The sequence below is a fragment of the Izhakiella australiensis genome (genome assembly GCF_002006995.1).
Classification (GTDB): Bacteria; Pseudomonadota; Gammaproteobacteria; order Enterobacterales; family Enterobacteriaceae; genus Izhakiella; species Izhakiella australiensis.
In genome coordinates this window covers 1-115,343 of record NZ_MRUL01000007.1, presented here as the reverse complement: position 1 = coordinate 115,343, position 115,343 = coordinate 1, and the positions used below count along the sequence as shown (strand labels likewise).

Sequence of the window (115,343 nt, the reverse complement as noted above, 5' to 3'; positions counted from 1 at the left end):
TTGGCTGTGATCAGCGTCTGTTCACCGTTTGTACCGCTTTTTACCGGACCGGCAATGAGAATCAGCATGGCTTACTCCTGCGACAGAACGCCGTTAAGCGCCAGGTATTGCAACAGCATAATGGTTTTACCATCCATGATTTCACCACTTTTGATGGCACTCAGGGCCTGGGCAAACGGCCACTCCAGCACTTCAATATCTTCACCCTCATCAGCAATACCACCACCATCACCGCTGCGATCCCGATCCTTGTATTCGGCAATAAAAAAGTACAATTTTTCCGTCACCGAGCCAGGACTCATATAGGCCTCAAATACCTTCTCCATCTGACTGACGCAAAAACCGGTCTCCTCTTCCACCTCGCTGATAATCCGCGCCTCCGGTGACAGATTATCCAGCAGGCCAGCGGCGGCTTCGATCAGGAATCCCTGGTGGCCATTGATAAAAGCGGGAAAGCGGAACTGGCGGGTTAATACCACGCTGTTTTTGGGTTTGTTATACAGCAGTATCACCGCGCCATTGCCACGATCGTAAGCCTCACGCGTTTGTTCCTGCCAGCTGCCATCGCGGCGCAGTAATTCAAAACGATATTTCTTCAGCAGATACCAGTTATCGGAGAGCAGCGTTTCGGTAATATTACGTACGCGTTGTGACTGTGAATGCATTTTTATATCCTCGCTAAATGACAAGAAGCACGGTAACATGCAAATTCATGCACAATCAAGAATAAACGGGAATAGAAAGTATGCTGGCGAGCCAGAGAAAACAGCTCATACTGCAGATATTGGCGCAGGAAAAACAGGTTATTTCCGGTGAGCTAAGCCAAAGGTTCTCCATCTCCGAGGACTCAATACGCCGTGATTTAAGAGAGTTATCCGCAGAAGGCCTACTACAACGCGTACACGGTGGCGCGCTGCCGGTCTCGGCAGCCATTGCGCCGTTTGAAACAAGAAAAAACGTGCAAAAAGAAGCAAAGCGCCGGGTAGCAGAAAAAGCGGTAAAGCTCATTCAGCCGGGACAGGTAGTAATGATTGATGGCGGTACGACCACCGCCGAGCTGGTACGTCAGTTGCCAGGCGATCTGGCTTTTACCGCCATTACCCACAGCCCTGGCATTGCCGTTGGCTTGATCGATTATCCGCTGGTGGAAGTGATCATTATTGGCGGCCGGCTGTTTCGCCATTCGGTGGTTACCGTCGGCGCAGCGATGCGCGAGGCAATTGAGCAGTTTAATGCCGACCTGTTTTTTATGGGGGTAACCGGCGTGCATCCGGCGGCAGGCTTTACCACCGGTGATTACGAAGAGGCCTGCGTTAAGCGGGCATTAGCGGCGCGCGCCGCCGAAACCGTGGTGATGGCTTCCCATGAAAAGCTGAACTCCGCATCGGCATTTGCCATCGGCGATCTGTCATTGGCCAGCACGCTGGTGGTTGACGGTCAGTTGGACGAGGAGCTTGCCGCCGCGCTACGCGACGCGCGGGTGGACGTCAGTTAGCTCTGGCTCAGCCAGCCAGCTGATAGCCCCCGTCAAGGCGCAGCGCCCGCCCGGCCCGCGCTGCACCCGGCGCTCTTAGTCGCTGAAGCCCTGCATCAGCGCCATCGCGCGCTGCTGATCGTCATACATCTGCAGGTAAACCTGATATTTCGCGTCGAAAAAGGCGCGCTGGTCGGCATCTGCGGCAATGGTTCTGCCGGGCTTAACCATCCGGCCGGCCGCCTGCCGGAAGTCGGCGCACTCGCCGCTGGCCACGGCCCCCATCAGCGCGGCGCCCAGCGTAACCGCATCATCATCATCCATCAGATGCAGGGTGCGCCCGGTAGCATTAGCATATTCGCGCAGCCACAGCGGATTACGGGTAGCGCCGCCACACAATACCAGCCGCTCGATGCGCTGCCCCGCCGCCGTCAGCGCGTCAATAATGTGGCGGGTACCCAGCGCTACCGCCTGCAGCGTTGCCAGATAGAGGCGCGCCAGGCCGTCCTGCCCCTGCTCCAGCGTCAGCCCCATCACCATTCCTCGCGCCTGCGGATTAGCGCGCGGCGAACGATTGCCATGATGATCGCCCAGCACGTGCAGATGCTGCGTCGGCCAGCGCTGCCGCAGCTCCAGGTCCGCCACCCACTCGTTAAGCAGCTGCCAGGGTGATATCGCCCGCTGACGGGCCTGCTGCTGCGTCTGCGCCCAGTACGCATGCTGATGCAGCGTCCACTCCACCAGCGAACCGGCGGCGCTCTGACCGCCCTCACTCAGCCACCAGCCTGGGATCATGGCATTCCAGTATGGCCCCCAGACGCCAGGGACCATGAAAGGGTCGCGGCTGACGATCATATGGCAGTTAGACGTGCCGCTGATTAGCGCCAGGCTGCCTTGCGGCTGCGCAGCGACCAGCGCCAGCCCGCCAGCGTGGGCGTCGATAATGCCGCTGGCGACCGCAATGCCGGGCGCCAGCCCCATCTCCTGAGCCGCGCTGGCGCTCAGCGCGCCGGCTTTTTCCCCAAGCGGCAGGATGCCCACCGGCAGGCGCGCGGCTAAATCTTCCAGCCCCACCGCCTGAAGCAGGCTGGCGCTAAAGCGGCTTTCGTGGGCCAGATAGTTCCATTTGCAGGTCAGGGTGCAGACGCTGGCCACGTCCTCGCCGGTCGCGCGCCAGACCATAAAGTCCGCCAGATCCCACAGCCGCCCGCAGCGCTGATACTGCGCCGGCATGTTGCGCTTCAGCCAGAGAATTTTTGGCAACTCCATCTCAACGCTGACCGCGCCGCCGACGTATTGCAGCGCCTCGTCGCCGGTGGCGTTAATCTGCGCGGCCTCATCCGTCGCGCGATGATCCATCCACATAATGACATTGCGCTGCGCCTCGCCGCTGCGCGACACCGACAGCGCTTCGCCCTGCCCGTCGAGCATCACCAGCGAACAGGTGGCATCAAACCCCAGGCCTTTGATCTGCCGGGCGTCGATGCCAGCATGTTCAACGGCCTCGCGCGTTGCCGCACACGCTGCCTGCCAGATTTCAGCAGAAGACTGCTCAACGTGATTGTCCTCACTGTGAAACTGCTGAATTGGTCGGGTACTGAATGCCAGACGCTGGCCGTCGGCGTCGTACAGCCCGGCGCGCACGCTGGCGGACCCAACGTCCACTCCGAGATAGTAATTTGTCATGCTCAACGCTCCTTGCCACCCTGAGTGAGCAATATAATTTTGCCGGGAAGAAACACCAGGCGTTTATCGCAGGAGTGTGAGCCGGCTCGCGGGCCTGCCTGATGGCGGCACGCTTCGCAGGCGCGGATCTCGTGCTGGCTCGCAGTCAGATAAAAATTGCGAGGCGGCGGTGAAGCGACTGGCAGACCGCCGAGCCACGGGCAGCCCGGCGCGTAGGGAAAGCGTGTTCAGCCGCCGGAGCCGCGCGATGCGCGGGGGTCTGGCTGCTCGCTACCGATGGCCTTGAGAATCGCCTCCGGCGAGGGCAGCACGCCGCTGGCTATCTGACTTTCCGCCAGCCACAGACCTGAACGCAGGGCGGCCCGTCCGCGTTGAAAAAAGACCGACTCAACGTGAATACGCAGCACTGAACGCGGCGGCACACCATCGTGAACGAATCGCGCCAGCAGCGCCGGGGCGATATCAATTTCCGCGCGGCCGTTTATCCGCAGCATCTCGCCGAGGCCGGGAACAAGAAACAGCAGCGCAATACGATCGTCTTCAATCAGATTACGCAAGCTGTCGAGCCGGTTATTGCCGCGCCGATCCGGTAGCAGCAGGGTATTGTCATCTTCAATTTCAACGAACCCTGGCGTATCGCCGCGCGGCGATACGTCCAACCCGCCACGCCCGGCGGTGGCCAGCGCGACAAACGGCGACTTTTCAATCCACGGACGATACAGCGGGTGAATATAGGTCACTTCTTTAACCAGCGATGGCTGGGTCGGCTTGCCGTACAATGCCTCCAGCTTTTCCAGATCGCGAACGATTTCTTTTTCCATCCTGCCCTTCTCCGCTCACAGCCTTGACGTACCGAACCCATGCTGACGCAGTCGCTGCCAGGCCTGCTCAACCTGCGCCGGAATAAGAACTTCACCAATAAACCCCTGCCCGCGCGGACCATAGCCCTTTTCATCATTACGCAGGCGCGGGATCTCCCCCATCATCAGCGCAAAAAATCGCTCTGCGTCCCAGGGGGCGGGACAGCCCACGGTACGCCAGCCCGATGCGGCGGGTTCAATTTGCAGCGCCCAGCCCGGCCAGTTAATGAACTGCGGTGGCTGCAACGCATCGCGCCAGACGTGATAAAAGGTGGCGCCGGTGCGACGCTGCAGTAGAGGATCCTGCATTAACAGCAGCCGACGCGGATGAAAATCTTGTTGCGCCATCAGGCGGCGGCTAAAGGCGGCGTTCTCGCCGGTATTGCGCGATGCGGTTTCTGTGAAAATCTGCGCGCAGGGAATATCCCAGCAGGCCGCCATCGCAGCAAGGATCTCGCCTTCTGGCCGCCCTTCAAGCGCCAGCCCGGCATAGCGCGGATGGCCGCCGACCGCCTCCACCAGAAACTGCGTGGCGTGACCGATACCGCCCACCAGCCACAGCGGTCTGCCACTGCTTTTAGCCAAGGTAAAAGCCGCCTCCAGCGTCGGCAGCGCCGAATTACCCGCCAGCACGATGCCATCAACGTCGCCGCCATCATAATCATTCTCGCCCAGCCAGCGGCACAGTGTATTCACCGCCGCCGCCTCAGCCTCGCTAAGGTTCAGTGTCGTCCAGTCCATCGGGATATCCGGTTAATAAGCCAATGATTAGCCTACCAGAAGCCGACAGAGGAGGCGAAGCCCGCCGCGCAGAGTGACCCTCCAGCGGAGAAAAGGCGCCAGGCACCACGCGAAATGACGATTTATTCAACGAATGATTAAAAAGGTGAAATCTGCCTTTGACAAGGCCATAAGCCATCGTTATTATGCGCCCCGTTCAAGCGATTCCTCTGTAGTTCAGTCGGTAGAACGGCGGACTGTTAATCCGTATGTCACTGGTTCGAGTCCAGTCAGAGGAGCCAATTTTAGAGAAGCCCGCTCGGGGAAACCTGAGCGGGCTTTTTGCTTAATCGCGCTAAAGCCAGATTTCTTGCGCAGAAGTCCCGGCAATCAGCCTTTCAGCTTGCTTGCGTGTTTGTACTTCGAGCCGGCTGGATGTAACTGAGCTCGTCGCAAATAACCATGCTTTCTTCTTAAAACCCGCGTTTCAGCGGTTAAAATCATATCCTGTTGAATTATAATCAGCCTTCTTATCATCATAACGCTAGCCTCGGACCCGCAATGAAACGGATAGCCGCATTTTCTCTGGGATTTTTCTTCGCCGCGCCGGCATTGGCCGTTGATACACCTCAGCCTGTCCCGGCCAAAAGCGTTGATTTATTGCCCGGCAGTACCATCAAAGTTGGCCAGGGTGTTAATGCGGCATACCGCATTGTTACCCAGGCGGGCCAGACCAGCGTTCTGTGGCTGCATACCGATTGCCAGACCCGGCAAAAAAATCTGCTGTTTATCAATACCCAAATGGGCGATAAGGTGCTGCGGATTTACAGCACGGACTTTATGGACCGCTACGCAGCGGGCAAGCCGTTCGAGCCTGATGCCAGGAGTCCGCTGGTGACCAAACCCGAGCTGGATCCCTGTCGGCAGAATATCCCTGAGCCAGAGTGGCGCGGCATTGCCTCGTGGCATCAGCCGGGTAAAAAGCTGTATCTCGATCGGGCTAACAGCCAGCGCAAAGGCGCGCTGCTGCAAGTGCGCCTGGCGATCGATTACGACAAAATCCATCGCGAAGAAAAGTATGGCGCGCCCTACTCGGTTAAAATTCAGGACGTGGTGTTTAACTGCGAACGCCCGGAAGGCCGTTTGCTGACGACGTTTTTACTGGATAATCAGGGCGTGGTCTCCGCCAGTGATGCCGAAAAAAACAGCGCCTTTTCACCATTGCCAGCTGAGATGGCCGGCGTGGCAAACGCGCTCTGCAACCTCAGTGACATTACCCGTTATGCCGGTAACGGCTCTCTGGTCTGGCGTGATAAAGCCGTCGATCAGCGTTCGCCAGAACTGCCGGATTTCGAGCACAACACCCCGGCGGCGCTACAGCGCTTTGCGATCCCTGCTGAGGTTACAAGCGTCATTGAGAAAACCTTTGCCGATGCGGCGCAAAAGCCAGCCTTTCGCACCATCCAGTATACCCAAAGCGGCCCGGGAAATGACGACGTTGGGCTAAGCGCGCGTATTGATGCCCAGCCCGACGGTACAACGCTGACCATAGTGAAAATGCCGCTTGCCAACCTGATGTTCCATGCACAGTATCAGAGCCTGTTCAATATGGTAGACGTCAGGAAGTGGGAAACCATGTCACAAGCGCCCTGGGTTAGTCAGACTCTGGAAAATAATGTGGTGCTGCCACCGCGTCCCGGCGGGGTCTACGCGTCGCACAGCATGGGCGCAAGCCAGGATGAACCTGAAAAGAAAGTGTCACTCAGCCAGCGCTGCGTTGCCGGTAAAGAATGGCATGATGCCGCCCGCATCAACCCCAAATTTCCGGGCCGCTATCTGGAGTTTATCTGCCGGGAAGATCTCGGTGACGGCAGAGACGCCAGCAGCGACTATGCGTATTTTGAAGCCCTGAAGGTGTTTATTCGCATCGGCTATCAAAGTAGCGGTCAGCCGACGCGCTTTACCTTTAGTGAGGTAGATATCCGCTAGAAGACCGCCGCAGGATTGTCAGTCATTAACCGCTGATTACCACATCAAATCATCGGGTACTTTAAAATCAGCGTAGGGATCGTCTTCATCCTGCTCTTCCTGGCTCAGGGTGCTGTTTAATACGATGCTGTTGGCATCCCGCTGAGCAATTTTATCGGCGACGCTGGCAGGAATAATGGCATATTGGCTGTCGCCTGCGTTTTCAGCAGCCAGACGGGCAATCGCAAGACGGCCGCTAATCAGCTGGGCCTGAGTCAGCTTATCGACAAAGATTTTCTTAATTACGCTGTTATCGGTGAAGTTAAAACCAATATCGCCTTTAGCAATATTGATTCTGTTCATTTCAATAAGCTGCTTCACCTGGGCTTTGTATTCTTTAGACAGCGCCGCTTGCTTTTGTTGTTCATTGAGCTGCTTATCGCGCTCAAGCTGCGCTTTTTTATTTTCTTCCACCGCCTCTCTTGCCTCACGCGCCTGCACCCGTGATTTTTTCGCCGTCTTCTGCACCTTGGCCATTTTTTTACTGCTGACCAGCCCGGCTTTTAGCATCTGTTCCTGCAAGGTAAGTTTTGTCATCGTCGCATCTGAATCAGTTAAATAGTTGCCGCCATGATAGCAGATTGCGGAGGATCTCAGCCACGACGCCGGTGAAATCAACAGTGCGACTCCCCCGCACCGGGAGGAATCGCGCTGTGAAAACACGCTCAGGATCATTTTAGCGTGTGCCGACTGGCTGGACTGCGCGGCGGCTTATTTCACCTCCACCGCATAATCCTCTAGCGGCGTGATGCGTTTGATCAGCTTATTTTGATACAGGAAGCGCTCGTAAGCCTCGTAGCGTGCGCGGTTCAGCCTTGCGGGATCGGCGGCGAACAGCGGCAGGGTTTTAAACCACGCCTGTTTGTTCAGCTCGGTGTTCAGCTCGGGGTGGGCGCTGGCAAAAGCCTGCCAGCTTTCCTGCGGATGGGCGCGCAAATAGGTCACACCGGCTTTCAGCGCCGTGAGAAATTTTTTAATTTTCGGGGCATTGACCTCATCACGATTGGCGACGATAACCAGCTCGTCGTAGGCCGGTACGCCATAATCTTCAACGTTCATCACCCCCGGCGTTTTGCCCTGTAGCGCCAGCTCCAGCGCCTCTATATTACGGTAGCCGCCAATTACCGCATCGACCTGACCTGCCAACAGCGCGCTGGTGAGCTGAAAGTTAACGTTAACCAGTTTGATACTATCCGGACTGATGTGCGCATACTTCGCCATGGTATCCAGCGTTGCCTGCTCAATACCGCTGACCGAGTAGCCAACCTTTTTACCTTTCAGATCGGCCGGCGAGTGGATGTTTTTATCCAGGGTCAGTACCGTGTTTAGCGGTGAATCGATCAGGGTGCCAACGCGCACCAACGGCAACCCCTGGTCGGCGAAGAAATGCACCTGGGGCTGATAGGTGATGGCGAGATCGGCCTTATGTGCGGCAACCAGCCGCGGTGGCAGCGCGGGATCAGAGGGAGGGACGATGGTGACATCCAGGCCGGCCTGTTTAAACGCGCCGATCTGTTCAGCAACCATAATTGGCGCGTGATCGGGATTGACGTACCAGTCCAGCACCAGAGTCAGCTTGTCTGCCGCCGTCGCCTGAGCGCTGAGCAGCGCGCTGAAGGCCATGCTACCAAGAGTTAATACGCGCATTTTTTTCCTTATTCATGTCGGATTGTTAATTATTCCGGCGACCAGTTGATCAGCCGGTGCAGCAAAGCGTCCGTCGTCAGCCACAGCGCGACGGTCATCACCACCAAAATAAACAACGCGGCGAAGCAGATATCGGTTTGCAGGCGGGCGTTGGCGTTTAACATCACGTAGCCCAGCCCTTGCGCCGAGCCAACCCACTCGCCAATGATGGCGCCGATGGGCGCCACGGCGGCCGCCATGCGCAGGCCGGAACCAAGCGCCGGCAACGCGGCCATCAAACGCACATGGCGTAGCTGCGCGCGGGGGGTTGCCCCCATGGTGCGCGCCAGATCGAGGTAGTCCGGATTTACCCGCCTCAGCCCGTCAAAAAACGCTGAGGTGACCGGGAAAAAGATGACCAGGATCGCCATCGTTACCTTGGCGCCGATACCAAAACCAAGCCACAGCACCAGTAAGGGCGCCAGCGCAAACACTGGGATGGCCTGACTGGCAAGCACTAACGGCATCAGCCAGCGCTGCAGGCGTGCGGAAATCGCCATCCCGAGCGCCAGCGCAACGCCCAGCAGTACGCCGAACGCCAGCCCGCAGAGAATTTCACCGGCGGTAATCAGGCTGTTCCAGACGAGATACCCGAGGTTGTGCCACAGCGCCCCGGCGGTGGCGGCAGGTGATGGCAGCAAAAAGGCCGGAACGCCGCTGAGTGAGACTCCCCACCAGAGCAGCAGCAGACCGCCGAATACTCCGCTCCCTCTTATCAGATTTGCGTTCATCCTTGCGCCCTTACCAGCTGTTGCAGCAGCTGAGCCTGCGCGTTCAGCAGCCGGGCATCATCCGGCGCGCGCGGCGGCAATCCGCAAAGATGATGCGAATCATCGATGCCGCCGGACAATGGCGACAGAACCAGCAGCCGGTGGCTAAGGCGGCAGGCTTCCAGCGGATCGTGCGTAATCAGCAATACGGTGCGGTTAACCAGCAGGCTGGCCGCCAGCGTCTGAATGCGCGTGCGGGTAATGGTATCCAGCGCCGAGAAAGGCTCGTCCATCAGCACCACAGGTCGGTCTTCATACAGGGTGCGCGCCAGCGCCGCCCGCTGGCGCATACCGCCGGAGAGCGAAGCGGGACGCCGATGGGCGCATTCCGCCAGCCCGACCTGTTGCAGCAATGCCTCAACGCGTCGGCGGTCGACTTTTTCGCCGCGCAGGCGGGCGCCCAACGCGACGTTGTCATGGATGGTTAGCCAGGGATAGAGCAGATCTTTTTGCCCCATCCACGCCAGTCGACCGGCCAACGGCAGGCCGTCACTGGCGGTCACCGTACCGGACGACGGCGACGCCAGGCCGGCAATAATACGCAACAGGCTGGTTTTACCTGTGCCGCTGGCGCCTAACAGCGAGATCCACTGCCCGCCTGGCAGGGAAAAACTGACGCGTTCGAACAGGCTGCGCTGACCGAAATGCACGCTCAGGTTGCGCACTTCAATGCCGGGCGCATTCACCTTGTCTCCTCCGCAGCGGCCTTCAGCCCCATCTGCCAGAAGGCGGCTTCCAGTCGGGTGGCGTTGGTGAAAATCTCGCTCAGCTGGCTAAAGCGCGCCTCGCCGCCGCGCTGGCGCCAGACGGTTTCCAGCAGTTCAATGGCTGCATTGACGCCCGTCAGATAGCCCTGGTCGCCATAGTTACGTATCCAGGGGGCATAGGGGTTATCGACGAGGTTAGTTGCAGGGTCATGCAACAGACCTAAACCGATTTCCGCATAGCCAGCAACGCATGGCAACAGCGCCGCCAGCAGGTCCAGCGCGTCGCCGGCATGGCCGGTATCCAGCACATAGCGGGTGTAGTTCATGGTTTCCGGCGCTTCTGGCTCGGCGGCCATTGCCGCCTCGCTCAGCCCCCAACCGGCACAGTAACTGACGTGTAGCGGCAGCTCAGTCAAAATGGCATTGAGTGAGGCAGCGGCGACGCGCATATCGTCGGGCGAACGCAGCTTGCTGACCAGCAATCCGTAGCTACGGGCAAAGTGGATCAGAAACAGATAATCCTGCGTCAGATAGCGACGAAAAGCCTGTGGCGGCAGCGTACCGCTCGCCAGCTGGCGGACAAAAGGGTGATTAACGTAAGCATCCCAGTCGCTGCCGGCCTGCTGGCGCAGACGGCCATAAATGCCCTGGGTAAAGGGGGTGAGAATCATGGGACCTCCTGACATAAAAAAGGGAGATCCGGGCAAGGTAAGCAGAGGTATGAACAGGCAATCACGCACGTGAAACTGCCGACCCGTCCCTTCGCTGGTATAACCCAGATCAGGTTCAAAGGGTCCGGCATACGCCATCTCAGTCCATCACGGACACCCCTCGGATGACTCTGTTTATACGGTATTCATTGTCGGAATTCAATCATTAGCAGGCTGCGTTTCCCACGCCGGAGGCGTGGTACAGCAGAAAACACCCGCCTCGGGGCGCGACGCAGCGCCGCTTGCTGACAAGCGGTGTAAATGCAGGGATTGATTACTTTTCATCCTGCGATATCTGCTGAAGCGCAGAGTGAAAAGAGGTGTTAAACATCTGCCCATGCGACAGCCCCGGCCAGAGCTGATAGTCAGCCAGCGCGCCCTTCTCGCGCATGGCGTTTACCGCCTCACGTAACGCAGCCAGTGCCTGCATCTGCCGCTGGTTTACCGGGGAATCGCTGCCTTCCATCAGATACAACCGTCTACCGTCAGCCTGCGCGTTGGCCTTCAGCCCGGCGAGAAGAAACGCGTAGCCCTGGCCCAGAGACGGACTGGCAGAATAATAGCGGGTAAAAAATCCGCTGGATAAATACGCGTCCAGTACAAATAATCCGCCGTAGGAATGCCCCCACAGACCGCGCCTGGCAGGGTCTGTTTTCACGCCCTGTTCTGCCTGAGGGCCGATGGTGGTTTCAAGCAGATGACGAAAAACCGCGCTGCCGCCCTTCATTCTGCCAAACTTATCCCTTACCTGACTGACGTCGTTCTGGCTTTGTCCCGGGGTGTAATCATAGGTTCTCGCCGCCAGATCAAAAGGCAGCCGGGTCTGATAGCCGACCACAATAAGCACCGGCGGATCGCGCCGTGACAGGGCTTGCAGCAGCGTGTCGGACAGTCGGTCCATTACGGCGTTGCCATCCAGCATATAAAGCACCGGAAAGCCGTTCGCGGGCGGCGTTTTATCTGGCACGGCGGTCCATACCCGGTAGCGTCTTTTACCGTCGGCGGAGGTGAAATTTCTTGTGGTGAAATGGTAAAAAGCAGAGCCTTTATCGGCAATGTTTGCTCCCAGCGGCGTCATGTCCGGCCGGGCGTAGCCGTTTACCGCATAAAGGGCAGCCAGTAGCATAACCGACCCGGCTGAAACAAGCCGACGACGCTGGCGGCGAAATACCCTGTTGTACATGATCCCTCCTTGAAAGTTTACAATGCCGGGCCGCGCGCCTGCCGGCGACGATATGCCCTTCTCCCCGCTGGCATGCTCCGGGTGTCCCGCCAGCAGGTCATCACTTCGTGGTGAAAGGCGTCTGCCCCTGGTGCTCCACTCTGGCATCAAATTCCTTTCTGGCCGCATCGATATCGCTAATATGCTTACTGGCCCAGGCGCCCAGTGCTCTGACCGGTTCGGTCAAAGAGTGCCCCAGCGCAGTCAGCTCATACTCGACGTGCGGGGGCATCACGGCATAAACCGTTCTTTTTACCAGCCCATCGCGTTCAAGTCCGCGCAAACAGAGAGTCAGCATTCGCTGCGATATACCATTAATGGAACGCTTAATTTCACTGAAACGCCGTGGCCCGGCAGCCAGCGTAATGATGATCAGGATGCTCCATTTTTCGCCGACGCGCGCCAGCACCTGGCTGATTCTCTGACAGCCTGAACTGTCAGGATCGTGGGGGGGTATAGTCACATTCATGATACCGGGTTCTCTGTTTGTGCCGTATTGCGTCAGCAAATCTTCGTGGTTACATTCTTAGCTCTGGTAAAAATTGTATACCACAGGATGATAAAATGACACTTCTCCATATCGATAGCAGTATCCTCGGCGAACACTCTGTTAGCCGTCAGCTTAGCGCCGCGATTGTTAAGCAATTTACCGACGCGAAACCCGATACCAGCGTGATTCATCTTGAGCTGGCTGACGGGGAGATCGGGCATCTTTCCAGCGCTGAATTTCTGGCACTTCGGGGCGTGGAAGCGACAGAGGCTTCTGCCCAGCAGAAAGTAGCGACAAACCGCCGCTTACTGGATGACTTCCTCGCCGCTGAGGTAGTCGTTATCGCGGCACCGATGTATAACTTCACCCTCCCTTCTCAGCTCAAGGCCTGGCTGGACAGAATTATCGTTGCCGGGGAAACCTTTCAATATACGGAAAATGGCCCGAAGGGCTTAGCCGGCGGTAAGCGGGTTATCGTAGCCTCATCCCGTGGCGGCATTTACAGCGAAGGTTCGCCGGCGGCGTTTCTCGACCATCAGGAAAACTATCTGCGTAACGTCTTTGGCTTCCTCGGCGTTACCGACCTCACCTTTATTCGCGCAGAAGGCGTGGCAATGAGTGATGATAATCGCGGCGCTGCGCTGAATAACGCGCTAAGTGAAATCCGCAGTCTCGCCGTGTAACGCGCTTAAGCATCCCGCAAGATAAAATGCGCGCATCGCCAGTTCGCGCGCAGATGCCAATATAGTCCCCTATCGCCAGCCATCTACGAGGGTTGGCGATAGGGTCATTGCCGCAGTGGCAGCATTGCCGGCTTGCCCCAGCAAGTCACAGAACTACCTGGTTAGCAGCTACACTTTGAAACGCGAGTTCTTTTTCCGCGGTTAATCTGGGGGCATATGGGATATCTGGCGTGGACGGCGGCAGCAGGGGTTCTGCTGTTATTAATGTCATTATCCTACGGCTGGATAAATCGTACGCCGCTGCCGCTTTTCGGCGTCTATTTGCTTGTTGGCATCGCCTGCGGCCCTTGGGGGTTCGGCGTATTAACCCTGGATTTTGTTGCTCATGCTGGCTTAACCAGCCATATCACTGAAATCGCCATGGCGGCGTCCTTGTTCATTACCGGGCTTAAAATTCGCCTTCCCCTGACCTCTTCTTACCTCAAGATGGGCATTAAGCTGGCTCTCCCCGGCATGCTACTGACCATTGCGGGAATTATGGTGGCGGCCCATTATCTGACCGGGCTTTCCTGGCCGCTCTCACTGGCTTTGGGCGCGATTCTGGCGCCGACCGATCCGGTACTGGCGAGCCTGGTGGCGATAAACGATGCCCGTGATGGTGACAGGCTGAGAATTGCTTTATCCAGCGAGGCGGGGCTGAATGATGGCACGGCGCTGCCCTTCCTGGTGCTGGCGCTTGTCTGGCACAAGGCAGGCGAGGTTCCCGGCGCCGGTCAGTGGCTGCACTGGCTTAGCGTTGACCTTGTCTGGGCATTAGTTGGCGGATTACTGATCGGTTTTTCACTGGGGCGATTGATCGGCATTATTGCCACGCGGTCGCGTCATGCGCAGGGCGACGTCGCGCCCAGTGAGTTCGTCGCTCTGTCGCTGATTTGCCTGAGCATTTCACTGGCGCTGGCGCTCGGCGCCTCCGGTTTTCTTGCCGCATTTGCCGCCGGCATCGGCTTACGTAGCGCAGAAGTGACGGTGCAGAAAAGGCACCCTGCAGAGAAGGAAGATGACGATGATTTACCGGCGGAAATGCTGGTAAATCCGCATACGCGACACACACTTGCAGAAAATAACCCGATCAAATCGGTCGGACTGGTGATTGGCGATGCACTTTCGTTTGGCGACACGGTTGAACGTATTCTGGCAGCCCTGCTGGTGATCGTATTGGGCGTCACGCTTTCTGAACACTGGGATATCTCGGCCCTGCCGCTGGCCTGCCTCATTTTCTTTATCATCAGGCCGCTGGCAGTATTGATTATCAGCTGGCGTTCAGAGGAGTCGCTGCTGCACCGGGTAAGCCTTGGCTGGCTCGGCATTCGCGGCATCGGCAGTCTTAATTATATTGCTTATGCCTACGTCCATGGCCTTGACGGCACAAGCGCCACCCTGGTGACAAATACCGCGATTACCATTGTCACCATCAGCGTACTGATACATGGTATCTCCGTGACGCCTTTACTGGCCTGGCGGGGGAAAAAAGAGCAGCAGTAGTACGGTTCGACCGGGGCTTTTCCCTCCGGGCGTAAAGCTGCGGGGATATACCGCCCCGCTGCACTGGCTCAGCTAGATAAAGGTAATATCCATGCGCTCTGCCAGATTCAGCAGCCGGCCAATCACCTTTTTATCTTTAACCAGCGCGCTGGTTTTACTGACCGAAACGCTATCGGCAGCAATGCGATCGCCAAATAATACGCTGGCCTGCCCCTGATACTGACGCGAGGGCCAGCTCATGCCCTGAATGTCAGCGTACTGTTGATGAATATGCTCGGCCCACAGCCGAGTGTGGGCATAGTCCGCCGCATCGCAGTGAATTAATCGCTTACCGGCGCGCATTTTTACCAGCGCGGCGTGATCGAGCAGCGCGATGCGCAGATCGCGAACGAGGGTTATTTCACTGTGCTGGATCCTCAGAAGCTTACGCTGGTCAAAGACAATGCGCGGCTGCGAGACGTCAATATCGTGAAAAAGCACCTCGCACAGGGCAATTTCCGTGCTCTCACCGGCGTACAAGGTTGGAATTATCTGGTGGGAATCGCGCTCTCTGATTGGGCTGAAGCGCGCATCGCCATAGCCGGAATCATTAAACTGGTTGCCGCGGTATAAATCGCTATGTAAACGGAAAAGATGCGTTCCGGCGGGAAGCTGCGCGCAGGTAAGCTTAATCGTATCCGGCGGCGCGGGGAAAGCGCGCGCCGCCCTATCAGCCATGCAGCGCACCCTCATTTTCTGCCTGCGCCGCCCGCAGCAGCGCGGCTTTATCACTCAGCAGATCTTTAGGCTTTTTGCCGTTAAGCCAGCCGTTAGCGGTACCGAACCAGTAGGCCAGCGCCCAGCCGCTTTTGCTATCGGCAAAAACCTCTAACACCTCTTTTACCACCGACAGCGGCTGATAAGCCAAATCGAGGCAATAACGCGGATAGAGATTTTTGCCCTGCACGCTAATAGCGAAGATACGGTTACGTCGTTTCCAGGTATTTGGCCCGGCGCTGCGGTTCTTATTTTCAAAGCCGGCTTTATCGGAAAGCTGGCTGGCCGACAGCCATTCGGCGTCGTTAAGAATAAACTCGCGCAGATCCTGCTGGCGTCGCGCATTTTTACTACGCTGCGCCTCAAAGCCGGCAAAAATATCCAGCGTATTTTCTGAATCAGCATGATCAGAACGGCCATGCTGCGCAGGCGCCATCCTGACGCGGGTATCTTCCAGACCCAGCGACGCTAAAAAGCGGTTAATCTTTTTTTCGATATCGGCGCCGTCAGGCAGCTGCGGTTTGATGCGGCTGCCGGAGCGATTCTGTACCGGGATCACCAGATACTGCGCCCTGCTCTCTTCTTTCAGCTCGTCAATCGCCCTGGCATCAACCAGCATTGCCCCCTGGTAGCCTTTAGCCCGGACGGTGGCTTTCTCTTTGGTTGACATAAAACCTCCTGTGCTGATTGATGATATTGAGTATATCGCATATATTTTAAACATCAACCACCGCGACCGGAGCGATGCGCTAACAGTTATACAGGCTAGCCGTCAGTCGCGCTTCCATGGCGCATTTTCAGAGTAAACAGTACCTCCAGACCGCCCTGCGCGCGATTCACCAGCGTCATTGTTCCCTGATGCTGCGTCACAATGCGTTCGCATATCGCCAGCCCCAACCCGGCGCCGCTGTGCTGAACGCCGACGCCGCGGTGAAACGGCTGGCTGATCAGCGCCAGCTCTTCGGTAGCGATGCCCGGCCCGCGATCGCGGATCGCTATCCAAGCATAGCCCTGATGATGTCCGCTCGCCACCTCACGTTCACCTTCGCCATAGCGAGCGGCGTTTTGTAGCAGATTCATAATCAGCCGCAGCATGCTGGTTTGTCGCCAGGGAAAAGCAGGAATTGGCTTGAGGTCGAGGGCGAACGGCACCCCCAGTCCGGCGAAGTCCTGCACCAACGCCGTCAGCAACGCGTTGATATCGCCGGCCACCATCGGCTCTCCACCCTCACCGCGGGAGAAGTCAATAAACTGCTGCAGGATACCGTCTATATCATCAAAATAGCGCCGGTAGTTCTGCTGCTCAGACCCCTTTCCCTCATGCAGCGCAATCGCCAGGCGCAGCTTGGTCAGCGGGGTGCGAATATCATGAGAAATCCCCGCCAGCATCAGCGCGCGCTTCTCTTCCAAATCGGCCAGGCCTTCCACCATATGATTAAACGTCATACTGGCCTGGACGATTTCCGGAGGCCCCTCCAGCGCTAACGGCGTCGGCCTCACGCCGCGTCCCAGTTCGCGCGCGGCTTTGATTAGCCGGGTCAGCGGCCGCGCCAGGCGGCGGTGCGTTTTCCATGCCAGCCAGAGCGCCACGGCGGAAAGCGCCGCCGACAGCAGCAGCGCGCTCCACCAGCCGGAGGTATTTTTCGACTCTACGTTGGGCAGCGTTATCCAGTAGGGGTCGCCGGAAATATGAATACGAAACCACAGGCGCCGCTGTGGCGCCGACTGCCAGCGCACCAGCGCGTCCTGCGGCAGCGCTGCTGTCAGGCGATTAAGAAAAAGATAGAGGTCATAGGCGCTGAAAAATCCCATCAGGCGATTGAATCGCGGCACCTCAAGCTCTACCGGCGGCGTGCGCTGCGCATTGAGCTGAACAATATAGCGCTGGCTCTCCTGCGGCGGCATACTGCGCAACATTCGGTCCAGCATCCCCACCTGGGCGGCAACCATTTCCGCAGCGTCATTCATCCGTGGACGCTGAACAAACAGCAAAAAAACCATAATCGAAAGAAACTGCGTTACCAGCACCAGCAACACCAGCAGCAGGCTGTAACGACTGCGCAGCGAACGCGGCCAGACGCCCGGCCTCATGCCACAATCTCCCCGGTTAGCATATAACCGCTACCCCAGATGGTTTTCAGCCACTGCGGCGCCGAAGGATCCTGCTCGATAACCTTGCGCAGCCGCAGCACCTGTACATCCACGCTGCGATCCTGGGCGCTGTAGCTGCGTCCGCGCGCCCGCGCCATCAAATTATCACGGCTGACCGGCCGGTTAAGGGTGCTGGCCAGGGCAACCAGCAGCTGCATCTCAGCGCCGTTTAGCGTCACGGGATGCTGGTTTCTGCACAGTTCCTGGCGCGCCAGATCGAGCCGGAACGGACCAAATTTCACCTGCTGCGGCAAGCGGCTGACCTCGCCGCGCTCCAGCGCCTGACGGCGGAAAATGGCCCGAATGCGCGCCACCAGCTCCTGGGGTAAAAATGGCTTCGCCAGATAGTCATCAGCGCCTGACTCCAGCCCCAGCACCCGATCAAGCGGATCGCCGCGCGCAGTCAGCATTAAAATCGGTAGCGTCTGCCCTTCAGCCCGCAGACGGCGACAAACGCTGAGACCGTCCTCCGGTTTCATCATGATATCGAGGATCAATAAATCATAAGGCTGACGTTGCAGGTAGTGGTCAAGCCTGGCGCTGTTTTCGACCGCCTGAACGGCAAAGTCGTTGGCACGCAGATAACGGGTTAGCATTTGCCGCAGTTCACTTTCATCATCCAGAATCAGAATACGCCGCAGGCTCTCCATCGGTTGCTTCATCTCGCATTTACTCTCTTATGACGAACGCAGGAGCGGATTGATGTTTTTTGCTAAGACCGGAAAAAGCAGCGAAACGTTGCCGCTGCGGCGAAAAATATCGTGATTTAAATGGCAAAGCCTTCAGGAATGCCGGCTGCGCGCCGCAGAAAAGTTATGTCGCCAGATGTCATCGCCCGGTGACATCTGGCGACATAAGATCGAAATGGGTTTTACCTGCGCAATTCAATACAGTGACTGCTCCTTTTACTTAGCCGGAGAAAATATGAGCGGCGCTTATTCATCTTACCGCGTGTTGTTGCCTGGGTCCGGACGATATCTCAGCGCCAGCGCGCTGCTGCTCTGCGCAGCGTTCGCGCCAGAGATCCATGCGGAGCAGCAGCGCTCCTCGGTGGGTCTGGGTATGGGTATTACCCCCGACTATCCCGGCGCTGACAGCTACCACGCTACGCCGCTACCCAGCGCGCGGCTGTTTGACGGTCGCTTCTTTTTACAGGGGGGTGATGCCGGCCTGAACTTTGCGCTGACGGATTCCCTGAGCGCCGGACCTTTAATTGCCTACAGCGGCGGACGGGATGCCAAAGATAATCAGGCGCTGGCCGGGCTGGATGACATTGACAGTTCGCTGTTGTACGGCGCCTTCGTTCGCTGGCAGCCAGGCCGCTTTTCCCTTGAGGCCAATTATCTGCGGGCAGCGGATAGCGACCAGGGCGCGGCAGCGACGCTGTCGCTTGGCTATTTGCTGTATCAGAATCAGCGCCATCAGATCCAACTGGGCGTCGCCACCCAGTGGCGCGACGGCGACAACATGCAAACCTGGTTTGGCATCGACGAGCGGCAAAGCGCCATGAGCGACGCCCACTATGCTCCTTACAATGCTCGGGCGGGTATCGCTCAGGTCACGCCGCAGCTACGCTGGCGCTATCAGTTTGCCGATAACTGGCAGTTAAGCACCGGCGTCGGCTATACCCTGCTGACCAATGAAGCCAAAGATAGCCCGCTGGTGGAGAAAAAAAGCGACTTACAGGGCGCCATCGGAGTGAATTACCAGTTCTGATAACTCGCTAATGTCCGGCAGAAGGCGCGCCCGGCGCTCCGGAACGAACAAACGGCGGGCGCGCAAACCAGATAACCACGATCAGCGCCAGAAAACCCCAGCCGAGGAGCCAGAAATAATCGATGGTCGACATCATATAGGCCTGCTGCTCGATGGTTTTATTCACCGCTGCCAGATTCTGCTGCGTTGCGCCGCCCAGCTTATTAATGTAGTCGGTGGCCGCCGGATTATAGGTTGAGACGCTTTCGGTGAGATTAGCGTGATGGTAAATTTCGCGACGCGACCAGATCCAGGTGGTCAGCGAGGAGGCAAACGAACCACCCAACACGCGGAAGAAGGTCGCCAGCCCGGATCCCTCAGCCACTTCAGGGCCATGCAGATTAGACAGCACGATGGTGGTGATCGGCATAAAGAAAAACGCCACGCCGATGCCCATAAACATCTGCACCTCAGCAATGGTACGAAAATCAACCTCGGTATTGAACTGGGCGCGCATCAGACAGGAAGCCCCCATGGTGAGAAACGACAGCGTTGCCAGAATGCGCAGGTCGAATTTATTGGCATAGCGGCCAATAATCGGCGTCAGCAGCAGCGGCAAAAAGCCCATTGGCGCAGCGGCAAGTCCGGCCCAGATGGCGGTATAACCCATCTGTGTTTGTAGCCACTGCGGCAGAATAATATTGATAGCGAAAAACGCGGCGTAACCCAGCATCAGCGCCAGGGTGCCAATGGCGAAATTACGCTCCCGGAACAGCCGCAGGTTGACGATAGGATGACTCTCCCCCAGCTCCCAGATAACGAAAGAGACCAGCGAGATCGCCGAAATAGCCGACATTACGATAATTTCCGGCGATGAGAACCAGTCAAGATCGTTGCCTTTATCCAACACCACCTGCAGCAGGCCAACACCCAGCACCAGCAGCGCAATGCCGATGTAATCGATCGGCGCGGAGGTGGTTGTCTCTTCGCGGGTACGCATCTGACCCCAGATAACCAGCGCCGAGAAAATGCCGATTGGCACGTTGATGTAGAAAATCCACGGCCAGGAGTAGTTATCGGTGATCCAGCCGCCGGTGATCGGTCCGACGATCGGCGCCACCACCGTTACCATTGATAGCAGCGCCAGCGCCATGCTGCGCTTGCTGGTAGGAAAAATAACCAGCAGCAGTGTCTGGCACATGGGAAACATCGGCCCGGCAAAAAAACCCTGCAGCGCGCGGAAAATAATTAGCTCGGTCATGCTGTGGGCAAAGCCGCACAAAAACGAACTCAGAGTAAACAGCGCTACCGAACCGATAAACAGCCTGAGCTGACCAAGCCGGCGGGTAAACCAGCCGGTCAGCGGCAGCGCAATCGCGTTGCAGACCGCAAACGAGGTGATAACCCAGGTGCCCTGATCTGCACTGACGCCGAGGTTACCGGCAATGGTCGGCAACGCGACGTTGGCAATGGTGGTATCCAGCACCTGCATAAACGTTGCCAGCGAAAGCGCGATGGTGGCCAGCAGCAGGCTCGGTGGCGTAAACGCCGATTTATCTTGCATAACCACTCTCTTAACGGGCGTGGGACGCTAACGCCTGGCTGTTATCATGAAGAATCTTCGCCACCACCTGGTCGGCCTGATCAAGCGCATTCTGATAAACATCGGTGGTAAAACGCGGCGCGGCGACGGTTTTTTGCGGCAGCAGCGCGCCGTCTGCATCGCGGATATCGACACGCACGTCCATTGACAGTCCGACGCGCAGCGGATGCTTCTGCATATCATGCGGGTCAAGGGCAATGCGCACCGGCAGTCGCTGAACTATTTTTATCCAGTTACCGCTGGCGTTTTGCGCCGGCAGCAGCGAGAAGGCGCTGCCGGTACCGATCCCCAGGCTTTCAATGGTGCCATGGTAGGTGGTGTCATCGCCATACAGGTCGGCGGTCAACGTCACTTTTTGCCCCAGACGCATGGTGTTCATCTGGCTTTCTTTGAAGTTGGCGTCCACCCAGACCTGGTCCAGCGGCACGATCGACATCAGCGTGGTGCCTGAATCCACCCGCATACCGAGCTGCACAGCGCGCTTGGCGACAAAGCCGCTAACCGGCGCCACAATGGTGCTGCGGGCATTATCGAGAAAGCGCTGGCGCAGCGTCGCTACGGCGCTTTTGATCTCCGGGTGGCTGTCGATAACGGTATCATCGACCATGGCCAGGTTGGTACTTAACGCCTGCTTCGCGGCAGCAAGATCGCTTTTAGCGCTGGTTACCGCGTCACGATAATGGGCCAGATCTTCAGCGGCAACCGCGCCGCTGGCGAAGATTTTCTGTCGGCGGGCGTAGTCGCTTTGCGCGGTTTGCAACGCCACCTGTTTCGCCTCGACCTGAGCACGATAATTATCAGCGGTGCTGTAAAGGCCGCGCACCTGACGCACAGTATTAGCGAGGTCGGCTTCGGCCTGCTGCAGGGCGATTTCCGTATCGCTCGGATCGAGCAACACCAGCGGCTGGCCTTTATTAACGTAGTCACCTTCATCCACGGCGACCTGAGTAACCGTACCGGCAATTTGCGGCGTCAGCGTGACCAAATTGGCGTTAACATAGGCATCATCGGTGCTTTCGTAATAGCGCGCGTACAGCAGATACCAGGCCAGACAGCCGGCACCGATAAGCAGCAGCACAATCAGCAAAATAGCAAAGTTGCGTTTACGTTTACTCGGAACGCGAACCGGTTGTTCAGATGAAGTTTGCATCTTTTCAGGAACCTTTTTCTGGAAAGCTTAGCGCGGTGACTGGGTTGCGTTTTCTGGCAGCATTTTGCTGAGTAGCTCCGCCAGCAGATGAGATTCTTCATCAGTCAGACGGGCGGTAAGCTGACTGATAATCGTGGTGGGCGCATCGTGCTGAAAGCGCCGACAAATTTCGTGCCCTTTTTCACTCAGCGCGAGGATCACCTGACGTTTATCCTGCGGGTTAGTAAAGCGTTGAATTAAATCGCGTTTTACCATGCGCTCAATCATACGGCTCATGGCGCCAGCATCCATCATCAGGTTTTTTCTGATTTCACCCGGACTGGTAAATCCTTTGTAGACGCTAATCAGCACCTTAAACTGCGCTGCAGTAATATCCGCCGGCGAAAAGTAGTTGCTGATCAGCTGATCCTTAAACTGGTTTGCCAGATGAATCAGCAGGCCGAGATTCTGCTCAAGGTTGAAGCTGTCCGCTGTGTTGCGCATAGTATTTGCCTGGTCATTAATTGCAAATGAAATTAATGACCAGGCAAATAATTGTCAACGTAGCGTCAATGAAACAGCACAATTTGTCAGTATCTTTACTTTGCAGTGGCCTGCTGGACAGCCTGTCCGTTAGCTGATTCTCGCTGCGCTGACGTCCTGGCATGCCGGCTAAGGTGCGACACTTTCGCATGCGTCGGGAAGGAAATCGTCGGAAAAACAGCGATTTTCACCACGCGACGATGCGGGAACCGCCGTCCTGGGTTAGCATGAAGCTATCAGCATGCTCATCAGGAGACATACCATGGCCGAGTCACCCATTCCCCCGTCCCCCCATGTAATCGCCGCGCTGGATCGGCTTGAACAGCTGTATGACGCTGCGGTTGACGCGCTACGTCAGGCGATTGAAGCCTATATCGCCCGCGGCGAGCTTCCCGATGAAGCGGCACGCGCCAGCGGATTATTTGTTTATCCTGAACTGCGTGTCCGCTGGGAGGGCGAAGCGCCTCTGCACCGACTGACCCGGGCATTTGGTCGTTTTACCCGCCCCGGTAAATATGCGATGACCGTTACCCGCCCGGCGCTGATGCGCCACTATCTTGCTGAGCAGCTGACGCTGCTGGAAAATGACTACCCGATTGAGATCGAAGTGGGTTCCTCGCAGCAGGAAATCCCCTTTCCCTATGTCATAGATGGTTCCAGTCTTAATCTCGATCGTCGTATGAGCGCTGGCCTGACGCGCTATTTCCCGACCACCGAGCTGTCTCTGATCGGCGATGAAAACGCCGACGGGCTATTACATCAGGGCGAAGTGCGTCAGCTTTCCCATTTTGATGCCCTGCGCACCGACTTTTCTCTCGCGCGTCTCAGGCATTACACCGGTACGCCGCCGGAGCATTTCCAGTCTTACGTGCTGTTTACCAACTATACCCGCTACGTTGATGAGTTTGTGCGCTGGGCCTGTGAGCAAATTAAAGATGGCGACTCCGACTGGCTATCGCTCTCCTGCGCCGGCGACATAATGATTACGCCGCAAACACCGGATGCTGAAGCCGCTATCTCCGATTTGACATGGAAAAAGCATCAGATGCCGGCCTGGCATCTGATGGCAAAAGATGGCAAAGGAATTACCCTGGTGAATATCGGCGTCGGGCCTTCCAACGCGAAAACGATTTGCGATCATCTGGCAGTGCTACGCCCCCACGTCTGGCTAATGATCGGCCACTGCGGCGGACTGCGTGAAAGCCAGTCGATTGGTGATTATGTACTGGCGCATGCCTATCTGCGCGACGATCACGTGCTCAACAGCGTGCTGCCGCCGGATATTCCGATCCCCAGCATTGCTGAAGTGCAGCGCGCGCTGTATGACGCCACCAAGCAGGTGAGCGGCATGCCGGGCGAGCTGGTTAAGCAGCGGCTGCGTACCGGCACGGTGGCAACCACCGACGATCGCAACTGGGAGTTGCGCTACGCGGCCTCGGCACTGCGCTTCAACCAAAGCCGGGCCATCGCGGTAGACATGGAAAGCGCGACCATTGCCGCCCAGGGTTACCGCTTCCGCGTGCCTTATGGCACGTTACTCTGCGTATCCGATAAGCCGCTGCACGGCGAAATTAAGCTGCCGGGTCAGGCCAATCGTTTCTATGAGGGCGCTATTTCCGAGCATCTGCAAATCGGCATTCATGCCATTCAGCTGCTGCGCGCCGAAGGCGACAGCCTGCACTCGCGCAAACTGCGCACCTTTGACGAACCGCCGTTGCGTTAACTAGCGGCCGGGGTTACAGCAGCGCCCTGCCCGCCAACGACTCCAGCACCCTTAGCGGCGAGTGCTCCGGGTGCTTCATTCCCAGCACGGGTAACTGCCAGGTTTGTTCCAGCATAAACTGACCTGCCATTGCCGCATGCGGGGTCTGATCGGAAAAGCAAATCCAGCTGCTGCCTGGCGGAAACTGGAATGTGAGCTGCAAACCCTGCTGCTGATATTGCGCATCGCTTTTCATTTTATCGTGCATCTGCAACATCAGCGCATCATAACGGGTACGTCGCCTTTTAGTGATGCCGACAACATGCTGCAGCCAGCTAGTCAGAGGGGAATAGCCGCCAAGACGCGGATAGAAGCGCCGGGCCAGCTGCGGGAAATCTTCGCCTATCCGCCACTCCCGGCTTCCCCCCTGCGGATTGATATTAGTGAAAATACGCAGAATGCGCTCACCATGCATCGGCCTGGAGGGGAAGGCATCAACGTGCAGTCGGCTGTCATCTTTGCGCCATGAGCTGCTTTTACGCCAGGCGGTCACCGGATGCAGGCGCAAAGTATTTACCGGTGAATGCAGATGCTGCTGATATTCCGGCAACAGCGCGGCGATCAGCATCTTGCAGGATTGGTAATGGCGCGCGAGCAGCCCCTCAATCGCCGGGCGGTCCGCTTCATCGGCAATACCCGTTAGCCTGCCACTCTCAGGGTTGTAGCTAATGTTTTTTCGCTTAGGATCCACCCGGCTGACGTCCAGCAGAGCCAGCTCCTGCGGCGATAGAACAAAGGCAAGCTGTGGCAGGTAGAGCACCTTACCTTTTTCCAACTCCGTTACCCGGCTGCCCTGTGGATCAGGCTGGGTCCAGCTATTGCAGGCTGACTCACACAGCACGCTTTCCGGCGTCAAAATAGGGTTTGGCATGCTACATCCTTATTTGCTAAATAAAATCAACCCCGGCAGCGTAAAACGCTGTCGAGGCATAGGTAAACTAATGTAAACGCCATTCTGCCACAGTGGTTGCGCGACATATGCACAAAACGTGCAGGGAATTAAGCACTGAAGGGATAATCGTTAAAACGCAGATGAGATCAAACTATTGGTGACAACGTCACAATAACTGGCTTTATGATCATTACTCTGGCCGGCGAATAGGTGAGGCCTGCTACCTCACCGGCTTTGGCGGCTGAGCGCCGCCTGCTATGGCGACCCGATGACAGTACCGGGCTTATTAAATAAAAAAAGCGCCGCAGTGCGACGCCTTGAGATAACTCGCTCACGCGGGCATTAAGATCACACCAAACTGACAGGGACTTAGCTGACCGGCTGAGAAGCAGCGCATCTTAGCGCGCGATATCAGACGATGCTAAACGCACCCTCTGACATTAAGCAACTACGTCAGGCGAGTCGGTTCAGGCTTTCGGTTCGCCCAGCGCCTTTAGTTTTTTCGAAATTTCTTTGCGCTCTTTTGACAGATCGGCGTTTTTGATAATGTGATCGTCAACGCGGTCTTCATAGTCACCGCGCATGCTGGCAATAATCTCCTGAATCGCCTCAATGCTCATTCCCGGCTTAATGTATTCACTCAGGTTGTCGAGTAACAGCACACGCTTCTGGTTATCACGGATTTTCTTCTCGTTATCGAGGATTTCCCGCTGAAGCTTATTTTTACGACGGAAAAGACGCACAAACTCAAGAACGTCCTGAAATGACTGCTTTGCATTTTCCATGTTGACACCTTCTTACTGTTAGCCTGTCAGCACAGGCAGCTTAATTTTCGCCTTCAGCTTAGCTGATTCTACTTTGCCGAGGACAATTCAGACATCGAAAATCGGAATGGCGTCTATTTTACCCTGAAACCGCCGGCACCGATACGCATGGTTTTCTGCGTTATTTATTTGCGCATTGCCAGCCGGACCAGATCGGTTATGCGCTCCAGCTGGCCCGCCATTTCGATGCTAAGCCAGGCATAGCCATAAGCCGCCACCTGCTGATGATTATTAATCTGCTGCTCACTGAGCAGCTCACGCAGCTCACGACTGCTGGCAGCCAGCGCTTCACTGGTCAGGGCGATGTTGTCGGTATCGCCTTCCAGCAGGCTGCGCGAAAGCGCCCGCAGGCTATTTTCAATCTGCTGCTGGGTCGCACGCAGCGTCGGCGCGCTGAGCAACATCAGATGGGTTTCCCGCGAGGACCACCAGGCGTTCAGCTGTAATTCCAGGGTACAAACCATATTACGATTAAGCGTCTGGATCCCTTCAAAAACGGATTTTGGAATGCGCGATTCTTTACTGGCAGGCTCCAGCATCGAACGCATGCGAACCACGGCAACCATCAGACGCTGCAGCGGATTTTTTAAATGGGGACGCTCAACCAGATTAGGTGAAAAGCCAGCGTGATAGATTTTAGCGATTTCCAGCAAAACGTCAGAAAGCCGGATACGCCACTGGGTATAAGCTCGCGCCGGCCAGATGCTGGTATAAACCAGCGCCAGCACCGAACCAATAATGACGTCGCCGCCGCGCCACAGCGCCATTTCGATATCTCCCCGGACCGCGCTGCTAACGACCGCCAGAGTAATGCCAATCAGCAGCGCCATGTAAGGATGCTTACCCAATGTCAAATAGCCGCAGGTGAACATTACTATGGCGCACCACAGCAGCATAACCGGCAGAGAAAAAAGTTCGAGATAGAGTGCAATCAGTCCGGAAATAACGCCGATCACCGTGCCGGTAATGCGTTGTAAAGCGCGGGGAAAGACGTTACCCCAGCTGGAGACCGGCCCCATAACCACGACGATAGTGATCAGCGGCCAGCTGCCTTCGGGAATATCCAGCAGGCGCACCATCAGGAAAGTCAGGACAAATGCCAGCGCGATGCGCACGCCGTGGACAACACGATGATAGCGATAAACTTTGAGTTTAAATGCTGAAATGGGCTTGTCGGGTCGCACTCCTCAGCTCCGTCAGTAAAAACTGACGCCCAGCATACCTCAATATTTACGCGTTATGACAATGACGTGAGATTATTCTTATGTAAACCGCTGACTTTGCATTTAAAAAAACATCCAGCAAACCTGAGAATAACCTGACCATAACGCCTGATTTACCGCTGATAAACAACCATAACAGCCAGCGCGATGGCGGAAGCTTACCGGGCGCGGTTGTAACGCAGCCCGGTCTTCATATCGTGGAGCTTATAGCTTGAGTGAGAGGTAATCAGAAATACGCCTGAACAGCCCTCCCTGCTTCACCTGCTGCAATGCCACCAGCGGATAGCTGGCAAGCTTTTTGTCCTTGTCAAAGACCTGTACTGTACCAATCTGCTCATCGGCCTTGATGGGCGCTTCCAGATTCTTATGGTCGATGACGTAGCGGGCGGTAATCTGTTTCACATCATCTTTTGGCACCGAGAGATAGACATCTTTGTCGACGCCAACGTTGACCTGTTGAGGATCGCCGTACCACACCCGCTCATGGTTGATAGTTTTGCCGCCGTGAAACAGCTGAATGGTGGTAAAGTTGTTCTGCCCCCAGACCAGCAGCTTACGCGCCTGCTCCTCGCGCCCGCGTGAGCTTTTACCGCCCATTATCACCGCAATCAGTCGCTGACTGCCGTTTACGCTGGAAGCGATAAGGTTAAAGCCTGCGGTTTCGGTATGGCCGGTTTTCAGCCCGTCAACATGCAGCGTTTTATCCCATAGCAGACCGTTGCGATTTTGCTGAGTGATACCGTTCCAGGTCAGCTGCTTGCCGCTGTATAGCTGATAAAACTCCGGCTTGCCGTGAATGATATCGCGCGACAGCTTTGCCAGGTCGAGCGCGGTACTGTACTGACCGGGCGCGTCAAGACCGTGGACGGTTTCAAAGTGCGTGTTGGTCAGACCGAGCGTTTTAACGTAATGATTCATCAGCGCTACAAAGTTTTGCTGGTTTCCGGCCACATAATCCGCCAGCGCTACGCAGGCGTCGTTACCCGAATCGATGATCACCCCGCGGCTCAGATCGCGCACGCTGAGCTTATCGCCCGGCTTAAGAAACATCAGCGAAGAACCCTTAAATACCTGATTTCCCGCCGCCCAGGCATCCTTACCGACGGTAACAATATCATCACTGCTGATACGGTGGCTCTCGATGGCCCGATCGACGACATAGCCGGTCATTAGTTTCGTCAGGCTGGCGGGATTACGGCGTTCATTTTCATTGCCCTGCGTCAGCACCTGGCCGGTGGTGGCATCCATTAAAACCCTGGAAGCCGCATCAACAGAAGGAGGCGTAAGCGGAAAGCTGAAGGCGTTATCATCCGCCCGGGCATGAGCAAAACCCACAAGTAAAAAAGAGCAACCAACCAACAAACGCGTTTTCAAACCAGTATCCTCACGCAGTGAAGCAGAAATAATGGCCGATGTTTTACGTCAATCGTCAGCGCAGAGTGTTATCTAATTGCAAGTAAATGTTTTTTCCGGCCTGGCCTTCCCTTTGGCCGCGCCATCAGCGCGTCACAGACAGCGTAACTGACTTTATTAATCCGGCGCGTCAGCAGGCTTTTATTCAAAAACCGTCGTAAAAGCCGGGCCCCGTTGGCAGCAGGCCCATAATGGACTGATTTTCCCGAATAGCGGCAAAATCAGTCCATATCCAGTGGCTAATAGAATGGCACTTTACGGTTGACGCCGTTGATATTTAACGTGACATAGCCGGTGGGTGTCGTGGTGGTCGGCGCCGTGGCGCTGGCCGTGGCGAGGGTAACAATGCCACTTTCATTAGCACCGATGCCCGCCAGTCCATTGTGCAGCGCCAGCCGCGCGTTAGGAGCAATGGTGCCCATGGTGGTGGTATCCGTCACCAGGCTGAGGTCAGGGGTGAAGTTACAGCAGGCACCCGCCTCAAAGCGCGTTGGCCCCGTGGAAGTCAGGTTAAAGATGGCGTCGCCGCAGCCGGCCTTCAGCTTAACCCAGACTTCCGCGACATCCGGCCAGGTCCGTTTGTAGCGCACATCCACCACCGGCGAGTAGCCCTGGTGGGAGATATCCGCCCACACCGCACTGGTGCAGCGTTGCATATTAAGGTAGGTTCGTCCGGCGCCGACCGTTTGCAACGGGCTGCCCGCCACGCCGGATGGCGTATCCGGACTCTGCTTGCCGACCATCTCAATCATCCACTGCTGGTTCATCTGCGGAAACGTGAATTTTCCTAAGCGATACCAGTTATCGCTACCAGAGGTATTGGTAATTTTATAGCCGCTGTACCAGCCGGCCTTCATCGAACCGGTCATCATGGTGCCGTAGTTTTCATCCCGTCTCCAGCCCATTTCATAGCCGGACAGCCAGCGTCCTGGCGAGCTTTCGGTGCTGAAACCACCGCCGGTTTGCAGATTAAGCTGGCGCATCTGGATACGACTGTTATCAAGGTTAAGCGGATTAGCGCAATCCTCCATGCTCAGCGCGTCAATAATCCACTGCCCATTGGAAAGATCGCCGGGAAAACGGGTATGTTCAATCCAGACGTTGCGAATTATCCCCTGCGTAACGCGCGGCATATAAAGCACTGCATCGCTGTAGCCGAACTGAAAGTTGGCGTTAGTCAGCTCAATCGCCGTTGAGTGGTCCCAGACGCCTTTAGGGGAATTTGACCAGCCAATATCAAAAATACGCGCATAAGTGTACTGCGTGTAGATCTGATTGAAGCGGGTATCGAGCGTATCCATCAGCTTCACCGCCGTGCCGCCGTTGTTATAAACCCGGAAGCTGGTGATGTTAACAAACTCCCCTTCAATCGTGATGTTTTCGAAAAAAGGCTGCTGGTTGGAAACCATATCGGGCGTAATGGCGCCAGTATTGGCGGTGGTATCCGCCTTAGCCTGACCATTCCAGGTAATGCCGTTAATAGACGTACGACGGGCGTTCACTTTGAACACCGGCAAGTTGGATTGATCCGATACGATGGTCGTTCCGGGACGCAGACCATAAGGGTTATCATCGCCAAAAATCGCAAAGAACGGCATTTCTTTCGCCGTTAAGTCAATCGGACTGATAAAAAACCGGCCGGGCGGGAAGCGTACCCCAATGTCCATGGCATCGCTATTGTAATTAACTGACCAGTTCAGCATGCGCTTGAAGGCATCGCTGTCATCGGTTACGCCATCACCTTTCGCGCCAAAATGCAGCAGATTCACTTCGCTGGTATGGTTGATAACGCGTTTCCAGTAAAAGCTGTTGCCGCTTTTTGCCAGCGTACCGCCATCATCTGCCTGACTGGTGGTTCCGGGGAAACCGACGAACATGCCGCCGCCGCGAAAAGTCGAATCTTTATCGTAATAGCGTTTAAGCAAGGCCATATCACCAGCGGCCTGTGGAGCGGTAGTACGTAACTCAGCAAAAGAATTTACTTCAATCATGATGTACTCCTGTTAACGCAGCCATGCCGCTGGCTCAGCACAATTGCTGCCAGTCGGGATGCTGCAGATGGTGGGTAAACGTGTGAAAAGCGGTCAGTACGGCACTGGCCGCGCAGATAAATAGCGCGGTCAGCTATGAGGGAATTGGATTGCTGCGGCCTGATGCCGGTGAGGTGTTCACCACGCGGCCAACAATGACCAGCAGCGAATAAGACTGCGCGTTTCAGACAGCAGCATCAGTCCGACGCCTCACGGCGGTGTCGGGAGCGTTGCTTAACTACGTGTGCCTGTATCGGCGCAGCCTGATTGTATAAAGAGCGGGTGGTTACAAGATCAAATGTCGCGGCATTATTGACTGCCTTGCCATTTTTAATGCGTTATACGCATATTAGTGGTTACGCATAATTTGCGCAAGGAACATTGCGCATTACGCATAAAAAGATTTTAATGGCCACATGAAACCGGGTGAACGAATCAGACAACTGCGCAAGACTCAAGGCATGACGCTGCACGAACTGGCCCTGCGTACCGAAAGCGACGTGGGCAATTTGTCGCGCCTCGAGCGCGGGGTTCAGGGTTACAGCGAACTGATGCTACAAAAGATTGCAGCGGCGCTTGAAACCGACGTCGCCACTTTTTTTACCGCACCTGAAACCGAGATCGCCGCAGAAAAAAAATCGCCCCTCCTCCCATCAAATGGACGCAGTGAGAGTAAAATATTTCGCATCCACCGGCTTGATTTACCGACGCCAGCCGCTGAGATTAATGCAGCAAATGACACGGTTGCGCTAATACGCGCCCTTGAGCTTGAGCCAGAGCGTGCGCGCCTGATTTTTGGCTCGCTGCCGGCAGACAGCATCCGCCTGATTAACCTTAAGGGCGACAGTATGGCGCCCACGCTTGAGCCGGCCGACCTGGTTTTTATTGATATTTCGGTTAATGCTTTTGACGGTGACGGCATTTATATCTTCAGCTTTAACGGCAATCTGTTCGTTAAACGCCTGCAACAGGTGAAATCAAGCCTTTACGTACTTTCCGATAACACGCGCTATAAAGAGTGGATAATTTCCGAACAGGAAATCCCTTCGCTACAGCTACTCGGTCGGGTAATTGGCGCCCAGTCGCAGCATTACCGTCATCTCGGTTAACACCACGCATTATTATTTTCGCCTCGCCTTGATAAATTTGCGCATAACGCATAAATTTATAACTCAAACAATAATTTTGCTATTGATGAGGAGAGTCGAATGAACGCCCGCGAACGTCGTGCCCAGCGCTACCGTGAAAGATGCAAACGCCTGAATCGTAAACTCACAGAAGCCATCAGCGGCTGTTCATGGCGGGTAGCAAAAGCGACGGGTGAAACCACGGCAACCGACTCGCGGAAAGGTTCTGACAATAAAAGTTAAAAGCTTTTGCCCGCTCCGGGCAAATGCTACAATACAGAACATTCTGATTACCCTCATGAAGTGCCGCCTTTGTTGACTCAGGAATACCGAATGAATATTTCCCTTATCGTGCCGGTTTTCAACGAGGAGCAAGCGGTTCCGGTTTTTTATAAAGCAGTCCGGGAAGCGGCAAGCCTGAAATCTTACACCGTTGAGATTGTTTTTATTAATGACGGAAGCCGCGATGCAACCGAATCAATTATTGATGCGCTGGCCGTGTCAGACCCGCTGGTACGGGCACTCTCTTTTACCCGCAACTTTGGTAAAGAAGCCGCACTGTTCGCCGGTCTGGATAATGCCAGCGGCGATGCGATGATTCCAATTGATGTCGATTTGCAGGATCCGATAGACGTTATTCCGCTGCTGGTGGACAAATGGCAGCGCGGCGCAGACATTGTTCTGGCTAAGCGTAGCGACCGTTCCAGCGATAGCCATTTTAAGCGCGTAAGCGCTAACTGGTTTTATAAGCTGCACAATAAGATAAGCCACCCGAAAATTGAAGAAAACGTCGGCGACTTCAGGCTAATGACGCGGGAAACGGTAGAAAACATCCGCCGCATGCCTGAGCGTAATTTGTTTATGAAAGGGGTTTTTTCGTGGGTTGGCGGTAATATCGACGTGGTGGAATACACCCGGGCTGAACGCAGCGTCGGGGTATCAAAATTTAATGGCTGGAAGCTGTGGAATCTCGCGCTGGAAGGTATTACTTCTTTCTCGACTTTGCCACTGCGAGTCTGGACCTATGCCGGCTTCGCCGTCGCGCTACTCTCATTTTTTTACGCCGTGTGGATGGTTATAGATAAGCTTGTCTGGGGTAACCCGGTAGCCGGCTATCCCTCTTTATTAGTATCGATACTCTTTCTCGGTGGCGTGCAGTTAATTGGCATCGGCGTGCTGGGTGAATATATCGGCCGCATTTATATTGAAACAAAAAAAAGACCGCTATATTTTTTAAAAAACAAAGGGCGACATGATGTCTGAATTTTTTTCCGCCAGGCGCATAGCGGGATGGTGTTTTGCGCTGCTGGCTGTTGTGGTTTCTGTGTTATTAACCTGGCGTTATTTCCCCATTGAACCGGATGTGGCTAACAGTCCGCTGGTCTGGCGCGGCTTTCTTAGCGAAGGCTTCAGCGTATTTCATGACTGGTGTCCTACGGCAGATAACTGGTACTTCACCGTTTATCCGATTAATTTCCTGTTTTTTATATTAACTGGCTCAGACGGCATGCCAGCGCTCATTATCTCCACGGCGCTGTTTGTTTCTTTAACGGCGATAATCGCCACCTGGATGCTAAACCGGGTGGAAAAAAGCTATGCATCATTACTGGCATTACTGACGCTAACCTGCCTGCCAGCCTTCGTGCTAACGCAAGGCTTTGCCGGCCACCCCTTTTCCCACTATTCGACCAACTTCTTCGGCGTGCTGGCGCTGGCGCTGGCATTTTACAATTTGCAGCGCAATGCGCTGTGGATTGCCCTGCTCTATAGCCTGCTGTCATTTTTCGCCTCGGCATCTGACCCCTGGTTTCTGGCCACATTTTATTTACCGCTGCTGTTGACGCTGAGTTATTTAGCCTTGAAAAAACAGGTGCGAAAGACCCACCTGCTGCTATTTTTGATCACCTTTATCATGTCTTTTACCCATGCGCCGCAGCGCTGGTTCGGCCTGCCCAAGCAGTCTTTTACCATCCAGCCACTGGAGCAGTGGTGGACCAATGCCGGCTGGGCATGGCATGTGCTGGGTAAAAGCCTTAATCTGTTTTTCTTTGATAACGCCCTGGCACAGGGCTTATCTCTGGTGCTATGGCTGGGCGTACTGACCTACGGATTTGTTATCGCATTAAAAAACGGCTTGCAGGCAAGATTCATCGCGCTTTGTAGCTTCTTCTCAATTTCCGGCATTATCGCTTCTTTTATTATCAGCTACGATGCACCAGCCAGTAACTCAGCGCGTTTTTTTATCAACGTCATCATATTCGGCGTGATGCTTACTACGCTGGCCTTCATTATCCGACGCCGCTGGCCGCTGGCCCTCTGTTTGCTATTATTTGCAGCCTCATCCGTCGGCTCATACAACCAGATAACCCGACCCTATCTCGATCAGCAAAAGCCCACGGATGAATACATTGCTTTTTTGCAGTCGCATCAGCTTAGCTATGGCTACAGCGAGTATTGGCTACAAGCCAATATCGTCAACTGGTTTACCAACGGTAAAATCCACATTACCTCGGTTTGGTTCAATCCGACTGATAATAAAATTAATTTTGATGCTGTGCGCGGACAAACGATGGCTTCCTGGTTACAGCCAGCCTTTATCAATACCGCACCGCAACGCCAGTTCGTCGCTATTGCCGCAGTGGCGGATAACGATCCTCATTCGGTGGCGAATCAGCGCCTGGATGCAATCAGGTCACAGCTTGGCAGGCCAGACGAAGTGCTGGTTTTCCACGATCGGACGCTGTTTGTTTACAATAACAGGATTGCGCTACGCTAAACTTAATCGCCGGTAGGCTTTTACCTGCCGGCCCGCACGCCGTAGCGGAGCGCAACGCGTTACGCGACTGTGCGTCGCCTTAACAACCCATACCGCGGCAAACGAACGTCGTTACCGTGTGGCGCGCTGCGGTTTCCCATCCCACCAGCATTTATATCCCCCAGCAGCCTCTCCCGCAGACTAAACCCATTAACATCGGTTATTTCAGTTGGCCCTGTATATGGTTTACCATATAAGGCGCGGGGATTCGCATCGCGGATTGCCATTGTTAGTATTTTGTACTCACCTTGTACTGATTCTGACAGGTAAGAAATAGTAGCGGGATGCGTTAATTAACATCTGTAAAACAGCAATATACTTACGAAAAACTTATCAGGCTTAAGCACGCATGAGCAAAGAAATTCCGAGCAGTTTCCTCTTCCACGACTACGAAACCTTCGGCACCAGCCCGGCACTGGACCGCCCGGCGCAGTTTGCCGGCGTGCGCACCGACAGCGACTTCAACATTATCGGCGAGCCGGAAGTATTTTACTGCAAACCCGCAGACGATTACCTGCCGCAGCCGGAAGCGGTGATGATTACCGGCATTACGCCGCAGCAGGCCAGCGCCCGCGGCGTTAATGAAGCGGAATTTACCCGACGTATCCATCAGCTTTTCTCTCAGCCGGCGACCTGCGTTGTCGGATACAACAATATCCGTTTTGACGATGAGGTGACGCGTAACCTCTGCTATCGTAACTTTTTTGATCCTTACGCCTGGAGCTGGCAAAACGGCAACAGCCGCTGGGATCTCCTGGATATCATGCGCGCCTGTTACGCCCTGCGTCCCGATGGCATTATCTGGCCGGAGAATGATGACGGTTTTCCCAGCTTTCGCCTTGAGCATCTGACCAAAGCCAACGGCGTAGCACATGAAAATGCCCACGATGCGATGTCTGACGTTTATGCCACTATCGCCATGGCTAAGCTGGTAAAAGCAAAGCAGCCACGATTATTTGATTATCTCTATAGCCATCGCGGCAAGCAGAAGCTGGCAACGCTTATTGATATCCCTCAAATGAAACCGCTGGTGCATATTTCCGGCATGTTTGGCGCCAGCCGCGGCAACACCAGTCTGATTGTTCCACTGGCCTGGCACCCGGACAACCGGAATGCGGTTATCACCTGTGACCTGGCCGGCGATATGTCTCCCCTGCTGTCTTTAAGCACCGATCAGTTGCGCGAACGGCTTTATACCAAGCGTACCGAGCTGGCAGAAGGTGAGTCTCCGGTGCCGCTTAAGCTGGTACATATTAATAAGTGTCCGGTGCTGGCACCCGTCAGCACTCTGCGCCAGCAGGATGCTGAGCGCCTGAACATTGACAGCCAGCGTTGCCTTGATAATCGCAGCCTGTTGCTACAGCATGCGGAAATCAGAGAAAAGGTGGTGGCTCTGTTTGCCGAAGCCCCGCCTTTTACGCCGGCGGATGACGTTGACACTCAGCTTTACGATGGCTTTTTCAGCGATGCAGACCGCAACGCAATGACAATTATCCAGCGCAGCGCGCCGGAAAACCTGCCGGCGCTGGCGCTGAGTTTTAATGATAAGCGTATCGAAAAACTGCTGTTTCGCTATCGGGCGCGTAACTTTCCCGGTACCCTGGACGATAGCGAGCAGCAGCGCTGGCTGCAGCACCGGCGCGAAGCGTTGAATCCTGAACGCGTAGAGCAATTTCTGCTGGAGCTGGAAGCGCTGGCGACGCGCTATGAGGGGGACAATGCGAAGATAAGTCAGTTGAAGGCGCTGTTTGAATACGCCAGAGAGCTGGTCTCCTGACAAAAAACGCGGGCCAGCAGACCCGCGTTGTTTATTATCAGGGCGGGTCACAGCCCCTCTTCACTATACTGCGGCACCGGATTACGGAAGCTGCGGGTTACCACCGCCAGATAGACGATACCCACCGAAGCCCAGACCAGGCCAAGAACCATTGAGCTCTCTTCGAGATTAATCCACAGCGCACCGACGGTCAGCGCCCCCAGAATCGGCAACAGCAGGTAATTAATATTATCTTTCAGCGTCCGGTTACGTTTTTCACGGATCCAGAACTGTGAAATCACCGACAGGTTGACGAAGGTAAACGCCACCAGCGCGCCGAAGTTAATCAGCGCTGTTGCGGTGACCAGGTCAAAGGTAATCGCCGAGAGCGCAATTGCGCCAACCAGCAGCACGTTCCACGTCGGGGTGTGCCATTTCGGATGGATAAAGCCGAAAAAGCGCTCCGGAAAAACGCCGTCGCGCCCCATGACGTACATCAGGCGGGAAACGCCTGCATGGGCAGCCATGCCGGAAGCTAACACCGTCACGCAGGAGAAAATCAGAATGCACCACTGGAAGGTTTTACCCGCCACGTAGAGCATGATTTCCGGCTGCGAAGCGTCCGGATGCTGAAAACGAGAGATATTCGGAAAATAGAGCTGCAAAAAGTAGGAGACAAAAATAAAGATAATGCCGCCTATTAGCGCCGTCAGGAAGATGGCGCGCGGAATTACGCGCTCTGCGTTTTTGGTTTCTTCAGACAGCGAGCTGATGCCATCAAAGCCCAGAAACGAAAAGCACAGAATGGTGGCGCCGGTGATCATCGGCACCACATGAGCGCCCGGTGACCAGAAGGGCCTGCTGCTTACCAGCGTCCCCGCGCCTTCACCGTGAGCAACGCCATAAATGACCAGCGCGACAATCACCGCCATGACCGCAATCTGCAGAATAACGATCAGGCTGTTGAAATTAGCCACGGTTTTAATACCGCGCAGGTTGAACAGGGTCATAAAGGTGACCAGCAGCACAACGAAAATCCACGACGGTATCGCCGGCACCAGCGCTTCAAAATAAATTTTAGCCAGCAGGATATTGATCATCGGCATGATCAAGTAGTCCAGCAGCGACGACCAGCCAACCATAAAGCCAACGTGCGGGCTGATAGCCTTCTGCGCATAGGTATAGGCAGAGCCAGCCGAAGGAAAACGACGCACCAGCTTACCGTAGCTCAGCGCGGTAAACAGGATCGCAATCAGCGCAAAGGCATAAGCCGTGGCGACGTGACCATCAGTTAAGCCGGAAACGATGCCGAAAGTATCGAACAGGGTCATCGGCTGCATGTAAGCCAGCCCCATCATGACGACCGGAAACAGCGTCAGCGTTTTTTTCAGGTGCGCGCGCGGCGCAGTATTGACGTCATGCATCATGGCGCAGTCCCCCGGCAGCGGCAACCATCAGGGGCTGACGCGCAGAGAAACTTCGTCGTGGGCAACTCGAAGGAATGACGGCTTTAACGCCATCATTTAAGTGAAGGGAGGTGCGAAGGAAACCTGTCTTCGCCGTGCCATAGCCCTGACGCAAACGCGCTGCGGCGAATACGGCTACCAGTTGGATATACTGCCCCATCTTTCTTTTCCTCAACATCACACGCTTTACGTGTTTCTGTGACTATCTATCCGGTACGCAGACCGGCCTCGTTAATATTGACTAGTGAGAAGGCAAAAAAAATAACCGGCGCGATAAGCGTCGGTTATAGTGTCATTTTGCCGGGGACGTATTTTGCACCATTTTAAAGCTCGATGCCAATATGCTGAGGCCTTCGTTGATAATTTGTTCACTGGCAGTGAGGGGAATAAGAAAGCGGATAACGTTGGCGCGCACGCCGCAGGCAAGCAGCACCAGGCCCTGACGCCCGGCCTCTTTCACCAGACGCTGCGTTAGCTCCGGCGCAGCTTTGCTTCGGTCTCCGCGCTCGACCAGTTCAATCGCCAGCATCGCACCCGGTCCGCGAATTTCACCAATACAATCATACTCCTGCGCCAGCGCGCTCAAACGCTCGCGTAGCCATTCGCCCTGCTGACAAGCGCGCTGATTAAGCTTTTCCTCTTCAATCAGCTCAACAACCGCCAGCGCAGCTGCGATAGCCACCGGGGATCCGGCATAGGTTCCACCGAGGCCTCCCGGCAACGCTTTGCTCATCAGTGAGCTGCGCCCGACCACGGCTGAAAGCGGAAAGCCGCCGGCCAGGCTTTTCGCCATAGTGATAATATCCGGCTCAACACCGCTATGTTCGATGGCAAACGTTTTGCCGGTGCGGCAGAAGCCGCTCTGAATTTCATCGGCGATCAGCACAATGCCGTGTTGGTCGCAGATTGCACGCAGCGCGCGTAAAAAGCTTGCCGGCGCCGGATAAAATCCGCCTTCGCCCTGCACCGGTTCAATAATTATCGCGGCGACTTCATCGGCGGCCACGTCGGCAGCGAACAACGTGTGCAATGCATCCAGCGACTGCTGTTCGCTCACCCCCAGATAATCAGCCGGATACGGCAGATGATAAATTTCCGCCGGGAACGGCCCGTAGCCTTTTTTATAGGGTGTTACTTTACCGGTTAGCGCCATCCCCAGCAGCGTGCGGCCATGAAAGCCGCCGCGAAAAGCCACGACGGCCCGGCGCCCGCTGGCAATGCGCGCCACTTTGATCGCGTTCTCCACTGCCTCGGCGCCGGTAGACATCAACAAGGTTTGAGTCGGCCCGGCAATCGGCACCAGCGCATTGAGCTTTTCCGCCAGTTCAATATAGCTTGCGTAAGGCGTCACCTGAAAGCAGGGATGGGTAAACTGCTCAAGCTGCGTCTGAACGGCCGCGATAACCTTTGGATGATTATGGCCGGTATTCACCACCGCAATGCCAGAAGCGAAATCGATGTAGCGTCGGCCCTCCACATCCCACAGCTCGGCGTTGCGCGCTTTGGCGATATACACTGGCAGTGCGTTGCTAACGCCAGGTGTCACTGCTGCTTCCCGGCGTTGCTGCCAGGATTGATTACTTTGGCTCATGATGCGTCTCCGGGAATTGACCACCGGCCGCCGCTGCGGCCGGTGCTCCGTCAGGCGTTTTTCAGCATCCAGTCGATTTCGGTTGCGGTTATCAGGCGTTCAAAGTGCATAAGCTCGTGATTCTTGCAGGTGTGCCAGACAAAGCCAAAGCGTTCTCCCAGCAGCTTTTGCAGTGGATAGCTTTGCTCAAACTCCCACAGCGCATCGCTCTGACGAACGGGCAGCGCCAGCCCCTCAGCTTCATGGCCGTTGCCGGTCACCTCGGCGGGCAGCGGTAGTGCCGGCTGTTCCACACCATGCAGAATACCGGCCAGCAGAGCTGACATAACCAGATACGGGTTAGCATCCGCGCCTGCGACCCGGTATTCCACACGATGGTTGTCCCGATCGCCACAGGGTATGCGTAGCGCCACGGTACGATTATTGTGCCCCCATGAAGCCTGTAGCGGCACAAACGAGTCAGGAACAAAGCGACGGTAAGCATTAACATTCGGCGCCAGCAGCGCCATAGAAGCAGGCATTAAATCAAGCATTCCCGCCAGCGAACGGGCCAGCAAGGGTGAGTCGTTACCTTCATCATCGGCAAACAGGTTGCGATCGCTGGCATCCAGCATACTGAGGTGAATATGCATTCCACTGCCGGCATATTCCTCGTAGGGCTTGGCCATAAAAGTGGCATTCATGCCGTGCTTCTCGGCAACCTGACGAATCAGGCGTTTTAGCAAAATAGCATGGTCACAGGCGGCCAGTACGTTACGGGTATGGTGCAGGTTGATTTCAAACTGGCCAGGGGAAGCTTCCGCCAGCGCGCCGTCAGCCGGGATACCCTGTTGTTTTGCCAGGCTGTCGATATCCTGCAAAACCTCAGCGAAGTGGTCGAGGTTATCAACGGAATAGACCTGACACTGCATGTTGCGTTCTTCGCTGCCGGGCGCGCACGGCGGCTGAATATAGCCCTCGGCATCCCGCTGTTTATCGACCAGATAGAACTCCAGCTCTACCGCTACCACCGGAAAAAGGCCCTGATTACGTAGCTGCTGCCAGAGGTGATTCAGAACATTCCGGGGTTCAACGTCAAAGGGAGTGCCATCTTGATTGCGCATGGTAAGTAGCAATTGCGCCAGGTGTTGCGGATCGGAGGCCGAGGGAACAAGAGAACCTTCAACGGGCAGGCAGATGTTATCAGGCTCGCCGAGCGCCTGTCCGAGGCCGGCTTCTTCAACGGTGTTGCCGAGAATATCCATCGCAAATACCGAGGCCGGAAAATAACAGCCCTTATCCAGCTTGCTCAGGCCGCTAACCGGAATGCGCTTACCGCGAAAAACACCGTTTAAATCATTAAGCAGAATATCAACATATTGCGTTTCAGGATGGCGTTCCAGATAGGTTTGCACCTCATGCCGGAACGCGCTGGTTCGTTTCTCTTCACTGTGCCTGGTGAAGTCTTCTACTTCGATAATGTTAGTCATAAACACCTGCCGCTAGCCTTATGGAGGGGGTTTTGGCAATGCTCAAAATAACTGCCACCGTTTAACATTAGCGCTAACACAAAAAGTGTGCAAATGTAACATTCACGTTTGAATACTGCACAATTGATTGCTAGATTGAAAATATATTAACCAAAGCGGTGATAAAAAGCGCAATACTGTTTAAAATATTTTCCAGGGTGCAGGGGGTATGATGGGCATTATTTTTGACAAGCCCTTGATTGGCGTAGTGATGTGCCAGAACCAGTTAGCAGGCCACGCCGTGCAAAGCGTTCACAACAAATACCTTGATGCCCTATTTTCCGCCGGCGGTATTCCCCTGGCCCTTCCCCACGGTCTGGCAACCACGCCTGAGCTATTAGAAAAAAGTATGACCGCGCTCAGCGGGATCCTACTTACCGGCAGCCCCAGCAATATAGAACCTCATCACTATGGCGAGACGTCCGTCGAACCCGATAACGACCCGGGCCGCGATCGACTGGCATTTGCCCTGGTACACAGCGTTATTCGTCGGCGTATGCCATTAATGGCTATCTGCCGGGGTTTGCAGGAGTTGGTTGTCGCCACAGGCGGTACGCTGCATCGCGCATTGCATCTGGTCGATGGGTTGCGGGAACACCGCGAGGACCACGCCCTGCCGCTGGAGCAGCAGTACGCACCGGCCCATGAAGTTTGGGTACAACCGCAAGGCGTGCTAAGTGAGCTGCTGCCAGGCTGTGAAAAGTTCTGGGTAAATTCGCTGCATGCGCAGGGCGTGCGCTCACTAGGCGCTATGGCCCGTATTGAAGCCCATGCGGCTGACGGCCTGATTGAAGCCATCAGTCTGAACGATCACCCGTTTGCCCTTGCTCTGCAGTGGCATCCGGAATGGCAGAGCGAAACCTCTGCGCTTTCTCGCCCGCTATTCGCCGGCTTTATCCAGGCCAGTCAGCGCTATCAAAAGGAACACCGGATATGAACGAACTCCCTCTGGCGCCGGGACGGCGGCTGGCAGAAATTCGCCAGCACATGGGATTATCGCAGCGTCGGGTAGCCGAACTTTCCGGCCTGACGCACAGCGCTATCAGCACCATCGAACAGGATAAAGTCAGCCCGGCATTAAGCACCCTTCAGAAGTTACTGAAAGTTTACGGCCTGTCGCTATCAGCGTTTTTTGCAGAACCGGTGGTGAACTCGCCGCCCAAAGTGGTGATTAACGCTGATGAGCTGGTTGATATTGGCAGCCAGGGCGTATCGCTGCGGTTAATTCATAATGGCAATCCGGAGCGAACCCTCGCCATGATGCTGGAAAGCTATGAACCCGGCGCCACGACCGGAGAAAAAATCCGCCATCAGGGGGAAGAAACCGGCACGCTGCTGGAAGGGGAGATTGTACTGACCATTGGCGGACAGGTTTACAACCTGAGCGCCGGACAGAGCTACGTGATTAATACTGGCATCGCCCACAGCTTTACCAATACCTCGACAAAACTTTGTCGCATTGTCAGCGCCCATACGCCGACAACCTTTTAGTTGGGCTTTTGGCCTGTGTCCGGAGTGTGTTTATGGATCATGTGAATAGCTATTATGCCGCAACGGCCAATACTTTTGCTGCCTGGCCGACGCTGCAAGACACCATAGAGTGTGACGTTTGCGTCATCGGCGCCGGCTTTACCGGCCTCTCTTCGGCGCTATTTCTGACGGAGGCGGGTTTTGATGTGGTGGTGCTGGAAGCGGCCCGGGTTGGCTTTGGCGCCAGCGGCCGTAACGGCGGTCAGGTCGTCAATTCATATAGCCGGGACATTGATGTGATTGAAAAGCACTATGGCCAGGAAAGCGCACGGATGCTCGGCAGCATGATGTTTGAAGGCGCTGAGATTATTCACGATCGTATCGATCGCTACGCAATTAACTGCGATTACCGGCCCGGGGGAATTTTTGCCGCACTGAATGCCCGCCAGATGGCGCATCTGCGTCAGCAAAAAGAACGCTGGCAGCGCTATGGCAATCATCAGCTTGAACTGCTGGATGAAACCGGCATCCGCCGCGAAATCGCGAGCGAGCGCTTCGTGGGAGGTCTGCTGGATAAACGCGGCGGCCACCTTCACCCGCTCAATCTGGCCCTCGGTGAAGCGGAGGCTATTCGCCGCCACGGCGGTCGAATTTATGAACGCTCTGCGGCAGTCCGGGTTGAGCATGGCGCGACTAAGCGCGTTTATACCGCTGAGGGTTGCGTGCAGGCCAAATATATTATCTGGGCGACGAATGCTTATCTTACACCGGATGTTGAACCACGACTGACAAAGCGCAGCATGCCATGCGGCTCGCAGATTGTTGTCACCGAGCCGCTGTCTAACGATCTCGCCCTCTCCTTGCTGCCTAATAATCGCTGCGTGGAGGACTGTAACTATCTGCTGGATTATTTTCGCCTCACCGCCGATAACCGCCTGCTGTTCGGCGGCGGCGTCATCTACGGCGCCCGGGAACCTGATGACGTGATTTCATTAATCCGCCCGAAAATGCTCAAAACCTTCCCACAGCTGCAGGGGGTTAAATTCGACTACGCCTGGAGCGGTAATTTTCTGTTAACCCTGTCACGGATGCCGCAGCTAGGCCAGTTCGAAGAGGGCGAATTTTATATTCAGGGCGACAGCGGCCACGGCGTGACCTTCACCCACCTGGCGGGCAGGCTGGTTACCGAAGCGATACGCGGTGAAAAGCAGCGCTTTGATGCCTTCGCCAGGCTGCCACAGCTGCCTTTTCCCGGCGGCCATCGTCTGCGCATTCCCTTTACCGCAATAGGCGCCGCATGGTACGCCCTGCGCGACAGGTTTGGAGTATAAGCATCAATAAGGTTAGCGTTGCTAAACGCACCAAACTGCCTGAAAATAACCGATTAGCTCAAACCGCCAACGGCGCTGTAACTTTCCAGAAAAATGAAAAAACTTATTGGCGAGACGTTTAAATTCGGCGTGACCGGGGTAATTGGCTTTGCCGTTGATACGCTGGTGCTGTACCTGCTGAAAGGCCTGATTGGTCTGTATGCCGCAAGGCTGATTTCCTTTATCTGCGCGGTAATGACAACCTGGATAATTAACCGCACGGTGACCTTCTCCGCCACGCCCTCCCACCACGGTAAACGGAAAGAGTTCGCGGTTTACCTCCTGCTTATGTGCATTGGCGGCGCGGCCAACCTCGGTAGCTATTCGGTCCTTATCGCCCTCTCCTCTCTGGCCCGCCAGTATCCGATACTGGCGGTGGCAGCAGGCAGCATTATCGGCATGTTTTTTAACTTTACCCTGTCCAGAACGCTGCTTTATCACGGCAAGGCAAAAGGCCCCAGCTGATGCCGGGCTGCCCGGCTTAACTTAATGGCATATTGCTCGGATTAGGATACTGGTAGCGAAACCCCAGCTCGCGGCATATTTTACTGCCATCAATAACTTTTCCCTGCTGGCGGGGCGGCGCATCGCTGAACTGCGGCGGCGTCAGCCCCAACTGACGCGTCACTTCAGGATAAAAGTGACGCCTGGCCGGATGCTCAGGCGAGCAGATATTCCACACACCGCCGTTGCCACGCTCAAGCAGCAGGATCAGCGCGTCAATCACATCGTCAAGATGGACCAGATTAACACCGTGGTGCCCGTTCTCCAGCCCGCTCTTACCCGCCAGAAAACGCCCTGGATGGCGCTGCGGGCCAACCAGCCCCGCCAGCCGCAGAATATCGACCTGAGTTCCGGGCAGATCGTGCAGCCAGCTTTCGAGCTGCGCCAGCGTTCTTCCTGTCTCCGTGATTGGATGCAGCGGCGAATCCTCGCTAACGCTGCCATTCGCATCACCGTACACGGAGGTTGAGCTGGTAAATAAAATACGTGGAACCCCGCGGGCCAGCGCGCTGTCAACCAGCTGTTGAACCGCCAGCAAATAGTTACCGCCGCTGGCCGTCTGACTCGCAGGCAGCAAGACCACCAGCGCATCCACATTCAACAGAGCCTCAAGATGTTCCGTTTCACACTCCAGCCAGGGCGTTAACAGCAGCTGATAGCTATCAATGCCGCACATGCGCGCCGCTTCGACGCCATCGGGCGTCGTTTTGCTGCCACATACCTGCCATCCCCGGGCATTTAACGCCTGCGCCAGCGGCATTCCCAACCATCCCAGCCCAACAATCGCCACTCTTTTCATCCCAACCTCCAACGCGGGTTAAGCGTTAAGGCTACGCCAGCCACAGACGACTGACAATCACCGCTTGATAAGAGAATCTTTCGTCATTGACAAAAAACAGTTGCGCTGCGGCGCCATTGTGGTTAGGTTAATTATCAGATTATGAATAGTGATTCATTTAAAAGAGAAATTATGACACGCGCTCAGTTTAACCATCATCACCACCATCATCCTGACTAGTCTTTCAGGCGATGTGTGCTGGAAGACGTTCAGATCTTCCAGTGGTGCAAAGCGCGATGAGAGCCCCCGGAAGATCGACTTCCGGGGGCTTTTTTTTTAGTCCGATGAAACCATAACCAGACGCTGCTCATCATTTCGTTACCGGCTTAAATATCGACAAAGAGGAACGGGCATCATGTTAGATAATTCACGTTTACGCATAGCTATGCAAAAATCGGGGCGTCTGAGCGACGATTCACGCGAACTACTTGCCCGCTGCGGCATTAAAATTAATTTACAACAGCAGCGCCTGATAGCCTTTGCTGAAAACATGCCCATCGACATTCTGCGCGTACGTGATGACGATATTCCCGGTCTGGTAATGGATGGCGTCGTTGACCTTGGCATTATCGGCGAAAACGTGCTGGAAGAAGAGCTTCTGACCCGCCGGGCCCAAGGCGAAGACCCGCGCTATCAGACGCTGCGCCGCCTCGATTTCGGCGGCTGCCGCCTGTCGCTGGCCATGCCGGTAGATGCGCAGTACAGCGGCCCGCAGTGTCTGAACAATACCCGCATCGCCACCTCTTACCCTCACCTGATGAAAAAGTATTTCGATCAGCAAGGCATCAGCTTTAAATCCTGCCTGCTGAATGGCTCGGTCGAAGTGGCGCCGCGCGCCGGTCTTGCCGACGCTATCTGCGATCTGGTCTCTACTGGCGCCACGCTGGAGGCCAACGGCCTGCGTGAAGTCGAAGTCATTTATCGTTCCAAAGCCTGCTTGATCCAACGTGACGGTGAAATGCCCGCCGTCAAGCAACAGCTGATCGACAAGCTAATGACCCGTATTCAGGGCGTTATTCAGGCGCGCGAATCTAAATACATCATGCTGCACGCGCCGGGCGATCGCCTGGAAGACATTATCGCTCTGTTGCCCGGCGCCGAACGCCCTACCGTGCTGCCGCTGGCCGGTGATAAAAGCCGCGTCGCAATGCATATGGTCAGCAGCGAGACCCTGTTCTGGGAGACGATGGAAAAGCTGAAAGCACTGGGCGCCAGCTCGATTCTGGTGTTGCCGATTGAAAAAATGATGGAGTAAACAATTATGGCCGAGTTTACCACCCCCATAGACTGGCAGCAGTGCAGCCCGCAACAGCAAACCGATTTGCTGATGCGTCCGGCGCTTTCAGCCTCCGGCACGATTAGCCAGACCGTCAGTGCCATCCTGGAAAAAGTCCAGGCACAGGGCGATGAGGCGCTACGTTTTTATAATCAGCAGTTTGATAAAACAGAGGTGGACAGGCTGCAAGTCAGTGCGGCGCAGATCGCCGGAGCCGCAGACCGTCTGAGCGAAGAGTTAAAACAGGCGATGGCGGTGGCGGTTGGCAACATCGAGACCTTCCATCGCGCTCAGCAGCTGGCAACGGTCGACGTTGAAACCATGCCAGGCGTTCGCTGCCAGCAGTTGACCCGTCCGCTGGACGCCGTCGGTCTGTATATTCCCGGTGGCTCCGCGCCGCTGTTTTCCACGGTGCTAATGCTGGCAACCCCGGCGCGCATCGCTGGCTGCCGACGGGTGGTGCTCTGCTCGCCGCCGCCGATTGCCGATGAAATACTTTATGCCGCCTCGCTGTGCGGCGTAAAAGAGGTCTTCCAGGTTGGCGGCGCGCAGGCTATCGCCGCGCTGGCGCTGGGAACGGAAAGCGTGCCGAAAGTCGACAAAATATTCGGTCCCGGCAACGCCTGGGTGACCGAAGCAAAACGTCAGGTCAGCCAGCGCCTTGACGGGGCGGCTATCGATATGCCAGCCGGCCCCTCCGAAGTGCTGGTTATCGCCGATGAGGGCGCGACGCCGGACTTCGTTGCCTCTGATCTGTTATCTCAGGCTGAACACGGACCGGATTCCCAAGTTATTCTGCTGACACCCTGTGCAGCCATGGCGCGCCGGGTGGCCGAAGCGGTGGAAAAGCAGCTGGCGGCGCTTCCGCGAGCGGAAACGGCGCGCAAGGCGCTGACCAGCAGCCGCCTGATTGTGGCGCGCGATCTGGCGCAGTGTGTGGAAATCAGCAATCGCTACGGGCCGGAGCACCTGATTATTCAGACGCGCGATGCGCGTTCGCTGGTTGACAGCATCACCAGCGCCGGCTCGGTGTTTCTCGGCGACTGGTCTCCTGAATCGGCGGGCGATTATGCCTCCGGCACCAACCACGTGCTGCCAACTTACGGCTATACGGCCACCTGCTCCAGCCTTGGGCTGGCCGATTTTCAAAAGCGCATGACCGTGCAGGAACTGACGCCACAGGGCTTTATGTCTCTGGCTGCAACCATTGAAATCCTGGCCGGCGCCGAGCGACTGGTAGCCCATAAAAATGCGGTATCACTGCGCGTCGCCGCGCTGAAGGAGCAAGCATGAGCCTGAGCATTGAACAACTGGCGCGCGCTAACGTGCGCGCGCTCACCCCTTACCAGTCAGCCCGGCGTCTGGGGGGCAACGGTGACGTCTGGCTTAATGCCAACGAATATCCGCTGCCGGTAGACTTCGAGCTGACTCAGCAAACCCTGAATCGCTATCCGGAATGCCAGCCAAAGTTGGTTATCGAACGCTATGCCGACTATGCCGGCTTACAGCCCGATCAGGTACTGACCTGCCGCGGCGCCGATGAGGGAATTGAGCTGCTGATGCGCGCCTTCTGCGAGCCAGGTGAAGACGCGGTGTTGTTTTGTCCCCCGACCTACGGCATGTACAGCGTCAGCGCAGAGACCATCGGCGTGGCCTATCGCATTGTGCAAGCGCGGGAGGACTGGCAGCTTAACCTGGCGGAGATTGAAGCGCGTCTTGACGGCGTAAAACTGCTTTATCTGTGCAGCCCCAATAACCCGACCGGCAACCTGGTCAATCCCGCAGACATCCGCGCGCTGCTGGAAATGACCCGCGGCAAAGCACTGGTGATCGCTGACGAAGCCTACATCGAGTTTTGCCCGCAGGCGTCGGTCGCCGGCTGGCTTGGTGAGTATCCTCATCTGGTGGTATTACGTACGCTGTCTAAAGCCTTCGCGCTTGCCGGTCTGCGCTGTGGGTTTGTACTGGCAAACGCGCCGGTTATTGAACTGCTGCTGAAAGTGATTGCGCCCTATCCGCTGGCAACGCCGGTTGCCGACATCGCAGCCCAGGCGCTGAGCGAGAGCGGGCTGGCGGAAATGCGCCGCCACGTTGAGACCATTAAGCAAAATCGAGAGCAACTGGTTACTGCGCTGCGGCAAAGTCGCTGGGTGGAAGCGGTGTTCGATAGCGAAACCAATTACCTGCTGGTGCGCTTTCGCGCTTCAAGCTTTGTATTTAAATCATTATGGGATCAGGGCATTATTCTGCGTGATCAGAATAAACAACCGGGACTGGCCGGCTGTCTGCGCATTAGCATCGGCACCCGCGCTGAATGCAACCGCGTTATTGACGCCCTCGCCGCACTCCCCGTAAGCGACGACCTCAGGGAGCAAGCATGAGCCAGAAAGTGTTATTTATCGATCGTGATGGAACCTTGATCGGCGAACCTCCGCATGATTTTCAGGTCGACCGCATGGATAAGCTGGCCTTCGAGCCAGATGTTATTCCAGCGCTGTTAGCGTTGCAGAAAGCCGGTTTCGAATTGGTCATGGTGACCAATCAGGACGGGCTGGGAACCGACAGCTTTCCCCAGGCGGACTTCGACGGCCCGCATAATCTGATGATGCAAATCCTGAGCTCGCAGGGCATCCAGTTCAAACAGGTGTTGATCTGCCCGCACAAGCCTGAAGATAACTGCGACTGCCGTAAACCTAAAACCACCCTCGTGGCCTCCTGGCTGGCTGAGAACGCCATGGATAGCGCGAATAGCTACGTCATTGGCGATCGTGCAACTGATATGCAACTGGCGGCCAATATGGGCATTCAGGGGCTGCAATACGGCCAGCAAGGCGTCAGCTGGCGCGCTATCGAACAGCAGCTTACTCGCCGCGATCGCCATGCCCTGGTGCAGCGCGATACCAAAGAGACGCAGATCCGCGTCGAAGTCTGGCTGGATCGCGAAGGGGATAACAAGATTAATACCGGCATTGGTTTCTTTGACCATATGCTGGATCAGATCTGCACCCACGGTGGTTTTCGTATGTCCGTCGAAGCCAAAGGCGATCTGCACATTGACGATCATCACACGGTTGAGGATACCGGCCTGGCGCTGGGCGAAGCGCTACTGAAAGCGCTGGGCGACAAGCGCGGCATTGGTCGCTTTGGCTTTGTGCTGCCGATGGATGAATGCCTGGCGCGCTGTGCGCTGGATATATCCGGACGCCCGCATCTGGAATACAAAGCCGAGTATAACTATCAGCGGGTTGGCGATCTGAGCACCGAAATGGTTGAACACTTTTTCCGCTCGCTGTCGTACGCCATGATGAGTACGCTGCACCTGAAAACCAAAGGACGTAACGATCACCATCGGGTAGAAAGCCTGTTTAAAGCGTTTGGCCGCACCCTGCGCCAGGCGATCCGCGTCAGCGGGGACCGGCTGCCAAGCTCAAAAGGAGTGCTGTGATGAAGGTCGCGATCCTTGATACCGGCTGCGCCAACCTTTCCTCGGTGAAATGGGCGGTGCAACGCCTCGGCTATCAACCTACCGTCAGCCGCGATCTCGACGTAATACTGGCCGCCGATAAGCTGTTTCTGCCCGGCGTCGGCACCGCGCAGGCAGCGATGGATCAGCTCAGACAGCGCGAGCTAACCGATTTGATTAAGGCCTGTACCCAGCCGGTGCTTGGCATCTGCCTTGGCATGCAGCTACTCGGCCTGCGCAGCGAAGAAAACAGCGGCGTTGAGACGCTCGGACTGATTGACCAGCCGGTGGTGAAAATGGTCTCAGAGGGACTGCCGCTACCGCATATGGGTTGGAATCAAATTACGCCTCAGGCCCAGCATCGCCTGTTTCGCGGCATTGCTGCCGGCAGTTATTTCTATTTTGTACATAGCTACGCGATGCCGGTAAACGCCAGCACTATCGCCCAGTGCGACTACGATGGCGCCTTTAGCGCAGCGGTGCAGAAAGATAATTTTTTTGGCGTGCAGTTTCATCCGGAGCGCTCCGGCGCGGCGGGTGCCCAACTGTTGAAAAATTTCCTGGAGATGTAGTGGATGATAATCCCGGCACTGGATTTAATTGATGGCAAGGTGGTACGTCTCCACCAGGGCGACTATGGCCAGCAGCGCGACTACGGTAGCGATCCGCTGCCGCGCCTGCAATCCTACCAGCAGCAAGGCGCGGAAATGCTGCATCTGGTTGATTTAACCGGCGCGAAAGACCCGAGCCGCCGCCAGCTCTCGTTACTGAAGACCCTGCTTTCAGGGGTCAGCGTGCCGGTACAGATCGGCGGCGGTATCCGCAGCCGCGCCGACGTTGAAGCACTGCTGGAGGCAGGCGCATCGCGAGTGGTGGTCGGATCGACTGCGGTGAAAAATCCAGACGAAGTCGCCAGCTGGTTCAGCGCCTTCGGCGCTCAGCGTATCGTGCTGGCGCTCGACGTACGTATTGACGGCAGCAATCGCAAAGAAGTGGCAATCAGCGGCTGGCAGGAAGCCGGCGGTGTGACTCTGGAAGAGGTTATCGCGCGCTTTACGCCGCTGGGGCTGCAGCATGTTCTCTGCACCGACATCTCCCGCGACGGTACGCTACAGGGCTCCAATGTGTCGCTTTATCAGGAGATTTCCGCGCGCTTCCCGCAGGTCGCTTTTCAGTCGTCCGGCGGTATCGGCTCGCTGGCGGATATTGCCGCCCTGCGCGGCGGCGGCGCCCGTGGGGTGATTGTCGGCCGTGCGCTGCTGGAGAATAAATTTACCGTTTCGGAGGCTATAGCATGCTGGCAAAACGCATAATTCCCTGCCTGGACGTTCGCGACGGTCAGGTGGTCAAAGGCGTGCAGTTCCGCAATCACGAAATTATCGGTGATATCGTGCCGCTGGCGCAGCGTTATGCCGCAGAGGGCGCCGACGAGCTGGTTTTTTATGATATCACCGCCTCATCAGATGGACGCGTAGTGGATAAAAGCTGGGTGTCGCGCGTTGCCGAGGTAATCGATATTCCGTTTTGCGTTGCCGGCGGCATTAAGCGCGAAGAGGACGCCGCGCAGATCCTCTCTTTCGGCGCAGATAAAATCTCCATTAACTCCCCGGCACTGGCCGATCCGACGCTGATAACTCGCCTTGCAGACCGTTTTGGCGTGCAGTGCATCGTGGTTGGCATCGATACCTGGTATGACGACGTCAGCGATAAGTATCAGGTAAACCAGTATACCGGCGATGAAAAACGTACCCGCATAACGCAATGGCAAACCCTTGACTGGGTTAAAGAAGTGCAAACCCGCGGCGCCGGGGAAATTGTATTGAATATGATGAACCAGGACGGCGTACGTAATGGTTATGATCTGGTGCAGTTGAAGAAGGTGCGTGAGGTTTGCAACGTGCCGCTGATCGCCTCTGGCGGTGCCGGCACGATGGAACACTTTCTGCAAGCCTTCCTCGACGCCGGGGTCGACGGCGCGCTGGCGGCCTCGGTATTTCATAAACAGATTATTAATATTGGCGAGCTGAAAGCCTACCTCGCCGGACAGCAAGTGGAGATTCGCAGGTGCTAACTGAACAACAACTGGCGGCGCTGGACTGGAATAAAACCGCCGGGATGATGCCCGCTATCGTGCAGCATGCCGTTTCCGGCGAAGTGCTGATGCATGGCTATATGAACCCGCAGGCGCTGCAACAGACCCAGCAAAGCGGCCACGTTACCTTCTGGTCGCGCACGAAACAGCGCCTGTGGACCAAAGGAGAAACCTCCGGTAATTTTCTTAAGGTGTTGAGCATCACGCCTGACTGCGACAACGATACGCTGCTGCTGCTGGTCGACCCTGTCGGCCCCACCTGCCATCGTGGCACCTCCAGCTGCTTTTCACCGGCGACCAGCGATTGGGGTTTTCTCTATCAGCTTGAACAGCTGCTGGCAGAGCGTAAGCACGCCGACCCTGAGAGCTCCTACACTGCCAGCCTGTACGCCAGCGGCACGAAGCGCATCGCCCAGAAAGTTGGCGAAGAAGGGGTTGAAACGGCGCTGGCTGCCACGGTGCGCGATCGCGAAGAGCTGGTCAACGAGGCATCGGATCTGGTCTATCACCTGCTGGTGCTGTTGCAGGATCAGGAACGCGATCTGAGCGCCGTAATTAACAATTTGCGGGCAAGGCACAAATAAATTGTCGGGGCGGGATTACGGTCTTCCCGCTCCGCAGCTACCTTAAGGAGTAAAGGATGACAACTGCAGAAAAGCTGCTGCTTTTGCTGGAGCAAAACCAAGCGCAGTTTAAAATAATGGCGCACGAGGCAACCGGTAAATGCGAAGCGGTTGCCGCCATTCGTGGAACGGAAATCGGCCAGGGTGCCAAAGCGCTGGTTTGTCACGTTAAGGGCAACGGACAACAGCAGTATGTTCTGGCAGTGCTACCCGCCGATATGCAGGCCGATTTAACCAAGGTTGCACACGCGGTTGGCGGCCTGCGCGCTTCTCTGGCCAGCCCTGCCGAGGTGGAACGTCTGACCGGCTGCGTTTTCGGTGCTATTCCACCGTTCAGCTTTCACCCGGAACTCAAACTGGTGGTTGACCCAAGCTTATGCCAGCGCAATCGTGAAGTCGCCTTTAACGCAGGCACGCTTGAGCGGTCGGTGGTGATGGATGCCGGCGATTATCAGCGGATCGCAGAGCCCACAGAAGTAAATATCATCAAATGAGCACAGCTCTCTTTCTTTCCCCGGCCTGCCAGCGTAACCTGCGGAATTGGTTATAAAAAAAAGCTCAGGAATACGATGACAAACAAAACATTATCAACGCGCCTGTGCCAGCTGGCACTGTTTGGCTTAATGGCGGGTAGTGCTTTTGCCGCCCAGGCAAAAATCGAAAAAGTGCGCTTTGCCGTCGACCCAACCTATCCCCCTTTTGAATCCAAAACGCCGCAGGGCAAACTGGTCGGTTTCGATATCGATCTCGGCAATGCTCTGTGTGAACAAATGCAGGCTAAATGCGTCTGGGTGGAAAGCCAGTTCGATGGCATGATCCCGGCGCTGAAAGCGCGCAAATTCGACGGTATTCTCTCGGATATGGGAATAACCGAGGAGCGGATGAAGCAGATTGCCTTCAGCGTGCCGCTGTACGATACCCATACCCAGCTGATTGCTCGTAAGGGTTCGGGTTTGCTGCCGACAGCGGAATCGCTGAAGGGGAAAACGGTTGGCGTCGAGCAGGGTACGGTGCAGGAGCGCTACGCGCTGGCCAAGTGGCAGCCTCATGGCGTCAACGTAGTGCCTTATGGCGATCAGGCTCAGGTCGAAAGCGATTTGGTTGCCGGCCGCCTTGATGCGGTATTCACCGATGCCGCTCAGGCCGCCATCGGCTTTTTAAAACAGCCGCAGGGCAAAGATTTCGCGCTGGCCGGCCCTATCGTCCAGGACCCGATTATTGGCCCTGGCACCGCCATCGGCCTGCGTAAAGATGATGCCGAGCTGAAAACCGCCATTGATAGCGCCTTCGCTGAAATCAAAAAGAATGGCACCTTCGATAAGCTACAGAAGAAATACTTCGCAACCGATATTTCCATTCAGCAGTAAAGACGACAGGCGGCCCGACGGCCGCCTGTTACGCTTTCACCTGCCGGATAATTGCGCGCACCGGCTGGCATTAGATCGGCAACAGGATATTAAGCAACTATGCAGCAACAGCACCACCCGCTGTTGAGCGCCGCTCTCGGCACTCAGCGTGAAATTATCAGCTATCACTTCGGCCCACAGAGCGACAGGCAGGTTTATATTCAGGCCTCGCTGCACGGCGACGAGCTGCCGGGCATGGTGGTGGCCTGGTATCTCAAGCAGCATCTGGCTCGACTGGAGGCGGCGGGGAAGCTCAATGCGCGCTTTACGCTGGTGCCGCTAGCGAATCCCATCGCGCTAAGCCAGCACTGGCAAGGCAGCCATCTCGGCCGCTTTCACAGCGAATCGGGCCAGGATTTCAATCGTCAGTTTCCGGCCCTGGGCGCAGCGCTGGCAGCACGCCTGACGCATAAGCTGACCCTGGACGAGCAGCAAAATCGTCGACTGATCCGCGCGGCAATCGATGAGCATTTCAGCAATATCCATCCCGCCAGCGAGCTTGACTCGCAGCGCTTTATCCTGCTGCGCATGGCGGCGCAAGCCGACCTGATGCTCGATCTGCACTGCGACTGGGAAGCGGTTCCTCATCTCTACACTATGCCCCATGCCTGGCCAGAGATTGAACCACTGGCGCGTTTGCTTGGCAGTGAGGTACAACTGCTGGCGCAGATTTCCGGCGGCGAGCCTTTTGACGAAGCCTGCTGTGAGCCATGGATTACCCTCGCAGAGCGCTTTGGCGATAATTATCCAATGCCGCGTGGATTGCTGCCGGCAACGCTCGAACTACGTGGCGTGCGCGACGTTTCAGCAGAGCAAGCCGAACGCGATGCAGAGGCTATTATCGCCGCCCTCACCCACGGCAGCTATATCCAGGGTGATGTCGGCGCGCTGCCTGCGCTGAAAAATCCGGCCTCATCGCTGGCAGGCTGCGAATATCTTTTTGCGCCGCACAGCGGGGTTATCCTGCACCGTCGTCAGCCAGGAGAGTGGATCAAGGCCGGCGAAACGGTCGCGGAGATCCTCGACCCGCTTAGCGACCGGCTGACGCCGATAGTTGCACAGCATGGTGGCCTGCTGTATGCCCGCCACTGGATGCGCTTTGCCACCCGCGGCATGCTGGTCAGCAGGCTGGCGGGTGAAGATGCCGGACGTCGCGGTCAGCTTTTGGTGCCCTAGAGCATGCATCATGCAACTTATGCACGGATCGCTATAAGATTTTTCGCTGTTGGGGAATGACGCTCATCGTTGATATAGACAATAGCGGCTTGCATAATCTCATACTCGTGCGGGTTCTTTTTAACGGTAAGCGTCTGAAGCTTAACATTCAGCTGGTTGATACATTCATCTCTGTAGCCAGCATCTTTTTTAAAACTGTCAAAAGAAAAGTCTTTTACGCTAAGTGATAACGCCCGGGATAAAGCAATATCTTTTTTTGAGGAGGAGCCAGTCAGCAACATATGCTTAGCGACTTCGACGCTATGCCTTGCCCCATTTACCTCTTCTTTACTATTGTTTAAGTAAGTGCTTGCTTTAAGAAAACGGTTAAATCCATTCAGCAGCTTGTATTTATCATCATTAATTTTTAATTGATCATGACTATGTGAATAACGCTTAATTGCTTTTATGGCATTGGTCAAGGTCACAGCTTTCTTATAATTATAGAAACTGGCATTTGGTAATACTTCGCGTATGCGAGGAGCTGAGGGGGTATTTCTGCAACCAGAGAATTTAAGATCGCCTGATGGTGCAGAATACCCTGGTCTATTTAGTGGCTTAACAGAAAGAGTCGATGCTGCACTCCATGATCCTGCAATACTCGACTGCCGTTTGCATTGACCGGAGGAAGACGTTGTTATGCTTGAATTTGATGATGAGGTACTAAATCTATCTTTTTTTGTATCGGTTTGTTGAGGATAATCCCTTAAGCCTAAATATTTAGCCTGTTGCGAGGCAGAGTAATTATTATAAATTATCGACATAGCTCAATATCCTTAATTTTTATCCGTAGTCAGTAATTATTCAGAGCCGTGAATATACCGATACTCGTCAGGACCGGCAATCGACTTCACCCGCCTGGAAAAAATATCAGCGATTTATGATAATTAAATCCGTAAGAGTAAAAGAGGATTTTTAGAGGGTTAAACAATAGCGGTATATAAGGGAGGATTAGACAATGATTTCAATATGCTTAAAGCATCATTACGCGGGGATGGGGAGAGAGTAAAACTAAGCCACCTGCATAGCAGGTGGCTTCATCATAATATAAAGACTAGTCAAGCCACTCAGTGTGGAATACGCCATCTTTATCGATACGTTTGTAGGTATGGGCGCCGAAGTAGTCACGCTGCGCCTGGATCAGGTTAGCAGGCAGAACCGCAGCGCGGTAGCTATCATAGTAGGCGATCGCCGCAGAGAAAGTCGGCGTAGGAATACCGTTCTGCACGGCGTAGGCCACTACGTCACGCAGCGCCTGCTGATATTCATCAGCAATATTTTTGAAGTAAGGCGCCAGCAGCAGGTTAGCGATATCCGCATTGTCAGCATAGGCATCGGTAATTTTCTGCAGGAACTGGGCGCGAATAATGCAGCCGGCGCGGAAAATTTTAGCGATTTCGCCGTAATTCAGATTCCAGTCATACTCGGTTGACGCTGCGCGCAGCTGTGAGAAACCCTGAGCGTAAGAAACAATTTTACCGAGGTAAAGCGCGCGACGAACTTTCTCAATAAACTCGGCTTTATCACCGCTAAAGGCTTTCGCTGCCGGACCGGTAAGCACTTTTGACGCCGCAACGCGCTGCGATTTAAGCGAGGAGAGGTAGCGTGCGAACACTGATTCAGTGATCAGCGACAGCGGCTCGCCGAGATCCAACGAGCTCTGGCTGGTCCATTTACCGGTACCTTTGTTAGCCGCTTCATCAAGGATAACGTCAACCAGGTAATTACCCTGCTCGTCTTTTTTGGTGAAAATGTCTTTTGTGATATCAATCAGATAGCTGCTCAGCTCGCCGTTGTTCCACTCGCTGAAGGTATTGGCTAATTCCTGGTTATCCAGCCCTAACGCGCCCTTCAGCAGCGAATAGGCTTCAGCAATCAGCTGCATATCGCCATATTCGATGCCGTTATGTACCATCTTGACGTAATGACCCGCGCCGTCCGGACCAATATAGGTAACACAAGCCTCGCCTTCGGCACGTGCGGCGATTTTATCCAGAATTGGCGCGACCAGCTCATAAGCCTCTTTCTGGCCGCCAGGCATGATGGAAGGCCCTTTCAGCGCCCCTTCTTCGCCACCGGATACGCCGGTACCGATAAAGTTGAACCCCTGGTCGGAAAGCTCTTTATTACGACGGATGGTATCTTTATAGAAAGTGTTGCCGCCATCAATCAGAATGTCACCCTTATCCAGATGCGGAGTCAGGGATGCGATGGTTTTATCAGTGGCTTCACCGGCCTGCACCATCAGAAGGATGCGGCGCGGTTTTTCCAGCGAATCAACAAACTCTTCAATACTGTAGTATGGTGCCAGCTTCTTGCCCGGGTTCTCCGCCACAACTTCTTCGGTTTTTTCGCGTGAGCGGTTAAAGATAGACACAGTATAGCCGCGGCTTTCGATGTTAAGGGCCAGATTGCGACCCATCACTGCCATACCTACAACGCCAATCTGCTGCTTAGACATTACATACTCCTGTCTGAAGGTTTCTGAGATGTTACCTGTAACATCTGATGAATAAGTAAAAGGTATGCTAACTCAGTCGGCTTATCAAGAGGTAGTTAATGGTGCGCTCAACTATCACTGCAAAAGGCGCAGCGGCGAAAGATACTGCCTCCTCTTAAACCACGCTTACCAGTATGTGATAAATACATTCACCTTTATTAGTACCTCAAATGGCTCGCCCGGGAGTGGGTAAATTATTGCAAGCTATTTCAATGATGGCGAATAGCAAGCTATTGATATAGATGCCTTAATAGTGCCCGATGTGAGTGGTTAATTCCGCCTCTGTTAGCACGGTACTACCTGCGATTGAATTAAAATAGAGAAATAATGGCGGAATTAAAGGAGAAACCTATCAGGACGGAACCAGAAGAATAAAGCCTGCTGCCAGCAGCAGGCTTTAAATAAACAGGCTGAGTTAGCGAAAACCGTTGGGATTTTGCGACTGCCACTTCCAGGTATCGCGCATCATTTCGTCAATGCCACGAGTCACCCGCCAGTTCAGCTCTTTATTTGCCAGAGCGGCATCCGCCCAGAAGGCGGGCAGATCGCCGTCGCGACGTGGCTTAATCTCGTAGGCTATGGTTTTCCCTGACGCTTCTTCAAAGGCCTTAATCATCTCAAGTACTGAAAATCCCTTACCGCCACCGAGATTATAAGCTTTATAGCCATCAGTCTTTTTCAGGTGATCCAGCGCTTTCAGATGACCTTCGGCTAAATCAACCACGTGGATGTAATCACGCTGACAGGTGCCGTCCGGGGTATCATAATCACCGCCAAACACGCCAAGCTTGTCCAGTCTGCCAATGGCAACCTGCGCGATGTACGGCAGCAGGTTATTAGGAATACCCGTAGGGTCCTCGCCAATTTCACCAGACTCATGGGCGCCGACCGGGTTGAAATAACGCAAAGCGATCGCCTTAAACTGCGGTTCCGCTTTGGCGAAGTCGCGCATAATCAGCTCGATCATAAACTTGGAGGTACCGTATGGGCTGGTGGTACCGCCAATAGGCAGTGTTTCCACGTAGGGCACCGGCGCGTCAGCGCCATATACGGTTGCCGAAGAGCTGAAAATAAAGTTCCATACGCCGGCATTGCGCATCTCTTCAAGCAAAATCAGCGTGCCACTTACATTGTTCTGATAGTATTCCAGGGGCAGACGGGTTGATTCTCCAACCGCTTTCAGCGCAGCAAAATGAATCACTGAGCTTATATCGTGGCTGGCGAACAGCTCGCGCAGACATTCACGATCAAGCACATCGCCCTCAACAAAAACTGCTTTTTTGCCCGCTAACTTTTCCACCCGATTGATGGATTCGCGTGATGCATTGTAAAGATTATCTAATACAACTACATCATCACCGCGTTCTAACAGCGCCAGAACGGTATGAGAGCCAATATAGCCTGCGCCCCCGGTAACCAGAATAGCCATTTTCTCTCCTTTAACGCCGTGTTATCACGGCATGGCCAGAATCAATTACTTTTTGCCAGGATCTTTTTGATTTCTTCGCGAAATGCCTGGCCCTGACCGTGGTTACGTAAACCGTAGGTGACGAACGCCTGCATGTAGCCAAGTTTACGTCCGCAGTCAAAGCTTTTACCTGTCATCAGGTGCGCTTCAACCGGCTGTTTTGCATTGAGAGCGGCGATCGCATCCGTCAATTGGATACGGTCCCAGGCGCCGGGTTCGGTTTTCTCCAGCTCAGCCCAGATATCGGCGGAGAGGACGTAACGGCCGACCGCCGTCAGATTAGAATGATAAGATTCCGGATGTTCCGGTTTCTCAACGTAATCAACGATGCGACTAACCTGTCCTTCCGCTTCCAGCTTCTCTTCGGTGGTTATCACTGAATATTCGCTGAGATCGATTTCCGGGTAATAAGAGGTCAGCACCTGGCTGCGGCCGGTTTCCTCGAAACGGGCAACCATTGCCGCCAGATTATAGCGCAGCGGATCGGCAGTGGCGCCATCTAACACCACATCCGGCAGTACGACAACAAAAGGCTGATCGCGCAGCATCGGGCGGGCACATAAGATAGAGTGGCCTAAACCTAAAGGCTGCGGCTGACGCACGTTCATAATCGTCACGCCCGGAGGGCATATAGACTGGACTTCACTAAGCAGCTGGCGCTTCACGCGCTGCTCAAGAAGCGCTTCCAGCTCATAAGACGTATCAAAATGGTTTTCAACCGCATTTTTAGAGGCGTGGGTTACCAGTACAATTTCCTTGATACCCGCAGCAACGATTTCATCCACAATGTACTGGATCATCGGCTTATCAACGATAGGCAGCATCTCTTTAGGAATGGCTTTCGTTGCCGGCAGCATATGCATACCGAGACCCGCTACCGGGATAACTGCTTTAAGCTTGGTCATGTCGTTTCCATTTGAATGAAGTAAAAATAGTCCATCGATTATGCAATACCGAACTGATTAAGCATCATAATCTTAATCCGAAAAGTTAGCCGTAGATCACATTCTGTCTGCGCGAACGCCCGCCAGAGAGGGATCAAAAAAGCTGATTACGCGTTTTTGCAGCTTAATATCCTTCTTATCAGAACTGCATAAAAGTTGCAGCAACGGCCAATAAATATCCCTGCATATCTTCTGGCGGGCGTAACTTCCGCCTCAATCGCTAGCGCTTTTAGTATTCAGCGATATTTATCTATCGATGCTAACGCCGCCTGCCAGTCACTGGGCTCAATGCCAAAGGTTTGCCGGATCAAGCTACAATCAAGTCGTGAATTTGCTGGCCTGTGCGCTGCCGTCGGCCACTCTGAAGATGCGATGGCGCTAATTTCCGGCTTGCGCGCGATGACTTCACTGGCTTCTGCCTGCATTAACAGCGCTTCAGCGAATTCAGCCCAGCTGACATAGGGGAAACCACTGTAATGATAAATGCCCCACGCTGTATGCGACTTCTCAGCTATCTTTTTTACGATGATATAAATCGCCGCGGCGATATCGGCCGCACTGGTTGGGCCGCCGTACTGATCGCCGACAATGGTTAATCTGTCACGTTCGCCAGCCAGTTTAATCATGGTCTTAACGAAATTATTGCCATACTGGCCGAACACCCATGCGGTACGCAGAATGATATGACGCTTGCAGTGCTGCCTGACCTCTTCCTCCCCCGCCAGCTTGCTTGCACCGTAAACCCCGGCAGGGCCCGTCGGGTCCGACTCCACATAGCAGGCGCGCTTATCGCCAGAAAACACGTAATCGGTTGAGATATGTATTAACGCCGCGCCAACCGACTCTGCAGCTTTAGCGAGATGTCTGGCCCCATGTTTATTCACGGCAAAGGCCAGTTCAGGTTCACTTTCCGCTTTATCAACGGCGGTATAAGCCGATGCATTGATAATGATATCCGGCTGATAAATCGTCGCTTCACGTATTACGGCAGCCTCATCCGTAACATCCAGCGAACGATGGTCCAGCGCGCGGACCTCATCACCAGAAGGACTGGATACCATCAGCTCTCTTCCTACCTGCCCGCCGGCACCAACAATCATTAATTTCATGAAATATTCTTATAAATCGGAAAAGATAATAGTACCTGATTGCCCGTTAACTGAGACAGTTTTTCTGCTACCGAGCCGGCTATCTATATGCAGAATGGACGACAGGTCTATTGACGAGTCTTGCACAATATTTCAGTTAACGGCGGAGAAACCATTCAGGCATAACATGGAGGTCATAATAGCTGACGCAAAGCATAATAATGATGAACAAAAGAGTGATTGGCGCCCACTGCCGCGTATAGGCAAGGAAAGAAATCCCCGTTACGGGTCGAATAAAGACGGGATGAACCAGAAGGGAAATCACCAGCTGAGTGAAAGATAGCAGCAAAGCGACATAGTGGATGTTGGGATAAAACGCGACGGTTGTGAACAATACAACCATGACTGAACTGGCGATGATATTCCAGTAAAATTCCAGATTGGTGCGGCCATTTGCTTGCGAAATGGTGCCTGTTAAGCCGCTCATCGGGCGTAGCATACCGAACAGCAGCATCAAAGGAACCAACGGATAAACGTCTCGCCAGGTATTACCGTATAACAGCCAGGCAATAATCGGTGAACATACGCCGATTGCCAGATACAAGCCGCTGCTGATCAGCGTAGTGATGAAGGTCGCCCGCAGAAAAAGCTGCTGAGTCTGCGCCCGGTCATGCTGCCGCTGGGCAAAGAGCGGCAGCGAAAGTCGATTAATAACCGGTAAAATCAGCTTTAGCGGCTGCAAAATGAGTTCTTTCGCCAGCGAATAAATGCCGACCGTGTCCGCCCCCAGCAGCTTACCAACAATCAGAGAGTCAGCCTGGGTACGCAGCTGGCTGATGCTTTGCGATCCCAGCTGGAAAAAACCGTAGCGCATCGCACTGACTGCGGTACCGCGATCAAACTCATACGATGGCCGCCATGTCCGCTCGCCGAGAAACATCATGAGCAGAGTCCGGCTCAGCGCATTGATAAACAAACCGAGAATGACCGCTGAAACTTTCAATGACGCCAGGTAGATCATGGCAAGTGTACACACAAAAGCGAATAGTTTGCTGACTATCTCAATTTTCGCCAGCTCAATCATACGCTGCGCTTTAACATAGTACGCCTGATACTGGGACAGATGACCCAGCACCAAAAAATTAAGGCTGGTCAGGGCAACCAGACCAGCCATTTCGCTTAAATGATAGAACCAGGCTACCGGCCATGCCAGCAGGATCAGCGCACCACCGATGACCAGGCTAAATATCACGTTAATCCAGTAAACGGTGCTTTGTTCTCGTACTGAAATGGTTTGCCGGTGAACAACATAGCTGCTCATACCAAGGTCTTGTAACACCGTGGCAATCGCCAGCAACGCATTGACTATCGCCAGCACGCCAAGCTGGTGGCTATCCAGCTTGCGCGCCAATACAGCCAGCTGGAGAACCTGTAATAGAGCGGCAAAGCAGGTACTGGAAAATAGCCAGGCCGCCTGTAACCGCAATATATTCACACCACTTTTTCCAACACCTGCGCCAGCTGCCGGTAAACCGTATGCTGATTAAACTCCGTTTCTACTTTATCGCGCGCGGCTTTTACCACCGGGGCAATATCGTGCTCACCGTTTGCCAGGCTGAACAATATATTCGCCAGTGACCGATCGTCACCTTCAGCGGCCAGCCAGCCGGATACATTATTCTCGATAAGTTCAGGGATGCCGCTGTGGTCGCTGGAAACAACGGGAAGCCCTACCGCCATCGCTTCCATTAAGGCCACCGGAATACCTTCCATATCGCCATCTTTCGCCGTCAGCGAAGGCAGCAGGAAGATATCGGCCGCGTCAAGATAGCGCTTAATCTCTTCCTGAGGTTTAAAGCCAGGAAGCTTGACGCAGTCATCCAGCTTTTCGCTGGCGATAAGCGCTTCCAGCTCTGGCGTAAGATCGCCATTACCAATGATGGTGTATTCAAATTCCGCGCCCATCGCTTTTAGCTGGCTACAGGCTTTAATGGCGACATCAAGGCCCTTTTTCTCAGTCAGGCGCGCCACGGAGAGAATGCGTAGCGGTTTATGCAGACTTGCCCGCGCCTGGAAGCTAAATTTTTCCGGTTCGATACCCATGCGGGTAACGACGATTTTCTCCGGTGGACACCCCATCTCGATCAGCTTGTTCTCCCACAAGTGACTAATCGGCAGCATCAGTTCAGATTGCGCGAATAAGTTAAGGTAGTCTTGCTTATGCTCGTCAAGAATGTGGCGCCGCGAAATATCGGCGCCGTGGAACACCGTCGCCTGCTTACCATGCAGGATACCCAGTTCACGCAGCTTATTCGCTAACGCACCGGCATAGCCAAAATGAACCAGAAACAGATCGGCCGTATAAACCTTGTGCGCTCTGGCAACGATCGAGGGCAGCAGCAGCTTACTTGACTGGGCGCCGTAGCGACCAACGTTAAGCGATTTTAACAATGAAGGGCGTAATAAACGGGGCAGCACAATACTAAGACGCTGCTTCAGCTTTTCGCCGTTAGTTACTTTTTCTTCAGGCAGTAGGTAATGGGTTTTTTCCGCAAGGTTATAGCGATCAAAAGCACCGTGGCGGTTGACTAAATCGCCCGGGAAAACAGAAATAATTTCAACCTCATAGCCGATATCAATAAAGTGCGTTACCTGATTGAGTACAAAGGTTTCTGAGGATACCGGAAAGCGCATGGTAAAAAAGGTCAGCTTCATAGATCACCCTGGTAACTTAACAAGCGCAACGTTGATTTTAACATCGCGAGGCTCCGCCGCGGCGAACGCAGGAGTGACTGTACCAACTGAGCCGGTCAGCTCGTGATTAACATTTCGAGTAATGCTTACATCCATCAGGTTTTTCACCTCATCTGCCATTTGTGGCAAAGCAAACTGTTCCAGCGCGCCCAGAGAATTGCGCGCATTATTAATGGCAACGATAACTGCCGCAAAGTTCCTTGAAATATCCAACTTAGACGGCCTGCCAGAAAAATATTTTTTCTTAGTTTAAATTTGAGTCGCTGATATCCCGCAAAGACGTACTGCTTGATGATAGCCTTTATCATGCCGGGGAGCGGTTACCCCCCCGGCTTACTTCTATTATTACTATGATTTTATTGAAAAATAAGGCACTGCACAGGTCTGACCGTTAATCACCATCGAAATAAATCCGGCGGGTTTAGAGGTATCGACCTGCTCGACTTTCAGCGCGCGTGAAGCCAGCAGTAAATCTCCGTCTTCATTGGCGCCAATACCGGCTTTACCGTTGTGTAGCGCAAAGCGTCGTGCCAGCTGATGTCCGTCAGAAGGCGGGCTGGCTTTCTCCATTTTATTGTCAAAGCGCGCGCACTTGCCGGCAACAAAACGGTCTTTAGCATTGGTGGTGATCAGTATACCGGCGGCTGGCACCCAGCCCGCCAGCTTGATATACACCTGGCAGTCAGCATCATGGGGCGTGACAATCACCACATCCTCAATCGGACTGCTGCCCTCAACGTGCCAGCTGCCTTCAAATTTATGCACTTTGCGCTGCAAACTGAGGATAGCTTTACCGCCGGTGGTTGCCTTGTCTGCTACTTTCTGCAACGCATTTTTGTCACTGCCGTTGGAGTAACCTGACTGGCCCAGAATCTCGATTTCCCAGCAGTCACCGACTTCCGGCGTCCAGATATTGCCCAGCTGGTACCAGCTGGCCTGATTGCTGTTATTAACCAGCCGGAAGCGCGAGGTGAGAAAATTGTATTTCACGCTACCATCTACCGCGATGCCATAAGACTCGACGCGCGTTGAACCCTGCTCCCAGGGACTGAGCAACTGATGCTTTTCATCACGGCTGTTATCGATCCAGCTGCCCGCCTGCAGGTTTGTCTGCCGCATGTTCAAACGCGAGCTGTGGGCTATAAGTGGGTTTTTACAGGTTTCAATGCTCAGTGCGTCAACGATCCACTGACCGTTAGAGATATCCCCCGGATAGTCGCAATGCTCAATCCAGCCGTTATGGATAATCGACTGACCACAGCGCTGCAGATTCAACACCATGCCTTTAGTGCAGTACTGCGCATTAAAGTTTGACAGCTCAATCGCGGTACTGTGATCCCACTTGCCCTGCTTGGTGTCAGACCATACTGACTTGATCACATCGCCGGTGCAGTGGGTGGCGTACCACTGATCGATTTTACAATCCAGGGTATCCATCAGGCTCAACGAGGTGCCGCCAATGTTAATAAAGCGCAGGCAGGCACCGCGGAAGAACTGGCCTGCGGGGCATTTGTTATTAAAAAAGCCCTGCGTGTTCGGCTTTTTGTCAGTCTGCCCGTTAACCTGAAGATTACTGATCTCAACCCAGCGGGCATTGACGTTAAAAATAAAATCGTCGCTACCGTCTGAAATAATGGTGGTCGCCGGGAAGTAACCGAAATTAACCATCGCGCCAGAGACGCGGAAAAAGCGCGTTGACTCTTTCGAATAGTCGATGCCGGTCAGAAAGAAGGTGCCCGCGGGAAACTGAATGCAAATCTCTTCGTCAGCTGACTTAGACCAGGCATACATCGCCTTAACCGCGCTCGCCGCATCGGTTTTACCATCTGCGATGGCGCCAAAATCAAACAGCGTTAAACGGTTAAAATCTTCAACAACCCGGCGCCAGTGAAAATCGCCGCCGGATGAAATAATGACCCCGCCATCATCTTTGCCTGCCGTCAGGCTGCCGATAAACTCGCCGCCGCCAACCTCAGAGCCGTCATGCCAGCCCTTCAACTTAATTTTAGCGCCTTCAAACAGCGGGCGGGTGTGGCGCAGCGCCTCAATGGAGGGGATCTCACCGATCAGCTGATAACCGGTCGGCTCGGCCAGACGTGCGCCGAACTGGCTGGCGTTAGGTTTGGTTACGTCGGCAATGTTAAACAAGGTTTGTCCCTGATTATCCACTACCGCCATTGAGTGGGCCGCTTCCGCCAGCAGCGCGGCGTCATCATTAATAAACTGGCTGAAATTGTTCTGATTTAAGGTAATGGGCTGCTGAATTTGCGAAAGCTGGCCAGATTTGGTGCGCAGATAAACGTTAATCCAGTTTTCCTGCTTCGTCGGATCGGCGCCGGCTTTACCAATGTAGAGCTTGCCCTCAAAGTGCCGCCAGAATTGCTCCGGCATGGTGTAAAGGTTTTCTGGTGTCAGAATGGGTACATCGTCTTTCGGCAGACCGCCGGCGGGCACGCTTTTCAGCGACAGCGATGGCGTGCTCCCCTTCGCCTCGCTGGCGAAAGAGCTGACCGAAAGCGTCGCGATGACTGACGTCAGTGCCGTTTGCAGAAGTTCTCTTCTTTTCATTCAGGCTATCCTGTTTGGTTAAGCCCCGCAGGGCGTGAATGAGTAGTCCAGAGGCACTGCTGGAGAGTTATTATGATCCGCGCTAAACCAGCGACAGCCAGCTTTGTTTAATCACCTTGCCGTCGAATTTCAGCGAGGTGGTGCGGGTCTTTTCGCTCATGGCATAAAAAAGCGCATCGTTGCGAGCAAGCTCGGTCATCCTGGCGACAAAGTCCGTTTTATCGTTCATGGCAACCAGAAAACCGTCCTGGTTATGATTAATGATCTCCTGTGGGCCGGTCGGGCAGTCGTAGGCAACAACCGGCAGCGACCAGGATTTAGCTTCCAGTAAAACCAGCGGCAGCCCTTCATAGCGCGAGGTCATCAGCACCACGTCGCTGTCGCGATAGTAATCATTAATATTGGAGACCTTGCCGATAAACTGAACGCTATTGCTGATATTTAACGCCTGCGCCTGCGCTTCAAGCGCCTCGCGCTGCTCGCCATCCCCGGCAATGATCAGCGTCCAGTCCGGGTTATCTTTTACAAAACTGGCCCAGACATCCAGCATCAGATCGAACCCTTTCTGATTATCTAAACGCCCCACCGCCAGCGCCCGGTGGCTGCGGCTGGTGCGCTGATGATTTTTAAATACGATAGGGTTTGGAATGGTCAGGCTTTTGATATTCCAGCGATTGAACACCTGATGGTCTTTATCGGTAAGTACCACCACGCGATCGTAATAGCGCAAGGTCAGGAACTTAAGCAATTTGATCGGCTTGCTGAAGGAATTAATGGCAATATGCTCGCAGGCGTACACTTTGGCTTTTTTGGCCCGCAGCGTCAGCATGCTGTGCCAGGCAAACATCACGCTCAGGCGTCCCATGCTGATCAGAAAAACACAGTCAAAATCTTCCCGGCTGATGCGACGAGCAATCGCCTTTATCGGATTGCTCTCCTGGGCGAAGCTTTCAATTTTCTTCACATGAGTGAAAGGATAAAACGGCTGCCCCTGTCCTTCCATTGAATAAATGGTGACCTCATGCAACTCACCCAGGCACTCTGACATAAAGTTGCAGATATTCTCGGTGCCGGCGTAGGAATATGCGTCTTTGATGACCAGTACAATCTTTTTCATCAGGTCTTCGCACCTTTTTAACATCAATGTTCAAAGGGAATATCAGGCGTATTCATCACCCTCACCCGTTAAAATAGTTATTTCTTATGACAGCATGACTATCTGTGCTTTAGCGTGAATAACACGCCGTTAACCATATACCAGAGATAATAGTAATATACTTTTAGTGGATTGTTTTTATAGATAAATCTTAATAAATCGAGGTGCCAGCGCGCGGCCTTATTTTTATTACGCGACAGGGAATCACCCAGCTCGTAGTAATTAACCAGATTTTGCGCAACGACACGCGCCTGCTGATACTGTTCAAACAGCTCATATAAAAACAGGAAGTCTTCATGGCCCTTTTTGTGAAAACGCACATCGCGCGGCGGGCGGCGATAGCAAACCGAGGAAAAACAGACGCGGAACCGCTTTTTGACAAACTCATCTTTGGTGAGATGCGTTCTCGCCCAGCGGACGTCATAAGATTTGGTGCGCGAGCGGTAATGATAATGACTGATGCTCAGGTCATCGCCGCTAGCAAGGGCCTGCATTTGCAGCGTTAATTTATTTTTTTCCCACTCATCATCGCTGTCCAGAAAGGCGATAAAGGATTCGTTAGATGCCTCCAGCCCGACGTTGCGCGTCTCCGCAGCGCCGAGGTTTACCGGATTATCCAAAATAGTGATGCGCGGGTCGGTGCAATGTTCCCGCACCAGCGCCAGCGAGTTGTCGGTGGACTTATCGTTAATCAGATAAATATGCCAGTCCTGCCAGGTTTGATTCAGGACCGAGTGAATTGCCCGCAGAATCGTTTCTTTTGCATTGTACATAGGGATAATAATCCCCACTGTACCCAGTTGATTAGTCATCGGGATACCTGAAATTTGTCAGTAACAGCGTGAATATAAAGCCGGGGAACACCTGCATGCCCCCGGAAATTCAGACGATAGCGGCCAGATTTATTTGCCAGCCGCCTGTTCAGAACAGGCGGAAGATGGGCGCAATGCTGTAGCCGGTTATCGATTGAACGGAAAGAATCGTGTTATAGGCCAGGTAGTAGGTCACCACCGCCGCCAGCAAGCCAAAGTTCAGCACCACGTTACGAATGCGCATCATCAAAAATGCCAGCAGCAGCGGTTCCGCATGCAGGAACAGGTTGCCAACCCTGCCGCCGATAATTGAGAAGTCGGAGAAAATAATACGCACCGCAGCCCCCACCGAATAGGCGATAAACAGCAGGTAAGGCAGGCGATCTTCTTTCTCGATCGGCTTGTTAAAATAAACCAGCGTGAAGAAGCTGATAAAAATAATATTTTTCAGGTTCGCCAGGCTGACGACCGGATTGGGCCGGTCGAAGATGGTATTTTCATAGCCCATTGCGCGATCGCCAAGGGAAGGTACGATCCCCAGCGAATCCAGAAACAGCTTTTTCCCGCCGACCAGGCCGAGCGGAATCGCTACCAACACCATGGCCAGACCGAAGTATTTACGTTCCTTAATGAACAGGAAAGGGGCAACCAACAGCAACGCATAGCCGGTTGAGTGCGACTGGCTGCTCATTACCAGGAAAATAACCGCGAGAATATATTTCCGCCCCGCTGCGGTACAGATACAGGCGATGGCAAAGGCGCTTGAAAGGCCGAAGCGAATCTGATTCATATCCTTGTTAATAAACAAGTGGGCTGAATACAGACACAGCGAGCAGAGAATCAACGGCGAATATTTTTTGTAGATGAACGAGTTTGTTCCGACGGCCACAAAAGCGACGAACAGCAAGAAGTAGTAGCTTTCATTGCTGAACCAGGAAAACACCCATGCCAGCAGCATGAACATTTTTTCATAACGGTAGACATCGGTAATTGTTGCATAGTCCGAAATGCCAACCTGCCGGGAAAAATCATGGAAGAAACCAAGGTACTGCCAGTCATCAATCCCGGTATTGGGGCCGCGCATGCCGGCGAAGAAAATCAGGACGATGGTCATGACAAAGAAAAAATAGGTCACAACACGTTTGATTCTCGGCTCGTGTAGTTGGTCAATCGTTGCCAGTTCAAACAGGCATAAAACTAAAAGTGTGTAGCTGATAATCCAGTAAATCGCCATTCTATTCCCCTGGAGTTATTATTTTTTGCGCAAGTAACGCTATTTTGACCCCAGTCGCTGCCTGACTTTCTCTTTCAGACGGTTGATAAAGTAAGCGCGGTTATCTTTATTCGTTAAGAAAAAGTAGCGAGCAAAACTGAGGCTAGCCTGGAGGGATTTACCGTCCATTTTATAACGTAATGGCAATTTATACGCTTTATAGGTGTGAACATCGCGGCTGGTCAGGTGCTGTTGCATGCTATCAAGCCAGAAAAGTGAGTATTTCACCGACTCCCCTTTATGGCGGGAGCCAAAGCTGGTTACCAGATGGTAAGTCGCCAGCGGCTGCGAAATCATAATAAACTCATAGCCCAACTTATCTGCGCGAATGCAGAAATCATAGTCCTGATGGCGAATATAGCGCTCATCGAAGCGAATTTCCTCGGCATACTCGCGCTTCAGCACGATAGTGCTGGTCTGGATAAACCCGTAGCAGCCAAACAGATACTCAGCCACGGTTTCCGTTGCCGCAACCGGCTGCATCGGCATCACTTTAAGAAACGCGCCATCCTGATGGATATTGACCTGGCTGAAGATGATATAACGCTGCTTGCCAGCGGCTTCCAACATCGCAATCTGCTTTACCACTTCCTGCAGCTTATCTTCGCGCCACTCATCATCGGCATCGAGAAAGCTGATAAAATCGCCGGTCGCCAGTTCAATGCCGCGATTACGCGCCCCGGCGCCGTTAAGCTTTTGCTGTGATAATTCAAGTTTAATATTGAGATCCGCATAACGCGGCGATCTGACCACCTGCTCCAGCTGCATAGCATCGTTTGATTTGTCATCAACGATAATGACTTCATAATTTTTATAGGTTTGCGCTGCTACGCAATCTAAGGTGGTTTTAATTGATTCCGAAGCGTTATAGGCAGGAATTACAATTGAAAACAGAATATCCGTCATTCCCATACACCTTTTAAAAGTCAGTAAAGACGTCGCAGAAACCTGTCAGACGCAAAAAAACGGAGGAACCTGCATCTACAGGCTCCTCCTGATTACCTGTTAGCTTTTAGCATCTTTGCCATAGCTGTAATCGTAATAGTCGTAGCCATAACCTAAAGAGTTAGCGGCTTTACGTACTACGGCGTTGAGAATCACGCCCTTAATCTGTACACCGTTTTGATCGAAACGCTTATAGCTGAAGTCGATTTCTTTGGCGGTATTGACCTCGAAGCGAGCAACCATCAGTGAGGTACCGGCCATTTTACCGATAATAGCGGCGTCGGTGACGGCCAGAATCGGCGGCGTATCAATCAGTACCAGATCGTAATGCTGATTGGCCCACTCCAGTAAATCTTCCATACGTTTGTGCATCAGCAGCTCAGAAGGATTCGGTGGGATCTGACCACGCGGCAGGAAATCAAACTGCCATGGTCCGTTCTGAATCAGCGTCTCACTAAACGGAACCTTGCCAGACAATACGTCAGACAGGCCGGCTTTGTTATCCACGCCCAATAGCTGATGGGTATAGCCACGGCGCATATCGCCATCGATGAACAGCACCTTCTGACCGGCCTGGGCAACCAATGCCGCCAGGTTAGAACAGATAAAGGTTTTACCAATTCCAGGGCTGGCGCCGGTCAGCATCAGCACGTTGTTTTTCGCTTCCATCATGGCAAAGTGCAGGCTGGTTCGCAGGCTACGGATCGCCTCGATAGAGAGATCGGTCGGATTACCCAGCGCCAACAGCGTGTTATGGGGATCGAGCTTCGCGTTATGGCTTCTGCGGATTAATGCTTCCATATCGCGTTTACGCTGCCAGTCTGAAAGCGGCACGCTGGAGTAAACATTGATGCCAAGCTCTTCCAGCTGTTCAGGATTCTCAATACCATGGTGAAACAGCGCTTTAACCAGAATCGCGCCAATCGCCACGATTAATCCGGCGACCAGGCTTGCCGCGACGATCAGCAGTTTTCTCGGCGCCACCGGATTGCCAGCGGTATCGGCGGTATCAATAATGCGCGCATCGCCAACGGTACTGGCTCTCTGGATATTCAGCTCCTGCTGGCGATTCAGCAGGGTCATATAAATTTCCTGCCCGGACTGCACATCGCGCGTCAGACGCACAATTTCCTGCTGGGTTTGCGGCATTCCCGCAATTTTCTGATCCAGCTTCTTCTGCTCATTTTGCAGCGTCTGGCGTTTTTCCAACAGCGCACGGTAGGTGGGGTGATCTTTGGTGTACAGCTGTGAAACTTCTGCTTCGCGGAAGGTCAATTCGTTCAGCTGACTCTGGACGTTCACCGCAGAATCAAGCGCCGCTTTGGCCTCCATCGACATATCAACGGAGTCGTGCTGACGGCGATAAGTATTCAGGCGGTCTTCGTCTTTATCCAGCTTTTCGCGTACCGAGGGCAGCTGGGTGGCGAGGAACTTCAGGCTTTTCTCAGCTTCGGCCGATTTACGCTGCACATCCTGCAACACGTAATTATTCACAATCGCGTTCAGGACCTGCTTAATTTTCACCGGGTCTTCACCGGTATAAGTCAGGCCGATAACACCGGTGGTTTTTCCTTTATCTGCTGCCGTCAGGTTATCGAAAACCAGTTTAATTGCCTGACGCTCGGTCAGTTTGGTCACCGTAAAGCTGGTGCCTGGCTCGGCCTGGATAGCGCTGACCATCATGGTTACGCCTTTGTGCTGCTCCAGCTGGCCTACTTTGCCTTTAAATAGCTCATCACCATCTTTGCTGACGGTATATTGATTATTATCGTTAACTTCAACACTAATGGTCGGCGGCTTTTCGTAAGATGCCGGCAGCGTCAGTTGCGGAATAGTAATATGACCTGGCTCATTACCAAATATACGTGAAAAACCTTTGCCAATAATCGGCAGGTAGTTTTCCTGTACTAATACATCCAGTCCGAGGTCGCGCACGGTTTTACCCAGCACCAGGCGCGAAGTCATAATATTCACTTCGGTCTCAGAAGCTGGCGTCGGGCCTGCGGGCATGGCGTCAGTAAAATTAGCTAATACCGGCGTGGTGTTTTTCTGCTCAACCTGCACCATGGCATCAGCGCTATAAATCGGCGTTGCGAACAGGGCATAAAGCGTGCCCAAAAGCATAAAAAGTGCTGCAATAGCAACGATTATCCACCGATGATCGACAATTTGTCCTACAAGGTGGGCAATATCCCATCCACCTGCTGCATCGTCTCTGCGCGCTGACGGTACTTTACTTTTTATATTCATGGATAATCCCAATTATCGGCTTAATGCGTTGACCCATTTCTGGGCAGCGTTTTCTAATAATCCATACGTGGCTTCATAAGCGTCACGACTTTTGCGGTAGGGATCTGCAATCTCCCGCTGATCGAGCCAATGACCGAACAGCATGGTTTTACCGCGCACCGCCGGGTTGATGCGCACCACCTGCTGCAGGTGACGTTTCTCCATCACCAGGATGAGATCGGCATCGTGACACATAGATGATGTCAACTGGCGTGCTACGTGACCATCCAGCGAAATGTCGTGCTGTAAAGCGACATCGCTGGCGGTTCTGTCCGCCGGATGCCCCTGAAGGGCACTTAATCCGGCGGAAGCCACCTGCTTTTCAGGCAGCGACTGGCGCAACAGACGCTCCCCGGTTGGGGAGCGGCAGATATTGCCAACACAAACAACTAAGATTGAATGAAACATGGCGCGACCTCACCCATTCTTACCAGTTATGAATGGTTTCTACGGTGTGAGTTACGTCATACACGTTGGTAATAGTCGGCACCAGCTGAGAAATCACGCGGTTCCAGCGCGTCAGCGGCGTAGAGGTAACATAAACAATATCGTAAGGCTCCAGCTGGAACTCAGTACCCATCACCATTGCCGATGCGTCTTTGGCATTCAGCTGATAGATATTGGCGATTTTGCCGCCAGCCGTACGCTGTTTAATCGGACGAATAACGAAGATGCCCGTCGCGTTAGCCGTCGTCTGGTCCATACCCTGAGAATTACCCAGCGCTTCGGCCAGCGTCATACCGCTGCGATCCATTTTCAGCGTCGCCTGCTGCTTCACTTCGCCCATCACGAACACTTTCAGATTATCGTTACGCGGGACGTAGAGAATATCGCCAGGATACAGCAGCCGGTTTTGCTTGAGGTCGCCGTTTTGCATCAGCGCCTGCAAGGAGATGCGATTCTCAGCACCGTTATGGGTCAGCACCACATTGCGCCAGTCAGCATCCTGGGTAAGACCCCCCGCAGCGTTAACGGCATCCAGAATGGTCAACGGCACATTGGTAATGGGCTGCTGGCCGGAGTTGGTTACCTCACCGCTGACATAGACTTTTTGCGATTTAAACGAAGCGATGCTGACATCTACCTGCGGGGTTTCAATATACTGCGCCAGGCGGCGAGCGATAACGTCGCGGACTTCCTGCACGGTGCGACCGGCCACGGCAACCCGGCCGATATAAGGATAGAAGATGGTGCCATCAGAGTGAACCCAGTTGCCGGTATCGCTGGCGCTACGATACTGGCCAGCAGGGGTAGTCAGTTCCGGGTGATCCCAGACGGTGACGGTTAAAACATCGCCAATACCAATACGGTACTGGTAGTTCTGAATTTCCTGCTGTAAACCAGCATTAGGCTGAGCGACCACCGGACGCGGACGCATTCTTTCCACCAGGCCAGGCGTCATTGGGTAGACGTTGACGTACTTGTTAATATCGTAATCATTATCCTGTTGCTTAACGACATCCTTGCCGCCCGTAGTCAAATTCTGACCCGGAACGACCGTACATCCTGAAATAAGGCTTACCGATACCAGCATGGGTATCAATTTAGTTTTGATTGTAATCATCTATATCATCGCTATCAGTAATTTGATTGATAGAGGCGAACTCGCCGCTGTGTGGCGCTACAAAATGCGAAAATGTGCAAAATATCAGACCTGGCAATGGGTTATCATCAGCTAAAGCTCCCTTCCTTCGTGCATTTATACCGAAAACCGAATCAGGCTATTCACCTTCATCACATCGCGGCCCCTTTATCCGGATGATGCCGGACCACACAATAAGACCGGTCTCAACACCATTCCAGGCCCGAATCCTGCCTGAAGTTATCTTCAGGCGTCGCTATCTCTGGTATTAATAAGCGCCGTCACGTTTCAGCACAACGCCAATAGTCTTAAACAGGATGGCGATGTCATTCCACAACGACCAGTTTTTTACATACCAGGAGTCAAAATAGACCCGGGTCTCGTAGTCAACATCATTGCGACCACTGACCTGCCATAATCCGGTCATGCCTGGTTTTGCCATCAGGTAATAATCCACATCACCTGCATAACGCTCAAGTTCATCTTCAATCACCGGGCGCGGCCCGACCAGACTCATCTCACCGCGAACGACATTCCACAGTTGCGGCAGCTCATCAAGGCTGGTTTTGCGAATAAAGTGACCGATACGGGTAATACGTGGATCGTTTTTTAATTTGAAATCCTTATCCCATTCAGCGCGCGCTACCGGGTCGGTACGCAGCACCTCTTCCAGAACTTCTTTCGAATTAACTACCATAGAACGAAATTTAAGGCATTTGAATTTTCGTCCGTTTAATCCTACCCGCTCATGGCCGTAAATCGGATTACCCCCGTCACGCGCCACCATAAAAATCAGCGCAGCCAGCGCCGGCATCAGCATAACAATAATACCCAACGCACCGACAATGTCGAAAACGCGTTTAAGGAAGCGCGAAGTTCGTTTCGCCAGGTTATTGTTCACACGCAGAATCATGACTTCATGGCTAAAGATATAAGCCATATCTGTGCCATAAAGTGGTACACCACGTAAAGAGGGAATCACTGAAACTGAACGGCAATTATGCTTAGCCAGGTTTTTTAACCAGAGATCGCGATACTGGCTTTGCTCATATTCCACAGCCACAATAAGCTGGGTTTCGCTGGTAACGCGTTGCCAGAGTTCTGATTCATCCTTAATGACCGGCAATCCCAGCAGCTCTTCCTGCGGCGTTGATCCATCTACGCAATAAAAAGCAACCACGTTAAATCCACCCTTAACTTCACTACTTTGCAATGCCATCCATGCATCACATGCATTTTTTCCACTGCCAATAATGATAGTCTCTTTGCGCCAAAGGTTGTGACGATTTAACGCGCGTTTGATAATCGCGCGCATCAGCGGTATCAACACCAGCGCCAGCAGCCAGGTAATGACCCAGATGTTGCGGGACATATCCCACTTAGATAACGCAGTAATAGAAAGGTCTATAACGGAAAAAATAAGAATAGTTCTGAATATTTCTTTTAGTTCAAACCAGAATGGTTTGCGATAGGTGTAATGACGCAGACGTACCCAGAACCAGACAATGCAAATTACAGAAAGGATACTATGGGTAATAATTTTAAGATCCAGGCTTTTTTCAGAAATACCGTCAAGAACGTTGCCGGAAAGACTATTAATTATCCAGATAGCAATAAATAATGCAGCATTAAAACAAATTAAATCTGAAGCTGCGAGCGTCAGTTTAATAACCAGCCCTTTATAATTGAATTCAATATCGCGCATATTTAACTCTTAGTTTTTATCTTCAGGAGTCTGTACTTTTAACGGCATCCATTAAAACTGCTCAACTAATAATCACCTCTACTCATACTGCTTTTCAGCAACCAGTAGTTTTCATTACTGGCCCGTTTTACTCAGCAGAAGGCCATCAGCAATTTCCGATTACCTGACGCTTTCGGACACGCTACCGCCCCTGGCTTGTAGCTGCCACCGTGCTGTAAGCCTGCAAAATTTCCGGGTTTGTATCCAAAGTCTGAAACGGCCAATCGCTAATTCCTGATAAAACCCACTCGCGCTCACAGTTACAGAACTTTCTTATCTGTTACTATGGAAATATCATAATTTAGCGCCGACACTGTCTTACAGGTTGGTATACTAGTTATAATTGGCTCGTTTACAAGAGCCGAGCCAGGCACTGTTCTGCTTTTAGGAATAAGACTAACTCTGCGCCAGATATAGCATTCAGACGGCATCCGCAAAGTCAATATCCTTATCTCCCATAACAGTTTGTTTTCAGAATTACTCCATGCTTATCAGAATAACCCTTTCCTGCTCCGGTGATATTTAGTATCCAATAACACCTGTTCATCTCCTATGCGATTAGTCCTGATTTCAGGAAAAACAGCATGCAGATTTAATAACCAGAAAAATACGCAGAATTGCCATCATGCTGTCATCTATTCCGCTGCCGGTTGAATTGTTGCCATTTCACTATCATGATTACAGCTATCTTCATCGCTCGCGGGGAATGTATGTTCGACTGGATTACCGATCCGTCCATTCTGGCCGGACTGATCACGCTGATAGTACTAGAGCTGGTACTGGGAATTGATAATCTGGTTTTTATTGCCATTCTGGCGGGAAAAGTGCCGCGACATCAGCAGGACCGGGCCCGCATTATCGGCTTGCTTTTAGCGCTGCTGCTGCGCCTCGGCCTGCTTGCTTCCATCTCCTGGCTGGTCTCGTTCACCCGCCCCTTATTTAACATCGCGTCACTCTCTTTTAGCGCCCGAGATTTAATCATGGTCACTGGCGGTGCATTTCTATTATATAAAGGCACCACCGAGCTCAATAGCAGGCTGGAAGGAAAGCACCAGCAAGAACAATCCGCGGCGGGCAGCGCGCGTTTCTGGCCCGTGGTCGCGCAAATTGTGGTACTGGACGGTATCTTTTCACTGGATTCAGTGATCACCGCCGTCGGCATGGTTGACCAGCTGGCGGTAATGATGGCTGCGGTCATCATTGCAATTGCGCTGATGCTGCTGGCGAGTAAACCGTTAACTCGCTTTGTTAACAGCCACCCCAGCGTGGTGATCCTGTGCCTCAGCTTTTTAATGATGATTGGCTTTAGCTTAATCGCGGATGGCTTTGGCTACGCGGTACCCAAAGGCTATCTGTACGCCGCGATCGGTTTTGCGGTAATGATTGAAAGCTTTAATCAGCTGGCGATGTTCAATCGCAGACGTTTTCTGGCCGCCGGCCTGACAATGCGTAAACGCACTAGCGAAGCGGTACTGCGCCTGCTACGCGGTCATCATGAGCAAGCGGAGTTAGACAGCGAAACCCTGTCGCTGGTAGCCGATAACGAGCAGGCCATCTTTAATCGCCAGGAGCGCCTGATGATTGCCCGGGTCATGAGCCTCGGGCAGCGTAATATCAGCAGCATCATGACTTCGCGCCATGATATTGAACTGGTCGATCTGGCTGAACCCCAGCATCGGCTACGGGAGCGGCTGAGAGACAATCAGCATACGCGACTCGTGGTTAATGAAAACGGCGGCGATCCGCTGGGAGTGGTACATATTATTGACCTGCTCGAACAGCAGCTGCGTGATGAACCACTTAATCCGGCACTCCTGCTGCGCCAGCCGCCGGTATTTCCCGAGCAGCTTCCGCTGCTGCAGGCGCTGGAACAGTTTCGCGGCGCCCGCACGCACTTTGCCTTTGTGGTCGATGAATTCGGTTCGGTAGAGGGAATAGTCACGCTAAGTGATGTTATGGAAGCCATTGCGGGCAATCTGCCGGCCGAAGGCGAATCGCTCGATCCGCGCCATGATATACAGCAGAATGCCGACGGCAGCTGGAGTGCCAGCGGCGCTATTCCGCTGGAAGAGCTGGTCAACTATATCCCCCTGCCCCTCAACGAGAAGCGCGATTATCACACGCTGGCTGGCCTGCTTATGGAGAACCTGCAGCGCGTCCCCCTGCAAAATGAACAGGTCACCATTGGCAACTTTCTGCTACGCATCGAAGCGGTGGTAAACCACCGCATTCAGAAAGTCAGCATTCTGCCCCTGGCGCCGCCCCGTCAGTCCTGAAGCGGCCAGGACTGAATGCCGAATGGTTTAATCATTCGCAGCCGCCATTCAGCCTTTTTTCTGGCTATCCTGCCACTGACGAAGGCGCTTGAGTGCCTCGTCTTTTAGCTGATTGCGCAAAGCATCATCCAGCTGCAAAGAGTAAGCGGGGTTCGCCCAGCTACCGTATATGCGCAGCGGTATCGCCGTATTTTGCAGGCGCTGTACCAGCTGGCTGTCGCCCTGCCATCCGCCGCTCACTACGATAGCGAACAGCATATCGCTGGTGCGATGCGCTATATCAACCTGCCCCTGCCCCTGCAGAGTCATGATGTTATTTTCCCCCTGCAGATCCCGCAGGCTAATCACCCCGTTATTCAGACTGGCGCTGGCGCTGAGCTGTTTTAAGGTGCCAACCGCGTCCCGCTCATTGCCCTGAACGCGGGCATCGCTGCGACGGGCAGCCTGCTGAACCATCCGCGCAAAATTCAGCCCGGAAAACTCCGCATCTTTCAGCTGCAGGCTGGCGTTCCCCTGCCAGTCTTGTTTGGCAGCCGCCAGGCTCATGCCTTTTCCGGCGAGCTCGCCTTGCAGGCTCAGTTTGCCGCTAAGAACCACCGGCAGATTAAACGCTTTAAGCAACGCGGCGACGTCCAGCCCCTGAAGGTCCGGCCTGATGCTCACCAGCGTATCCTTGCCGCGCACGTTGATACTTGCCGGCAGCGAAAAATTACCGTCGGCGCTGTTGCCGCTAAAGCGCGAAAGCGTCAGCAGGCCTTTATGGTTACTGGCATTGAGTTGAACATCGCTAAACGCCATTCCGCGCCATTGGAACTTATCCATGGTGATTGCCAGCGTACCATCAGCCTTATTTAGCGGTGAATTGGCGCTATCGTAAATCGCCGGTTTAGCAATAACCGGCGGCCGGGCGCTGCTTAATGCGCCTTTCTGCTCGCTGGCGCCTGACGATGCAACGCCCATCAACGTATCAAGATTAAGATTGGCGGCATGAAGATTCACATTCAGCTGCGGATAGCCCGCCAGCGTACCGCTGATGCTGCCATCGAGCTGGCTGTCATTGGCGCTCAGGCTGATATTTTTCAGGCTAAACTGGTCGCCGTTATTCTGCCATCCGGCATCGAGGGACGCCTTGCCCTTAATACCTTCGCCCGGTAAATCCGGCCCGGATAGCTGATACTGCGCCTCGTCCAGCCGGGCGCTAAGGCGATCGGGGTACTGGCTGACATCCATGTTGCCATTGAGGGAAAATTGCAGCGTTCGCAGATTGCGGCTCAGCTGGCTGCTAAGCTCAAAATGCACCTGTCGACGGCTATCCTGCGACATGGAAAGATTCACGTCGCGCAGGTTTAATTCATTACCGTCCGGCTGTTGCCAGATAACCAGGCTGTCGCTCAGACGCAGATTAGCAATGTCAAACGACCAGTCATCGCCAAAGGACGACGTCAGCTCACTGCTATCGCCGGGCGCGACCGGGGCGTCGGTAGCGGGTTTCTTCTGACTGTCGGCGGTCAGACGCAGCACCGCGCCTTTCAGCATCACTTGCTTAACCGACAGCTGATGGGAAAGCAACGGCAGCAAATGCACGTCGAGGCGCATATTCTCGGCGGCGACCACCGGCTGATCCGCACCCGGCGCCTTGAGCGTTACCCGGCCGGAAAGAATGCTGAGCTGAGGCCAGACGTGCCAGCGCAAATCACCGTCAATAGTCAGCTTATAGCCACTGCGCTGTTCAACCTGCCGCGCCATGTAGCCACGAAAGTCATTAGGATTTACCAGCAGCACCAGCGCGGTCATCCCGGCAGCCAACACCACCACCAGAATGGCAAGTGTGGTGATTAATCGTCTCATGCCATCCTCTTAAGGGCGTTAATCTTTATCAATTCTGCTCGCCACCGCGCCCTGCTGGTCACGATATTTCGCGTCCTGACGGCGGTTATAAGGCCTGGCGGCGGGGCCGGAAAGCGGCTCAAAACTCAGCGCGCCAATCAGCATCCCCGGACGCAGCGCCAGCGGCAACTTACCTGAATTATAAAACTCCAGCACTATCCGGCCTTGCCAGCCCGGATCGATACGGTGCGCCGTGACGTGGACCATCAAGCCGAGACGCGCCAGAGAAGAACGGCCATCAAGCCAGCCCACCAAATCATCAGGCAGAGTAACCGATTCATAGGTTACCGCCAGCGCCAGCTCGCCAGGATGGAGGAAAAACGCCTCGTCTTCCGCCAGCACGATCTCCTCGCTCATCACCCGCTCAAGGGCGGCGCTCACTTCGTCCTTCGGCCCGCTCAGGTCAATGTAAGCCGCCGTATGACCGCTAAAGGTACGAAATTTATTACCAAGACGCACATCCACCGTCGCACCATTGATGCGCTCCACCGGCGGACGCGGCGCGATCGTCAGTTTGCCGCTGTCAAGCCAGGCTTCAATATCACGGTCGCATAATCTCATTTAACAACTCCGGGCTTTGTTGAAGGGATTTTACAACTGCGTCCCTTTAGTCCTGTTCAAAAAACTGATTAATTTTGGCTTTCAAAATATCAATGGCAATGCGATTTTTACCGCCGCGCGGCACGATAATATCGGCATATTGCTTTGACGGCTCAATAAACTGCAAAAACATCGGCCGCACGGTTTTCTGATACTGCTTCATCACCGAATCCATTGAGCGTCCACGCTCATTCACATCCCGCTTCATTCGCCGCATCAGGCAGATATCCAGCGGCGTATCGACAAAGATTGAAAAATTCATCTCCTGGCGCAGACGCACATCGGTAAGCAGCAAAATGCCTTCCAGAATAATGACCTTTTTCGGCTGATGACGCACAATTTCACCGGTGCGGGTATGCTCGACGTAACTGTATACCGGCAGGTCTATTGCCTGCCCCGCCTTCAGCATTTGCAAATGCTTCAGCAGCAAATCATGATCCATGGCGCTGGGATGGTCATAGTTTGTTTTAACACGTTCTTCCATGCTCAGATGGCTTTGATCTTTATAGTAAGCATCTTCGGGGATCACGCCGATATGCTCGTCTCCCACTTTGTCGCGCACTTCGCGATAGAGCGTACTGGCGATAAGACTTTTACCTGAAGCTGAAGCGCCAGCAATACCTACAATGACGCACTGGTGAGACTTGTCAGTCATACGATTAACGACCTGATTTCTAAACGGGTAAGGAAGGGAGAGTTGGCCTGATAGCCAACGGCGACAATTATAGGGATTTCCCCCCTTCCATGCCAGACAAAATGCGGCACAACGCTTTTCAGATTAAGCCGTTAGCCCCGACGCGATGAAACCAATAAACTTTCATTATGCGATTTAGCGCACAGTTTTTGCCCGCTGTCGGCGCCTTGCGAGCAGAGCAGGCGCGCAATTGAGCGCCGAAGCAGCCGGCAATAGCACGATAAAAAGAAGGAAACGATGTGTACTGGAAAACCCTGACTTACTTTGGCGACAGCATGCTGCTGATTCCGACGGCCATTATTCTGACGCTGGTCATTCCGTTTAAAAGCAGCGACAAACGAACCCTGTGGTACTGGATAATGACCTTTGGACTGGCTGGTCTGATCGTCAGCCTGTCGAAAATCGCCTTTCTCGGCTTTGGCATCGGCAGCGCGCGCTTCAATTTTACCGGTTTTAGCGGCCACAGTGCGATGTCGGCCACACTCTGGCCGGTGATGCTCTGGCTGTTGAGCGGCAGGCTGGGCACCAGTCGCTGGCGCTATGCTGCCATCGCTGTCGGCTATTTCATCCCGCTGATGGTCGGGGCCTCACGCCTGGCGCTACATTATCATTCAACCAGTGAAGTCATCGCTGGCCTGATTCTGGGCTATACCCTCAGCAGCGCCTTCCTGATGGCGCAGCGCAGCACTGCGGTTCGCGGCTTTTCACTGCTGCAGCTGGCGGCGGCGCTGGCGATACCCTTAATGCTGATGGGGCACGGACGCATCGCCACCACTCAGCAATTTCTGGCCCATCTTTCGGTGAAAATCGCCGGAATTGAACACCCCTGGACGCGCGCAAAGCTGCTGAGTATGAGGGACTGAAAAGCAGCTCCAGCCAATCCATCCGAAATAAAAGGCCGTGAAAACACGTTATATTGTACCGGCTAACGATCGTTATTAATTTCTTATGCTAGCATGGCTTTCAGGGCTTCTTTTATGCTTGCATCGCGCATGACCGTCTCGCGCATGCCTGGATACGTTAATGACGACTGATTCCTTGTTACATAGCCAGGGAGGCCGGCTTCCCTGGGCACAGGCGCTGCTACTGGGTTTGATAAGCTTTGTCAGCACCCTTTTTTGCCTGGAACTGATTAAAATCAACGGCGCTATCTCACCGCTGTGGTTTGCCACGCCGCTGATGGCGGTGGTCACTTTTCGCTTTCCGCTGCGCCAACTGCCGCTTTTACTGCCAGCCTGCCTGATTGGCGATCTGTTAAGCAATGCATGGGTATTCGGCGCAGGCTATCTCAATCTCAAATACCCGGCGGTCAATTTGCTACAGGCGCTCGCCTGCGGCGCATTATTACGTCTGGCGCTGAATCACCAAAACCCACTTAACTCGCTGTTCAGCTGGGTTAAGTTTCTGCTGATCGGGGTACTCATTATCCCTTTTGCCGGCGGGTTAGTGGCGCTGCTGACGCTTCACCATCCGCAGCTAAATAATTTCAACTTTTATAGCACCTGGGTGGTGTCCGAAGTATTAGGTATGCTCACGCTCGGTCCCGTTGGACTGTTATGGCAGCGTAGCAATGTGTTCAGACAGCGCCAGGCGCAGGCTATCGAGCAGAGTCTGACCCTGGTGGGGTCGCTGTTGCTGAGCTATATCGCACTGCGTTTTCTCCCCTGGCCCTTTACCTTCGTCATTATCATTCTTTTTTGGTGCGCCATACGCTTACCGCTGCTGCAAGCATTTGTGCTGTTTCTGGCAAACATCATGCTGATGTCGCTGATGATGGCGCTAAACATGATTGACTTACGTAACAGCTACCCGGACTTCAGCATTGCGCTACTCTGGCTGCCTTTTATGCTGGTATTAATTCCCAGCCATATGATGCTGATGGTCATGCACGAGGCGCGGGAGGAAAAAAAACATATTCAGGAGAGCGAAACGCGCTTTCGCAATGCAATGGAGTACTCCGCAATCGGCATGGCGCTGGTTTCGCCTGAAGGCCGGTTTCTGAAGGTAAACAAGTCATTGTCGCAGCTGCTTGGCTACCGGGAGAACGAGCTGCTGCAAATGCACTTTCAGCAAATCACCCATCCTGACGATCTCAGCAACGATATACGTCAGATCGATGCCCTGCTGCGCGGTGCGATTGAAAGCTATGAGCTGGAAAAACGCTATTTTCGCTGCGACGGTGAAGTTGTCCTGGTACAGCTAACCGTCTCGCTGGTCCATGACGCCGAAAATCTACCGCTCTACTTTATCTCGCAGATTGAAGATATTACCGGCCTTAAACGCACGCAGGAAACCAATCGCCGACTGATGGAGCGCATTACCCTCGCCAATAAAGCAGGCGGCATCGGCGTTTGGGAATGGAATATGAAAAGCGGCGTTATGAGCTGGGATAAACGTATGTTCGAAATCTACGGACTGCCGGCTGACGATAACGCAACCTACCTTACCTGGGCGAACAGCCTGTATGAGCCAGACCGCCAGCTGGCAATTGATGCATTTGATATTGCCGTACGCAATGCCAGCCCGGTAGATATTGAATTTCGCATTGATACCCTTCACGGCATACGTTACATCCGCGCCCAGGCAACCGTTGTTAAAGATGCCCAGGGGATCCCCGAACGTATGCTCGGCATCAACCAGGATGTTACCCGCATTCGCCTGCTCAACGAGGCGCTTTACCAGGAAAAAGAGCGTATGCACATCACGCTGGACGCCATTGGTGAAGCGGTCATTTCTACCGACGAGGAGATGAGGGTCAGCTTTATGAACCCGGTGGCGGAGCGCATGAGCGGCTGGACGCAGCTCAATGCCCAGGGCCAGCCGCTGAGCGCTATTTTGCGAATCAGCCGGGATCATGACGACCTGCAGATGGAGAACCTGCTGCGGCACAACCTGCCGCCAGACGATGACCAGCAGGATGATTTAATATTACACAACGACGCAGGGGAAAAGTTTGCTATCCACTACAGCATTTCGCCGCTGAAAACCCTCGATGGTGACAATATTGGCTCAGTGATTGTTATTCAGGATGTCAGCGAATCGCGCGAAATATTCAAAAAACTGAGCTACAGCGCCTCGCACGATATGCTTACCCGCCTGCCTAACCGGGTCAATTTTGAGCACCAGCTGAACCGCTTGCTGCTGTCGGCGGCAGAGCAGCGCCAGCAGCACTCGCTGGTGTTTATCGATCTTGATCATTTCAAAACGGTTAACGACAGCGCCGGTCATGCGGCTGGCGATGCCCTGCTGCGTCAGGTGGCCGGTGTAATGCGCTTGCAGCTGCGTGCCACCGATATTCTGGCCCGCCTCGGTGGCGACGAATTTGGCCTGCTGCTGGCTGGCTGCGCGCCCGATCAGGCGCTGCCGGTGGTGAAAAAAATCGTCTCTGAAATCAATCGCTTTCAATTTATCTGGCAGCAAACAAGCTACCACGTTGGCGCCAGCGCCGGTATCACGCTCATTAGCCGGGAAAATTGCCAGGCCAGCGACGTCATGGTTCAGGCCGATCAGGCCTGTTACCAGGCAAAGCACAAAGGGCGCGGTCAGGTCTGTATATTCCAGGCCGGTCAGCGTTGAGCGACGCGGGCGTTGTCATTTATTGCCGATGGCTGTCAGCCAGCATCTTCCGCTCACCATGGCTCAAGGTCTGGCGTTCACAATTCACCGATGATGGGTTGCCCTCCCCGCGTTGCCAGGCTAATCTCCTGTGCCTTTTCTCGGTTGGCGGAGTCACGGATGTTTATTGGTTTCGATTACGGTACGGCTAACTGTTCAGTCGCGGTGATGGAAAACGGCGCGCCCCGCCTGCTGCCGCTGGAAAATAACTCGCCGCTGCTGCCATCAATGCTTTGCGCGCCGGTTCGCGATGCCGTCAGCGAATGGCTGTATCGCCATCATCAGGTTGCCACGCCGGACAAAGAGAGCGCCGCGCTGCTGCGCCGGTCATTACATGCCAACCGGGAAGAAGATATTGAAGTCAAAACCGACAGCATTCAGTTCGGTCTCGCGGCTCTGGGGCAATATATAGACGACCCTGACGAGAGCTGGTTCGTTAAGTCGCCCAAATCTTTCCTCGGCGCCAGCGGTCTTAAGCCGCCGCAGATTGCCTTTTTTGAAGATCTGGTATGCGCCATGATGCTGCACATCCGCCAACAGGCGGAAGCTTCGCTGCAAACCGCCATTAGCCAGGCGGTTATTGGTCGGCCGGTGAACTTTCAGGGGCTGGGCGGCGAAGAAGCTAACAGCCAGGCTCAGGGCATTTTACAGCGCGCTGCTGGCCGCGCGGGCTTCAAAGAAATTGCTTTTCAGTTTGAGCCGGTCGCTGCGGGACTTGATTACGAAGCGACGCTCAGCCGTGAGACGCGCGTGCTGGTAGTGGATATCGGCGGCGGAACCACCGACTGCTCAATGCTGCTGATGGGGCCACGCTGGTGGCAGAAAGCGGATCGCAGTGAAAGCCTGCTCGGCCATAGCGGCTGCCGCGTTGGGGGTAACGATCTCGATATTATGTTGGCATTTAAGCAGCTGATGCCGCTGCTGGGCGCCGGCGGTGAGACGCAAAAAGGCACCGCGCTGCCCGCGCTGCCGTGGTGGAACGCCGTGGCGATAAACGACGTCCCGGCACAAAACGATTTCTATGCCAGCGGCAACCGCAAGCTGTTGCAGGATTTAATCCGCGATGCCGTGCAGCCGGAAAAGGTCCAACGGCTGCTGAAAGTCTGGCAGCAGCGTCTGAGCAACCGTCTGGTTCGCGTGGCGGAGGAGAGCAAAATTGCCCTCTCTGAACAGCCGCAAATCAACGCGAGTCTGGCATTTATTGAACAGCAACTGACAACCTCAATTACGCAGCAGGATATGGAGCTGGCGATCGTGCAACCACTGGAGCGCATGCGCCAGCAAATTAAGCTGGCTCTGGCGAGCAGCGAAACGCGCCCCGACGTGGTTTATCTGACCGGTGGCAGCGCCCGATCGCCGCTGCTGCGCGCGGCGGTAAGTCAGGCGCTGCCGGATACGCCACTGGTCAGCGGCGATGACTTTACTTCGGTTACCGCCGGGCTGGCGCGCTGGGCGCAAACGCTGTTTGGCCGCTAGCCGCGTGCGCCGGAATAAAAAAACGCAGACCAGCGGTGGAGAGAGCCCGGTCTCTGCCACGGTCGGTCTGCGCTTCAGCTGTTAGCTACCGCCCTTTTCCCGCCGGGCAGCGCGCGAAAATATTACCAGGCGCTGGCCTGCGCCAGCGTTTCAATTTCCGCCGGACTGAGCTTCAGCGCGGCGGCTTTTACCAGCTCGTCGAGCTGGCTTAATGAGGTCGCGCTGACAATCGGCGCCGTGATCCCCGGTCTGGCAATCTGCCAGGCCAGCGCCACCTGGGTGGCAGAAGCGCTGTGCGCTTTCGCGATCTCGTCCAGCGCCTCGATAATCCGTAGTCCTCGCGGGTTAAGGTATTTTTCTACCACCCCCTGACCGCGTTTACTTTTGCTGGCGTCTTCCGGTTTGCGGTATTTTCCGCTGAGAAAGCCGCTGGCCAGCGAATAGTAATTAATCACCGCGAGGCCGTTATTTTTCGCCACGTTTTCCAGCCCGCCCTCATAGTCTTTACGATCGTAGAGATTATATTCTGGCTGCAAAGTTTCGTAGCGCGCCAGGCCATGATCGGCACTGACCTTCAGCGCTTCCGACAGTCGCTCTGCGCCGTAGTTGGAGGCGCCAATGGCCCGCACCTTGCCCTCTTTAATCAGCGCATCGAACGTTTCAAGCGTCTCCTGCAACGGTGCATCCCGATCGTCGCGATGGGCCTGATAGAGATCGACATAATCGGTTTGCAGGCGGCACAGGGAATCGTCAATCGACCGGCGAATATGCTGGCGACTCAGGCCAGTACGCCCTTCTCCCATATCCATTCCGACCTTGGTCGCAAGGATAATTTTGTCGCGTTTACCGCTTTTCTTCAGCCAGTTACCTATAATAGTTTCGGATTCGCCGCCCTGGTTACCTTCGGCCCAGCGTGAATAGCAGTCTGCGGTATCAATAAAATACAGTCCTTTCTCCACCAGAGCATCCAGCAGGGTAAAGGAGGCGTTTTGATCGACCGTCCAACCAAATACGTTGCCGCCGAACGTCAAGACGGGCACCTGAATGTCGGTGCGGCCTAATTGACGATGTTCAAGCTTGCTCATGATTGTTCTCCTGTTGTTGCGTTTTTTTGCGCACCCATAAGCATAAACACTTTTTTCTGTTCTGTTTTGCAGGAAAGCACACCGGTATTTTCAACGAGTAGCAGAAGACTTAATGCCATCTAAACGTTATCCTTATTTCCTTCATTTTTTGGCGCTATGCACGGTTTAAACTGAAAAGGACGTTGCCTGACGGGCGGCATTCCTGGATTTATTATTACCCTCAGGAGAGAAACTATTACGATGAACGGCCTACGTCGCTCGACAAAAGTTGGACTTTTCATCCTTATCATCGTGCTTATTTCCGCCGGCGTTTACGGCTGGTTGCATCATAAAACCAGCGACGGACAGCAAGCGAATGCAGCGGAACATAAAGGCAAAGGCGGTCGCCGGGGAGCGATGGCCGCCCTGCCGCCGGTACAGGCCGCAACGGCACAGGAACAGAGCGTTCCCCGCTACCTCACCGGACTTGGCACCGTGACCGCCGCCAACACCGTGACCGTACGCAGTCGGGTGGAAGGTAATTTGATTGCCATTCATTACCGTGAAGGCGAACAGGTAAAAGCCGGCCAGCTGCTGGCGGAAATCGACCCCCGGCCGTTTCAAGTCGCATTAATGCAGGCTCAGGGGCAATTGGCGAAAGATCAGGCAACCCTGGCAAACGCCAGACGCGACCTGCTGCGTTATGAAAAGCTGGCCAAAACCAGTCTGGTTTCCGGGCAGGATGTCGACACGCAGCGTGCGCTGGTTAATGAAACCCTTGGCAGCATTACCGCGGATCAGGGCAGCGTCGCCAACGCCCAACTGAACCTTGACTACAGCCGCATCACCGCGCCGATTGATGGCCGCGTCGGTCTGCGTCAGGTTGACGTCGGCAATTATATTACCAGCGGCGATACCAACGGCATTGTGGTTATTACCCAGACTCACCCGATTGACGTTGTATTCAGCGTACCGGAAAACGATATCAGCGATATTCTCACCGCCAGAAAAGCGGGCAAAACGCTGAGCGTCGAGGCCTGGGATCGCGCCAATCAGCAGCAGCTTGGCAGCGGTACGCTGCTCAGCATGGACAATCAGATTGACACCACCACCGGTACCATCAAACTCAAAGCCCGCTTTACGAATGACAGCGATGCCCTGTTTCCCAATCAGTTTGTCAATGCCCGGCTGAAAATAAACACCCTGCAAAATGCGGTTGTGATCCCCACCGCCGCGCTGCAAATGGGCAACGAGGGTAACTTTGTCTGGGTGGTTAACAGCGACAACAAGGTCAGTAAAAAGCAGGTTTCCACCGGGATTCAGGACAGCAAGATCGTGGTGATTAAAGCCGGACTGAACCCGGGCGATCGGGTCGTCACTGACGGTATTGATCGCCTGACGGAGGGCGCCCAGATTGAAGTCGTCGCCGCGCAGAATGCCGCCGTCCCCGGCACCGCAAGAAAAACCCCGCTCGCGCAGGGAGAGGGTTCCTGATGCAGGTAATGCCCTCCAACAACACCGGCGGGCCTTCGCGCCTGTTTATCCTGCGTCCGGTTGCCACCACCCTGCTAATGATTGCCATTTTGATGGCGGGGCTGCTCGGCTACCGGATGCTGCCGGTTTCAGCATTGCCAGAAGTTGATTATCCGACGATTCAGGTGTCCACCTTCTATCCTGGCGCCAGCCCGGAGGTCATCACCTCCTCGGTAACCGCGCCGCTGGAGCGCCAGTTTGGTCAAATGTCCGGCCTTAAACAGATGGCGTCGCAAAGCGCCGGCGGCGCCTCGGTAATTACCCTACAATTCCAGCTTTCGCTGCCACTTGACGTCGCAGAACAGGAAGTGCAGGCGGCGATTAACGCGGCCACCAATCTGTTGCCAAACGATCTGCCGAACCCGCCGGTTTACAGTAAAGTCAACCCGGCCGACCCGCCGATTATGACGCTGGCGCTGACCAGCAACAGCATGCCCATGACCCAGGTGCAGGATATGGTGGAAACCCGGGTCGCACAGAAAATCTCGCAAGTGGCCGGCGTCGGCCTGGTGACCCTCGGCGGTGGTCAGCGTCAGGCCGTGCGGGTAAAAATGAACGCCCCGGCTATCGCCGCGCTGGGACTGGACAGCGAAACCCTGCGTACCGCCATCAGCAATGCTAACGTGAATTCCGCCAAAGGCAGCCTTGACGGTCCGGCACGTTCGGTGACCCTCTCCGCCAACGACCAGATGACGTCTGCCGAAGATTATCGTCGTCTGGTGATCGCCTGGCATAACGGCGCGCCGGTGCGGCTGGGCGATGTCGCCACGATTGAACAAGGGGCCGAAAATCAGTGGCTCGGCGCCTGGGCCAACCGCCAGCAGGCCATTATCCTCAACGTGCAGCGCCAGCCGGGCGCCAACATCATCGAGACCGCGGACAACATCCGCCGTATGCTGCCAGCGCTGACCGCGTCGCTGCCGAAATCCGTCGAAGTGAAGGTGCTTACCGATCGCACCACCAATATCCGCGCCTCGGTCAGCGATACGCAGTTTGAGCTGCTGCTGGCCGTCGCGCTGGTGGTGATGATCATCTACCTGTTTTTACGCAACCTGGCCGCCACCATTATTCCGGCTGTCGCCGTTCCGCTGTCGTTGATTGGCACCTTTGCGGCCATGTACTTTCTCGGTTTTTCAATTAACAACCTGACGCTGATGGCACTAACCATCGCCACCGGGTTTGTAGTCGATGATGCCATCGTGGTCATTGAAAACATCTCGCGTTATATCGAAAAAGGCGAAAGCCCGCTCAGCGCCACGCTGAAAGGCGCCGGCGAAATCGGCTTTACCATTATCTCGCTCACCTTCTCGCTGATCGCGGTGCTTATTCCGCTGCTGTTTATGGGCGATATCGTCGGCCGTCTGTTTCGTGAATTCGCCATCACTCTCGCCGTCGCCATCCTTATCTCTGCGCTGGTATCACTCACGCTGACGCCGATGATGTGCGCACGGCTGCTGAGCGCCGAATCGCTGCGACGGCAGAACCGCTTTTCGCGCGCCAGCGAAGCTTTTTTTGCCCGGGTGATCGCCGGCTACGGTCGGATTCTGCAGCGGGTGCTGAACCATCCATGGTTAACCCTCGGCGTTGCGCTGAGTACCCTGGCACTGACCGTCCTGCTGTGGATTTTCATCCCGAAGGGCTTCTTTCCGGTGCAGGATAACGGCATCATTCAGGGCACCTTGCAGGCGCCGCAGAACATTTCCTGGCAGAAGATGGCTCAGCGTCAGCAGGAAGTAGCCTCGCTGGTGATGAAAGATCCGGCGGTTCAGAGCGTTGCCTCCTTTGGCGGCGTTGACGGCGTCAACCCATCGCTGAACAGTGGCCGTTTGCAGATAACCCTGCGGCCGCTGGACCAGCGCGACGACAGCATGCAAACGGTGATCGACCGCCTGCAGCAGCAGGTAGCGCGCCTGCCCGGCATGGCGCTCTATTTGCAACCGGTGCAGGATCTGACCATTGATACCCAGGTCAGCCGTACTCAGTACCAGTTTACCTTGCAAGCCGGCTCGCTCAGTTCGCTCAGCCACTGGGTGCCGTCGCTGTTAGAAAAATTACGCCAGCTGCCGCAGCTGAAAGATATCAGCAGCGACTGGCAGGATCAGGGTCTGGAAGCCTATATCCGGGTCGATCGCGATAACGCCAGTCGTCTGGGTATTACCATGGCCGACATCGATAACGCCCTGTATGACGCCTTCGGTCAACGTCTGATTTCGACGATTTATACTCAGGCTAATCAGTATCGCGTGGTGCTTGAACAGGATACCCGTAGCACGCCCGGCCTGGCGGCGCTGGATAACCTGCGTCTGAAAACCAGCGATGACAGCATCGTGCCGCTAAGCGCCATTGCCACCGTCAGCGAACGTCACGCTCCGCTGACGATCAATCACCTCGATCAATTTCCCTCAACGACCTTTTCGTTCAACGTTGCCCCCGGCTATTCGCTGGGCGAAGCGGTTGACGCTATCAGCGACGCCGAGCGAACGCTGGCAATGCCGGCGGAAATTATGACCAAATTCCAGGGCAGCACCCTGGCTTTTGAGGCGGCGCTGTCCAGCACGGTCTGGCTGGTGGTGGCCGCCATCGTGGCGATGTATATCGTGCTCGGCGTACTCTATGAAAGCTTTATTCATCCGGTCACTATCCTCTCCACCTTGCCAACCGCGGGCGTCGGCGCGCTGCTGGCGCTGTTAGTGAGTGGCAGCGAGCTGGACGTCATCGCCATTATCGGCATCATTTTGCTGATCGGTATCGTGAAGAAAAACGCCATTATGATGATCGACTTCGCTCTGGCCGCCGAGCGCGAACAGGGGATGCCACCACGCGAGGCTATCTATCAGGCTTGCCTGCTGCGCTTTCGGCCGATCCTGATGACCACGCTGGCCGCCCTGCTGGGCGCCCTGCCGCTGATGCTGGCGACCGGCATCGGCGCCGAGCTGCGTCGCCCGCTGGGGATCGCCATGGTCGGTGGCCTGATCGTTAGCCAGATCCTGACGCTGTTCACCACGCCGGTTATCTATCTGCTGTTTGACCGACTGGCGCTCTCACTGCGCCGCCAGTCGAAGCAGCAGGAGGCGTAATGGGATTTTTTGCGCTGTTTATCCACCGGCCGGTAGCTACTATTCTGCTGACGCTGGCAATTGTTATGGCTGGCATGCTGGGATTTCGCCTGCTGCCGGTCGCGCCGCTGCCGCAGGTAGACTTTCCGGTTATTGTGGTCAGCGCCAGCATGCCCGGCGCCTCGCCGGAGACCATGGCGTCTTCGGTTGCCACGCCGCTGGAGCGCTCCCTCGGACGCATTGCCGGCGTATCCGAGATGACCTCAACCAGCACCCTTGGCAGTACCCGGGTGATTCTGGTATTCGACTACGATCGCGATATTAACGGCGCCGCGCGCGACGTTCAGGCGGCGCTTAATGCCGCTCAGAGCCTGCTGCCAAGCGGTATGCCGAACCGGCCAACCTACCGCAAAGTTAATCCGTCCGACGCGCCTATCATGATTATGACGCTGACGTCGGATACTTATAATACCGGCCAGCTCTATGATTACGCCTCGACTCAGGTCGCGCAAAAGCTGCTACAGATTGAAGGCGTCGGCGACGTTACCGTCGGCGGTAGTTCACTGCCTGCGGTAAGGGTTGATCTCAATCCTCAGGCGTTGTTTAACCAGGGCGTCTCCCTTGATGCGGTGCGCGAATCTATTAGCAATGCCAACCAGCGGCGACCGCAGGGAGCCATTGACGGACAGGAGAAGCGCTGGCAGCTGAAAACTAACGATGAGCTGATGAAGGCTGAAGATTACATGCCGCTTATCGTTTACTATAACCAGGGCGCGGCGGTGCGCCTGCAGGACGTCGCCCGGGTTAGCGACTCGGTGCAGGATGTGCGCAATGCCGGGATGGCCGATGCCAAACCCGCCGTATTAATGCTGATCCGCAAAACGCCTGAAGCCAACGTGATTGAAACCGTCGACCGCATCCGCGCGACCTTGCCGGAATTGCGCGACAGCATCCCGGCATCAATCAATCTTGGCCTGGCTCAGGACCGCTCGCCGACCATCCGCGCCTCGCTGCGTGAAGTAGAGCAATCACTGGCGATCGCCGTGGCATTGGTGGTTCTGGTGGTATTCAGCTTTTTGCGCAGCGGGCGTGCAACGCTGATCCCGGCGGTGGCGGTACCGGTATCGCTGATCGGCACGTTTGCCGCAATGTACCTGTGCGGATACAGCCTGAACAACCTGTCGCTGATGGCGCTGACCATCGCCACCGGCTTCGTGGTGGATGATGTTATCGTGGTGCTGGAGAATATTTCCCGCCATATTGAGGCCGGCATGAAGCCGATGCAGGCCGCGTTGCAGGGCACGCGCGAGGTCGGCTTCACGGTGTTATCCATGAGCCTGTCGCTGATAGCGGTATTTTTGCCACTGGTGCTGATTGGTGGCCTGATTGGCCGCTTTTTTAAAGAGTTCTCCGTGACTTTGTCGGTCGCCATCGCGATTTCAATGCTGGTTTCCGTCACCCTGACGCCCATGATGTGTGCCAGGCTACTGCGGCCGCAGCGCAAGCACAGCCAGCAGCGCGTACGGGGCTTTGGCCGCCTGACCAGCGGCCTGCAGCGCGGCTATGCCCGCTCGCTGAACTGGGTGCTCGATCATTCGCGCTGGATTATGCTGCTATTCGTTGGCACCATCGGCCTGACCATCTGGCTTTATATCATCGTACCGAAAACCTTTATGCCGGAGCAGGATACCGGTCGTCTGATGGGCTTTATCCAGGCCGATCAGAGCATTTCGTTTCAGTCGATGCGCGGCAAGCTTGAAGATTTTATGAAAATTGTGCGTGCGGATCCGGCCGTCACCAGCGTGGTTGGCTTTACCGGCGGTTTGCGCGCCAACAGCGGCCTGATGTTTGTCGCACTGAAACCGCTTTCCGAACGACGCGATAGCGCCCAGGCGGTGATTGCCCGCCTGCGTGACAAGCTGGCAAAAGAACCGGGCGCCAACCTCTACCTGATGGCCGATCAGGATTTACACGTCGGCGGACGCGAATCCAACGCCAGCTATCAGTACTCGCTGCTCTCTGACAATCTCGACGATCTGCGGCGCTGGGAGCCGAAGATACGTCAGGCATTTTCCCAGTTGCCGCAGCTGGCGGATGTTAACTCCGATCAGCAGGATAAAGGCTCCGAGCTGGCGCTGATCTACGATCGCGATGCGATGGCAAGGCTTGGCATTACCACCCAGCAAACCAACGCCTTGCTGAATAATGCGTTCGGCCAGCGCCAGATCTCAACGATTTATCAGCCACTTAATCAGTATAAAGTCGTAATGGAAGTTGCCCCGCGCTATACCGAAGATGTCAGCGCGCTGGAACAAATGTTTGTCATCAACAGCGACGGCAAGCCGATACCGCTGTCGGCGTTCTCGCACTGGCAGCCCGCCAACGCACCGCTGTCGGTTAACCATGAGGGGCTGTCCGCCGCGTCGACTATCTCTTTCAACCTGCCGCAAAACGGCACGCTGTCAGCGGCCTCAGCCGCCATTGACCGCACTATGACTTCGATTGGGGTGCCCGCCAGCGTGCGCGGTTCATTCGCAGGTACCGCCCAGGTCTTTGAACAGTCGCAGGGAAACCAGCTGCTGCTGATGCTGGCCGCCATTGCCAGTGTGTATATCATGCTGGGGATATTATATGAAAGCTATGTGCATCCGCTGACGATCCTTTCCACCCTGCCTTCAGCCGGCGTCGGCGCCCTGCTGGCGCTCATGCTGTTCGGAGCACCCTTTAGCCTGATCGCGCTGATCGGCATTCTGCTGCTGATAGGCATTGTGAAAAAGAACGCCATTATGATGGTGGATTTTGCGCTCGACGCGCAGCGTTCGGCTAATCTTAGCGCCCGCGAGGCCATTTTTCAGGCCAGCCTGATGCGTTTTCGCCCAATCCTGATGACCACCATGGCGGCGCTGTTCGGCGCACTGCCGCTGGCGCTGAGTAGCGGCGATGGCGCCGAACTGCGTCAGCCGCTCGGAATCACCATCGTTGGCGGGCTGGTGATGAGCCAGCTGTTGACGCTGTATACCACGCCGGTGGTCTATCTCTATATGGATAAGCTGCGCCGCCGCAAGCGAAACGCAGCCGTCCCGGCGGTAAAGTGAGGAATCAGGATGGATAAAACGGAGCGGCCAGTTAGCGATAGCGCCTCCTCCAGCCGTTTGCGCTGGCAGTTGGGGATCGTGACCTTCGGCTTTTTTATGCAAACCCTGGATACCACCATCGTTAATACCGCCCTGCCCTCGATGGCGCACAGTCTGCATGAAAATCCACTGCATATGCATTCAGTGATCGTCGCCTACGTACTGACGGTGGCGGTAACGCTGCCGCTCAGCGGCTGGCTGGCCGACCGTTTTGGCGTACGCAACGTCTTTTTTAGCGCCATCGTGCTGTTCAGCGCCGGTTCGCTATTTTGCGCAACCGCCGCAACGCTGAATCATCTGCTAATGGCACGCGTTATTCAGGGCATCGGCGGCGCGATGATGGTCCCGGTCGGCAGGCTGACGGTGATGAAACTGGTGCCGCGCGAACAGTATATGTCTGCCATGACGCTGGTAACGCTGCCCGGTCAGATTGGCCCGCTGGTGGGGCCTGCGCTCGGCGGCCTGCTGGTTGAATATGCCAGCTGGCACTGGATATTTTTGATTAATCTGCCGGTCGGATTAGTCGGTGCGGCCGCCACCCTGTGGCTGCTGCCTAATATTACCCTGCCGCCCAAACGTTTCGATTTCACCGGCTTTATTCTGCTGGCGCTGGGCATGGCAACCCTGACGCTGGCCCTCGATGGTCAGCGCGGACTCGGCGTCAGCGCGCTGGTGCTGGGTCTGCTGGTGCTGACCGGTTTTGCTGCCATCCTGAGTTACCTGCTGCACGCCCGGAGCAACCAAAATGCCCTGTTCAGTCTGGCATTATTTAAAAACCGCGTCTTTTCAATCGGCCTGCTGGGCAGTTTTACCGGCCGCATTGGCAGTTCGATGCTGCCGTTTATGGCGCCTCTTTTTCTGCAAGTCGGCATGGGGTTTACGCCGTTCCATGCCGGTCTGATGATGATCCCCATGGTGCTCGGCAATATGAGCATGAAGCGTATTGTGGTGCAGGTCGTTAATTACTTCGGCTATCGCAATACCCTGACCGGCGCCACCCTGGCGCTGGCGCTAGTGGTGCTGATGTTTCCGCTGGTCGCCCTGCTCGGATGGACATGGCTGCTGCCGCCGGTGCTCTTTTTGCAGGGGATGGTTAACGGCGTGCGCTTTTCCAGTATGAATACCCTGACGCTGAAAGAGCTGCCCGATGAACTGGCCAGCAGCGGCAACAGCATGATGTCGATGACCCAGCAGCTGACTATGAGTATTGGCGTCACTATCGCTGGCATCATCCTTGGCGCGTTTGGTCATCAGGCGCTGGCAAACTCAGCGGAAATTCACCTGGCCTTTATCAAAACCTGGTTTTGTATCGCGCTAATTATCGCCCTGCCGGCGCTGGTATTCAGCCGGGTGCCGAAAGACGTCACTAAAAACGTGGTGCTGGTACGCCGTAAAAGAGGAAAATAATGTTGAAAAAGCTACGGTTGGGCATCAGCGCCAAACTGTTTATCGCCATTTTTTCCACCTGCATGCTGATCCTGATAATCATGCACTGGGGGGTACGCCTCAGCTTTGAACATGGTTTTATCGATTACATTAAGCGCGGCAATGAACAGCGCATCAGCTTACTGAGCGATGCGCTGGCCGAGCAGTACCAGCAGCACGATAATAACTGGGACTTTTTGCGCAAAGACGACCGTCTGGTATTTCGCATGCTGCGCTCCTTCGAGCAAAACCCGGATGCCAACAACCCGTTTCCTCCCCACGGCTGGCGCACCATGTTCTGGGTGCTGGATCAGCATTATAAGGTGATGGTCGGGCCCCACTCTGCGCCACCGGCAGACGGCCCGCGCCATGACATTAAAACCGACAGCGGCCACGTCGTCGGCTGGGTTGTCAGCGCCCCGGTTGAACGCCTGACGCGCAGCACCGATATTAATTTTGATCAGCAGCAGCGCCGCACCAGCTGGATAATCGTCGGCCTGGCGATGCTGCTGGCAGCGCTGGTGACCTGGTTGATGTCGCGCGGCCTGCTGGCGCCGGTCAAGCGGCTGGTGGAAGGAACCCATCAACTGGCGGCCGGCGACTTTGCCAGCCGGGTCGAAGTCAGCAGTCAGGACGAGTTAGGCCGCCTGGCGCAGGATTTTAATCGTCTGGCCGGTACGCTGGAAAAAAATGAAAGTATGCGACGTGCTTTTATGGCCGATATCTCTCATGAACTGCGCACGCCGCTGGCGATCCTGCGCGGTGAACTTGAGGCGTTGCAGGACGGCGTGCGCAAACTCACCCCGCAGTCGATCGTATCGCTGCAAAACGAGGTGGCGACGCTGACCAAGCTGGTTGACGATCTGCACCAGCTATCCTTGTCCGACGAAGGCGCGCTGGCTTACCGCAAGAAGAATATCGATCTCGCCGCGCTGCTGGAAATGGCCGCCGGCGCCTTTCGCGAGCGCTACGCTAGCCGGCAGATGCGTCTGGAGCTCCATCTGCCTGCTTTCGCCGCACAGTTTGGCGATCCGGACCGCTTATTTCAGCTGTTTACCAACCTGATAGAAAACAGCCTGCGCTACAGCGACGCTGGCGGCATGCTGCGCATCACGCTAGTGGCAGCAGAAACCGGCTGGCGGCTGCGCTTTGACGACACGCCGCCTGGCGTGAGCGCTCAGCATTTGCAGCAAATTTTCGAACGTTTTTTCCGTACCGAAGCGTCCCGCAGCCGGGCCAGCGGCGGTTCCGGACTCGGCCTTGCTATCTGCCAGAATATTGTGGAAGCCCATGACGGCACCATCAGTGCAGATCACTCTGATTTAGGTGGCCTGCGGATTGAGGTACACTTTCCCGGCTAACGGCATTTACGATGCCTGGATACCATAACGGGAAAGCCGAGGATGAGTGAAGCACTGCAAGCGCCGCTAATACTGGTGGTGGAAGATGAACCTAAGCTAGGCCAGCTGCTGGTGGATTATCTGCAAGCCGCCAATTATCGCACCCATCATCTGCTACGCGGCGATGAAGTGCTCGACTTTATTCATGCCACGCCGCCGGATCTGGTAATGCTGGACCTGATGCTACCGGGCATGGATGGCCTGACGCTGTGCCGCGAGATCCGCCGCTTTTCCGAACTGCCGGTGATCATGGTGACGGCAAAGACCGAAGAGATTGACCGCCTGCTGGGGCTGGAAATTGGCGCCGATGACTATATCTGTAAGCCTTTCAGCCCGCGTGAAGCGGTGGCGCGGGTTAAAACGATTTTAAGACGGGTGCAGCGCACGACGTCGGAGAGCCAGAAAGATTCACCGCTGGTGGTCGACGAAGGACGCTTTCTTGCCACCTGGGATAGCCAGCCGCTCGACCTGACGCCGGCTGAATTTCGCCTGCTGAAAACCCTCTCTCAACAGCCGGGTAAAGTCTTCAGCCGCGAACAGCTGCTTAACCATCTGTACGATGATTACCGGGTCGTTACCGATCGCACCATCGACAGCCATATTAAAAATTTACGCCGTAAGCTGGAGTCGCTGGACGCTGACCAGCCGTTTATTCGCGCCGTCTATGGCATGGGCTACCGCTGGGAAGCGGACGTTTGCCGGATGATCTAGCGGCAACATTGATCTGAAGCAAAATGGGTACTGCCGTCTGCACGTAGACTCTCCGGTCCTTCCCTTCACTGGGACCTGACCTGACATCAGACGGACTATCCATGACTAAACCGGAATTACTCTCTCCGGCCGGCTCCCTGAAAAACATGCGTTACGCCTTTGCCTACGGCGCCGACGCGGTTTATGCCGGCCAGCCTCGTTACAGCCTGCGGGTGCGCAACAACGAATTTAATCACCAGAACCTTGCCACTGGCATCAATGAAGCTCACGCGCTGGGCAAAAAGTTCTACGTTGTGGTCAATATCGCGCCGCACAACGCGAAGCTAAAAACCTTTATTCGTGACCTGACACCGGTGGTGGAAATGGGTCCGGATGCGCTGATTATGTCCGATCCCGGACTTATTATGCTGGTACGTGAGGCCTTCCCGCAGGTATGCATTCATCTTTCAGTACAGGCTAACGCCGTAAACTGGGCGACGGTGCGCTTCTGGCAGCAAATGGGCCTGAGCCGGGTGATTCTCTCGCGCGAACTTTCACTGGAAGAGATTGAAGAGATCCGCCGCCAGGTGCCGGATATGGAGCTGGAGGTTTTCGTCCACGGCGCGCTGTGCATGGCCTATTCCGGCCGCTGTCTGCTTTCCGGCTACATCAATAAGCGCGATCCCAACCAGGGAACCTGCACCAATGCCTGCCGTTGGGATTATCAGGTAAGCGAAGCGCAGCAGGATGACAATGGCAACATCGTGCCTCAGCCGACTCTTGGCATCGGTGCGCCAACCGAGCGGGTCTTTATGCTGGCTGACGGCCAGCGGCCGGACGAGCCGATGCCGGCGTTCGAAGACCAGCACGGCACCTATATACTGAATTCCAAAGATCTGCGCGCAGTTGAGCACGTTAACCGGCTGGCGGATATGGGCGTGGCCTCGCTGAAAATTGAAGGACGAACGAAATCGTTCTTTTACTGCGCGCGTACTGCGCAGGTTTATCGCCGGGCAATCGATGATGCGGCCGCAGGCAAGCCCTTTGATACCAGCCTGCTCAATACCCTCGACGGCCTCGCTAACCGCGGCTATACCGAAGGTTTTATGCGGCGCCATACCCACGACAGCTATCAGAACTATGAGCACGGCTATTCGGTATCTCATCAGCAGCAGTTTGTCGGCGAGTTCAGCGGCGAACGCCGCGACGGCCTGGCAGAAGTGATCGTTAAAAATCGCTTTGCCGTTGGCGATAGCCTGGAGCTGATGACGCCGGACGGCAATCTGCGCTTTGAACTGGAAACCATGCAGGATAAGAAAGGCAATCAGATGCTGGTCGCCCCGGGGGATGGCTATCGAATCTGGCTGCCGCTGGCCGACGAGATCGCCCTTAACTGGGCGCTGCTGCTGCGTAATTTCAGCGAGGGGTCGACCCGTCAGGCCGTCAATGCGGCTGCCAGTTAACTCTCTGTTACATTTTTTAGAATCCGATCACATTTTGCTGGCAGCTAAGTGGCTATGATGCAGCCTGCTTAGAACAAACATCAAAAAGCAAACTGGTTTCACAGGAACCACCTCATTGGCCCGTCCGGCTCCCCCGAACGGGCTTTTCTTTTGCCCTTCGTCAGCCCCATCCGCACCAGGTTATGCTATAACTTGTGACATATCGTGATATTTTGCCGGAACTTAACATGGACAAGCACGCCCGCACCTTATTGATTCTTAATGGCAAAGGCGCCAACAATGACGCCTTGCGTAATGCGGTAATTTTGCTGCGTAAAGAAGGATGGATAATAGACGTTCGCGTCACCTGGGAACACGGTGACGGCCAGCGCTACGTCAATGAAGCCCTGACGCTTGAAGCCAGCACCGTGGTCGCTGGCGGCGGCGACGGTACCATTAATGAAGTTGCTACCGCGCTGGTCAGGCTGCCGGCGGACAAACGCCCGGTACTGGCGATTTTACCGCTGGGCACGGCGAATGATTTCGCCACCAGCGCGGGTATCCCGCTGGAGATGGAAAATGCCCTGCGCCTGGCGCTGGTTGGCAAAGCCAGCATTATCGATCTCGCCAGAGTCAACAATACCCGCTATTTCATCAATATGGCCACCGGCGGCTTTGGTACCCGTATTACTACCGAAACCCCTGAAAAGCTTAAATCTGCGCTGGGCGGCGTTTCCTACTTTATCCACGGACTGATGCGTATGGATACCCTGAAAGCCGATGAGTGCACGATCAGCGGGCCTGATTTTATCTGGCAGGGCGAAGCGCTGGCGATCGGTATCGGCAATGGCCGCCAGGCCGGTGGTGGACAGCGCCTGTGCCCCAATGCGCTGGTGAATGATAACCTGCTGGACCTGAGCATTGTTACCGCCCAGGAGATGGTGCCTACGCTGCTGAATGCCATATTTGGCGGCGATGACGATAATCCCAATATTACCCGCGCCTCTCTGCCGTGGCTGACGATTCACGCCCCCCATGAAATGACCTTTAATCTCGACGGCGAACCCCTGACCGGCACCGATTTCCGCATTGAGGTCATCGCAAATGCCATTGAATGCCGCCTGCCGCCCAGCTGCGAGCTGCTGGCCTGACTTTCACCTGGCGGCGCTTGCCTGACCGGCCGCCTGATGACTCTCCTCCCCAGCCGCCAGCCAGCGGCAAAGTCTCCTGTGCAGACCTGCCTCTTAGCTTTTTAAGCTGTCGCGATCGGCAGTTTGTGATCGCGATCGGATAATACTATCCGCTTACTTGTATGGTAGTCATACAAGATTTAAATTTCCGCCATAGCTTACTGTTACGGGATCGCCTGCATGAAAATTGTTAATGCCGAAGTGTTTGTGACCTGCCCGGGACGCAACTTCGTTACGCTAAAAATAACCACTGACGACGGGCTGACTGGCATTGGCGACGCCACCCTCAACGGTCGCGAGCTGCCTGTCGCCTCTTACCTGAAAGATCATATCTGCCCGCAGCTGATTGGCCGCAACGCCCATCAGATCGAAGATATCTGGCAGTTTTTCTATAAAGGCGCTTACTGGCGCCGCGGGCCGGTAACCATGTCAGCGATTTCCGCTGTCGATATGGCGCTGTGGGATATTAAAGGTAAAGCCGCTGGCATGCCGGTATATCAACTGCTGGGCGGCGCCTCGCGCGCCGGCGTGATGGTGTATTGCCACACCACCGGCCACAGCATCGACGAGGTGTTGGACGACTACGCCAGACATAAAGAAATGGGCTTCAAAGCCATCCGCGTACAGTGCGGCATTCCGGGAATGAAAACCACCTACGGCATGGCTAAAGGCAAAGGGCTGGCCTACGAGCCGGCAACGAAGGGCAACTGGCCTGAGGAACAGATCTGGTCGAGTGAGAAGTACCTCGGCTTTACGCCCCAGCTGTTCGAGGCGGTACGCAATAAGTTTGGTTTTGACGAGCATCTGCTACACGATATGCATCACCGCCTGACGCCGATTGAGGCGGCGCGTTTCGGTAAAAGCGTTGAACCTTACCGCCTGTTCTGGATGGAAGATCCTACCCCGGCAGAAAACCAGGCCTGCTTCCGTCTAATCCGCCAGCATACCGTTACGCCGATCGCCGTCGGTGAGGTATTTAACAGCATTTGGGACTGCAAGCAGCTGATTGAAGAACAGCTTATCGACTATATCCGCGCCACCATAACCCATGCGGGCGGCATTACCGGCATGCGCCGTATCGCCGATTTTGCCTCGCTTTATCAGGTGCGCACCGGTTCGCACGGCCCCTCCGACCTGTCACCCATCTGCCATGCGGCGGCGCTACATTTTGATATGTGGGTGCCCAACTTCGGTGTACAGGAATATATGGGTTACTCAGCGCAGATGCTGGAAGTCTTTAAAACCAACTGGCGCTTTGAAAACGGCTATATGCATCCGGGCGATGCGCCTGGCCTTGGCATTGAGTTCGACGAAAAACTGGCGGCGAAATATCCCTATGAGCCAGCTTACCTGCCGGTCGCCCGGCTGGAAGACGGCACGCTATGGAACTGGTAAAGGCAAGGAGTAGTGATGAAAAGTGTGGTGATTGAACAACCTGAACAGCTGAGCATCGCGCAGCGTGCCGAACCGCAGCCCGCCGCCGGAGAAGTCAGGGTAAAAGTGAAATACGCCAGTATCTGCGGCTCGGACGTACACATCTGGCACGGACACAACCCGTTTGCCAAATATCCACGGGTTATCGGTCATGAGTTTTTCGGCATTATCGACGCCGTGGGCGCCGGGGTTGACCCTGCCCGACTCGGCGTGCGCGTTGCCGTTGACCCGGTTGTTAGCTGCGGCCACTGCTACCCCTGCTCGGTCGGCCGGCCAAATGTCTGCAGCGAACTGCAAGTTATTGGCGTTCATCGCGACGGCGGCTTCAGCGAATTTTCAGTGGTTCCGAACGCTAACGCCTGGGCGCTGCCAGATAACATTGACGATCGGGTTGCCAGCCTGGTTGAACCTTTCACCATTGCCGCCAATATTTGCGCCTTTTTGCAACCGCAGCCGCAGGATATCGCGCTGGTATATGGCGCAGGTCCGATGGGGCTGACCGCGATTCAGGTGCTGAAAGGGGTGTACGGCGTTAAGCAGGTTATTGTCGCCGATCGCCTCACGCAACGCCTGCAAATGGCCAGTGATAACGGCGCTGATTTAACGCTGAACAACGCTGAAACTCCGCTGGCAGTGCAGCTCGCAGGCGTGCAGCCGACGCTGATTATCGACGCGGCCTGTCATCCGTACATTCTTGCCGAAGCGACGGCGCTGGCTTCGCCCGCAGGGCGGATTGGCCTGCTGGGCTTTTCGGGCGCCCCCTGCACGATTACCCAGCAGAGCCTGACCAGCAAAGAGCTGTCTATCTTCACCTCACGACTTAACAGCCATCGCTTTCCACAGGTAATCCGCTGGATGTCCGAGGGGAAAATAGCGCCGTCTAAGCTGGTAACCCACTACATACCGCTGGATGAAATTGAACGGGCGATGACCCTGTTTGAAAAAGACCCGCGTTCCTGCTGTAAAGTTATTCTGGAGATTTAGTCACCAGAGCAGCAGAACGCGGTTGCAGAGGCGGCAGCAATAGCCGCCTCTCCTCCCCCTACAGCTATAAATATAATGACGGAGTGACTATGTTTAAGAATCTGCGCTGGACCATCGTGCTGCTACTATTTATGGTCTACATGATTAACTATCTCGACCGCGTAGCGCTTTCGCTAACCGTCCCGATGATTGAGAAGGATCTCCTGCTCAACGCCGAACAGTTCGGCATGATCTTTGGCAGCTTCTTTTTTGGCTATGCACTGTTTAATTTTATCGGCGGTCTGGCAACCGACCGCTTCGGTCCGACCGTTGTTCTGGGCGTCGCCGTCGGTCTGTGGTCGCTATTCTGCGGCCTGACGGCGGTCGCCACCGGATTCTGGTCAATGCTTATCCTGCGCGTGCTGTTCGGCATGGCGGAGGGGCCGATTTGCGCCTCCGCTAACAAAGCGATTAACGGTTGGTTTCCTAAAAAGCAGGCCGCCACGGCAATGGGCTTCCTCAGTGCCGGATCGCCGCTGGGCGGCGCGGTAGCCGGCCCGCTGATCGGCTGGCTGGCGCTGTCATTCGGCTGGCGTCCGGCGTTTATTATCATCTGCAGTATCGGTATCGTCTGGATGGTTATCTGGTTCTTTATTGCTGCGGATAACCCGGCCCGTAGCCGCCGCGTCAGCGAGCAGGAACGTCAGCTGGTTGAACAGCTTAAAAACGAACAGCACACGCCGGAAGATGAGCTTAGCGAAGCGAAGCACGGTCTGGGCTATTATCTGCGCCAGCCGATTATCATCGTCACCGCCTTCGCATTCTTTTGTTATAACTACATCCTGTTTTTCTTTCTCAGCTGGTTCCCGGCCTACCTGGTCCAGGCGCACCATCTTGATATTAAATCCATGAGCCTGACCACGGTTATTCCCTGGATCGTCGGCTTCGTCGGCCTGGCGCTGGGCGGCTGGATTTCCGATAAAATTTTTAATATCACCGGAAAATTACTGATGTCGCGCAAAATTGTGCTGGTTGTTTCCCTGCTGGCCGCCGCGCTCTGCGTTGCGCTTGCCGGCAACGTACAGGGGGTAAACTCGGCGGTTGCGCTGATGTCGGTATCGATCTTCTTTCTCTATATTACCGGGGCGATCTACTGGGCGATTATTCAGGACGTAGTGCATAAATCACGGGTTGGCGGCGTCAGCGGGTTTATTCATCTGGTGGGTAGCCTCTCCGGCATCATCGGGCCGATCGTGACCGGGTTTATCGTACAGCGCACCGGCCACTTTGACAGCGCCTTCGTGTTAGCCGGCATCGTTGCCGCGCTGGGTGCGCTGCTGGTGCTGTTCGTGATAAAAAGTCCCAAAGCACCGGATAGCGCCGTTTCTGTCTGATATTTACCGGGCGCGCCTGACGCGCCCGCCACTGTTGATAAGGATCCTCTATGCTTACCCTCTCCTCGCTAAAAGCCGGGGTAGCCACGCCTGACTATGACCGCAGCCAGCTACATACGCGCATGGTGCATATCGGCTTCGGCGCCTTTCATCGCGCCCATCAGGCGCTGTGCAGCGATACCCTGGCGCGCGATCACGGCAGCGACTGGGGCTACTGCGAAGTCAATCTCAACAGCGGCGAGTTGATCAATGCGTTGAATGCTCAGCACGGCCTGTACAGCGTAGCCGAGATGTCCGGCGAGACGCTGGCGCTGCGCGTGGTGGGGGTAGTCAAACAGGGCATTCATGCGAAGTCGGAGGGGGTAGGCGCCGTTATTGAAGCGCTCAGCCAGCCGGATGTTGCTATCGTCTCCATGACGGTGACGGAAAAAGGCTACTGCCATCATCCGGCCAGCGCCCGCTTAAACCTCGACCACCCGGATATTATTCATGACCTGACCAATCCCGAAACGCCCCGCTCGCTGCCCGGCATTATCCTTGCCGCGATCCGCCTGCGTCGTCAGCGCAAGCTGCCGCCATTTAGCGTAATGTCCTGCGATAATATGCCGGAAAACGGCAGCGTTACCCGCCAGGTAGTTTGCGAACTGGCGCGCCAGCGGGATGAAGCGCTGGCCGACTGGATTGCGACGGAAATAGCCTTTCCGTCAACCATGGTAGACCGCATCGTTCCGGCAATGACGCCAGAAACCCACCGGCTACTGCAGGAAAATCTTGGCTGCGACGACCCGGTGGCGGTGGCCTGTGAACCGTTCTTTCAGTGGGTGATTGAGGATAATTTTGTCAGCGGCCGCCCCTGCTGGGAAAAAGCCGGGGCGCAGTTGGTGGACGACGTGGTGCCTTTCGAGGAGATGAAGCTGCGGATGCTTAACGGCAGCCACTCTTTCCTCGCCTATCTCGGTAATCTTGCAGGCTATCAACATATCAGCGACTGCATGGCCGACCCGGACTTTCGCCAGGCAGCCCGGCTGCTAATGCTGGCGGAACAGGCGCCAACGCTGAGCATTCAGGGCGTGGATCTGACGGCCTATGCCGACTCACTGATCGCCCGCTATGAAAACCCGGCAATTCGCCATCGCACCGCCCAGATAGCCAGCGACGGAACGCAAAAGCTGCCCCAGCGCTGGCTGGAAAGCATTCGCTGGCACCTGCGGCACGGCAGCCGCTTCGACCTACTGGCGCTGGGCGTCGCGGGCTGGATGCGCTACGTCGGCGGGGTTGACGAACAGGGCGAAAAGATTGAAATCCGCGACCCGCTTAATGCGCGTCTGGCACAGTGCGTCGTCGCCTCAGATCAGGGCGCTGCGCGCGTTAGCGCCTTGCTTGGCTTGCAGGAAGTGTTTGCCGACGACCTGGCGCACAGCGATGCCTTTATTCAGTGTGTAATGGAATTTTATCAGCAGCTGTTGCTGCAGGGCGCCAGAGCAACGGTGCATCAGCTGGTCGAACGCTATTGATTGCCCTATCACGCTTATGGCTGAAAGGGCTGGCACAACGCCAGCCGGCTGTTTAGACTGGTCACCTGCCTGCCGACGCTAAACGGAACTTGCCCATGTCAATTGCCTACAACATTACCGCCAGTGAGCCGGTAAACCAGCAAATTTACCGTTTCCTGCGCCAGGATATCGTAACCTGCGCAATTCATCCGGGCTCGCTGCTGTCGGAAAAAGACGTTTCCGCCCGCTTTAACGTTTCCCGTCAGCCGGTGCGCGAAGCCTTTATCAAGCTGGCGGAGGCGGGACTGGTGCAAATCCTGCCGCAGCGCGGCACCTTCGTGCGGAAAATTTCAGCCAAGCAGGTGGCCGACGGCCGTTTTATTCGTGAAGCGGTTGAGACCGCCGTGGTTCGCCGCGCGGCGCTTGAAGCCTCGCCGCAGGCTTTGAGCGAGCTGGCACATAATCTTGAGCTGCAGCGGCTGGCGGCGTCACGCCATGATAGCCAGAGCTTTCTGCTGCTGGACGACGAGTTTCATCGCTTGATCGCGCAAAGCATCGGCTGCGAACTGGCCTGGGAAACCGTGGAGAACATCAAAGCCACCATGGATCGCGTCCGCTTTCTCACCCTGAGCGAAGTCTCTCCGCCACAGAGCCTGATCCAGCAGCATGAGAAGATTTATCAGGCGCTGTCGTTACGTGACGCCAACGCTGCGGAAAGCGCTATTCATACGCATCTGCAGGAAATGATCTTTTCCATCACTCCTATCGCCGAACGCAACGCCAGCTGGTTTGAGGAATTCTGATAACGCGCCGGGCGCAGCGGAAAAGCGACGCCCGGCAACGCCTGTCCGATTCAACTAATCAGGCGATAGTCACGTTTTTCGCCAGGTAGACGTCCTGCACCGCGTTAATCAGCGCCACACCGTCTTTCATCGATTTTTTGAACGCCTTACGTCCCAGAATCAGCCCCATGCCGCCAGCGCGCTTGTTAATCACCGCGGTGCGCACCGCATCGGCAAGGTCAGTCTCTCCGCCTGCGGCACCGCCGGAGTTAATGAGTCCGGCCCGGCCCATATAGCAGTTGGCCAGCTGATAGCGCACCAGGTCGATGGGATTTTCGCTGGTCAGCTTGCTGTACACTTTCTCATCGGTATAGCCGAAGTTGACCGCTTTATAGCCGCCATTATTTTCCGCCATTTTCTGCTTAACAATATCCGCGCCAATCGTGGCGGCCAGATGGTTTGCCTGTCCGGTCAGGTCGGCGCTGGTGTGGTAATCCACGCCGTCTTTTTTAAAGTCATTATTACGCAGGTAGGCCCAGAGCACCGTTACCATCCCCAGCTCGTGGGCGCGTTCAAAGGCCACGGAGATCTCTTCAAGCTGGCGTCGCGACTGCTCAGAACCAAAGTAGATGGTCGCGCCGACCGCGACCGCGCCAAGATTAAACGCCTGCTCAACGCTGGCGTACAGCGTCTGGTCGTACTGAGCCGGGTAGCTCAGGGTTTCATTATGGTTAAGCTTCACCATAAAGGGGATTTTGTGCGCATAGCGCCGTGAAACCGATGCCAGTACGCCATAGGTTGAGGCCACGCAGTTACAGCCGGCCTCAATCGCCAGCTCGACGATATTCTTTGGATCGAAATAGAGCGGATTGGCGGCGAAGGAGGCGCCGGCGGAGTGCTCCACGCCCTGGTCCACAGGCAGAATCGACAGATAGCCGCTGCCAGCCAGGCGACCGGTGTTATACAGGGTTTGCATGTTGCGCAGTACGGCAGGAGAACGATTGTTGTCGATCATGACCCGATCAACATAATCCGCGCCCGGTAAATACAGGCTATCCGCTGGAATGGTCATGCAGCGATGTTGCAAAAGTGAATCCGCATCTTTGCCCAATAACTGTACGATGTCCGTCATGTTAGCTCCTGTTGAGGTGTAAATAGCCGCAGTGCGGCGGTTTCATCGGTAAAGCGAACCTCTTACATCCTGCACGCAAACCCCGCTGACTGGCAAATTGCTGACACCATTTTTCAGAACCTCCCTGGTAAATCCAGCGTTACGCCCTACCACCACTGATAAAAATGATGCACTGGCCCAATTCCCCTGCCCACCTCCAGCGAGTCGGCCTGCTGCAATGCGCCCTGCAGCCAGCCTTTTGCCGCCTGTACCGTGGCCGGCCAGCTGTCATGACGCGGGCGCAAAGCCGCCAGGGCGGATGACAGCGTACAGCCGGTACCGTGGGTATTTTTCGTCGCAATGCGCTCAGCGCTAAAGCGCCATTCGCCGTCGGCGCTCAGCAGCCAGTCAGGACTTTCTTTGTCGCTCAAATGCCCGCCCTTCATCAGCACCGCCTGACAACCATACTCCAGCAGCTTACGCCCCTGCAGCAGCATGCTTTGCTCATCCCCGGCCACCGCGCATTGCAACAGCGCCGCCGCCTCGGGAAGATTGGGGGTAATGACCGACGCCAGCGGGAGCAAGCGTCTGCGCAGCGCGTCAATCGCCTCCGGCGCTAGCAGCGGGTCGCCGCTTTTCGCCAGCATCACCGTATCCAGCACCAGCCAGCCGCCGGGCCGATCGCTCAGGCTGTCGGCAACCTGATTAATTACCGCTTCGTTAGCCATCATGCCGATCTTTATCGTATCAATACGCAGATCGGAAAATACCGAGTCCAGCTGCGCGCCGACGAACGCAGAATCGATGTTGAGCACCGACTGTACGCCACGGGTGTTTTGTGCCACCAGCGCGGTGATAACGCTGGCGCCATAGGCGCCAAGAGCGGAAAACGTTTTCAGATCGGCCTGAATTCCCGCCCCGCCGCTGGGATCGGTGCCGGCAATGGTTAATGCATTAATACGCTTCATTACCTCACCTCCTGCGCGCTAAGCTGCCAGAGCGCATCAATAAAGTGGCTGCGAAAGCTGCCGGGTCCGGCAGCCTGACGTCGGGCCTGCTCACCCGCTCTGGCAAACAGCCAGCACGCGGTCGCCAGATTCTCCAGGCGACTGCCTGCCAGGGTGGTAAACGCCGCCACCAGCGCAGAAAGCGCGCAGCCGGTACCGACCACGCGCGTCATCAGCGGATCGCCACCGCTCACCGTCAGGGTATTTTCACCATCGCAGAGATAATCCTGCTCACCGCTGATCACCACCACCGCCTGCGTAGCGCGCGCCAGCAAATGACCGGCCTCAACGGCCTGAAGCGAGCCATGCAGACTGTCAACGCCGCGGCCGCTTACCGTCTGTCCGGCCAGCGCCATAATTTCTGAAGCATTGCCGCGAATGGCTGCCGGGTGGTATGCCAGCAGCTGTTGGCAAAAATCGCTGCGCAGCGAGAGCGCGCCAACGGCTACCGGGTCGAGCGTCCAGGGGCGCTGCTGCTGCGTCGCGGCGGTAACGGCGGCCAGCATCGCTGCGCTGCGGCTGCGCGTCAACGTGCCGACGTTAATCAGTAACCCGCTGGCAATCGCGCTGAACTGCGCGGCCTCCTGCTGATCAATGACCATTGCCGGCGAGGCGCCGACTGCCAGCAGCACGTTGGCGGTAAAGCCCTGCACAACGTCGTTAGTCATACAGTGAATTAAGGGGGGATGCTGTGAGAAAAGCGTTAATACGCGGGCGGCCTGTTCGGCCTGCAGCTGCTGTGGCTGGTTCATGATTGCTCCCAACCGGCGATAAAGAAGGGATACCGGTCAGGCATCTGACTTCCCTACGCTGGCATTATCCAGATCAGGTGGTACGGGTATTTCTCAGCCTTCACGCAGAAGGGCACCCCGAGTCATTGAAATCAACGGATGCGGTTTGAAACCGCCATTGATACCGCTTCAGGATAGTGCGAACGCAGCGCCTTGTAAACGCGTTACATTGTTGCGGTCGGCATAGTCACAGAGGGCGGCAGAAAAAAACCGGGGCGTTCCCGGCGGCTCGATTAACATGGTAACCAGGCGCGCTCACCAGGCTAACAGCAAGCCAGGCCGGGAGCGCCCGGCCTGGCTTGCTGAAGTCGGGTTAAACTTATCCGGCCCAGTCGCCAACCAGATGGGTAAGGTGCGCGGTCATCAGGCTGGCCGTCAGCGTCTCATCGCCGGCCGCCATCGCCTCAAGGATCGGCTGATGCTCTTCGGCAGACTTAATCAGCCCGCCGGTTTCCCGCAGCGCTTTAAGACCGTACTGGCGCGACTGGTCGCGAAGATTCTCAACGATAGTCACCAGTTGCTCATTTTCAAGAATCGCCAGCAGCCCGAGGTGGAATTGACGATCCATTTCCAGATAGCCGACGATATCCCCTTCCCGGGCAAAATTGACCATATTCGCCGCTATCGCAGCAAACTCAGCTTTTCGGGTAATGATTTTTTCTTTCATCCCCGCCAGCTTAGCCATGGAGGGAACCTCCAGCAGCATTCTTAATTCGTAAATATTGTGACGTTCCTTGTCGCTAAGCGGCAGCACGCGAAAACCCCGGTTGCGTACCGCTTCCATCAGTCCCTGATTCACCAGCGTCAGCATCGCTTCGCGCACCGGGCTATTCGACACGCCCAGCTCTTCTGCCAGCGCTGAAGCCGAATATATCTGTCCGGGCGCAAGATCGCCTGACACCAGACGCAATTTAAGAATCGACAATGCCTGATCGCGCAGGTTAGTTTGCCTTAATTGCGGTTCCTGTCCCATAAGTCCTGCCTTACAGTAGTAGTCGGTAACATGCTACATTTTATTACGTTTATCCGACCTTAACAATACGTGATTAATTTCCTGCTGAAGGTTAGCGCTGAGGGGCGGAAAAATACAAAAAAATCACCGCAGCACCGGCTGCGATGATCGGTTATCCGCGATGATGGATTTAGTTAAAAGAGTACGAAGGAGGCGTCGAACCCTGCTTATAGATTTCGGCGCTTTTTACCGCGCCATAGGCGGTGTCGTTATTTTTCAGAATCTGCATATAAGCGCCGTCTTTAATCAGGGCATCGTACGCGGCTTTCAGCGCCGTCAGCATTTTTTCTGAGTCGTCATTCCGCGCCACCGCGGTGGCCGTTGGACCGCCGCCAATTTCACCGGAGGCATCAAGGCCGGCATCCATATGAATCGCCTCCTGCGCGCCGCCACGGTTGATCAGTACGCCGTCAACCCGGTGGCTGTTGAGCGCCAGGATGGCCTGGTTAACCGAGGCAAACGCGCTGATAACCGGTGCTTGATCGCTGCATTTATCAACCGCGCTTTTCAGGGTAGCCAGCTCGGCGGAACCGGCCATGGCCCCCACTTTACGACCACATATTTCCTTCAGCGTTTTCGGTTTGAACTGCTTTGATTTAGCAACCAGAAACGAGCTGTAATCCTGCCAGTTAGTAACAAAATCCGCGACCTTAAGCCGCTCAGCCGTGACGTAAAATTCACCATAGGAGATGTCATACTTTTTCGCCTGCAGGCCAGCCAACGCGGCGGCGAAAGGCACCAAATGGACATCGGCTTTCAATCCCATTACCGCCGCAACGCCTTTGGCCAGTTCCACGTCCATTCCTTTGAGTTCGCCGCCCTCTTTATAAGCCAGAGGTTTACCCACATCAGGAATCGCAATACGTAAGGTGCCTGACGCTTTCAGACTGTCAGGAAGCGAAGCTGCAACCGTCTCATCTTTACCGATACTGTCCGCGCCGACAGCGGCGGCAGACAGCATCAGACCGGTCGTCATAAGTAAGGCATAGCAACAGGTTTTGGCTTTATATATTTTCACTATAACTCTCCTCTGGATGACATATGGCACGCTGGTGTAATCACAAAAGCAACACATTGACAATGAGATGTTACGTGTAATATGTTACCCATTATAGATGACACTGGCAAGATACTTCTTTAGCGCTAACGGAAGCAATATCGCCAGCAACAGCACGCCATGATTATTCAACCAATCAGTACCAGTGAGCTATTGAGGTAAATGAAGAATGGAAAAACCAGAGTATGACGTCATTGTTGTTGGTGGTGGTCCTTCAGGTCTTTCCGCAGCATGGGAACTGCGCGATCGCAAGATTATGCTGCTGGAGAAAACCCATCGTCTGGGCGGACGGCTCTATTCTGTCAGCCGGGGGGATTACTGGTTGAATCTGGGCGGGCATCTGTTTCCGCCAGCAGGCTCACATATGCGCAATATTCTGCATTCAATCGGCCTTGAGGTCATTCCCATCCCCGGCAATAAATTCGCTATCGCCTGGGGCGGAAAAGTTTACAAACCCAAATCCGTTTCCGCCCTGCCGCTAACCATGTCGATGAGCATGCGCGAACGCATTTCACTGGCCTATCACGGTCTGCGCATTATGAAGGCGGTAAAAGGCTGGCAAAAAGCCATGCAGCCGGTGTATGGCGAAAATAACCAGCGTCGGCGCGCCAGGGTTGCGCGCTATATGGCCGAGCAATCCTTCTATCAGTTTATGGGCCCACTTCCGCAGCGCCTTGAGGCGCTTTTCCGCTCGGCAGCGCGCCGCGCAGCCGCAGAAATGGAAGAACAGCATGCTGGCGTTGGCGTTTCATTATTCGGCGCCGTTTGGTCAGGTAAAGGCGACGCTATGGCGCTTAATCTGAACGGCGGTTCTGGCCGCTTCGGCGAGGTGATGATGGAGCTGTTGGGGAAAAGAGTGCATTACCAGACGACGGTTAAATCGGTGAGTAAAACCGCTGACTACATCACCGTGGTTTACCAAACTAACGGTGTCGAGCACCAGGCTACCGCTTCCCAGGTCATTATCGCCGTGCCGGCTTATCAGGCCGCTGAGATTGTTACCGACATGCCTGAAGATGTACGCGATACCCTGCAGGGCGTTCAGTACGGTCCCTTCCCGACCATGGGGATTATTACTGATGAAACCGGTCCGATGCCCTATGATGACATCTACGCGATCACTACGCCGGATGCCTCTTTTGATATGTTCTTCAACCATGCGAATCCGCTACGTACCGGAGCACGAAAACCGGGCGGCAGCCTGATGGTGTATTCCGGCGGCGAGCCTGCACGCGAAATGCTGAAGCTGACCGACGAACAGATCCGCGATCGCTATCTTGCCGATGTGTATAAAATGTTCCCGCAGCTTAAGGGGCACATAAAGGAAACCATCGTTCAGCGCTGGGTTCCCGGCAATACCTACCGCCCCGCCGGTTTTAATTTTGAACCGATGCTGGCCTACTCTGAACGCGATGACGTGGATATTCACTTTGCCGGCGACTACTTTGCTGAGATCGGTAATATGGAAATCGCCACCGGAAGCGGGCACGAAGCCGCACGCCGGGCAAGAGTCCGCCTGATGAAGCGTGAAGATAACATCAGCGAATTCAGAACCCCGCTGGGCGCCAATGCGCTGGAGAAAGAGGCCTGATTGCAGGCCCGCCGTTTCGCCCTGCTCTCATCAGGGCGAAGATTAATCCCCGTGATGCCGTGATAAACTATTTACCTGGCACCGCCTTCCCTATCTGCCGCAGCTGGCAATCGAGAACAGCCGGACTCGCAACCAGCGCAAATGTTGGCTGACAATAACTGCAACTGAAATCAGGCGCGGACTCACCATAATTGCAAATGAACTCGCGTTTATCGCCGCTGGCTCGCAATCAAAATTGCATGGCCTGAAGGGTAATACACTAACGGGGCTCAAACGGCCGGTTTACCGGTATGACGATTTATTGTCGGTTCTGCGGAATGGATTGTGCGGTGGAAAATTTCGCTTACGATCTGTAACAAATAGCGCAGTGTTTATCTCCTGTTGATACTGAGGGAGGTACTGTGATGTCTGAACCACCGGGAACGTTAGAAATTCTGTGTCATTCAGTAACATAAAATCAAAAAGGAATGACACATGTCCCCCCTTCGATGTCGACAAAGCGCGACTCCGCGCGATCGTAATAGCACTCAACTGGTGAAAAAGCATCAGACCACGCTGTCCGACGAGATCGCGCGTAAGCGCATTCGCCTGACTGGATGCCCTTCAGCAGATACGCAACTCAATTAAATACGTTACATCGAAACATCACAAAGCATTTGTGGTCGACCTGAAGCCGGTATACCGGTCGGTGTCAAAAGTGGCTGCACAGACGGCGCTGGATGAACTGAAGGAAAATGGACAATGCCAATCCGGAGCTGGAATTTAACATTGTTGCAATGAGCCATCTATTTTGGCGGGCGACTAAATAATGTGATGACCCTGTAGAATTTTTTACGTGACACAGAATTCTGAACCCCTGTAGCGGCGAAAAATTTTCTGCACTGATTTGGATGAATTTCTGCACTCGCGGGTATGGTGATGGTGAGTGCAGAAATTCGTGCAAATTAGATTAAAATACAATCAGTTCTTATAACACGGTTTCCC

Annotated in this window: 101 protein-coding genes, 1 tRNA gene, 1 pseudogene, 2 riboswitches and 1 other annotated feature (1 of these 106 running past the window's edge); of the genes and pseudogenes, 48 read left to right on the top strand and 55 right to left on the bottom strand. The window is 54.9% G+C overall.

All coding sequences use genetic code 11. The annotated features are described in order from the left end of the window. Positions 1 to 68, bottom strand: the 5' portion of a protein-coding gene (locus BTJ39_RS12040; protein WP_078002949.1) for an NUDIX hydrolase. 292 nt of this gene lie to the left of the window's left edge; 68 of the gene's 360 nt are visible here — the first part of the coding sequence; it begins with the start codon at positions 66 to 68; its stop codon lies beyond the left edge, outside the window. 3 nt (positions 69 to 71) lie between these two features. Beyond that, the gene (locus tag BTJ39_RS12035) at positions 72 to 665 is read right to left on the bottom strand and encodes an NUDIX hydrolase (RefSeq protein ID WP_078002948.1); all 594 of its coding nucleotides are present in this window, start codon (positions 663 to 665) and stop codon (positions 72 to 74) included. Between the two features lie 80 nt (positions 666 to 745). On the opposite strand from BTJ39_RS12035, the gene BTJ39_RS12030 reads away from it, so the two are divergent. Then, a complete protein-coding gene (locus BTJ39_RS12030; protein WP_078002947.1) occupies positions 746 to 1,495 on the top strand; it encodes a DeoR/GlpR family DNA-binding transcription regulator in 750 nt (249 codons plus the stop codon). Positions 1,496 to 1,570: 75 nt separating this feature from the next. Here the strand turns inward: BTJ39_RS12030 and BTJ39_RS12025 are convergent, their stop codons facing one another. From BTJ39_RS12025 to BTJ39_RS12015, 3 genes are all read right to left on the bottom strand, one after another. Continuing rightward, on the bottom strand, positions 1,571 to 3,160 hold the full coding sequence (locus BTJ39_RS12025) for an FGGY-family carbohydrate kinase (protein ID WP_078002946.1): 1,590 nt from the start codon (positions 3,158 to 3,160) through the stop codon (positions 1,571 to 1,573). Positions 3,161 to 3,387: 227 nt separating this feature from the next. Continuing rightward, positions 3,388 to 3,981, bottom strand: a complete 594-nt coding sequence (locus BTJ39_RS12020; RefSeq protein ID WP_078002945.1) for an MSMEG_1061 family FMN-dependent PPOX-type flavoprotein — start codon at positions 3,979 to 3,981, stop codon at positions 3,388 to 3,390. Between the two features lie 15 nt (positions 3,982 to 3,996). After that, the gene (locus BTJ39_RS12015) at positions 3,997 to 4,761 is read right to left on the bottom strand and encodes a YdcF family protein (RefSeq protein WP_078002944.1); all 765 of its coding nucleotides are present in this window, start codon (positions 4,759 to 4,761) and stop codon (positions 3,997 to 3,999) included. Between the two features lie 205 nt (positions 4,762 to 4,966). On the opposite strand from BTJ39_RS12015, the gene BTJ39_RS12010 reads away from it, so the two are divergent. Beyond that, positions 4,967 to 5,042 (top strand) — tRNA-Asn (locus BTJ39_RS12010). A 259-nt stretch (positions 5,043 to 5,301) separates the two neighbouring features. Next, the gene (locus tag BTJ39_RS12005; RefSeq protein WP_078002943.1) at positions 5,302 to 6,729 is read left to right on the top strand and encodes a hypothetical protein; all 1,428 of its coding nucleotides are present in this window, start codon (positions 5,302 to 5,304) and stop codon (positions 6,727 to 6,729) included. A 36-nt stretch (positions 6,730 to 6,765) separates the two neighbouring features. On the opposite strand, the gene BTJ39_RS12000 is transcribed toward BTJ39_RS12005, so the two are convergent. The 7 genes from BTJ39_RS12000 to BTJ39_RS11970 all read right to left on the bottom strand — a co-directional run bounded on the left by BTJ39_RS12000 (position 6,766) and on the right by BTJ39_RS11970 (position 12,332). Then, complete coding sequence (locus BTJ39_RS12000; protein WP_078002942.1) at positions 6,766 to 7,305, bottom strand: DUF2058 domain-containing protein; 540 nt, start codon at positions 7,303 to 7,305, stop codon at positions 6,766 to 6,768. Positions 7,306 to 7,479: 174 nt separating this feature from the next. Beyond that, positions 7,480 to 8,415 (bottom strand): ABC transporter substrate-binding protein, encoded by a 936-nt coding sequence (locus BTJ39_RS11995; RefSeq protein WP_078002941.1) that lies wholly within the window; start codon positions 8,413 to 8,415, stop codon positions 7,480 to 7,482. Between the two features lie 29 nt (positions 8,416 to 8,444). Further along, positions 8,445 to 9,185, bottom strand: a complete 741-nt coding sequence (locus tag BTJ39_RS11990; protein WP_078002940.1) for an ABC transporter permease — start codon at positions 9,183 to 9,185, stop codon at positions 8,445 to 8,447. Further along, the gene (locus BTJ39_RS11985) at positions 9,182 to 9,910 is read right to left on the bottom strand and encodes an ABC transporter ATP-binding protein (RefSeq protein WP_078002939.1); all 729 of its coding nucleotides are present in this window, start codon (positions 9,908 to 9,910) and stop codon (positions 9,182 to 9,184) included. Before BTJ39_RS11985 ends, BTJ39_RS11990 begins: the two co-directional genes overlap by 4 nt. Continuing rightward, on the bottom strand, positions 9,907 to 10,602 hold the full coding sequence (locus BTJ39_RS11980; RefSeq protein WP_078002938.1) for a TenA family protein: 696 nt from the start codon (positions 10,600 to 10,602) through the stop codon (positions 9,907 to 9,909). Before BTJ39_RS11980 ends, BTJ39_RS11985 begins: the two co-directional genes overlap by 4 nt. Before the next feature lie 69 nt (positions 10,603 to 10,671). After that, a riboswitch (TPP riboswitch) is annotated at positions 10,672 to 10,773 on the bottom strand. Positions 10,774 to 10,915: 142 nt separating this feature from the next. Further along, positions 10,916 to 11,824 carry an alpha/beta hydrolase gene (locus BTJ39_RS11975; RefSeq protein ID WP_078002937.1) on the bottom strand — a complete coding sequence of 303 codons (909 nt, stop codon included), beginning with the start codon at positions 11,822 to 11,824 and terminating at the stop codon, positions 10,916 to 10,918. A 100-nt stretch (positions 11,825 to 11,924) separates the two neighbouring features. After that, entirely contained in the window at positions 11,925 to 12,332 is a 408-nt protein-coding gene (locus BTJ39_RS11970; RefSeq protein WP_078002936.1) for a winged helix-turn-helix transcriptional regulator, read from the bottom strand. A gap of 95 nt (positions 12,333 to 12,427) precedes the next feature. Here BTJ39_RS11970 and BTJ39_RS11965 point away from each other — a divergent pair, with 95 nt between their 5' ends. Then, on the top strand, positions 12,428 to 13,036 hold the full coding sequence (locus BTJ39_RS11965) for an FMN-dependent NADH-azoreductase (protein WP_078002935.1): 609 nt from the start codon (positions 12,428 to 12,430) through the stop codon (positions 13,034 to 13,036). Positions 13,037 to 13,252: 216 nt separating this feature from the next. Further along, positions 13,253 to 14,578, top strand: coding sequence for a cation:proton antiporter (locus tag BTJ39_RS11960; RefSeq protein ID WP_078002934.1), 1,326 nt, complete (start codon positions 13,253 to 13,255; stop codon positions 14,576 to 14,578). Between the two features lie 72 nt (positions 14,579 to 14,650). Here BTJ39_RS11960 and BTJ39_RS11955 read toward each other — a convergent pair whose 3' ends face one another. From BTJ39_RS11955 to BTJ39_RS11940, 4 genes are all read right to left on the bottom strand, one after another. After that, positions 14,651 to 15,295 (bottom strand): RES family NAD+ phosphorylase, encoded by a 645-nt coding sequence (locus BTJ39_RS11955; RefSeq protein ID WP_176110305.1) that lies wholly within the window; start codon positions 15,293 to 15,295, stop codon positions 14,651 to 14,653. Beyond that, on the bottom strand, positions 15,288 to 16,004 hold the full coding sequence (locus tag BTJ39_RS11950) for a hypothetical protein (RefSeq protein ID WP_078002932.1): 717 nt from the start codon (positions 16,002 to 16,004) through the stop codon (positions 15,288 to 15,290). Before BTJ39_RS11950 ends, BTJ39_RS11955 begins: the two co-directional genes overlap by 8 nt. Positions 16,005 to 16,099: 95 nt before the next feature. After that, the gene (locus BTJ39_RS11945; protein WP_078002931.1) at positions 16,100 to 17,425 is read right to left on the bottom strand and encodes an ATP-binding protein; all 1,326 of its coding nucleotides are present in this window, start codon (positions 17,423 to 17,425) and stop codon (positions 16,100 to 16,102) included. Beyond that, positions 17,422 to 18,147, bottom strand: coding sequence for a response regulator (locus tag BTJ39_RS11940; protein ID WP_198412946.1), 726 nt, complete (start codon positions 18,145 to 18,147; stop codon positions 17,422 to 17,424). The genes BTJ39_RS11945 and BTJ39_RS11940 overlap by 4 nt, the downstream gene beginning before the upstream one ends. A gap of 262 nt (positions 18,148 to 18,409) precedes the next feature. On the opposite strand from BTJ39_RS11940, the gene BTJ39_RS11935 reads away from it, so the two are divergent. Beyond that, the gene (locus BTJ39_RS11935) at positions 18,410 to 19,201 is read left to right on the top strand and encodes a MipA/OmpV family protein (RefSeq protein ID WP_176110303.1); all 792 of its coding nucleotides are present in this window, start codon (positions 18,410 to 18,412) and stop codon (positions 19,199 to 19,201) included. A 7-nt stretch (positions 19,202 to 19,208) separates the two neighbouring features. On the opposite strand, the gene BTJ39_RS11930 is transcribed toward BTJ39_RS11935, so the two are convergent. The 3 genes from BTJ39_RS11930 to BTJ39_RS11920 are packed head-to-tail and all read right to left on the bottom strand — an operon-like array spanning position 19,209 to position 22,416. Continuing rightward, the gene (locus BTJ39_RS11930) at positions 19,209 to 20,744 is read right to left on the bottom strand and encodes a DHA2 family efflux MFS transporter permease subunit (protein WP_078002928.1); all 1,536 of its coding nucleotides are present in this window, start codon (positions 20,742 to 20,744) and stop codon (positions 19,209 to 19,211) included. A 10-nt stretch (positions 20,745 to 20,754) separates the two neighbouring features. Next, positions 20,755 to 21,933 carry an HlyD/EmrA/EmrK family protein gene (locus BTJ39_RS11925; RefSeq protein WP_078002927.1) on the bottom strand — a complete coding sequence of 393 codons (1,179 nt, stop codon included), beginning with the start codon at positions 21,931 to 21,933 and terminating at the stop codon, positions 20,755 to 20,757. Positions 21,934 to 21,960: 27 nt separating this feature from the next. Beyond that, the gene (locus BTJ39_RS11920) at positions 21,961 to 22,416 is read right to left on the bottom strand and encodes a MarR family transcriptional regulator (protein ID WP_078002926.1); all 456 of its coding nucleotides are present in this window, start codon (positions 22,414 to 22,416) and stop codon (positions 21,961 to 21,963) included. Between the two features lie 301 nt (positions 22,417 to 22,717). Between BTJ39_RS11920 and BTJ39_RS11915 the strand changes: the two genes are divergently transcribed. Beyond that, positions 22,718 to 24,178, top strand: a complete 1,461-nt coding sequence (locus BTJ39_RS11915) for an AMP nucleosidase (RefSeq protein ID WP_078002925.1) — start codon at positions 22,718 to 22,720, stop codon at positions 24,176 to 24,178. A 13-nt stretch (positions 24,179 to 24,191) separates the two neighbouring features. On the opposite strand, the gene BTJ39_RS11910 is transcribed toward BTJ39_RS11915, so the two are convergent. From BTJ39_RS11910 to BTJ39_RS11890, 5 genes are all read right to left on the bottom strand, one after another. Beyond that, positions 24,192 to 25,088 carry a Kdo hydroxylase KdoO gene (locus BTJ39_RS11910; protein ID WP_078002924.1) on the bottom strand — a complete coding sequence of 299 codons (897 nt, stop codon included), beginning with the start codon at positions 25,086 to 25,088 and terminating at the stop codon, positions 24,192 to 24,194. Between the two features lie 488 nt (positions 25,089 to 25,576). Continuing rightward, the gene (locus BTJ39_RS11905) at positions 25,577 to 25,894 is read right to left on the bottom strand and encodes a DUF496 family protein (RefSeq protein WP_078002923.1); all 318 of its coding nucleotides are present in this window, start codon (positions 25,892 to 25,894) and stop codon (positions 25,577 to 25,579) included. Between the two features lie 164 nt (positions 25,895 to 26,058). Beyond that, a complete protein-coding gene (locus tag BTJ39_RS11900) occupies positions 26,059 to 27,117 on the bottom strand; it encodes an FUSC family protein (RefSeq protein WP_078002922.1) in 1,059 nt (352 codons plus the stop codon). A 243-nt stretch (positions 27,118 to 27,360) separates the two neighbouring features. Next, complete coding sequence (gene dacD / locus BTJ39_RS11895; RefSeq protein WP_078002921.1) at positions 27,361 to 28,530, bottom strand: serine-type D-Ala-D-Ala carboxypeptidase DacD; 1,170 nt, start codon at positions 28,528 to 28,530, stop codon at positions 27,361 to 27,363. Positions 28,531 to 28,808: 278 nt separating this feature from the next. Beyond that, positions 28,809 to 30,560: a glycosyl hydrolase family 28-related protein gene (locus BTJ39_RS11890; RefSeq protein WP_078002920.1), complete on the bottom strand. Its 1,752-nt coding sequence runs from the start codon at positions 30,558 to 30,560 to the stop codon at positions 28,809 to 28,811. 455 nt (positions 30,561 to 31,015) lie between these two features. Here BTJ39_RS11890 and BTJ39_RS11885 point away from each other — a divergent pair, with 455 nt between their 5' ends. From BTJ39_RS11885 to sbcB, 5 genes are all read left to right on the top strand, one after another. Further along, on the top strand, positions 31,016 to 31,708 hold the full coding sequence (locus tag BTJ39_RS11885) for an XRE family transcriptional regulator (RefSeq protein WP_078002919.1): 693 nt from the start codon (positions 31,016 to 31,018) through the stop codon (positions 31,706 to 31,708). A gap of 99 nt (positions 31,709 to 31,807) precedes the next feature. Then, the gene (locus tag BTJ39_RS24865; RefSeq protein ID WP_176110301.1) at positions 31,808 to 31,969 is read left to right on the top strand and encodes a hypothetical protein; all 162 of its coding nucleotides are present in this window, start codon (positions 31,808 to 31,810) and stop codon (positions 31,967 to 31,969) included. 90 nt (positions 31,970 to 32,059) lie between these two features. Further along, positions 32,060 to 32,989: a glycosyltransferase family 2 protein gene (locus tag BTJ39_RS11880; protein WP_078002918.1), complete on the top strand. Its 930-nt coding sequence runs from the start codon at positions 32,060 to 32,062 to the stop codon at positions 32,987 to 32,989. Further along, positions 32,982 to 34,502 (top strand): hypothetical protein, encoded by a 1,521-nt coding sequence (locus tag BTJ39_RS11875; protein WP_078002917.1) that lies wholly within the window; start codon positions 32,982 to 32,984, stop codon positions 34,500 to 34,502. The genes BTJ39_RS11880 and BTJ39_RS11875 overlap by 8 nt, the downstream gene beginning before the upstream one ends. Before the next feature lie 388 nt (positions 34,503 to 34,890). After that, entirely contained in the window at positions 34,891 to 36,318 is a 1,428-nt protein-coding gene (sbcB, locus tag BTJ39_RS11870) for an exodeoxyribonuclease I (RefSeq protein WP_176110300.1), read from the top strand. Between the two features lie 47 nt (positions 36,319 to 36,365). Here sbcB and BTJ39_RS11865 read toward each other — a convergent pair whose 3' ends face one another. The 3 genes from BTJ39_RS11865 to BTJ39_RS11850 form a co-directional block, all read right to left on the bottom strand. Next, on the bottom strand, positions 36,366 to 37,724 hold the full coding sequence (locus tag BTJ39_RS11865; protein WP_078002916.1) for an APC family permease: 1,359 nt from the start codon (positions 37,722 to 37,724) through the stop codon (positions 36,366 to 36,368). A 331-nt stretch (positions 37,725 to 38,055) separates the two neighbouring features. Then, the gene (gene gabT, locus BTJ39_RS11855; protein WP_078002914.1) at positions 38,056 to 39,354 is read right to left on the bottom strand and encodes a 4-aminobutyrate--2-oxoglutarate transaminase; all 1,299 of its coding nucleotides are present in this window, start codon (positions 39,352 to 39,354) and stop codon (positions 38,056 to 38,058) included. Between the two features lie 50 nt (positions 39,355 to 39,404). After that, complete coding sequence (locus BTJ39_RS11850) at positions 39,405 to 40,823, bottom strand: glutamine synthetase family protein (protein ID WP_078002913.1); 1,419 nt, start codon at positions 40,821 to 40,823, stop codon at positions 39,405 to 39,407. Positions 40,824 to 41,034: 211 nt separating this feature from the next. Between BTJ39_RS11850 and puuD the strand changes: the two genes are divergently transcribed. From puuD to BTJ39_RS11830, 4 genes are all read left to right on the top strand, one after another. Further along, positions 41,035 to 41,799, top strand: coding sequence for a gamma-glutamyl-gamma-aminobutyrate hydrolase (gene puuD, locus BTJ39_RS11845; RefSeq protein ID WP_078002912.1), 765 nt, complete (start codon positions 41,035 to 41,037; stop codon positions 41,797 to 41,799). Then, positions 41,796 to 42,353, top strand: a complete 558-nt coding sequence (gene puuR / locus BTJ39_RS11840) for an HTH-type transcriptional regulator PuuR (RefSeq protein WP_078002911.1) — start codon at positions 41,796 to 41,798, stop codon at positions 42,351 to 42,353. Before puuD ends, puuR begins: the two co-directional genes overlap by 4 nt. A 32-nt stretch (positions 42,354 to 42,385) precedes the next feature. Further along, on the top strand, positions 42,386 to 43,663 hold the full coding sequence (locus BTJ39_RS11835; protein WP_078002910.1) for an NAD(P)/FAD-dependent oxidoreductase: 1,278 nt from the start codon (positions 42,386 to 42,388) through the stop codon (positions 43,661 to 43,663). A 93-nt stretch (positions 43,664 to 43,756) separates the two neighbouring features. Then, on the top strand, positions 43,757 to 44,167 hold the full coding sequence (locus tag BTJ39_RS11830) for a GtrA family protein (protein ID WP_078002909.1): 411 nt from the start codon (positions 43,757 to 43,759) through the stop codon (positions 44,165 to 44,167). Between the two features lie 16 nt (positions 44,168 to 44,183). Here the strand turns inward: BTJ39_RS11830 and BTJ39_RS11825 are convergent, their stop codons facing one another. After that, a complete protein-coding gene (locus BTJ39_RS11825; protein WP_078002908.1) occupies positions 44,184 to 45,005 on the bottom strand; it encodes an SDR family oxidoreductase in 822 nt (273 codons plus the stop codon). 171 nt (positions 45,006 to 45,176) lie between these two features. Between BTJ39_RS11825 and hisL the strand changes: the two genes are divergently transcribed. The 12 genes from hisL to BTJ39_RS11770 all read left to right on the top strand — a co-directional run bounded on the left by hisL (position 45,177) and on the right by BTJ39_RS11770 (position 55,080). Beyond that, positions 45,177 to 45,224, top strand: a complete 48-nt coding sequence (gene hisL, locus BTJ39_RS24560; protein ID WP_101741515.1) for a his operon leader peptide — start codon at positions 45,177 to 45,179, stop codon at positions 45,222 to 45,224. Further along, positions 45,200 to 45,321 (top strand) — a sequence feature (His leader region). It overlaps the preceding gene by 25 nt. A 78-nt stretch (positions 45,322 to 45,399) precedes the next feature. Further along, positions 45,400 to 46,299, top strand: a complete 900-nt coding sequence (hisG, locus tag BTJ39_RS11820; RefSeq protein WP_078002907.1) for an ATP phosphoribosyltransferase — start codon at positions 45,400 to 45,402, stop codon at positions 46,297 to 46,299. A 6-nt stretch (positions 46,300 to 46,305) separates the two neighbouring features. Next, the gene (hisD, locus tag BTJ39_RS11815) at positions 46,306 to 47,613 is read left to right on the top strand and encodes a histidinol dehydrogenase (protein WP_078002906.1); all 1,308 of its coding nucleotides are present in this window, start codon (positions 46,306 to 46,308) and stop codon (positions 47,611 to 47,613) included. Beyond that, entirely contained in the window at positions 47,610 to 48,701 is a 1,092-nt protein-coding gene (gene hisC, locus BTJ39_RS11810; RefSeq protein ID WP_078002905.1) for a histidinol-phosphate transaminase, read from the top strand. The genes hisD and hisC overlap by 4 nt, the downstream gene beginning before the upstream one ends. Beyond that, complete coding sequence (hisB, locus tag BTJ39_RS11805) at positions 48,698 to 49,765, top strand: bifunctional histidinol-phosphatase/imidazoleglycerol-phosphate dehydratase HisB (protein ID WP_078002904.1); 1,068 nt, start codon at positions 48,698 to 48,700, stop codon at positions 49,763 to 49,765. Before hisC ends, hisB begins: the two co-directional genes overlap by 4 nt. Continuing rightward, on the top strand, positions 49,765 to 50,355 hold the full coding sequence (gene hisH, locus BTJ39_RS11800) for an imidazole glycerol phosphate synthase subunit HisH (RefSeq protein ID WP_078002903.1): 591 nt from the start codon (positions 49,765 to 49,767) through the stop codon (positions 50,353 to 50,355). Before hisB ends, hisH begins: the two co-directional genes overlap by 1 nt. A 3-nt stretch (positions 50,356 to 50,358) precedes the next feature. Further along, complete coding sequence (gene hisA, locus BTJ39_RS11795; protein ID WP_078002902.1) at positions 50,359 to 51,096, top strand: 1-(5-phosphoribosyl)-5-[(5-phosphoribosylamino)methylideneamino]imidazole-4-carboxamide isomerase; 738 nt, start codon at positions 50,359 to 50,361, stop codon at positions 51,094 to 51,096. Beyond that, the gene (hisF, locus tag BTJ39_RS11790) at positions 51,078 to 51,854 is read left to right on the top strand and encodes an imidazole glycerol phosphate synthase subunit HisF (protein ID WP_078002901.1); all 777 of its coding nucleotides are present in this window, start codon (positions 51,078 to 51,080) and stop codon (positions 51,852 to 51,854) included. The genes hisA and hisF overlap by 19 nt, the downstream gene beginning before the upstream one ends. Then, complete coding sequence (hisIE, locus tag BTJ39_RS11785) at positions 51,848 to 52,459, top strand: bifunctional phosphoribosyl-AMP cyclohydrolase/phosphoribosyl-ATP diphosphatase HisIE (RefSeq protein WP_078002900.1); 612 nt, start codon at positions 51,848 to 51,850, stop codon at positions 52,457 to 52,459. Before hisF ends, hisIE begins: the two co-directional genes overlap by 7 nt. 56 nt (positions 52,460 to 52,515) lie before the next feature. Continuing rightward, on the top strand, positions 52,516 to 52,992 hold the full coding sequence (locus BTJ39_RS11780; protein ID WP_078002899.1) for a YbaK/prolyl-tRNA synthetase associated domain-containing protein: 477 nt from the start codon (positions 52,516 to 52,518) through the stop codon (positions 52,990 to 52,992). Between the two features lie 75 nt (positions 52,993 to 53,067). After that, positions 53,068 to 53,865 (top strand): ABC transporter substrate-binding protein, encoded by a 798-nt coding sequence (locus BTJ39_RS11775; RefSeq protein WP_078002898.1) that lies wholly within the window; start codon positions 53,068 to 53,070, stop codon positions 53,863 to 53,865. Between the two features lie 99 nt (positions 53,866 to 53,964). Continuing rightward, the gene (locus tag BTJ39_RS11770; RefSeq protein ID WP_078002897.1) at positions 53,965 to 55,080 is read left to right on the top strand and encodes a succinylglutamate desuccinylase/aspartoacylase family protein; all 1,116 of its coding nucleotides are present in this window, start codon (positions 53,965 to 53,967) and stop codon (positions 55,078 to 55,080) included. Positions 55,081 to 55,097: 17 nt separating this feature from the next. On the opposite strand, the gene BTJ39_RS24555 is transcribed toward BTJ39_RS11770, so the two are convergent. The 17 genes from BTJ39_RS24555 to wbaP form a co-directional block, all read right to left on the bottom strand. Next, positions 55,098 to 55,883, bottom strand: coding sequence for a hypothetical protein (locus tag BTJ39_RS24555; protein ID WP_139356340.1), 786 nt, complete (start codon positions 55,881 to 55,883; stop codon positions 55,098 to 55,100). 290 nt (positions 55,884 to 56,173) lie between these two features. Then, on the bottom strand, positions 56,174 to 57,580 hold the full coding sequence (gene gndA, locus BTJ39_RS11760; RefSeq protein WP_078002895.1) for an NADP-dependent phosphogluconate dehydrogenase: 1,407 nt from the start codon (positions 57,578 to 57,580) through the stop codon (positions 56,174 to 56,176). 454 nt (positions 57,581 to 58,034) lie between these two features. Continuing rightward, a complete protein-coding gene (gene galE / locus BTJ39_RS11755) occupies positions 58,035 to 59,048 on the bottom strand; it encodes a UDP-glucose 4-epimerase GalE (RefSeq protein ID WP_078002894.1) in 1,014 nt (337 codons plus the stop codon). Between the two features lie 41 nt (positions 59,049 to 59,089). Then, the gene (gene galF, locus BTJ39_RS11750) at positions 59,090 to 59,992 is read right to left on the bottom strand and encodes a UTP--glucose-1-phosphate uridylyltransferase GalF (protein WP_078002893.1); all 903 of its coding nucleotides are present in this window, start codon (positions 59,990 to 59,992) and stop codon (positions 59,090 to 59,092) included. A gap of 275 nt (positions 59,993 to 60,267) precedes the next feature. Continuing rightward, the gene (rfbD, locus tag BTJ39_RS11745; RefSeq protein WP_078002892.1) at positions 60,268 to 61,140 is read right to left on the bottom strand and encodes a dTDP-4-dehydrorhamnose reductase; all 873 of its coding nucleotides are present in this window, start codon (positions 61,138 to 61,140) and stop codon (positions 60,268 to 60,270) included. Positions 61,141 to 61,276: 136 nt separating this feature from the next. Continuing rightward, positions 61,277 to 62,614 carry an oligosaccharide flippase family protein gene (locus BTJ39_RS11740; protein WP_078002891.1) on the bottom strand — a complete coding sequence of 446 codons (1,338 nt, stop codon included), beginning with the start codon at positions 62,612 to 62,614 and terminating at the stop codon, positions 61,277 to 61,279. Next, on the bottom strand, positions 62,611 to 63,834 hold the full coding sequence (locus BTJ39_RS11735; RefSeq protein WP_078002890.1) for a glycosyltransferase: 1,224 nt from the start codon (positions 63,832 to 63,834) through the stop codon (positions 62,611 to 62,613). Before BTJ39_RS11735 ends, BTJ39_RS11740 begins: the two co-directional genes overlap by 4 nt. A 3-nt stretch (positions 63,835 to 63,837) precedes the next feature. Next, on the bottom strand, positions 63,838 to 64,086 hold the full coding sequence (locus tag BTJ39_RS11730) for a hypothetical protein (protein ID WP_078002889.1): 249 nt from the start codon (positions 64,084 to 64,086) through the stop codon (positions 63,838 to 63,840). A 135-nt stretch (positions 64,087 to 64,221) separates the two neighbouring features. Next, the gene (locus tag BTJ39_RS11725; protein ID WP_078002888.1) at positions 64,222 to 66,441 is read right to left on the bottom strand and encodes a phage tailspike protein; all 2,220 of its coding nucleotides are present in this window, start codon (positions 66,439 to 66,441) and stop codon (positions 64,222 to 64,224) included. 82 nt (positions 66,442 to 66,523) lie between these two features. Next, positions 66,524 to 67,558, bottom strand: coding sequence for a glycosyltransferase family 4 protein (locus BTJ39_RS11720; protein ID WP_078002887.1), 1,035 nt, complete (start codon positions 67,556 to 67,558; stop codon positions 66,524 to 66,526). 98 nt (positions 67,559 to 67,656) lie between these two features. Further along, entirely contained in the window at positions 67,657 to 68,409 is a 753-nt protein-coding gene (locus BTJ39_RS11715) for a glycosyltransferase family 2 protein (protein WP_078002886.1), read from the bottom strand. A gap of 109 nt (positions 68,410 to 68,518) precedes the next feature. Continuing rightward, positions 68,519 to 69,643: an EpsG family protein gene (locus BTJ39_RS11710; RefSeq protein WP_078002885.1), complete on the bottom strand. Its 1,125-nt coding sequence runs from the start codon at positions 69,641 to 69,643 to the stop codon at positions 68,519 to 68,521. Positions 69,644 to 69,682: 39 nt separating this feature from the next. Further along, a complete protein-coding gene (locus BTJ39_RS11705; protein ID WP_078002884.1) occupies positions 69,683 to 70,588 on the bottom strand; it encodes a glycosyltransferase family 2 protein in 906 nt (301 codons plus the stop codon). 99 nt (positions 70,589 to 70,687) lie between these two features. After that, positions 70,688 to 72,877, bottom strand: a complete 2,190-nt coding sequence (locus BTJ39_RS11700) for a polysaccharide biosynthesis tyrosine autokinase (RefSeq protein ID WP_078002883.1) — start codon at positions 72,875 to 72,877, stop codon at positions 70,688 to 70,690. Between the two features lie 12 nt (positions 72,878 to 72,889). Beyond that, the gene (locus BTJ39_RS11695; RefSeq protein WP_078002882.1) at positions 72,890 to 73,324 is read right to left on the bottom strand and encodes an arsenate reductase/protein-tyrosine-phosphatase family protein; all 435 of its coding nucleotides are present in this window, start codon (positions 73,322 to 73,324) and stop codon (positions 72,890 to 72,892) included. Between the two features lie 19 nt (positions 73,325 to 73,343). Continuing rightward, on the bottom strand, positions 73,344 to 74,480 hold the full coding sequence (locus BTJ39_RS11690; RefSeq protein ID WP_078002881.1) for a polysaccharide export protein: 1,137 nt from the start codon (positions 74,478 to 74,480) through the stop codon (positions 73,344 to 73,346). Positions 74,481 to 74,766: 286 nt separating this feature from the next. Then, a complete protein-coding gene (gene wbaP, locus BTJ39_RS11685; RefSeq protein ID WP_078002880.1) occupies positions 74,767 to 76,203 on the bottom strand; it encodes an undecaprenyl-phosphate galactose phosphotransferase WbaP in 1,437 nt (478 codons plus the stop codon). Between the two features lie 749 nt (positions 76,204 to 76,952). On the opposite strand from wbaP, the gene BTJ39_RS11680 reads away from it, so the two are divergent. Beyond that, the gene (locus BTJ39_RS11680; RefSeq protein ID WP_078002879.1) at positions 76,953 to 78,518 is read left to right on the top strand and encodes a TerC family protein; all 1,566 of its coding nucleotides are present in this window, start codon (positions 76,953 to 76,955) and stop codon (positions 78,516 to 78,518) included. A gap of 48 nt (positions 78,519 to 78,566) precedes the next feature. Here the strand turns inward: BTJ39_RS11680 and asmA are convergent, their stop codons facing one another. Genes asmA through udk form a run of 3 tightly spaced genes read right to left on the bottom strand, consistent with a single transcriptional unit; the run spans position 78,567 to position 81,660 of the window. Beyond that, positions 78,567 to 80,366, bottom strand: a complete 1,800-nt coding sequence (asmA, locus tag BTJ39_RS11675) for an outer membrane assembly protein AsmA (RefSeq protein WP_078002878.1) — start codon at positions 80,364 to 80,366, stop codon at positions 78,567 to 78,569. Positions 80,367 to 80,384: 18 nt separating this feature from the next. After that, on the bottom strand, positions 80,385 to 80,966 hold the full coding sequence (gene dcd, locus BTJ39_RS11670; protein WP_078002877.1) for a dCTP deaminase: 582 nt from the start codon (positions 80,964 to 80,966) through the stop codon (positions 80,385 to 80,387). A 46-nt stretch (positions 80,967 to 81,012) separates the two neighbouring features. Continuing rightward, entirely contained in the window at positions 81,013 to 81,660 is a 648-nt protein-coding gene (gene udk, locus BTJ39_RS11665; RefSeq protein ID WP_078002876.1) for a uridine kinase, read from the bottom strand. Between the two features lie 278 nt (positions 81,661 to 81,938). Between udk and BTJ39_RS11660 the strand changes: the two genes are divergently transcribed. The 3 genes from BTJ39_RS11660 (at position 81,939) to yegD (ending at position 86,790) form a co-directional block, all read left to right on the top strand. Next, positions 81,939 to 82,562, top strand: a complete 624-nt coding sequence (locus BTJ39_RS11660; protein ID WP_078002875.1) for a phosphatase PAP2 family protein — start codon at positions 81,939 to 81,941, stop codon at positions 82,560 to 82,562. A 160-nt stretch (positions 82,563 to 82,722) separates the two neighbouring features. Beyond that, positions 82,723 to 85,275: a diguanylate cyclase domain-containing protein gene (locus BTJ39_RS11655; RefSeq protein WP_078002874.1), complete on the top strand. Its 2,553-nt coding sequence runs from the start codon at positions 82,723 to 82,725 to the stop codon at positions 85,273 to 85,275. 159 nt (positions 85,276 to 85,434) lie between these two features. Then, positions 85,435 to 86,790 (top strand): molecular chaperone, encoded by a 1,356-nt coding sequence (gene yegD / locus BTJ39_RS11650; protein ID WP_078002873.1) that lies wholly within the window; start codon positions 85,435 to 85,437, stop codon positions 86,788 to 86,790. Positions 86,791 to 86,912: 122 nt separating this feature from the next. On the opposite strand, the gene BTJ39_RS11645 is transcribed toward yegD, so the two are convergent. Further along, on the bottom strand, positions 86,913 to 87,875 hold the full coding sequence (locus tag BTJ39_RS11645; protein WP_078002872.1) for an aldo/keto reductase: 963 nt from the start codon (positions 87,873 to 87,875) through the stop codon (positions 86,913 to 86,915). Next, a complete protein-coding gene (locus BTJ39_RS25295; protein ID WP_277869773.1) occupies positions 87,872 to 87,994 on the bottom strand; it encodes a hypothetical protein in 123 nt (40 codons plus the stop codon). Before BTJ39_RS25295 ends, BTJ39_RS11645 begins: the two co-directional genes overlap by 4 nt. 121 nt (positions 87,995 to 88,115) lie before the next feature. Here BTJ39_RS25295 and BTJ39_RS11640 point away from each other — a divergent pair, with 121 nt between their 5' ends. From BTJ39_RS11640 to BTJ39_RS11580, 13 genes are all read left to right on the top strand, one after another. Then, positions 88,116 to 89,348 (top strand): MdtA/MuxA family multidrug efflux RND transporter periplasmic adaptor subunit, encoded by a 1,233-nt coding sequence (locus BTJ39_RS11640; RefSeq protein WP_078002871.1) that lies wholly within the window; start codon positions 88,116 to 88,118, stop codon positions 89,346 to 89,348. Beyond that, positions 89,348 to 92,464, top strand: a complete 3,117-nt coding sequence (locus tag BTJ39_RS11635) for an MdtB/MuxB family multidrug efflux RND transporter permease subunit (protein ID WP_078002870.1) — start codon at positions 89,348 to 89,350, stop codon at positions 92,462 to 92,464. Before BTJ39_RS11640 ends, BTJ39_RS11635 begins: the two co-directional genes overlap by 1 nt. Further along, positions 92,464 to 95,538, top strand: coding sequence for a multidrug efflux RND transporter permease subunit MdtC (gene mdtC / locus BTJ39_RS11630; protein ID WP_078002869.1), 3,075 nt, complete (start codon positions 92,464 to 92,466; stop codon positions 95,536 to 95,538). Before BTJ39_RS11635 ends, mdtC begins: the two co-directional genes overlap by 1 nt. 9 nt (positions 95,539 to 95,547) lie before the next feature. Next, a complete protein-coding gene (mdtD, locus tag BTJ39_RS11625) occupies positions 95,548 to 96,984 on the top strand; it encodes a multidrug transporter subunit MdtD (RefSeq protein WP_078002868.1) in 1,437 nt (478 codons plus the stop codon). Next, positions 96,984 to 98,363, top strand: a complete 1,380-nt coding sequence (baeS, locus tag BTJ39_RS11620) for an envelope stress sensor histidine kinase BaeS (protein ID WP_078002867.1) — start codon at positions 96,984 to 96,986, stop codon at positions 98,361 to 98,363. The genes mdtD and baeS overlap by 1 nt, the downstream gene beginning before the upstream one ends. A gap of 42 nt (positions 98,364 to 98,405) precedes the next feature. Then, positions 98,406 to 99,113 (top strand): envelope stress response regulator BaeR, encoded by a 708-nt coding sequence (gene baeR / locus BTJ39_RS11615; protein ID WP_078002866.1) that lies wholly within the window; start codon positions 98,406 to 98,408, stop codon positions 99,111 to 99,113. Between the two features lie 101 nt (positions 99,114 to 99,214). Then, positions 99,215 to 100,555, top strand: a complete 1,341-nt coding sequence (gene trhP, locus BTJ39_RS11610) for a prephenate-dependent tRNA uridine(34) hydroxylase TrhP (protein WP_078002865.1) — start codon at positions 99,215 to 99,217, stop codon at positions 100,553 to 100,555. Positions 100,556 to 100,782: 227 nt separating this feature from the next. Continuing rightward, a complete protein-coding gene (gene yegS, locus BTJ39_RS11605) occupies positions 100,783 to 101,685 on the top strand; it encodes a lipid kinase YegS (RefSeq protein ID WP_078002864.1) in 903 nt (300 codons plus the stop codon). A 219-nt stretch (positions 101,686 to 101,904) separates the two neighbouring features. Continuing rightward, the gene (gene manD, locus BTJ39_RS11600) at positions 101,905 to 103,119 is read left to right on the top strand and encodes a D-mannonate dehydratase ManD (protein ID WP_078002863.1); all 1,215 of its coding nucleotides are present in this window, start codon (positions 101,905 to 101,907) and stop codon (positions 103,117 to 103,119) included. A 15-nt stretch (positions 103,120 to 103,134) separates the two neighbouring features. Beyond that, positions 103,135 to 104,142 carry a Zn-dependent oxidoreductase gene (locus BTJ39_RS11595; RefSeq protein WP_078002862.1) on the top strand — a complete coding sequence of 336 codons (1,008 nt, stop codon included), beginning with the start codon at positions 103,135 to 103,137 and terminating at the stop codon, positions 104,140 to 104,142. A gap of 89 nt (positions 104,143 to 104,231) precedes the next feature. Then, positions 104,232 to 105,515, top strand: coding sequence for an MFS transporter (locus BTJ39_RS11590; RefSeq protein ID WP_078002861.1), 1,284 nt, complete (start codon positions 104,232 to 104,234; stop codon positions 105,513 to 105,515). A gap of 50 nt (positions 105,516 to 105,565) precedes the next feature. Then, complete coding sequence (locus BTJ39_RS11585) at positions 105,566 to 107,029, top strand: mannitol dehydrogenase family protein (protein ID WP_078002860.1); 1,464 nt, start codon at positions 105,566 to 105,568, stop codon at positions 107,027 to 107,029. Between the two features lie 95 nt (positions 107,030 to 107,124). After that, positions 107,125 to 107,811 carry a GntR family transcriptional regulator gene (locus BTJ39_RS11580; RefSeq protein ID WP_078002859.1) on the top strand — a complete coding sequence of 229 codons (687 nt, stop codon included), beginning with the start codon at positions 107,125 to 107,127 and terminating at the stop codon, positions 107,809 to 107,811. 58 nt (positions 107,812 to 107,869) lie between these two features. Here the strand turns inward: BTJ39_RS11580 and fbaB are convergent, their stop codons facing one another. From fbaB to BTJ39_RS11555, 5 genes are all read right to left on the bottom strand, one after another. Further along, entirely contained in the window at positions 107,870 to 108,922 is a 1,053-nt protein-coding gene (gene fbaB, locus BTJ39_RS11575; protein WP_078002858.1) for a class I fructose-bisphosphate aldolase, read from the bottom strand. 146 nt (positions 108,923 to 109,068) lie between these two features. Further along, the gene (gene thiD, locus BTJ39_RS11570; RefSeq protein ID WP_078002857.1) at positions 109,069 to 109,869 is read right to left on the bottom strand and encodes a bifunctional hydroxymethylpyrimidine kinase/phosphomethylpyrimidine kinase; all 801 of its coding nucleotides are present in this window, start codon (positions 109,867 to 109,869) and stop codon (positions 109,069 to 109,071) included. Beyond that, positions 109,869 to 110,660 carry a hydroxyethylthiazole kinase gene (gene thiM / locus BTJ39_RS11565; protein ID WP_078002856.1) on the bottom strand — a complete coding sequence of 264 codons (792 nt, stop codon included), beginning with the start codon at positions 110,658 to 110,660 and terminating at the stop codon, positions 109,869 to 109,871. The genes thiD and thiM overlap by 1 nt, the downstream gene beginning before the upstream one ends. A gap of 33 nt (positions 110,661 to 110,693) precedes the next feature. Continuing rightward, positions 110,694 to 110,790, bottom strand: a riboswitch (TPP riboswitch). 228 nt (positions 110,791 to 111,018) lie between these two features. After that, on the bottom strand, positions 111,019 to 111,672 hold the full coding sequence (locus BTJ39_RS11560) for a GntR family transcriptional regulator (RefSeq protein ID WP_078002855.1): 654 nt from the start codon (positions 111,670 to 111,672) through the stop codon (positions 111,019 to 111,021). Between the two features lie 169 nt (positions 111,673 to 111,841). Next, positions 111,842 to 112,729, bottom strand: a complete 888-nt coding sequence (locus BTJ39_RS11555) for a transporter substrate-binding domain-containing protein (protein WP_078002854.1) — start codon at positions 112,727 to 112,729, stop codon at positions 111,842 to 111,844. Between the two features lie 208 nt (positions 112,730 to 112,937). Between BTJ39_RS11555 and BTJ39_RS11550 the strand changes: the two genes are divergently transcribed. From BTJ39_RS11550 to BTJ39_RS25160, 3 genes and pseudogenes are all read left to right on the top strand, one after another. After that, positions 112,938 to 114,359 (top strand): NAD(P)/FAD-dependent oxidoreductase, encoded by a 1,422-nt coding sequence (locus tag BTJ39_RS11550; RefSeq protein ID WP_078002853.1) that lies wholly within the window; start codon positions 112,938 to 112,940, stop codon positions 114,357 to 114,359. A 474-nt stretch (positions 114,360 to 114,833) separates the two neighbouring features. Then, positions 114,834 to 114,986: a hypothetical protein gene (locus BTJ39_RS24860; protein ID WP_176110299.1), complete on the top strand. Its 153-nt coding sequence runs from the start codon at positions 114,834 to 114,836 to the stop codon at positions 114,984 to 114,986. Then, a pseudogene (locus BTJ39_RS25160) lies at positions 114,952 to 115,092 on the top strand (IS256 family transposase); the annotation flags it as partial. The gene BTJ39_RS24860 and the pseudogene BTJ39_RS25160, both read left to right, overlap by 35 nt. Positions 115,093 to 115,343 lie beyond the last annotated feature (251 nt).

Excerpts from the sequence above, each read along its gene's own strand:
- BTJ39_RS11965 (WP_078002935.1), top strand. The coding sequence starts at position 12,428 with ATGACACTTCTCCATATCGATAGCAGTATCCTCGGCGAACACTCTGTT.
- BTJ39_RS25295 (WP_277869773.1), bottom strand. The coding sequence starts at position 87,994 with ATGGCATTAAGTCTTCTGCTACTCGTTGAAAATACCGGTGTGCTTTCC.
- mdtC (WP_078002869.1), top strand. The coding sequence starts at position 92,464 with ATGGGATTTTTTGCGCTGTTTATCCACCGGCCGGTAGCTACTATTCTG.
- yegS (WP_078002864.1), top strand. The coding sequence starts at position 100,783 with ATGGACAAGCACGCCCGCACCTTATTGATTCTTAATGGCAAAGGCGCC.
- BTJ39_RS11645 (WP_078002872.1), bottom strand. The coding sequence starts at position 87,875 with ATGAGCAAGCTTGAACATCGTCAATTAGGCCGCACCGACATTCAGGTG.
- BTJ39_RS11995 (WP_078002941.1), bottom strand. The coding sequence starts at position 8,415 with ATGCGCGTATTAACTCTTGGTAGCATGGCCTTCAGCGCGCTGCTCAGC.
- BTJ39_RS11725 (WP_078002888.1), bottom strand. The coding sequence starts at position 66,441 with ATGAAAAGAAGAGAACTTCTGCAAACGGCACTGACGTCAGTCATCGCG.
- BTJ39_RS12005 (WP_078002943.1), top strand. The coding sequence starts at position 5,302 with ATGAAACGGATAGCCGCATTTTCTCTGGGATTTTTCTTCGCCGCGCCG.
- galE (WP_078002894.1), bottom strand. The coding sequence starts at position 59,048 with ATGGCTATTCTGGTTACCGGGGGCGCAGGCTATATTGGCTCTCATACC.
- BTJ39_RS11595 (WP_078002862.1), top strand. The coding sequence starts at position 103,135 with ATGAAAAGTGTGGTGATTGAACAACCTGAACAGCTGAGCATCGCGCAG.
- fbaB (WP_078002858.1), bottom strand. The coding sequence starts at position 108,922 with ATGACGGACATCGTACAGTTATTGGGCAAAGATGCGGATTCACTTTTG.
- BTJ39_RS11920 (WP_078002926.1), bottom strand. The coding sequence starts at position 22,416 with ATGCGCAACACAGCGGACAGCTTCAACCTTGAGCAGAATCTCGGCCTG.
- BTJ39_RS11950 (WP_078002932.1), bottom strand. The coding sequence starts at position 16,004 with ATGTCAACCAAAGAGAAAGCCACCGTCCGGGCTAAAGGCTACCAGGGG.
- BTJ39_RS11960 (WP_078002934.1), top strand. The coding sequence starts at position 13,253 with ATGGGATATCTGGCGTGGACGGCGGCAGCAGGGGTTCTGCTGTTATTA.
- baeS (WP_078002867.1), top strand. The coding sequence starts at position 96,984 with ATGTTGAAAAAGCTACGGTTGGGCATCAGCGCCAAACTGTTTATCGCC.
- BTJ39_RS12025 (WP_078002946.1), bottom strand. The coding sequence starts at position 3,160 with ATGACAAATTACTATCTCGGAGTGGACGTTGGGTCCGCCAGCGTGCGC.
- BTJ39_RS11970 (WP_078002936.1), bottom strand. The coding sequence starts at position 12,332 with ATGAATGTGACTATACCCCCCCACGATCCTGACAGTTCAGGCTGTCAG.
- BTJ39_RS24865 (WP_176110301.1), top strand. The coding sequence starts at position 31,808 with ATGAACGCCCGCGAACGTCGTGCCCAGCGCTACCGTGAAAGATGCAAA.
- trhP (WP_078002865.1), top strand. The coding sequence starts at position 99,215 with ATGACTAAACCGGAATTACTCTCTCCGGCCGGCTCCCTGAAAAACATG.
- BTJ39_RS11695 (WP_078002882.1), bottom strand. The coding sequence starts at position 73,324 with ATGTTTCATTCAATCTTAGTTGTTTGTGTTGGCAATATCTGCCGCTCC.
- BTJ39_RS11885 (WP_078002919.1), top strand. The coding sequence starts at position 31,016 with ATGAAACCGGGTGAACGAATCAGACAACTGCGCAAGACTCAAGGCATG.
- sbcB (WP_176110300.1), top strand. The coding sequence starts at position 34,891 with ATGAGCAAAGAAATTCCGAGCAGTTTCCTCTTCCACGACTACGAAACC.
- puuD (WP_078002912.1), top strand. The coding sequence starts at position 41,035 with ATGGGCATTATTTTTGACAAGCCCTTGATTGGCGTAGTGATGTGCCAG.
- BTJ39_RS11700 (WP_078002883.1), bottom strand. The coding sequence starts at position 72,877 with ATGAATATAAAAAGTAAAGTACCGTCAGCGCGCAGAGACGATGCAGCA.
- BTJ39_RS24555 (WP_139356340.1), bottom strand. The coding sequence starts at position 55,883 with ATGTCGATAATTTATAATAATTACTCTGCCTCGCAACAGGCTAAATAT.
- hisA (WP_078002902.1), top strand. The coding sequence starts at position 50,359 with ATGATAATCCCGGCACTGGATTTAATTGATGGCAAGGTGGTACGTCTC.
- BTJ39_RS11915 (WP_078002925.1), top strand. The coding sequence starts at position 22,718 with ATGGCCGAGTCACCCATTCCCCCGTCCCCCCATGTAATCGCCGCGCTG.
- gndA (WP_078002895.1), bottom strand. The coding sequence starts at position 57,580 with ATGTCTAAGCAGCAGATTGGCGTTGTAGGTATGGCAGTGATGGGTCGC.
- BTJ39_RS11935 (WP_176110303.1), top strand. The coding sequence starts at position 18,410 with ATGAGCGGCGCTTATTCATCTTACCGCGTGTTGTTGCCTGGGTCCGGA.
- BTJ39_RS11990 (WP_078002940.1), bottom strand. The coding sequence starts at position 9,185 with ATGAACGCAAATCTGATAAGAGGGAGCGGAGTATTCGGCGGTCTGCTG.
- yegD (WP_078002873.1), top strand. The coding sequence starts at position 85,435 with ATGTTTATTGGTTTCGATTACGGTACGGCTAACTGTTCAGTCGCGGTG.
- BTJ39_RS11710 (WP_078002885.1), bottom strand. The coding sequence starts at position 69,643 with ATGGCGATTTACTGGATTATCAGCTACACACTTTTAGTTTTATGCCTG.
- BTJ39_RS11945 (WP_078002931.1), bottom strand. The coding sequence starts at position 17,425 with ATGAGGCCGGGCGTCTGGCCGCGTTCGCTGCGCAGTCGTTACAGCCTG.
- BTJ39_RS11640 (WP_078002871.1), top strand. The coding sequence starts at position 88,116 with ATGAACGGCCTACGTCGCTCGACAAAAGTTGGACTTTTCATCCTTATC.
- hisG (WP_078002907.1), top strand. The coding sequence starts at position 45,400 with ATGTTAGATAATTCACGTTTACGCATAGCTATGCAAAAATCGGGGCGT.
- hisC (WP_078002905.1), top strand. The coding sequence starts at position 47,610 with ATGAGCCTGAGCATTGAACAACTGGCGCGCGCTAACGTGCGCGCGCTC.
- BTJ39_RS11585 (WP_078002860.1), top strand. The coding sequence starts at position 105,566 with ATGCTTACCCTCTCCTCGCTAAAAGCCGGGGTAGCCACGCCTGACTAT.
- thiD (WP_078002857.1), bottom strand. The coding sequence starts at position 109,869 with ATGAAGCGTATTAATGCATTAACCATTGCCGGCACCGATCCCAGCGGC.
- thiM (WP_078002856.1), bottom strand. The coding sequence starts at position 110,660 with ATGAACCAGCCACAGCAGCTGCAGGCCGAACAGGCCGCCCGCGTATTA.
- hisH (WP_078002903.1), top strand. The coding sequence starts at position 49,765 with ATGAAGGTCGCGATCCTTGATACCGGCTGCGCCAACCTTTCCTCGGTG.
- BTJ39_RS11865 (WP_078002916.1), bottom strand. The coding sequence starts at position 37,724 with ATGATGCATGACGTCAATACTGCGCCGCGCGCGCACCTGAAAAAAACG.
- BTJ39_RS11775 (WP_078002898.1), top strand. The coding sequence starts at position 53,068 with ATGACAAACAAAACATTATCAACGCGCCTGTGCCAGCTGGCACTGTTT.
- asmA (WP_078002878.1), bottom strand. The coding sequence starts at position 80,366 with ATGAGACGATTAATCACCACACTTGCCATTCTGGTGGTGGTGTTGGCT.
- wbaP (WP_078002880.1), bottom strand. The coding sequence starts at position 76,203 with ATGCGCGATATTGAATTCAATTATAAAGGGCTGGTTATTAAACTGACG.
- BTJ39_RS11875 (WP_078002917.1), top strand. The coding sequence starts at position 32,982 with ATGTCTGAATTTTTTTCCGCCAGGCGCATAGCGGGATGGTGTTTTGCG.
- BTJ39_RS11705 (WP_078002884.1), bottom strand. The coding sequence starts at position 70,588 with ATGACGGATATTCTGTTTTCAATTGTAATTCCTGCCTATAACGCTTCG.
- BTJ39_RS11980 (WP_078002938.1), bottom strand. The coding sequence starts at position 10,602 with ATGATTCTCACCCCCTTTACCCAGGGCATTTATGGCCGTCTGCGCCAG.
- BTJ39_RS11590 (WP_078002861.1), top strand. The coding sequence starts at position 104,232 with ATGTTTAAGAATCTGCGCTGGACCATCGTGCTGCTACTATTTATGGTC.
- rfbD (WP_078002892.1), bottom strand. The coding sequence starts at position 61,140 with ATGAAATTAATGATTGTTGGTGCCGGCGGGCAGGTAGGAAGAGAGCTG.
- puuR (WP_078002911.1), top strand. The coding sequence starts at position 41,796 with ATGAACGAACTCCCTCTGGCGCCGGGACGGCGGCTGGCAGAAATTCGC.
- BTJ39_RS11975 (WP_078002937.1), bottom strand. The coding sequence starts at position 11,824 with ATGTACAACAGGGTATTTCGCCGCCAGCGTCGTCGGCTTGTTTCAGCC.
- BTJ39_RS11930 (WP_078002928.1), bottom strand. The coding sequence starts at position 20,744 with ATGCAAGATAAATCGGCGTTTACGCCACCGAGCCTGCTGCTGGCCACC.
- BTJ39_RS11940 (WP_198412946.1), bottom strand. The coding sequence starts at position 18,147 with ATGAAGCAACCGATGGAGAGCCTGCGGCGTATTCTGATTCTGGATGAT.
- dcd (WP_078002877.1), bottom strand. The coding sequence starts at position 80,966 with ATGAGATTATGCGACCGTGATATTGAAGCCTGGCTTGACAGCGGCAAA.
- BTJ39_RS11830 (WP_078002909.1), top strand. The coding sequence starts at position 43,757 with ATGAAAAAACTTATTGGCGAGACGTTTAAATTCGGCGTGACCGGGGTA.
- BTJ39_RS11635 (WP_078002870.1), top strand. The coding sequence starts at position 89,348 with ATGCAGGTAATGCCCTCCAACAACACCGGCGGGCCTTCGCGCCTGTTT.
- BTJ39_RS12020 (WP_078002945.1), bottom strand. The coding sequence starts at position 3,981 with ATGGAAAAAGAAATCGTTCGCGATCTGGAAAAGCTGGAGGCATTGTAC.
- BTJ39_RS11825 (WP_078002908.1), bottom strand. The coding sequence starts at position 45,005 with ATGAAAAGAGTGGCGATTGTTGGGCTGGGATGGTTGGGAATGCCGCTG.
- baeR (WP_078002866.1), top strand. The coding sequence starts at position 98,406 with ATGAGTGAAGCACTGCAAGCGCCGCTAATACTGGTGGTGGAAGATGAA.
- BTJ39_RS11955 (WP_176110305.1), bottom strand. The coding sequence starts at position 15,295 with ATGGCTGATAGGGCGGCGCGCGCTTTCCCCGCGCCGCCGGATACGATT.
- BTJ39_RS11655 (WP_078002874.1), top strand. The coding sequence starts at position 82,723 with ATGACGACTGATTCCTTGTTACATAGCCAGGGAGGCCGGCTTCCCTGG.
- BTJ39_RS12030 (WP_078002947.1), top strand. The coding sequence starts at position 746 with ATGCTGGCGAGCCAGAGAAAACAGCTCATACTGCAGATATTGGCGCAG.
- BTJ39_RS11580 (WP_078002859.1), top strand. The coding sequence starts at position 107,125 with ATGTCAATTGCCTACAACATTACCGCCAGTGAGCCGGTAAACCAGCAA.
- mdtD (WP_078002868.1), top strand. The coding sequence starts at position 95,548 with ATGGATAAAACGGAGCGGCCAGTTAGCGATAGCGCCTCCTCCAGCCGT.
- BTJ39_RS12035 (WP_078002948.1), bottom strand. The coding sequence starts at position 665 with ATGCATTCACAGTCACAACGCGTACGTAATATTACCGAAACGCTGCTC.
- BTJ39_RS11910 (WP_078002924.1), bottom strand. The coding sequence starts at position 25,088 with ATGCCAAACCCTATTTTGACGCCGGAAAGCGTGCTGTGTGAGTCAGCC.
- BTJ39_RS12015 (WP_078002944.1), bottom strand. The coding sequence starts at position 4,761 with ATGGACTGGACGACACTGAACCTTAGCGAGGCTGAGGCGGCGGCGGTG.
- udk (WP_078002876.1), bottom strand. The coding sequence starts at position 81,660 with ATGACTGACAAGTCTCACCAGTGCGTCATTGTAGGTATTGCTGGCGCT.
- BTJ39_RS11925 (WP_078002927.1), bottom strand. The coding sequence starts at position 21,933 with ATGCAAACTTCATCTGAACAACCGGTTCGCGTTCCGAGTAAACGTAAA.
- BTJ39_RS11550 (WP_078002853.1), top strand. The coding sequence starts at position 112,938 with ATGGAAAAACCAGAGTATGACGTCATTGTTGTTGGTGGTGGTCCTTCA.
- BTJ39_RS11890 (WP_078002920.1), bottom strand. The coding sequence starts at position 30,560 with ATGATTGAAGTAAATTCTTTTGCTGAGTTACGTACTACCGCTCCACAG.
- BTJ39_RS11905 (WP_078002923.1), bottom strand. The coding sequence starts at position 25,894 with ATGGAAAATGCAAAGCAGTCATTTCAGGACGTTCTTGAGTTTGTGCGT.
- BTJ39_RS11770 (WP_078002897.1), top strand. The coding sequence starts at position 53,965 with ATGCAGCAACAGCACCACCCGCTGTTGAGCGCCGCTCTCGGCACTCAG.
- hisD (WP_078002906.1), top strand. The coding sequence starts at position 46,306 with ATGGCCGAGTTTACCACCCCCATAGACTGGCAGCAGTGCAGCCCGCAA.
- BTJ39_RS11880 (WP_078002918.1), top strand. The coding sequence starts at position 32,060 with ATGAATATTTCCCTTATCGTGCCGGTTTTCAACGAGGAGCAAGCGGTT.
- BTJ39_RS11715 (WP_078002886.1), bottom strand. The coding sequence starts at position 68,409 with ATGACTAATCAACTGGGTACAGTGGGGATTATTATCCCTATGTACAAT.
- BTJ39_RS24860 (WP_176110299.1), top strand. The coding sequence starts at position 114,834 with ATGTCCCCCCTTCGATGTCGACAAAGCGCGACTCCGCGCGATCGTAAT.
- BTJ39_RS11735 (WP_078002890.1), bottom strand. The coding sequence starts at position 63,834 with ATGAAGCTGACCTTTTTTACCATGCGCTTTCCGGTATCCTCAGAAACC.
- BTJ39_RS12000 (WP_078002942.1), bottom strand. The coding sequence starts at position 7,305 with ATGACAAAACTTACCTTGCAGGAACAGATGCTAAAAGCCGGGCTGGTC.
- BTJ39_RS11720 (WP_078002887.1), bottom strand. The coding sequence starts at position 67,558 with ATGAAAAAGATTGTACTGGTCATCAAAGACGCATATTCCTACGCCGGC.
- BTJ39_RS11680 (WP_078002879.1), top strand. The coding sequence starts at position 76,953 with ATGTTCGACTGGATTACCGATCCGTCCATTCTGGCCGGACTGATCACG.
- hisF (WP_078002901.1), top strand. The coding sequence starts at position 51,078 with ATGCTGGCAAAACGCATAATTCCCTGCCTGGACGTTCGCGACGGTCAG.
- BTJ39_RS11690 (WP_078002881.1), bottom strand. The coding sequence starts at position 74,480 with ATGATTACAATCAAAACTAAATTGATACCCATGCTGGTATCGGTAAGC.
- gabT (WP_078002914.1), bottom strand. The coding sequence starts at position 39,354 with ATGAGCCAAAGTAATCAATCCTGGCAGCAACGCCGGGAAGCAGCAGTG.
- hisB (WP_078002904.1), top strand. The coding sequence starts at position 48,698 with ATGAGCCAGAAAGTGTTATTTATCGATCGTGATGGAACCTTGATCGGC.
- BTJ39_RS11560 (WP_078002855.1), bottom strand. The coding sequence starts at position 111,672 with ATGGGACAGGAACCGCAATTAAGGCAAACTAACCTGCGCGATCAGGCA.
- galF (WP_078002893.1), bottom strand. The coding sequence starts at position 59,992 with ATGACCAAGCTTAAAGCAGTTATCCCGGTAGCGGGTCTCGGTATGCAT.
- BTJ39_RS11835 (WP_078002910.1), top strand. The coding sequence starts at position 42,386 with ATGGATCATGTGAATAGCTATTATGCCGCAACGGCCAATACTTTTGCT.
- BTJ39_RS11850 (WP_078002913.1), bottom strand. The coding sequence starts at position 40,823 with ATGACTAACATTATCGAAGTAGAAGACTTCACCAGGCACAGTGAAGAG.
- manD (WP_078002863.1), top strand. The coding sequence starts at position 101,905 with ATGAAAATTGTTAATGCCGAAGTGTTTGTGACCTGCCCGGGACGCAAC.
- BTJ39_RS11780 (WP_078002899.1), top strand. The coding sequence starts at position 52,516 with ATGACAACTGCAGAAAAGCTGCTGCTTTTGCTGGAGCAAAACCAAGCG.